The organism is Pseudonocardia cypriaca, assembly GCF_006717045.1.
Taxonomy (GTDB): domain Bacteria; phylum Actinomycetota; class Actinomycetes; order Mycobacteriales; family Pseudonocardiaceae; genus Pseudonocardia; species Pseudonocardia cypriaca.
The window spans coordinates 2224626-2337014 of sequence record NZ_VFPH01000002.1; the positions used below are offsets into that span (position 1 = coordinate 2224626).

Annotated in this window: 120 protein-coding genes, 2 tRNA genes and 1 other RNA gene (2 of these 123 running past the window's edge); 47 read left to right on the forward strand and 76 right to left on the reverse strand. The window is 71.7% G+C overall.

All coding sequences use genetic code 11. The features are described from left to right. A protein-coding gene (locus FB388_RS28105; protein ID WP_142105133.1) for an ROK family protein crosses the window boundary here: on the forward strand, window positions 1–181 show its 3' end. 719 nt of this gene lie to the left of the window's left edge; the window shows 181 of its 900 coding nt (coding positions 720–900); its start codon lies off the left edge, out of view; it ends in the stop codon at window positions 179–181. A 98-nt stretch (window positions 182–279) separates the two neighbouring features. After that, entirely contained in the window at window positions 280–1707 is a 1428-nt protein-coding gene (locus tag FB388_RS28110; RefSeq protein ID WP_211362245.1) for a N,N-dimethylformamidase beta subunit family domain-containing protein, read from the forward strand. A gap of 25 nt (window positions 1708–1732) precedes the next feature. Here FB388_RS28110 and FB388_RS28115 read toward each other — a convergent pair whose 3' ends face one another. The 3 genes from FB388_RS28115 to FB388_RS28125 form a co-directional block, all read right to left on the reverse strand. After that, entirely contained in the window at window positions 1733–3433 is a 1701-nt protein-coding gene (locus FB388_RS28115; RefSeq protein WP_142105134.1) for a carbamoyltransferase family protein, read from the reverse strand. Window positions 3434–3498: 65 nt separating this feature from the next. After that, window positions 3499–4287, reverse strand: a complete 789-nt coding sequence (locus FB388_RS28120) for an MBL fold metallo-hydrolase (protein ID WP_142105135.1) — start codon at window positions 4285–4287, stop codon at window positions 3499–3501. A 21-nt stretch (window positions 4288–4308) separates the two neighbouring features. Then, on the reverse strand, window positions 4309–5535 hold the full coding sequence (locus tag FB388_RS28125) for a cytochrome P450 (RefSeq protein ID WP_170225860.1): 1227 nt from the start codon (window positions 5533–5535) through the stop codon (window positions 4309–4311). A 104-nt stretch (window positions 5536–5639) separates the two neighbouring features. On the opposite strand from FB388_RS28125, the gene FB388_RS28130 reads away from it, so the two are divergent. Then, window positions 5640–6785 carry a baeRF2 domain-containing protein gene (locus FB388_RS28130; RefSeq protein WP_142105137.1) on the forward strand — a complete coding sequence of 382 codons (1146 nt, stop codon included), beginning with the start codon at window positions 5640–5642 and terminating at the stop codon, window positions 6783–6785. Here the strand turns inward: FB388_RS28130 and FB388_RS28135 are convergent, their stop codons facing one another. Beyond that, on the reverse strand, window positions 6786–7637 hold the full coding sequence (locus FB388_RS28135; RefSeq protein ID WP_246122463.1) for a SigB/SigF/SigG family RNA polymerase sigma factor: 852 nt from the start codon (window positions 7635–7637) through the stop codon (window positions 6786–6788). A 161-nt stretch (window positions 7638–7798) separates the two neighbouring features. Here FB388_RS28135 and FB388_RS28140 point away from each other — a divergent pair, with 161 nt between their 5' ends. The 6 genes from FB388_RS28140 to FB388_RS28170 all read left to right on the forward strand — a co-directional run bounded on the left by FB388_RS28140 (window position 7799) and on the right by FB388_RS28170 (window position 12849). Continuing rightward, window positions 7799–8527 (forward strand): GAF and ANTAR domain-containing protein, encoded by a 729-nt coding sequence (locus tag FB388_RS28140; protein ID WP_142105138.1) that lies wholly within the window; start codon window positions 7799–7801, stop codon window positions 8525–8527. A 149-nt stretch (window positions 8528–8676) separates the two neighbouring features. Continuing rightward, window positions 8677–9027 (forward strand): hypothetical protein, encoded by a 351-nt coding sequence (locus FB388_RS28145; RefSeq protein WP_142105139.1) that lies wholly within the window; start codon window positions 8677–8679, stop codon window positions 9025–9027. Then, entirely contained in the window at window positions 9020–9646 is a 627-nt protein-coding gene (locus FB388_RS28150; protein ID WP_142105140.1) for a GAF domain-containing protein, read from the forward strand. The genes FB388_RS28145 and FB388_RS28150 overlap by 8 nt, the downstream gene beginning before the upstream one ends. A 28-nt stretch (window positions 9647–9674) precedes the next feature. Further along, window positions 9675–10373 carry a GAF and ANTAR domain-containing protein gene (locus tag FB388_RS28155; RefSeq protein ID WP_246122464.1) on the forward strand — a complete coding sequence of 233 codons (699 nt, stop codon included), beginning with the start codon at window positions 9675–9677 and terminating at the stop codon, window positions 10371–10373. Window positions 10374–10701: 328 nt separating this feature from the next. Next, a complete protein-coding gene (locus FB388_RS40055; protein WP_211362246.1) occupies window positions 10702–12294 on the forward strand; it encodes a hypothetical protein in 1593 nt (530 codons plus the stop codon). Between the two features lie 138 nt (window positions 12295–12432). Then, window positions 12433–12849: a nuclear transport factor 2 family protein gene (locus tag FB388_RS28170; protein WP_142105143.1), complete on the forward strand. Its 417-nt coding sequence runs from the start codon at window positions 12433–12435 to the stop codon at window positions 12847–12849. Window positions 12850–12872: 23 nt separating this feature from the next. Here FB388_RS28170 and FB388_RS28175 read toward each other — a convergent pair whose 3' ends face one another. After that, window positions 12873–13127: a hypothetical protein gene (locus FB388_RS28175; protein ID WP_211362247.1), complete on the reverse strand. Its 255-nt coding sequence runs from the start codon at window positions 13125–13127 to the stop codon at window positions 12873–12875. 98 nt (window positions 13128–13225) lie between these two features. Here FB388_RS28175 and FB388_RS28180 point away from each other — a divergent pair, with 98 nt between their 5' ends. Continuing rightward, window positions 13226–14248 carry a YihY/virulence factor BrkB family protein gene (locus tag FB388_RS28180; RefSeq protein ID WP_142105144.1) on the forward strand — a complete coding sequence of 341 codons (1023 nt, stop codon included), beginning with the start codon at window positions 13226–13228 and terminating at the stop codon, window positions 14246–14248. Between the two features lie 10 nt (window positions 14249–14258). Here the strand turns inward: FB388_RS28180 and FB388_RS28185 are convergent, their stop codons facing one another. Next, on the reverse strand, window positions 14259–15029 hold the full coding sequence (locus FB388_RS28185) for a polyphosphate kinase 2 family protein (RefSeq protein WP_142105145.1): 771 nt from the start codon (window positions 15027–15029) through the stop codon (window positions 14259–14261). 83 nt (window positions 15030–15112) lie between these two features. Then, window positions 15113–15673 carry an SRPBCC family protein gene (locus FB388_RS28190; protein WP_246122465.1) on the reverse strand — a complete coding sequence of 187 codons (561 nt, stop codon included), beginning with the start codon at window positions 15671–15673 and terminating at the stop codon, window positions 15113–15115. A gap of 126 nt (window positions 15674–15799) precedes the next feature. Between FB388_RS28190 and FB388_RS28195 the strand changes: the two genes are divergently transcribed. Continuing rightward, window positions 15800–16090 carry a GlsB/YeaQ/YmgE family stress response membrane protein gene (locus tag FB388_RS28195; protein ID WP_142106347.1) on the forward strand — a complete coding sequence of 97 codons (291 nt, stop codon included), beginning with the start codon at window positions 15800–15802 and terminating at the stop codon, window positions 16088–16090. Between the two features lie 55 nt (window positions 16091–16145). On the opposite strand, the gene FB388_RS28200 is transcribed toward FB388_RS28195, so the two are convergent. From FB388_RS28200 to FB388_RS28270, 15 genes are all read right to left on the reverse strand, one after another. Continuing rightward, window positions 16146–16439, reverse strand: a complete 294-nt coding sequence (locus FB388_RS28200) for a gas vesicle protein K (protein WP_142105146.1) — start codon at window positions 16437–16439, stop codon at window positions 16146–16148. After that, entirely contained in the window at window positions 16436–16606 is a 171-nt protein-coding gene (locus FB388_RS28205) for a gas vesicle protein (protein WP_211362248.1), read from the reverse strand. The genes FB388_RS28200 and FB388_RS28205 overlap by 4 nt, the downstream gene beginning before the upstream one ends. After that, window positions 16603–17361 carry a GvpL/GvpF family gas vesicle protein gene (locus tag FB388_RS28210; protein WP_142105148.1) on the reverse strand — a complete coding sequence of 253 codons (759 nt, stop codon included), beginning with the start codon at window positions 17359–17361 and terminating at the stop codon, window positions 16603–16605. The genes FB388_RS28205 and FB388_RS28210 overlap by 4 nt, the downstream gene beginning before the upstream one ends. Further along, window positions 17354–17713, reverse strand: coding sequence for a gas vesicle protein (locus FB388_RS28215; RefSeq protein ID WP_142105149.1), 360 nt, complete (start codon window positions 17711–17713; stop codon window positions 17354–17356). The genes FB388_RS28210 and FB388_RS28215 overlap by 8 nt, the downstream gene beginning before the upstream one ends. After that, a complete protein-coding gene (gene gvpO / locus FB388_RS28220) occupies window positions 17710–18180 on the reverse strand; it encodes a gas vesicle protein GvpO (RefSeq protein WP_211362249.1) in 471 nt (156 codons plus the stop codon). The genes FB388_RS28215 and gvpO overlap by 4 nt, the downstream gene beginning before the upstream one ends. Further along, window positions 18173–18433, reverse strand: coding sequence for a gas vesicle protein GvpG (locus FB388_RS28225; RefSeq protein WP_142105151.1), 261 nt, complete (start codon window positions 18431–18433; stop codon window positions 18173–18175). The genes gvpO and FB388_RS28225 overlap by 8 nt, the downstream gene beginning before the upstream one ends. Beyond that, entirely contained in the window at window positions 18433–19164 is a 732-nt protein-coding gene (locus tag FB388_RS28230; protein ID WP_142105152.1) for a GvpL/GvpF family gas vesicle protein, read from the reverse strand. The genes FB388_RS28225 and FB388_RS28230 overlap by 1 nt, the downstream gene beginning before the upstream one ends. Next, the gene (gene gvpJ, locus FB388_RS28235) at window positions 19161–19619 is read right to left on the reverse strand and encodes a gas vesicle protein GvpJ (RefSeq protein ID WP_142105153.1); all 459 of its coding nucleotides are present in this window, start codon (window positions 19617–19619) and stop codon (window positions 19161–19163) included. The genes FB388_RS28230 and gvpJ overlap by 4 nt, the downstream gene beginning before the upstream one ends. 3 nt (window positions 19620–19622) lie before the next feature. Beyond that, window positions 19623–20786, reverse strand: coding sequence for an SRPBCC family protein (locus FB388_RS28240; protein ID WP_142105154.1), 1164 nt, complete (start codon window positions 20784–20786; stop codon window positions 19623–19625). Beyond that, window positions 20779–21348: a hypothetical protein gene (locus FB388_RS28245; protein WP_142105155.1), complete on the reverse strand. Its 570-nt coding sequence runs from the start codon at window positions 21346–21348 to the stop codon at window positions 20779–20781. The genes FB388_RS28240 and FB388_RS28245 overlap by 8 nt, the downstream gene beginning before the upstream one ends. Before the next feature lie 227 nt (window positions 21349–21575). Continuing rightward, complete coding sequence (locus tag FB388_RS28250) at window positions 21576–21872, reverse strand: hypothetical protein (RefSeq protein ID WP_142105156.1); 297 nt, start codon at window positions 21870–21872, stop codon at window positions 21576–21578. 139 nt (window positions 21873–22011) lie between these two features. Next, on the reverse strand, window positions 22012–22458 hold the full coding sequence (locus tag FB388_RS28255) for a PadR family transcriptional regulator (protein ID WP_142105157.1): 447 nt from the start codon (window positions 22456–22458) through the stop codon (window positions 22012–22014). Window positions 22459–22631: 173 nt separating this feature from the next. Further along, the gene (locus FB388_RS28260) at window positions 22632–23606 is read right to left on the reverse strand and encodes a ParA family protein (RefSeq protein WP_142105158.1); all 975 of its coding nucleotides are present in this window, start codon (window positions 23604–23606) and stop codon (window positions 22632–22634) included. A 205-nt stretch (window positions 23607–23811) separates the two neighbouring features. Next, window positions 23812–24651, reverse strand: coding sequence for a hypothetical protein (locus FB388_RS39655; RefSeq protein ID WP_211362250.1), 840 nt, complete (start codon window positions 24649–24651; stop codon window positions 23812–23814). A gap of 270 nt (window positions 24652–24921) precedes the next feature. Beyond that, complete coding sequence (locus FB388_RS28270; RefSeq protein WP_142105159.1) at window positions 24922–25119, reverse strand: hypothetical protein; 198 nt, start codon at window positions 25117–25119, stop codon at window positions 24922–24924. A 64-nt stretch (window positions 25120–25183) separates the two neighbouring features. On the opposite strand from FB388_RS28270, the gene FB388_RS28275 reads away from it, so the two are divergent. Next, a complete protein-coding gene (locus FB388_RS28275; RefSeq protein WP_142105160.1) occupies window positions 25184–25510 on the forward strand; it encodes a DUF1330 domain-containing protein in 327 nt (108 codons plus the stop codon). 67 nt (window positions 25511–25577) lie between these two features. Further along, window positions 25578–26024, forward strand: a complete 447-nt coding sequence (locus FB388_RS28280) for an ATP-binding protein (RefSeq protein ID WP_142105161.1) — start codon at window positions 25578–25580, stop codon at window positions 26022–26024. A gap of 31 nt (window positions 26025–26055) precedes the next feature. Here FB388_RS28280 and FB388_RS28285 read toward each other — a convergent pair whose 3' ends face one another. Further along, on the reverse strand, window positions 26056–26472 hold the full coding sequence (locus FB388_RS28285) for a MarR family winged helix-turn-helix transcriptional regulator (RefSeq protein ID WP_142105162.1): 417 nt from the start codon (window positions 26470–26472) through the stop codon (window positions 26056–26058). Between the two features lie 80 nt (window positions 26473–26552). Here FB388_RS28285 and FB388_RS28290 point away from each other — a divergent pair, with 80 nt between their 5' ends. Continuing rightward, entirely contained in the window at window positions 26553–28355 is a 1803-nt protein-coding gene (locus FB388_RS28290) for an ABC transporter ATP-binding protein (RefSeq protein ID WP_246122466.1), read from the forward strand. Between the two features lie 22 nt (window positions 28356–28377). On the opposite strand, the gene FB388_RS28295 is transcribed toward FB388_RS28290, so the two are convergent. Beyond that, window positions 28378–29043: a response regulator gene (locus tag FB388_RS28295; protein ID WP_142105163.1), complete on the reverse strand. Its 666-nt coding sequence runs from the start codon at window positions 29041–29043 to the stop codon at window positions 28378–28380. Further along, on the reverse strand, window positions 29040–30179 hold the full coding sequence (locus tag FB388_RS28300) for a sensor histidine kinase (RefSeq protein ID WP_142105164.1): 1140 nt from the start codon (window positions 30177–30179) through the stop codon (window positions 29040–29042). Before FB388_RS28300 ends, FB388_RS28295 begins: the two co-directional genes overlap by 4 nt. 155 nt (window positions 30180–30334) lie before the next feature. Here FB388_RS28300 and FB388_RS28305 point away from each other — a divergent pair, with 155 nt between their 5' ends. Then, a complete protein-coding gene (locus FB388_RS28305) occupies window positions 30335–30871 on the forward strand; it encodes a hypothetical protein (protein ID WP_142105165.1) in 537 nt (178 codons plus the stop codon). Window positions 30872–30899: 28 nt separating this feature from the next. On the opposite strand, the gene FB388_RS28310 is transcribed toward FB388_RS28305, so the two are convergent. After that, entirely contained in the window at window positions 30900–31517 is a 618-nt protein-coding gene (locus tag FB388_RS28310; RefSeq protein ID WP_142105166.1) for a TetR/AcrR family transcriptional regulator, read from the reverse strand. A gap of 195 nt (window positions 31518–31712) precedes the next feature. Between FB388_RS28310 and FB388_RS28315 the strand changes: the two genes are divergently transcribed. Then, window positions 31713–32159, forward strand: a complete 447-nt coding sequence (locus FB388_RS28315) for a nitroreductase family deazaflavin-dependent oxidoreductase (RefSeq protein WP_142105167.1) — start codon at window positions 31713–31715, stop codon at window positions 32157–32159. Window positions 32160–32184: 25 nt separating this feature from the next. On the opposite strand, the gene FB388_RS28320 is transcribed toward FB388_RS28315, so the two are convergent. Beyond that, window positions 32185–32925, reverse strand: a complete 741-nt coding sequence (locus FB388_RS28320) for a DUF899 family protein (protein ID WP_142105168.1) — start codon at window positions 32923–32925, stop codon at window positions 32185–32187. 81 nt (window positions 32926–33006) lie between these two features. Continuing rightward, a complete protein-coding gene (locus tag FB388_RS28325; protein ID WP_142105169.1) occupies window positions 33007–34014 on the reverse strand; it encodes an alpha/beta fold hydrolase in 1008 nt (335 codons plus the stop codon). A 110-nt stretch (window positions 34015–34124) separates the two neighbouring features. Here FB388_RS28325 and FB388_RS28330 point away from each other — a divergent pair, with 110 nt between their 5' ends. Further along, window positions 34125–35063: an AraC family transcriptional regulator gene (locus FB388_RS28330; protein WP_170225863.1), complete on the forward strand. Its 939-nt coding sequence runs from the start codon at window positions 34125–34127 to the stop codon at window positions 35061–35063. Continuing rightward, the gene (locus FB388_RS28335; protein WP_142105171.1) at window positions 35056–36042 is read left to right on the forward strand and encodes a peptidoglycan recognition protein family protein; all 987 of its coding nucleotides are present in this window, start codon (window positions 35056–35058) and stop codon (window positions 36040–36042) included. Before FB388_RS28330 ends, FB388_RS28335 begins: the two co-directional genes overlap by 8 nt. A gap of 79 nt (window positions 36043–36121) precedes the next feature. Here FB388_RS28335 and FB388_RS28340 read toward each other — a convergent pair whose 3' ends face one another. From FB388_RS28340 to FB388_RS28355, 4 genes are all read right to left on the reverse strand, one after another. Then, window positions 36122–37837: a peroxidase family protein gene (locus tag FB388_RS28340; protein ID WP_142105172.1), complete on the reverse strand. Its 1716-nt coding sequence runs from the start codon at window positions 37835–37837 to the stop codon at window positions 36122–36124. Between the two features lie 116 nt (window positions 37838–37953). After that, the gene (locus FB388_RS28345; protein ID WP_142105173.1) at window positions 37954–38889 is read right to left on the reverse strand and encodes a carbohydrate kinase family protein; all 936 of its coding nucleotides are present in this window, start codon (window positions 38887–38889) and stop codon (window positions 37954–37956) included. Further along, entirely contained in the window at window positions 38886–40253 is a 1368-nt protein-coding gene (locus FB388_RS28350; RefSeq protein ID WP_142105174.1) for a family 4 glycosyl hydrolase, read from the reverse strand. The genes FB388_RS28345 and FB388_RS28350 overlap by 4 nt, the downstream gene beginning before the upstream one ends. Window positions 40254–40272: 19 nt before the next feature. Beyond that, the gene (locus tag FB388_RS28355; RefSeq protein WP_170225864.1) at window positions 40273–41058 is read right to left on the reverse strand and encodes a GntR family transcriptional regulator; all 786 of its coding nucleotides are present in this window, start codon (window positions 41056–41058) and stop codon (window positions 40273–40275) included. A 132-nt stretch (window positions 41059–41190) separates the two neighbouring features. On the opposite strand from FB388_RS28355, the gene FB388_RS28360 reads away from it, so the two are divergent. From FB388_RS28360 to FB388_RS28370, 3 genes are all read left to right on the forward strand, one after another. Then, entirely contained in the window at window positions 41191–41685 is a 495-nt protein-coding gene (locus tag FB388_RS28360; protein ID WP_142105176.1) for an SRPBCC family protein, read from the forward strand. Further along, window positions 41682–42014, forward strand: coding sequence for an ArsR/SmtB family transcription factor (locus FB388_RS28365; RefSeq protein WP_142105177.1), 333 nt, complete (start codon window positions 41682–41684; stop codon window positions 42012–42014). Before FB388_RS28360 ends, FB388_RS28365 begins: the two co-directional genes overlap by 4 nt. A 116-nt stretch (window positions 42015–42130) precedes the next feature. Then, complete coding sequence (locus FB388_RS28370) at window positions 42131–43588, forward strand: MFS transporter (protein WP_142105178.1); 1458 nt, start codon at window positions 42131–42133, stop codon at window positions 43586–43588. A 34-nt stretch (window positions 43589–43622) separates the two neighbouring features. Here the strand turns inward: FB388_RS28370 and FB388_RS28375 are convergent, their stop codons facing one another. Continuing rightward, window positions 43623–44564 carry an AraC family transcriptional regulator gene (locus FB388_RS28375; RefSeq protein ID WP_142105179.1) on the reverse strand — a complete coding sequence of 314 codons (942 nt, stop codon included), beginning with the start codon at window positions 44562–44564 and terminating at the stop codon, window positions 43623–43625. 81 nt (window positions 44565–44645) lie between these two features. Here FB388_RS28375 and FB388_RS28380 point away from each other — a divergent pair, with 81 nt between their 5' ends. Next, the gene (locus FB388_RS28380; RefSeq protein WP_142105180.1) at window positions 44646–45494 is read left to right on the forward strand and encodes a Rossmann-fold NAD(P)-binding domain-containing protein; all 849 of its coding nucleotides are present in this window, start codon (window positions 44646–44648) and stop codon (window positions 45492–45494) included. A gap of 124 nt (window positions 45495–45618) precedes the next feature. On the opposite strand, the gene FB388_RS28385 is transcribed toward FB388_RS28380, so the two are convergent. Then, the gene (locus tag FB388_RS28385) at window positions 45619–46266 is read right to left on the reverse strand and encodes a winged helix-turn-helix transcriptional regulator (protein WP_211362251.1); all 648 of its coding nucleotides are present in this window, start codon (window positions 46264–46266) and stop codon (window positions 45619–45621) included. A gap of 92 nt (window positions 46267–46358) precedes the next feature. On the opposite strand from FB388_RS28385, the gene FB388_RS28390 reads away from it, so the two are divergent. From FB388_RS28390 to FB388_RS28405, 4 genes are all read left to right on the forward strand, one after another. Then, on the forward strand, window positions 46359–47129 hold the full coding sequence (locus tag FB388_RS28390; protein WP_142105182.1) for an SDR family oxidoreductase: 771 nt from the start codon (window positions 46359–46361) through the stop codon (window positions 47127–47129). A gap of 96 nt (window positions 47130–47225) precedes the next feature. Continuing rightward, entirely contained in the window at window positions 47226–47513 is a 288-nt protein-coding gene (locus tag FB388_RS28395; protein ID WP_142105183.1) for a putative quinol monooxygenase, read from the forward strand. Window positions 47514–47582: 69 nt separating this feature from the next. After that, window positions 47583–48398: an SDR family NAD(P)-dependent oxidoreductase gene (locus FB388_RS28400; protein ID WP_246122467.1), complete on the forward strand. Its 816-nt coding sequence runs from the start codon at window positions 47583–47585 to the stop codon at window positions 48396–48398. Window positions 48399–48545: 147 nt separating this feature from the next. Continuing rightward, window positions 48546–48947 (forward strand): nuclear transport factor 2 family protein, encoded by a 402-nt coding sequence (locus tag FB388_RS28405; RefSeq protein WP_170225865.1) that lies wholly within the window; start codon window positions 48546–48548, stop codon window positions 48945–48947. Between the two features lie 175 nt (window positions 48948–49122). Here FB388_RS28405 and FB388_RS28410 read toward each other — a convergent pair whose 3' ends face one another. The 7 genes from FB388_RS28410 to FB388_RS28435 all read right to left on the reverse strand — a co-directional run bounded on the left by FB388_RS28410 (window position 49123) and on the right by FB388_RS28435 (window position 58187). Continuing rightward, on the reverse strand, window positions 49123–50466 hold the full coding sequence (locus FB388_RS28410) for an NAD(P)-binding domain-containing protein (protein ID WP_142105186.1): 1344 nt from the start codon (window positions 50464–50466) through the stop codon (window positions 49123–49125). 28 nt (window positions 50467–50494) lie between these two features. Next, window positions 50495–52831, reverse strand: a complete 2337-nt coding sequence (locus FB388_RS28415; RefSeq protein ID WP_142105187.1) for a trimethylamine N-oxide demethylase — start codon at window positions 52829–52831, stop codon at window positions 50495–50497. 152 nt (window positions 52832–52983) lie between these two features. Then, on the reverse strand, window positions 52984–53274 hold the full coding sequence (locus FB388_RS28420; RefSeq protein WP_142105188.1) for a hypothetical protein: 291 nt from the start codon (window positions 53272–53274) through the stop codon (window positions 52984–52986). Window positions 53275–53318: 44 nt separating this feature from the next. Further along, on the reverse strand, window positions 53319–54392 hold the full coding sequence (locus FB388_RS28425) for an EamA family transporter (protein ID WP_142105189.1): 1074 nt from the start codon (window positions 54390–54392) through the stop codon (window positions 53319–53321). Between the two features lie 237 nt (window positions 54393–54629). Next, window positions 54630–56276 carry an amino acid permease gene (locus tag FB388_RS28430; RefSeq protein WP_142105190.1) on the reverse strand — a complete coding sequence of 549 codons (1647 nt, stop codon included), beginning with the start codon at window positions 56274–56276 and terminating at the stop codon, window positions 54630–54632. Between the two features lie 67 nt (window positions 56277–56343). Next, window positions 56344–56757, reverse strand: a complete 414-nt coding sequence (locus tag FB388_RS41260) for a tetratricopeptide repeat protein (RefSeq protein ID WP_425468576.1) — start codon at window positions 56755–56757, stop codon at window positions 56344–56346. Window positions 56758–57131: 374 nt separating this feature from the next. Next, window positions 57132–58187 carry an App1 family protein phosphatidate phosphatase gene (locus FB388_RS28435; RefSeq protein ID WP_211362252.1) on the reverse strand — a complete coding sequence of 352 codons (1056 nt, stop codon included), beginning with the start codon at window positions 58185–58187 and terminating at the stop codon, window positions 57132–57134. Window positions 58188–58357: 170 nt separating this feature from the next. Here FB388_RS28435 and FB388_RS28440 point away from each other — a divergent pair, with 170 nt between their 5' ends. Continuing rightward, window positions 58358–59746: a hypothetical protein gene (locus FB388_RS28440; RefSeq protein ID WP_142105192.1), complete on the forward strand. Its 1389-nt coding sequence runs from the start codon at window positions 58358–58360 to the stop codon at window positions 59744–59746. A 135-nt stretch (window positions 59747–59881) separates the two neighbouring features. On the opposite strand, the gene FB388_RS28445 is transcribed toward FB388_RS28440, so the two are convergent. From FB388_RS28445 to FB388_RS28455, 3 genes are all read right to left on the reverse strand, one after another. Beyond that, a tRNA-Ala gene (locus tag FB388_RS28445) sits at window positions 59882–59954 on the reverse strand. Between the two features lie 64 nt (window positions 59955–60018). Beyond that, window positions 60019–60768, reverse strand: a complete 750-nt coding sequence (locus FB388_RS28450) for a DsbA family protein (RefSeq protein ID WP_142105193.1) — start codon at window positions 60766–60768, stop codon at window positions 60019–60021. A gap of 1 nt (window position 60769) precedes the next feature. Further along, a complete protein-coding gene (locus tag FB388_RS28455; RefSeq protein WP_246122470.1) occupies window positions 60770–61246 on the reverse strand; it encodes a MauE/DoxX family redox-associated membrane protein in 477 nt (158 codons plus the stop codon). Between the two features lie 87 nt (window positions 61247–61333). On the opposite strand from FB388_RS28455, the gene FB388_RS28460 reads away from it, so the two are divergent. Further along, window positions 61334–62059 (forward strand): VIT1/CCC1 transporter family protein, encoded by a 726-nt coding sequence (locus FB388_RS28460; protein ID WP_142105194.1) that lies wholly within the window; start codon window positions 61334–61336, stop codon window positions 62057–62059. On the opposite strand, the gene FB388_RS28465 is transcribed toward FB388_RS28460, so the two are convergent. Continuing rightward, complete coding sequence (locus tag FB388_RS28465) at window positions 62049–63341, reverse strand: MFS transporter (RefSeq protein ID WP_246122472.1); 1293 nt, start codon at window positions 63339–63341, stop codon at window positions 62049–62051. The two genes, FB388_RS28460 and FB388_RS28465, sit on opposite strands and share 11 nt — an antisense overlap. Before the next feature lie 65 nt (window positions 63342–63406). On the opposite strand from FB388_RS28465, the gene FB388_RS28470 reads away from it, so the two are divergent. After that, window positions 63407–63811, forward strand: a complete 405-nt coding sequence (locus FB388_RS28470; protein ID WP_142105195.1) for an SRPBCC family protein — start codon at window positions 63407–63409, stop codon at window positions 63809–63811. A 28-nt stretch (window positions 63812–63839) separates the two neighbouring features. On the opposite strand, the gene FB388_RS28475 is transcribed toward FB388_RS28470, so the two are convergent. Both FB388_RS28475 and FB388_RS28480 read right to left on the reverse strand, forming a co-directional pair. Next, on the reverse strand, window positions 63840–64436 hold the full coding sequence (locus tag FB388_RS28475) for a dihydrofolate reductase family protein (protein WP_142105196.1): 597 nt from the start codon (window positions 64434–64436) through the stop codon (window positions 63840–63842). 123 nt (window positions 64437–64559) lie between these two features. Beyond that, window positions 64560–65120 (reverse strand): DUF308 domain-containing protein, encoded by a 561-nt coding sequence (locus FB388_RS28480; protein ID WP_142105197.1) that lies wholly within the window; start codon window positions 65118–65120, stop codon window positions 64560–64562. A 147-nt stretch (window positions 65121–65267) separates the two neighbouring features. Here FB388_RS28480 and FB388_RS28485 point away from each other — a divergent pair, with 147 nt between their 5' ends. After that, complete coding sequence (locus tag FB388_RS28485; RefSeq protein WP_142105198.1) at window positions 65268–65897, forward strand: TetR/AcrR family transcriptional regulator; 630 nt, start codon at window positions 65268–65270, stop codon at window positions 65895–65897. 73 nt (window positions 65898–65970) lie between these two features. Here FB388_RS28485 and ssrA read toward each other — a convergent pair. The 8 genes from ssrA to FB388_RS28525 all read right to left on the reverse strand — a co-directional run bounded on the left by ssrA (window position 65971) and on the right by FB388_RS28525 (window position 71532). After that, window positions 65971–66356, reverse strand: a transfer-messenger RNA (tmRNA) gene (gene ssrA, locus FB388_RS28490). A 54-nt stretch (window positions 66357–66410) separates the two neighbouring features. After that, the gene (locus FB388_RS28495; protein ID WP_142105199.1) at window positions 66411–66749 is read right to left on the reverse strand and encodes a hypothetical protein; all 339 of its coding nucleotides are present in this window, start codon (window positions 66747–66749) and stop codon (window positions 66411–66413) included. A gap of 47 nt (window positions 66750–66796) precedes the next feature. Then, window positions 66797–67702 (reverse strand): amidohydrolase family protein, encoded by a 906-nt coding sequence (locus tag FB388_RS28500; protein ID WP_142105200.1) that lies wholly within the window; start codon window positions 67700–67702, stop codon window positions 66797–66799. Continuing rightward, a complete protein-coding gene (gene smpB / locus FB388_RS28505; protein ID WP_142105201.1) occupies window positions 67699–68184 on the reverse strand; it encodes an SsrA-binding protein SmpB in 486 nt (161 codons plus the stop codon). The genes FB388_RS28500 and smpB overlap by 4 nt, the downstream gene beginning before the upstream one ends. 40 nt (window positions 68185–68224) lie before the next feature. Continuing rightward, complete coding sequence (ftsX, locus tag FB388_RS28510; protein WP_142105202.1) at window positions 68225–69127, reverse strand: permease-like cell division protein FtsX; 903 nt, start codon at window positions 69125–69127, stop codon at window positions 68225–68227. A gap of 3 nt (window positions 69128–69130) precedes the next feature. Continuing rightward, a complete protein-coding gene (gene ftsE, locus FB388_RS28515) occupies window positions 69131–69820 on the reverse strand; it encodes a cell division ATP-binding protein FtsE (protein WP_142105203.1) in 690 nt (229 codons plus the stop codon). 58 nt (window positions 69821–69878) lie between these two features. Next, a complete protein-coding gene (prfB, locus tag FB388_RS28520) occupies window positions 69879–70988 on the reverse strand; it encodes a peptide chain release factor 2 (RefSeq protein ID WP_142105204.1) in 1110 nt (369 codons plus the stop codon). A gap of 31 nt (window positions 70989–71019) precedes the next feature. Continuing rightward, on the reverse strand, window positions 71020–71532 hold the full coding sequence (locus tag FB388_RS28525) for a helix-turn-helix transcriptional regulator (RefSeq protein ID WP_142105205.1): 513 nt from the start codon (window positions 71530–71532) through the stop codon (window positions 71020–71022). Window positions 71533–71732: 200 nt separating this feature from the next. Here FB388_RS28525 and FB388_RS28530 point away from each other — a divergent pair, with 200 nt between their 5' ends. The 4 genes from FB388_RS28530 to FB388_RS28545 are packed head-to-tail and all read left to right on the forward strand — an operon-like array spanning window position 71733 to window position 77413. Next, window positions 71733–72722, forward strand: a complete 990-nt coding sequence (locus FB388_RS28530) for an ABC transporter permease (RefSeq protein ID WP_142105206.1) — start codon at window positions 71733–71735, stop codon at window positions 72720–72722. After that, window positions 72719–73657, forward strand: coding sequence for an ABC transporter permease (locus tag FB388_RS28535; protein ID WP_142105207.1), 939 nt, complete (start codon window positions 72719–72721; stop codon window positions 73655–73657). Before FB388_RS28530 ends, FB388_RS28535 begins: the two co-directional genes overlap by 4 nt. Next, a complete protein-coding gene (locus FB388_RS28540) occupies window positions 73654–75708 on the forward strand; it encodes an ABC transporter ATP-binding protein (protein WP_170225866.1) in 2055 nt (684 codons plus the stop codon). Before FB388_RS28535 ends, FB388_RS28540 begins: the two co-directional genes overlap by 4 nt. A 31-nt stretch (window positions 75709–75739) precedes the next feature. Beyond that, the gene (locus FB388_RS28545; RefSeq protein WP_142105208.1) at window positions 75740–77413 is read left to right on the forward strand and encodes an ABC transporter family substrate-binding protein; all 1674 of its coding nucleotides are present in this window, start codon (window positions 75740–75742) and stop codon (window positions 77411–77413) included. A 66-nt stretch (window positions 77414–77479) separates the two neighbouring features. Here the strand turns inward: FB388_RS28545 and FB388_RS28550 are convergent, their stop codons facing one another. From FB388_RS28550 to FB388_RS28560, 3 genes are all read right to left on the reverse strand, one after another. After that, a complete protein-coding gene (locus FB388_RS28550; RefSeq protein ID WP_142105209.1) occupies window positions 77480–77920 on the reverse strand; it encodes a hypothetical protein in 441 nt (146 codons plus the stop codon). A 193-nt stretch (window positions 77921–78113) separates the two neighbouring features. Continuing rightward, complete coding sequence (locus FB388_RS28555; protein ID WP_142105210.1) at window positions 78114–80306, reverse strand: FtsX-like permease family protein; 2193 nt, start codon at window positions 80304–80306, stop codon at window positions 78114–78116. Between the two features lies 1 nt (window position 80307). Then, window positions 80308–81204 (reverse strand): ABC transporter ATP-binding protein, encoded by an 897-nt coding sequence (locus FB388_RS28560; protein WP_142105211.1) that lies wholly within the window; start codon window positions 81202–81204, stop codon window positions 80308–80310. 316 nt (window positions 81205–81520) lie between these two features. Here FB388_RS28560 and kstR point away from each other — a divergent pair, with 316 nt between their 5' ends. After that, window positions 81521–82153 carry a cholesterol catabolism transcriptional regulator KstR gene (kstR, locus tag FB388_RS28565; protein WP_142105212.1) on the forward strand — a complete coding sequence of 211 codons (633 nt, stop codon included), beginning with the start codon at window positions 81521–81523 and terminating at the stop codon, window positions 82151–82153. Window positions 82154–82162: 9 nt separating this feature from the next. Here the strand turns inward: kstR and FB388_RS28570 are convergent, their stop codons facing one another. Both FB388_RS28570 and FB388_RS28575 read right to left on the reverse strand, forming a co-directional pair. Beyond that, window positions 82163–83179 carry an acyl-CoA dehydrogenase family protein gene (locus tag FB388_RS28570; protein ID WP_142105213.1) on the reverse strand — a complete coding sequence of 339 codons (1017 nt, stop codon included), beginning with the start codon at window positions 83177–83179 and terminating at the stop codon, window positions 82163–82165. A gap of 10 nt (window positions 83180–83189) precedes the next feature. Next, entirely contained in the window at window positions 83190–84359 is a 1170-nt protein-coding gene (locus tag FB388_RS28575) for an acyl-CoA dehydrogenase family protein (protein WP_142105214.1), read from the reverse strand. 112 nt (window positions 84360–84471) lie between these two features. Here FB388_RS28575 and FB388_RS28580 point away from each other — a divergent pair, with 112 nt between their 5' ends. Beyond that, window positions 84472–84714, forward strand: coding sequence for a hypothetical protein (locus FB388_RS28580; protein ID WP_142105215.1), 243 nt, complete (start codon window positions 84472–84474; stop codon window positions 84712–84714). Window positions 84715–84721: 7 nt separating this feature from the next. Next, window positions 84722–85114, forward strand: a complete 393-nt coding sequence (locus FB388_RS28585; RefSeq protein WP_142105216.1) for a hypothetical protein — start codon at window positions 84722–84724, stop codon at window positions 85112–85114. Window positions 85115–85160: 46 nt separating this feature from the next. On the opposite strand, the gene FB388_RS28590 is transcribed toward FB388_RS28585, so the two are convergent. Further along, window positions 85161–85895, reverse strand: coding sequence for a tyrosine-protein phosphatase (locus FB388_RS28590; RefSeq protein WP_170225867.1), 735 nt, complete (start codon window positions 85893–85895; stop codon window positions 85161–85163). 55 nt (window positions 85896–85950) lie between these two features. On the opposite strand from FB388_RS28590, the gene FB388_RS28595 reads away from it, so the two are divergent. Continuing rightward, window positions 85951–86724 carry a TetR family transcriptional regulator gene (locus FB388_RS28595; protein ID WP_246122473.1) on the forward strand — a complete coding sequence of 258 codons (774 nt, stop codon included), beginning with the start codon at window positions 85951–85953 and terminating at the stop codon, window positions 86722–86724. A 234-nt stretch (window positions 86725–86958) separates the two neighbouring features. Beyond that, window positions 86959–88083, forward strand: a complete 1125-nt coding sequence (locus FB388_RS28600) for a polysaccharide pyruvyl transferase family protein (RefSeq protein ID WP_170225869.1) — start codon at window positions 86959–86961, stop codon at window positions 88081–88083. Window positions 88084–88309: 226 nt separating this feature from the next. On the opposite strand, the gene soxR is transcribed toward FB388_RS28600, so the two are convergent. Next, on the reverse strand, window positions 88310–88780 hold the full coding sequence (gene soxR / locus FB388_RS28605; RefSeq protein WP_142105218.1) for a redox-sensitive transcriptional activator SoxR: 471 nt from the start codon (window positions 88778–88780) through the stop codon (window positions 88310–88312). 51 nt (window positions 88781–88831) lie between these two features. On the opposite strand from soxR, the gene FB388_RS28610 reads away from it, so the two are divergent. The 4 genes from FB388_RS28610 (at window position 88832) to FB388_RS28625 (ending at window position 93608) form a co-directional block, all read left to right on the forward strand. After that, complete coding sequence (locus FB388_RS28610; RefSeq protein ID WP_142105219.1) at window positions 88832–89521, forward strand: SDR family NAD(P)-dependent oxidoreductase; 690 nt, start codon at window positions 88832–88834, stop codon at window positions 89519–89521. Beyond that, window positions 89518–90594, forward strand: a complete 1077-nt coding sequence (locus tag FB388_RS28615; RefSeq protein ID WP_246122474.1) for an S-adenosylmethionine:tRNA ribosyltransferase-isomerase — start codon at window positions 89518–89520, stop codon at window positions 90592–90594. The genes FB388_RS28610 and FB388_RS28615 overlap by 4 nt, the downstream gene beginning before the upstream one ends. 355 nt (window positions 90595–90949) lie before the next feature. Then, entirely contained in the window at window positions 90950–91609 is a 660-nt protein-coding gene (locus FB388_RS28620; RefSeq protein WP_142105220.1) for a transglycosylase SLT domain-containing protein, read from the forward strand. Further along, on the forward strand, window positions 91584–93608 hold the full coding sequence (locus tag FB388_RS28625) for an acyltransferase family protein (protein ID WP_142105221.1): 2025 nt from the start codon (window positions 91584–91586) through the stop codon (window positions 93606–93608). The genes FB388_RS28620 and FB388_RS28625 overlap by 26 nt, the downstream gene beginning before the upstream one ends. On the opposite strand, the gene FB388_RS28630 is transcribed toward FB388_RS28625, so the two are convergent. After that, window positions 93581–93826 (reverse strand): RNA-binding S4 domain-containing protein, encoded by a 246-nt coding sequence (locus tag FB388_RS28630; RefSeq protein ID WP_142105222.1) that lies wholly within the window; start codon window positions 93824–93826, stop codon window positions 93581–93583. The two genes, FB388_RS28625 and FB388_RS28630, sit on opposite strands and share 28 nt — an antisense overlap. A 59-nt stretch (window positions 93827–93885) precedes the next feature. Between FB388_RS28630 and FB388_RS28635 the strand changes: the two genes are divergently transcribed. Continuing rightward, window positions 93886–94626: an SAM-dependent methyltransferase gene (locus FB388_RS28635; RefSeq protein ID WP_142105223.1), complete on the forward strand. Its 741-nt coding sequence runs from the start codon at window positions 93886–93888 to the stop codon at window positions 94624–94626. Here the strand turns inward: FB388_RS28635 and FB388_RS28640 are convergent, their stop codons facing one another. The 7 genes from FB388_RS28640 to FB388_RS28670 all read right to left on the reverse strand — a co-directional run bounded on the left by FB388_RS28640 (window position 94627) and on the right by FB388_RS28670 (window position 104295). Continuing rightward, a complete protein-coding gene (locus FB388_RS28640; RefSeq protein WP_211362253.1) occupies window positions 94627–95547 on the reverse strand; it encodes a putative RNA methyltransferase in 921 nt (306 codons plus the stop codon). A 3-nt stretch (window positions 95548–95550) separates the two neighbouring features. Then, on the reverse strand, window positions 95551–96672 hold the full coding sequence (locus FB388_RS28645) for a glycosyltransferase family 4 protein (protein WP_142105224.1): 1122 nt from the start codon (window positions 96670–96672) through the stop codon (window positions 95551–95553). Between the two features lie 139 nt (window positions 96673–96811). Then, window positions 96812–97843 (reverse strand): SDR family oxidoreductase, encoded by a 1032-nt coding sequence (locus FB388_RS28650; protein WP_142105225.1) that lies wholly within the window; start codon window positions 97841–97843, stop codon window positions 96812–96814. A 65-nt stretch (window positions 97844–97908) separates the two neighbouring features. Further along, a complete protein-coding gene (gene qcrB, locus FB388_RS28655) occupies window positions 97909–99615 on the reverse strand; it encodes a cytochrome bc1 complex cytochrome b subunit (protein ID WP_142105226.1) in 1707 nt (568 codons plus the stop codon). Between the two features lie 269 nt (window positions 99616–99884). Then, window positions 99885–99961: transfer RNA gene (locus FB388_RS28660), tRNA-Met, on the reverse strand. 181 nt (window positions 99962–100142) lie between these two features. Next, the gene (locus tag FB388_RS28665) at window positions 100143–103094 is read right to left on the reverse strand and encodes a UPF0182 family protein (protein ID WP_142105227.1); all 2952 of its coding nucleotides are present in this window, start codon (window positions 103092–103094) and stop codon (window positions 100143–100145) included. A gap of 184 nt (window positions 103095–103278) precedes the next feature. Beyond that, on the reverse strand, window positions 103279–104295 hold the full coding sequence (locus tag FB388_RS28670) for a YlbL family protein (protein WP_211362254.1): 1017 nt from the start codon (window positions 104293–104295) through the stop codon (window positions 103279–103281). A gap of 94 nt (window positions 104296–104389) precedes the next feature. On the opposite strand from FB388_RS28670, the gene FB388_RS28675 reads away from it, so the two are divergent. Beyond that, a complete protein-coding gene (locus FB388_RS28675) occupies window positions 104390–105820 on the forward strand; it encodes a zinc-dependent metalloprotease (protein ID WP_142105229.1) in 1431 nt (476 codons plus the stop codon). A gap of 160 nt (window positions 105821–105980) precedes the next feature. Here the strand turns inward: FB388_RS28675 and FB388_RS28680 are convergent, their stop codons facing one another. Together FB388_RS28680 and FB388_RS28685 are read right to left on the reverse strand one after the other, a co-directional pair. Further along, window positions 105981–106562, reverse strand: coding sequence for a M48 metallopeptidase family protein (locus FB388_RS28680; protein ID WP_142105230.1), 582 nt, complete (start codon window positions 106560–106562; stop codon window positions 105981–105983). Between the two features lie 159 nt (window positions 106563–106721). Further along, a complete protein-coding gene (locus tag FB388_RS28685) occupies window positions 106722–107075 on the reverse strand; it encodes a hypothetical protein (protein ID WP_170225870.1) in 354 nt (117 codons plus the stop codon). 10 nt (window positions 107076–107085) lie between these two features. Here FB388_RS28685 and FB388_RS28690 point away from each other — a divergent pair, with 10 nt between their 5' ends. Further along, entirely contained in the window at window positions 107086–107760 is a 675-nt protein-coding gene (locus FB388_RS28690; protein WP_170225871.1) for a TOMM precursor leader peptide-binding protein, read from the forward strand. Window positions 107761–107764: 4 nt separating this feature from the next. After that, window positions 107765–109105 (forward strand): ABC1 kinase family protein, encoded by a 1341-nt coding sequence (locus FB388_RS28695; RefSeq protein WP_142105233.1) that lies wholly within the window; start codon window positions 107765–107767, stop codon window positions 109103–109105. A gap of 396 nt (window positions 109106–109501) precedes the next feature. On the opposite strand, the gene FB388_RS40950 is transcribed toward FB388_RS28695, so the two are convergent. From FB388_RS40950 to FB388_RS28710, 4 genes are all read right to left on the reverse strand, one after another. Further along, on the reverse strand, window positions 109502–109633 hold the full coding sequence (locus FB388_RS40950; protein ID WP_281290485.1) for a hypothetical protein: 132 nt from the start codon (window positions 109631–109633) through the stop codon (window positions 109502–109504). Between the two features lie 172 nt (window positions 109634–109805). Beyond that, on the reverse strand, window positions 109806–110162 hold the full coding sequence (locus tag FB388_RS28705) for a WhiB family transcriptional regulator (RefSeq protein ID WP_281290486.1): 357 nt from the start codon (window positions 110160–110162) through the stop codon (window positions 109806–109808). 121 nt (window positions 110163–110283) lie between these two features. After that, entirely contained in the window at window positions 110284–110457 is a 174-nt protein-coding gene (locus tag FB388_RS39660) for a hypothetical protein (RefSeq protein ID WP_170225872.1), read from the reverse strand. 119 nt (window positions 110458–110576) lie between these two features. After that, on the reverse strand, window positions 110577–112389 hold the 3' portion of the coding sequence (locus FB388_RS28710) for an ATP-dependent DNA helicase UvrD2 (RefSeq protein ID WP_142105235.1). It continues 299 nt past the right edge of the window; the window shows 1813 of its 2112 coding nt (coding positions 300–2112); the start codon falls outside the window, past its right edge; its stop codon occupies window positions 110577–110579.

Genomic DNA, 112389 nt, shown 5'->3' on the forward strand with positions numbered 1-112389 from the left:
GGCGCGGATCACCGTCGGCGGTGGGATGGTCCGCTCGTGGGACGTCGTGCTCCCTGCGCTCAAAGCCGTGCTCGACCGGGCCGTGCCGTTCCCACCCGAGCTCACGCCCGCCCGCTTCGCGCAGAACGGACCGCTGGTGGGCGCCGCGGCGCTCGCGTGGGACGCGGTGCGGGGCGAGTAGGCGCGGTTCCCAGGCGGTTGCCAGGGAACAGAAGGAGGGTGATCGCGGGATATCCGGACGAGCCCTGCACCGTCGCGGGCGAGCGGATGGTCCTGCGGGTGTCAACCGACGCTCCGGCCTTCCGGGTGCTGGCCTTCCGATGGGGGGCGCGGCTGGAACCGGCGGGCGGCTGGGGGTGGTTCGAGGGGGCGCGCCGGGACCAGCAGCTGCCTTTCCAGGACTGGGGCCGCCCCGGGATCGGGCTGCACGGCGAGGAACTGGCGCCGTGGACCGCGTACCAGCTCGCCGTGCCCCCCGGGTGGTGCCCGGGGGTGTACGTCGCCGTGCTCCTGGAGGGCGACGGGCGCGGCGATCCGCTGCGGCTCCCGGACGTCCTCCCCACCCCGGACGCCCGCACGGCACGCGCCCTGTTCGTGGTCCGCGGCGCACCGGGCACCGAACCCGCGCCGATCCTCTACAAGCTGCCGCTGTTCACCTACCAGGCCTACAACCTCACGACACCGGACCGGTCACCGAGCTGGTGCATCTACTCCACGCCACCGCCCGGTGTGCTCTCGCGGCCGGTGCCGCCGTCGGTCTCGCTGCGCAGACCGGGGGGCGGCACCGGTGGCACTCCGTGGGACACCTTCAACTTCGACCCGTTCGACCCGACGCCCCGTCAGGCGTTCGTGCACTGGGACGCGCCCTTCGTCGCTTGGCTGGAGCGCATCGGCTACCGGGTGGACTACTGCACCGATCTGGACCTGCACCGCGATCCCGGGTTGCTCGACCGTCACCAGCTGCTGATGAGCGCGGGCCACGACGAGTACTGGAGCGACGCCATGCGTGAGCACGCCGAGTCGTTCGTGCGGGCCGGCGGCAACGTGGCGTTCTTCAGCGGCAACACCTGCTGGTGGCGGATCTGCTTCGACGACGACTGGTCGTTCCGCCGCGCAGCGAACTGGTCGGACCCCTCGGGACCGGACCGTCCGGAGAACCTGCTCACGGGGGTGAGCTTCCGCAACGGCGGCGAGCGGGACCGCGACGACCACCCCGTCCCGGTCGGGTACCGGGTGCAGCACGCCGAGCACTGGGTCTACGCGGGCACCGGGGTGCACGACGGCGACGCGTTCGGTGACCGGCCCGACGAGTACCTGGTCGGCTACGAGTGCGACGGCGCCCACTTCGACCGCGCCCCGATGCGCTCCGGCCGCCCGGTCCGCCCGACCGGCGACGACGGCACGCCTGCCGACTTCACGATCCTCGGCGTCGGTGACGCGTTGCCCAGCGGGTGGGGCTTCGGCAACCGGGCCGCCACGATGGGCCTCCACGGCCCCGGCGCCGGCAGCGGGACCCGCCCTGCCACCGGCACGGTGTTCACCGGCGCGACCACCGACTGGCCCCGGCTGCTCGCGCGCGGCAACCCCGTCGTCGAGCAGGTGACGCGCAACGTGCTCGACCGGCTGGGCGACGGCCGTCCGCCCGAGGACGCGCTGCGTCCCGAGGACGCCCCACCGGTCCCGGCGCCGGCCCGCACCGCCCCGTAGGACCAGGCCCGGGTCGTCGCGGTGGTCAGGGCGTCCAATCCCGCGGCACCGGGGTCGCGCCGGGCTTGCGGATCAGGAACGGCGGCATCACCAACGCGTGCATCTGGGTGCCGGTGAGGCAGGCGATGGAGTCCTCCGGGGTCTCCGTGAGCGGGTCACCCTTGCCGTTGAGGGAGGTGTTGATCAGGACGGGGCAGCCGGTCCGGTCCCGGAACGCGGTGAGCAGTGCGTGCAGGAACGGTGTGTTGCTCGATTCGACCGTCTGTATCCGGGCCGTGCCGTCCACGTGGGTGATCGCGGGAAGCGCGTCGCGGTGCTCGGGCCGGACGTCGATCGCCAGCTGCATGAACGGGGTGGGCCGGTCCACGTCGAAGATCGTCGGCGCCGCGTCGGCGAGCACCAGCGGGGCGAGCGGCCGGAACCACTCGCGGCCCTTCACCCTGAAGTTGACGAAGTCGCGCATCGCGGGGTGGCGCGCGTCGCCGATGATGCTGCGGTCCCCGAGCGCCCGCGGGCCGGACTCGCTGCGCCCCTGGTGGACGGCGACGACGTAGCCATGGTCGAGCAGCTCGGCTGCGGCCGTGGCGAGGTCTGCGGGCTGCTCCACGACGAGCGCGGGGTCGTCCGCGACCGCCCGGACCGCGGCCGCTACGGCGGACGGCTCGGGGTCCGGGCCGAGGAAGTCGTCGGTCCAGCGGAACTCGCTGGGCTCGCCGAGGCATTCCATCAAGCCGTACAGCGCGCAGCCCAGCGCGGTGCCGCCGTCGTGGGCGCTCGGCGGGATGAACACGTCGTCGAAGGCGCTCTCGCGCAGGATCCGCCCGTTCGCCGAGCAGTTGAGCGCGGTCCCGCCCGCGAACGCGAGGTTCTGCGCGCCGGTCTGCTCGTGCAGCCAGGCCGTGACCTCCAGCAGCGCGGTCTCGAAGGCGCGCTGGCCCTCGGCCGCGAGATCGGCGCAGTCGGTGAACGAGCCGGGGCCGCCCAGGAAGTGCGAGAACCGGTCGCGGTCGGCTAAGACGTCCAGCCATTCGCGCGGGATCAGCACGCGGTGCCCGTCGACGACGAGATCGGGCAGGCCGAAAGCCTGCGGGTTCCCGAACGGGGCGAGGCCCATCACCTTCCCCTCGCTGCCCTCGCCGGTGAACATCACCCTGGTGAGCAGGTAGTAGAAGCAGCCGAGCCCCGCCGGACGGTCCCAGTCGCCGTCCCAGAGCTGCTTCGCGAAGCATCCCGGCGGCCTGCCGCGCTCGCAGCGGTAGAACGACGAGACCTCCAGCAGGTCCGGTGGCGTCTCCTCGTCGATCCCGGGCGTCGACTCGGTGAAGTCGCGCACCGGGCTGCCCTGACCGTCGATGACCATCCCGGCCGCGGCCCGGAACGGCGAGGGTGGGAACGCGCTGTAGAGGTGCGAGAGGTGGTGGGACATCGTCACGATCCGCGGCTCGCCGCGGAACCGCAGGGTGTCGAGCACCTCCTGGTGGTAGACGTCGACGTGCTTGATCTCGTCGTCGGAGGAGAAGCACTCGACGACGAGGTCCACCGGCTCGCGCAGCGCGGCCATCCGGGGCAGGTAGAGGTTGGGCAGGTCGCCCAGCCGGCCCCAGTGGTGCTTGCGCCGCGTCAACCGCTCCTTCTGCAAGCTGTACACCGTGGACCGACCGCGGGCCACCGCCACCGATCCGTCCTGGGTGCGGTTGATCCCGACGACAACGGGCTCGGAGTCCATCGGCGGTCCTCCCTGTTCCCGCGGCGATTACCCCGCCCAGGACGCCCGACACGTCCGACGGACGATCAAAGCGGCTCCCACCGCAGCTCGCCGCCTTGATCGAGCAGCCGTCCAGGCCGCATCGCGGGGAAATGCGCCCCGACCAGCCACACCGACGGGTCGTCGACGGCCGGGCGAACCACCTGCTCCCGGGTGCGGCACGCGAGTTCCGGATCGACGTCCCACGGCGTGGTCCAGCGGGTCTCGATCAGCTGCACCGGGAAGTGGGCCACGTCGCCGAGCAGCATCAGCTGGTTCTGCCCGTCGGACACCGTGATGATCGTCGAGCCCGGGGTGTGCCCCGGCGCGGGCACGGCGGCGATCCCGGTGAGGTCGATCCCGTCCTCGAACGTCCCGAGGCGGTCGGCACACGGGCCGAGCAGCTCGACGACCGCCGGATCGGGGCGCTGCTCGAGGAAGTACGTGCGGTCGCCCGCCCCGCAGCACAACCGAGCGTGTGGGAACACGGCGATCCCACCGCTCGACGCCCAGCCCACGTGGTCGCGGTGCAGGTGGGTGAACAGCACGTCGGTCACGTCCGCGGGATCGACGCCCCGCTCGCGCAGGGAACCGGGCATCCTGCCGGTAGGGGTGCCGCCGAGCGCGCCGGGCCCGTACCCGAGATCGACCAGGATGGTCCGGCCCCGACCGCGCAACAGGAACCCCCCGACCACGATGGGCAGCAACCGGCCGTCGACGAGCAACGCCCGGTGCCGCTCCCACGAGGCGGCACGGACGCCGGGGAGCGCCTCGTCCGGCCACAGGCGGCCCTCGCCGTCGACGACGGGATCGACGCGGTAGCCGCCGACCTCCACGGCGCCTCCTGATCGTCCGGCTCAGCGGGGTTGGGGTGAACGATCCCCGGTGGTCAGCACGACGCCGCTGCGCGGCCGGGTCGGGATGCGGGTGATGTCGTAGCCGAGGTCCTGCGGGGGCATCGTGTCGGGCAGCGGGGCCAGTGCGCGGACGGCGACCGCGAGCATGGTCAGCGTGACGCCCTCACCGGGGCAGCGGTGCCCGGTCACGACGTCACCTCCGCCTTGTGGGACGAGCGTGTCGGGGTCGACGGGTGCGTCGAGGAAGCGTTCCGGGTCGAACCGGTCCGGGTCGGGCCAGTGCACCGGGTCGTGGTCGGTGCCGTGCACGTCCAGCACGACCAACCCGCCGCGAGGCACCCGGACCCCGAGGACGTCCTGTGGCTCCCTGGCCCTGGCGGCCAGGACGGGCACGAACGGGTACAGCCGCCGCACCTCGTGCACGAACGCGTCCACCGCCCGGTCGTCCCCCGCGGCGATCCGCTCGCGCCATTCGGGGTGCTCGTGCAGCGCCTTCCCGGCGAACGCCACGAACCACGCCACCGCGACGGTCGGGCGGACCACGTTGAGCAGGGCGGTGGCCGCGACCCGTTCCGGGAGCAACCTGCCCTCGTGGTCGGTGGCGTGCGCGGCTTCGTGCAGCGCGGTGCCCGGCGGTGGGTCGAGCCGCCCGGCGCGCACCCCGCGCACCAGCCCCTTCGCCCAGTGCCCGACCTGCAGCCGGGCCACGACCGCGCGTGCGTACGCCGGCCCGGGGGCGGCGAAGCCGTGCAGCACCGTCGCGAGCTGCCGGGCCCGGCGCGGCAGCTCGCCGTCGGCGACCGGGACGCCCGCCCACGGCAGCACCGACGCCGCGAGCACCTGCACCGCCTCGTCGAACAGCACCACCCGCTCGCGGCCGGGCCACCGGTCGATGGCGGCCGCCCACTCCCGTTCGGCCCGCTCCCCCAGTGCCACGACCGCCTCGGGGGTGATCACACCCAGGAACAGCGCCTTGCGCAGCTGGTGCTCGGCATCGTCCAGCCCGTGCACGGTTCCGGGCCCGAACAGCACAAGCTTCACCGCCGACGGGAACGCGCCACGTCGCCGCAACCGGGGGTCGTAGAACCTGCGAACCCCCGCCGGTCCTCCGACCACCACCGCGCGCCGCCCGAGGAGCCGGGTGGGCACCGCGTCCTTCCCCTGCCGCAGCGCCGCCGCCCACGGGTAGCCGCAGCGCACGAGCTCGAGTGTCCGATCACGATCCACGCCCGTGCTTACCCCGCTGCGGCCCCCGCACACCCCGTTGTTTGGCCGGACACCCAGCGGGAACCTCCGCCGCTGCAAGGCAGCGCCGTCCGTGGAGGGACACCATGGATCTGCACCATCTCACTCCCCTGACCGCAGCGGTCGGCGGGTTCGCCACCGTCTACCTCGACGCGTCGCACGACTCCGAGAACGCCGTGCACGAGGGTGAGCTGCGGTGGTCCGAGCAGCGCAAGGCACTCGAGGAGCAGGGCGCTGACGCCGAGACGCTGGAGGCGCTCGACGCAGCCGTCCGCGACGCGGGCCCGGCCGTCGGCCGGGCGGGGCGCGTGCTCGTCGCCCGGGCCGGAGAGCTGCTGCTCGACCGCGACCTGCCCGAGCCGCCCGACCCGCCCCGCGCCACCTGGTCGGCGCTTCCCGACCTGCTGCCCCTCCTGCTCGACGGACCCGAGCCGGTAACGGTCCTCGTCGCCCGGGTCGACAAGAACGGCGGCGAGATCCTCCTGGCCGACCCGACCGACGGCCAGGAAGGGCCCGAGCAGGTCGAGAACGTCGAGGGTGAGAGCCACCGGACGCACAAGGTGCGCGGCGGCGGGTGGAAGCACCTGAAGATGCAGCACACCGTGGAGAACACCTGGCGGAGCAACGTGTCCGCGCTCGCCGAGCGGATCGACCGCCAGGTCGAGCAGTCCGGGGCGCGCGTGCTGGTCCTCGCCGGCGAGGCGCAGTCGCGCAAGCTCCTGCTCGACAACCTCGGGGAACGTTCCTCGGGGATCGCCACCGAGGTCGAGCACAGCGGCCTGCGCTCCGGTGGGGACGACTCCGAGCTCGCGGACGCGGTCACCGAGGCCGCGCGTGACGCCGCCACCCGGGAGCGGCACCAGGTGCTCGACCGCCTCGACCAGCTGGCGGGCCGCCCGGACGGCGCCGTCGCGCAGGGGCTGCCCCAGGTGCTGGCCGCACTGCGGGCCGAGCAGGTGGACACGCTCCTGATCGACGGCGGCGTCCGGCGCGAGGACCTCGTGTGGGTCGGCGAGCAGCCCTCCCACCTGGCGAAGGACCGGGCGGAGCTCGACGCCATGGGCGTGTCCCCGGTGGCGCAGGTGCCCGTCGACGCCGCCCTCCTGCGTGCCGCCGCCGGCACCGGGGCCGCGTTCCACCCCATCGGCGGTGGGCGGACCGGCCTGGTCGGCCGTCCCGTCCCGGACGGCGTGGCCGCGCTCCTGCGCTGGCCGCTGGCCACGGGAGCCTGATCAGGCAAGGTGCTGGCGGAGCTGGGCCAGCGTTGCCGCCAGCAGCCGGGAGACGTGCATCTGGGAGATCCCGACGCGCTTCGCGATCTCCGTCTGGGTCATGTTGCCGTAGAAGCGCAGGAGCAGGATCTCCCGTTCCCGGGCGGGCAGGGCGTCGAGCAGCGGCGCGAGCGACACGCGGTCCTCGACGAGATCCAGCGACGGGTCGGCGTCACCCAGCACCGCAGCGAGCTCCGTCGACTCGCCCGAGTCCTGCTCGCTGCGGCGCAACGGCTCGTCCAGGGACGACGTGCGCGTCTCGAACACCGCCTGCACCGCCTCGACGACCGCCTCGAGGTCGACCTCGAGGTGTGCCGCGAGCTCCCGCGGCGTCGGCGCCCTTCCGTTGCGCTGGCTCAGCTCCGAGGCGGCCTGTGACACGCGGGTCTGGAGGTCCCAGATCGGCCGCGGCAGCCGGATCGCGGCCTGGCGGTCGCGGAAGTGCCGCTGCACCTCCCCGGTGATCGTCGGAACCGCGAAGGAGAGGAAGTCGATCCCCCGTCCCGGGTCGAACCGGTCGACCGCCTGGACCAGACCCAGGTTGGCCACCTGCTCCAGGTCGTCGGCGTTCTCCCCGCGGTAGGCGTACTTGCGCGCGATGTTGTGCGCGACCGGCAGGAACCCGGTGATCAGCCGTCGGCGCAGCTCGACCCGGCGCGGATCGTCGGGCCCGAGCCGGGCGAGCTCGGCGAACAGCGGCGCGAGGTGCTCGTACCGGTCGGTGTGTCTGGGCGCTCGGCGGCTGACGCTCGGCGGAGGCGCGGCCGAGGTGTCCTGGACCTGCTCCACGGAGCTGGACTGCGTGTACGTCACGAACGGGGTCTCCCGGGTCGGCAGGGCGCGATGAACGAGCCCACTGCCGGACCAGTACCTCCACAGTCTAGGAAGAACCGCCCCGGACAGCGCAAGTCCAAGTCCACTCGGCGCCGCGAAGACGTAGCCGAACCCGGTCCAACCGGGGCTAGGTTGGCGGGGTGACCGCAGCAGCGGATGGCAACCTGGCCGAGGTGTTCGCCGACATCGCCCGGCAGCTGCACGAGCAGAGCACCCCGATGGACGTCGTCGAGCGGATCACCCGCGCAGCGGTCGACACCGTCGAGGGGTGTGACCACGCTGCGCTCTCCGTCATCCGCCGGCACGGGAGGATCGAGACGAGGGGCGCCACCGACGAGGTGCCGCATGCGGTGGACGCGATCCAGTACGAGACCGGTCAGGGGCCGTGCCTCGGCGCGATCGACGAGCACGAGGTCTTCCAGATCGACGACCTGGCCGCGGACGAGCGGTGGCCGCCGTTCAGCCGGCGTGCGGCGGAGGAGACCGGGGTGCGCAGCATGCTGGCGTTCCGGCTGTTCGTGGAGTCGGACACGATCGGCGCGCTCAACTTCTACTCCCGGGAAGTGGGGGCGTTCGACGAGCACGCCCGCACCGTCGGCACCATCCTCGCCACCCACGCCGCGCTCGGCATCCGGGCCGTGCAGGACAAGGAACGCGCTGAGCAGCTCGATCAGGCGCTCGCATCCAACCGCGTGATCGGCATGGCCATGGGAGTGCTGATGGCGCGGGGCCGGATGACGGAGCAGGAGGCGTTCTCGGTGCTGACCCGAGCGTCCCAGCACCTCAACCGCAGGCTCCGCGACGTGGCGTCACAGGTCATCGACACCGGGCTGCTGCCCGAACGCCCCCAGCGCTCCGCTCCCCGCTGACACGGTCGAGTGGCATACGATGTTGTACGTCTCCGCCCTGCCCCCGCGGCCGACGTCATTGTGATGACGTATGTGCGCTGGTGGGGTGGATGGGTAGACAGATCTTTCGCGTGGACCGGGTCGGCGGTGCCGGCTCGGACGATGCCGTGGTGACCGTGTTGACCGCAGAGGTCGACCTGGACCTGAACACGGAGCAGGCGGCGCAACGCGAGCTCGCCCGCCTCGTCGGTGCCGATCCGGTCGTGGTCGACGTGTCCGCGGTGTTCGTCGCGGTGGTTGGGCTCCGCCTGCTGCTGAGCTGCATCCAGCAGGTTCGCCGCTCAGGGCGGCCTGCCGAGCTGATCGTGAACCCCCACCTGAGGCGCGTGGCGTGCATCGTCGGACACCGTCCCGACGAGCTGCGGTTGACGCTGCCCGACGCGCTGGCGCACGTTCGCGCTGCGAGAGGATCGAGACAGGTGAGCGCCACGGCCGATTCGGGCGGAGATCGACATGGATGAGGAGACCGGGACAGCGGCACCGCCGGACCGGGGGGCGGACGACGCTGCGCTGGCCACGAGCCTCGTGGAGCTGCTGTCCGGGCTCGAGGTGCCCGACCTGCTCGTCGAGCAGCACCTGCTCGGCCGGCTCGAGCAGGTGCTCGCGGCCGCGGAAACGGTGCTCGGCGTCGACCGGATCGGCCTCATGCTGCTGGACGAGCACGACCGGCTGCAGGTCGTCGGCGCGTCGGACCCGGCCAGCAGCCGGTTGGAACACGGCCAGCAGCAGCTGGGCGTCGGCCCCGGCATCGACTCGCTCCGCACCGCTCAGCCGGTCGCCGTGGCCGACCTCGCGGCGAGCAGCCGGGGCGAGCAGCCGCACTACACGCCGCTGTGGGAATGGCTGCAGCACCGTCGCGACGGCTCGCCCACCTCGCCGGAGGCGGCGCTGGTGCGGTCGGTGCTCTCCGTTCCCGTACGGGCCCGCGGCCGGGTGGTCGGTACGCTCAACCTCGCGCGGAGCCGGCCGGGTGGCTGGGGCGAGCGACAGCTGGTGGCGTGCCAGGCCTACGCGGACGTCATCGGCGTGCTGCTGACGCTCAGCGCACCCCTTTCCGATGACTCTGGGAGGCTCGCATGATCAGAACCGGCCTGGCCGGCTCATCGTGGTGAGCATCGACCCGGAGAAGCTCGCGGCCAGCCTGCGCGTGCTGGGCACCTCGAACGACCGCGACATCAGCGCAGCGCTGCACGACGTCATCGGTGCCTGCGTACAGCTGTTCGGAGTCTCCGGATCCGGGCTCATGATCGCCGACCAGCAGAACGTCCTGCGCTACGCCGCGGCCAGCGACGGACCGGGGCGGGTGCTCGAGGACGTGCAGTCCGAGACCGGGCAAGGGCCCTGCGTGGACACGTTCGTCAACGGGGAGATCACCAGCACCGACGACCTGGCCACCGAGACGCGCTGGCCCGCCAGCCGCGGCACCATCCTCGAACACGGGGTGCGTTCGGTGCTCGGGGTGCCGGTCCACCTGGGCGGCGTCACGGTCGGGTCGCTCGACGTGTACCTCGACCGGCCTCACCGCTGGGACGACTCCGAACGTGCGGCGCTGAGCCGCTACGGCGAGGTCCTGGAGACCACGCTCAGCGCTGCCCTCACGGCTCGTCACGCGGGCCAGCTGGCCGAGCAGCTCCAGTACGCGCTGGACTACCGCGTCGTCATCGAGAGAGCGGTCGGGTACCTGATGGCCGACGAGCGCGTCGACGCCGTCACCGCCTTCAACGTGCTGCGCCGCGTCGCGCGCAACCAACGTCGCAAGGTGGCCGAGGTCGCCCAGCACCTCCTGGACACCGGCACGCTGCCCTAGCGCCACCGTACCGATCGGCCAGGGCCACCCGGGTGATTGCCGTTACCCTCGGTAACGGCAGTGCGGATGCGGTCCCTCCGCGCCCGGAGGCGCACCGCCACCTCCGCTGCGCCGTTCGGACCTCCCGCCGCCGCCTACCGGAGTGCTCCGGGTCGATGAGCGGGCGACGATCTACGGCAGGCGGCTCCCCGGAGAGCGATCCCGCTGTTCGAGTGACGGGCGACGAGCCGACGAACGACAGCCGGAGCCGCTGCAACATCGGCTCGGCGTGGAACGACAGATCGTCTGCTCACACACCTCCATGACCGCCGTCAGGAAGGCGCGACACGTGGAACCGCCCGGGAACCCGCACCGCCCCCGCCCGCGCAGCGCAGAAGCGATCAGCGTCGCGGAGCTGCTCGCCCGGTGCCAGGGGGCGCCCGTGCCACCACCGTCCCGACGGGGAACCGGCGACGCGGTGTCGGTCGCGGCCCTGCTCCGCCGCGAAGGACGCGGTCCGCACAGGGCCGACCCGCCGCTGCTGCCCCGCGGGTACGCCCGGGTCGCGCAGCCGCCGGCGGAACCGCCCCGCCGCAACGTCCGCAAGGCGGCGGCTGCGGCAGGCGCGCTGTTCGCCGCGACCGCGGTCCTCGGGCCTTCGGTGCTCGACGACGCATCGGTCCGGTCGGTGCCCGACGCCGGTATCCCGCTGCCACTTCCGGGCCTGCACGGCCAGGGTCCCGGCGCGCACGACCTCGCCGTCGCCGCGGTGCGGCAGCTGTTCGCCGACGCCGTCCCCTCCGCTGTGGACACCACGGCGGTCGCCGACGGGGAGGCGGCTGGGCGCGGCCGGATCGCTGCCCACCGGTCCCCGTCGACGGTCCCCGGCCGGGCCGGGAGCGCGGCCGGCACCGGGTCCACCGAGCCCATCGGCGTGCCATGGCCCGGGACCGTTCCGCCCGGGTCCGGTGTGCCGCCGGCGGGGCCCGGGTCATGGCCGCCCGGTGGCGGTGGCACTGGTCCCGCCGGCCCGGGTGGGGGAAGCCCGGGCGGCGAAGCGCCGGGCGGCGGCGCTCCCGGTGGCGGCGCTCCCGGTGGCGGCGGCGAGCCATCCCGGCCGCCGGTGATCGTTGTGGCGCTGTCCCCGCCCGAGGTGGCAACGCCTGCGGTACGCGTGCCGAGCGCGGCCGTGGACCTGCCCGTCGCCGGCCCGGTCCGGACCCCTGAGGTGACCGTCGGGCCCGCCGTCGTCGCCGCGCCGGACGTCCGCGCCACGCTCGGCGCGGACGGGGTGGAGGCCGTCACGACGGCGACGGGGATCGGCCTGCCGGACGTCACTGCCGGCGACACGAACATCGGCCCGCTCGCCGCCTCCGGGGCGAGCATCACGACACCGGACGTCGAGGTCAGCGGGGCCCGCCTCGCGCTGACCGCCGACGAGCCGCCGGAGGTGGAGCTCCCCGAGGCAACCCTCTCCGCCACCCGGGTCGAGACGCCGGACCTCGCCCTCGGCGCCGTGGAGGTGGAGCTCCCCGACATCGAGCTCCCCTCGGTGCGGCTCGGCCTGCCGAGCCGCGAGGAGGACGAGGACACGAGCCCTTCCGAACCCGTCGAGTCGCCTGCCGACGCGGACAGGGCCGAGACCGGGAGCGACGACGAGGCAGGCACCGAGGTCACCAGCACCGCGTCCGGAGCCGAGTCGGAAAGCGGGACCGAGTCCGACACCGAGACCGATCGAGAGCGCGACACCGAGACCCACACCGACACCGCTCGAGAGACCGACACCGAGACCGACACCGAGACCGACGAAGAGACGGAGACGGAGACCGAGTCCGAGACCGACGAGGAGTCCGCGGAGTCGGCCGACGAGTCGCCCACCGCCGACGACACCACCACCAGCGACGACGAGAGCGACGAGAGCAGCGACGACGACAGCGAGTGAGTTCCGGCGGTAGCGCACGGAACCCGACCCGTCGACCGGCCGCGCCGCCGGACACGGCGTGCGCGGCCGGACCCGACGTGGGCGGTGCCGTACAGTTGGCCGCACCAACATTGGTCAAGCCAACGATATGAGGGCGTCGTGTCCCACGAGCACATCGAGGTCTCCAGCCTGTTCGCCCGCTTCGCCGACCTGCTGGACGAGGCCCGCTACGACGACATCGGCACGATCTACACCGACGACGTGGTGGTGCACTCGCCACAGGGCGGGGAGCTCCGCGGCATCGAGGAGGTCAAAGCCTTCCTGCACGGGTCCCACGTGGACGGTGTGCGCACCCAGCACCTGCCCACCGGCGTGGTGGTGGACGTCGACGGAGACCGGGCGAATGCCTCGGCCAACCAGCTCACGTACTTCTACCGCGAGGGCGAGCCGCCGTTCCGCACCGGCAGCGTGCGAGTGACATGGGAGGCCGTGCGGACATCCGCGGGCTGGCGCGTCCGCGAGGCGTGGATCGCGGTGGTCTGGATCCGGGAAGGTCTCGCCACGACGGCGGGATGACCACCGTCGACCACCGTCTGCCGTCAGCGGTGCCCGCCCGACCGGCGCGCGTCGGCATCCGCGTCGTCATCGCCCACGGGAACGGGGTCGGAGTCCGTCCGCACGTCGTCGGGCACGTCGACGTCGGCACCGCTGCGCGCGGCGTCCGCCGCGGCGTCGGACGCGCCGACGGTCTCACCCGGACCGTCTGCGCGCTCGGGGCCGTCCTCCTCCTGCGCCGGCAGCGGGGATCCAGCTGCGTCGGGGCTGGTCTCGCGGCCTGCCGGGTGCTCGCTCATGCTCCACCTCCGAACGGTGCCGGACGGGTACCCGCGGCGGTTGTCGAGGAACCCGAGCGGACCAGCCTGTTGCAGGGTGGCGGGGGTATGTCACTGCTGTGGAAGCGATCGGGCGGCTCGACGAGTACCAGCGCGGGCACCGGTGGCTCGGGGTGCCGATCGCGGTGGTGTACAAGTTCGCCGACGACCAGGGCGGGTACCTCGCCGCCCTCATCACCTACTACGGGTTCCTCTCCCTCTTCCCGTTGCTGCTGATCTTCTCCACCGTGCTCGGGTTCGCGCTTCCCGGCAACGAGACGCTGCAGCAGCAGCTCGTCGACAGCGCGCTGGCCCAGTTCCCGATCATCGGCGACCAGCTCACCGACAACGCGCAGCCGCTGCGCGGGTCCGGCGCAGGCCTCGCGGTCGGGATCCTCGTCGCCCTCTACGGCGCGCTCGGGGTGGCCGTGGCCATCCAGAACGCGCTCAACCAGGTCTGGGGCGTTCCGATGAACCGCAGGCCCGATCCGATCCGAGCCCGCCTGCGCAGCATGCTGCTGCTCCTGCTCTTCGGTGTCGGTGTGCTCGTGACCACCGTCCTGTCCGGTCTGGCCGCGGGGGCCGGGGAAATCGGCGCGCACCTGGACCTCGGGCTGCGGGTGGCGGCCGTCGCGGTCTCGATGGCCGCCAACTGCCTGCTGATGCTGCTCGCGTTCCGCGCGCTCACCTCGCGACGGGTGAGCGTCCGCGAGATCCTCCCCGGCGCCATCCTCGCCGCGCTCGCCTTCCAGGTGCTGCTGACGACGGGCGCCTTCTTCGTGCGCACCGGGCTGCTGGGCTCCAGCCAGGTCTACGGGCTGTTCGGGATCGTGCTCGGGCTGATGGCCTGGATCTACCTCGAGGCGGTCATCGTCGTGCTCGCGGCCGAGCTGAACGTGGTGCTGGCCAGGGGGCTGTGGCCGCGCTCGCTGCTCACCCCGTTCGTCGAGGACGTCGAGCTCACCGGCGCCGACCGCCGCAGCTACACCTCGTACGCCAGTGCGCAGCAGTACAAGGACGCCCAGTCGATCACGGTCGAGTTCGACGAGCGCAACCGCACCGACGACGACGCAGACACGCACGACACCGGGCGGAACCCGTAGGGGGCCGCCGCTACGTCGCGTCCGGCACGTCGGCGAGGTCGTAGCCGCGCTCGGTCAGCTCCGCCTCCACGATCCGGGACACCGTCTCGACGACCGCCACCCGAGCGTGGCGCTTGTCGTCGCCCGCGATCACGTGCCACCTGCTCATGGGGTGGTCGGTGCGCTCGAGCATGTCCTCGACGGCCGCCTCGTACGCCGGGCGCTTCTCGCGGTTGCGCCAGTCCTCGTCGGTGAGCTTCCACGACTTGAGCGGGTCGTCCGCGCGACGGCGGAACCGGCGCAGCTGCTCCTCGTCGGAGACGTGCATCCAGAACTTGACGAGGATCATCCCCTCGGCGGCGAGGGTCCGTTCGAACTGCACGATCTCCTCGTAGGCGCGCGACCACTGCTCCTCGGTGGCGAACTGCTCGACCCGCTCCACGAGCACGCGGCCGTACCACGAGCGGTCAAGCACGGCCATGCCTCCCCAGCCCGGCAGCACGGGCCAGAACCGCCAGAGGAAGTGGTGGCGCTTCTCGTCGTGGGTGGGCGCGGCGAACTGCGCCACGCGGACGTGGCGGGGGTCGAGCGGGGCGACCAGGCGCTTGATGGCCCCGCCCTTCCCCGACGCGTCCCAGCCCTCGAAGACGACGCACAGCGGCGGCCCGAGCCGGGGCTCGCCGATCTGCCCACCCAGCACCAGGCGCAGGTGCAGCAGGCGCCGCGACGCGGCCTTCAGCCGGGCCGCCTCCTCACCCTTCGACATCCCGACGGAGAGGTCGACCTCGGCCAACCTGCTCATCGCATCCCCCGAGCGACCCCGGCGGCGCGAACCAACCACGACGTGCTCACCTGCGCACTGTACGGCCGCGCCCGCGCAGGTGATCAGCCCTCGGGCTTGCCGCTGTCTCCCCTGCTCGTCGATGCGTCCTCGACTCCGGGGGTCCCGGCGGAGCCGGGCTCGTTCACCGAGCCGCGCCACGATCCTGTTTCGGCGTCCCGGCTCTCGATGAACTCCTTGAACTTCTCGAGATCCTTCTCCGCCTGCCTCGAGACGACATTCAGGAAGTCACCGGTCTTCTCAACCAGCCCCTCGGGTTCGTACTCCAGGCTCAGCCGAACCGCCGTCCGGTCCGGACCCAGTGGCTCGAAGTACACGGCGCCGGCGTTCGTCGCCCCGGTGGTCGCGGCCCAGGCGATCTTCTGGTCCGGGGTCTGCTCGAGAATGGTGGCGTCCCACTCCCGCTGCACCCCTCCGATCTTGGCGACCCAGTGCAGCGTCCGGTCGTTGAGCTGCCGCACTTCCTGCACACCACCCATGAACTTCGGGAAGTCCTCGAACTGGGTCCACTGGTTGTAGGCCGTCGGTACCGGGACTGCGACGTCGATCGTCTTCTCGACCTTCGTACTCACAACTCCTCCTTGGAGCGTCGAGACCTGACGCACGGCGGATACCCGCAGGGGATGAGCATCACCGCGACGAGCTCGGCGAATGTGGGCCCAGGGCGCTTGGATCCGTTCCGGACAGGGTATTCCGGGACATCATTCGGGCAGTTGGTGGTTGGAGGAAAAATGACCATCACCGGCATCATCAGCGCGCTACTCGTCGGAATCGTCGTCGGTGCGCTGGGCCGACTGGTCGTACCCGGCCGGCAGCACATTCCGATCTGGCTCACGATCGTGATCGGCATCGTGGCGGCGTTCATCGGCACCGGCATCGCCAGGGCGCTCGGCGTCCCGACGGTGACCAACGGGATCGACTGGCTGGAGCTGATCGTGCAGGTGGTGGTCGCGGCCATCGGCGTGGCTCTGGTGGCGGGTGTCTACGGGAGGCGCCGGTCCCGGTTCGGCATGAGGGGCTGACGATCCTGCAGTGCGTCCGGGTCGTGTCCGGCCCGGACGCACTGCTGTTCAGGGGTCATTGATCGTGCTGTCGGGGCAGCAGACTCCCCAGGGGGCCGAGGTCGATGTTGAGGTCCTCGGCGCGCAGCCCGAAGTGCTCCCGCAGCTCGGCCATCGCCTCGTCCAGACGCATGAGGCCGAGCCCGAGCCGCTCGACGGTCTCGTCCGGCAGGTCACCGGCCTCGACCCGCCGGATCGCCTGCCGTTCCATCAGCTGGCGGACGAGCTCGACGATGGTGAGGACGAGCCTGCCGAGGTCGCGCCCGACTGAGTCCGGGTCGAGCTCGAGCCGCTCCGGGACGCCGGTCACGGTTCCACCAGGGTCTGGACGGAGCTGATCAGGGCGCGGAGCGAGACGTGCACCAGATCGACATCGGCCAGCGAGATCGTGATGTCCCCGCTGATCACGACGCCGCCGGCCAGCAGCCGGTCCAGCAGGTCGACCAGCGCGACCTCGCGCTCGGCCACGGCCGTCACGGTTCCTCCAGCGTTGCGAACGAGTACGGGGCCCACGGGCCGGTCAGCTCCAGCCGCAGCGTCCGTACCTCGCGGTCCTCGACGAGCCGTCGCATGGCTGCCGCATCGGCCTCGTCGACGAGGTACGCGGCGTTGAGCACCATCGCCTCGCGGTGCCCGGACAGCCGCGGGTCCTGGGGTTCGTAGCGGCGGCTCGCGACGGCGAGGTCGGAGACCTCCCGGTGCAGCGCCTCCGCCGCGTCGGTGGCGGCCCGGAGCCCGCCGGCCGCGCGGTCGCGTTCGGCCCTCCGGCGCATGAGGTAGGACGTCCCGGGCTTGGCGCCGTCGCCTGCGTCCTCCTGGACGCCGGCATCGTCGGTGGGCGCCACGTAGGCCTTCACGCCCCACTCGACGCGTCCGCGGATCCGGTCGAGAGCTTCGTGCAAGGCCGTGGCGCGTTCGTGCAGGAGTGCGCGGACGTTGTGGTCGTCGAGGTAGACCGTCGCCAGCCGCACGGGGGCGACCGGCCCGGATCGCGCGAGCGATGCGACCACCTCGTGGTGCGCGCGAGCGGCCTTCTCCAGCCACTGCAGGTCCTCGAGGTTGCGCCGCAGCGCCTCCTCACCGAACCGGACGGCGTCGACCGAGCTCACCACCGCGGCGAGGCCGTCGGAGACGATGCGACGCACCGGCGCCCCCTCCACGCCGGTGGTCGCGGGGTCCTGAGCGTCGGCGGCGTCCGTGACCGCGTAGAGGTAGACGAGGGTGTCAGCCATCCTCACCGTCCCGCCGGGCACCGTCGTTCTCCGCCGGGCGACCGGCCTCCAGCGCCGCGACCCGCTCCCGAAGCGCCTTGTTCTCCTCGGCCAGGTCCCGCTGGCCGACGCTCAGCGTCGGGTCGTGCTCCCACCAGTCGATGCCGATCTCCCGCGCCTTGTCGACCGACGCGACCAGCAACCGGATCTTGATCGTCAGCAGCTCGATGTCGAGCAGGTTCACCCGGATGTCCCCGGCGATCACGATCCCCTTGTCCAGCACGCGCTCGAGGATGTCGGCCAGGTTCGTGGACTCCTGGCGGTGTTCCGGCGGGCGGGCGCGGTTGGGTGTGGACAGTCCACCGGACGTCATCGGCACTCCTTGTCGAGCTGTCCCCGCGCGTACCGGCGGGTGCGCCGGTACGAGAGCAACCTGCCGCCGCGGTCGAGCCTCACCTCGTAGATGGCGAGGACGTCGGTGGTGTCCGGGATGCGGTGCGTCTCGACCACCTCCACGCCGACCTGCCAGTCACCGTCACGCCGCTCGATCGAGATGACGTTCTCGGGACGCCTGCCGGTGAAGTCCGCGACGTGCTGCGCGGCCCGGCGCGCCGCCGCCGCGGCGGGAACTGCGCTCTCCTCCTGGTCACCGTCGTCGGGGCGGGCGTCGGCGTCGGCAGCGGGTTCCTGCTCGTCGGATTGCTGCTCGTCGGGTTCCCGCTCGTCGGGTTCCTGCTCGCCGCCCTCGTCCCGCGCAGCTCGCTTCTCCTGCTCGGGGTCGCTGTCGTTCGTGCGTGCGCGCCGCCTGCGGCGCGGTGTCGTCTGCTCGTCATCAGCCACGATCGCCTCCGAACCCGCCGGACGAACCCCGACGGACCATCAGCCGCTGCAACAGCTCGTTCTCGAGCTCGGCGCACTCCTGCTCGGACAGCTCGCCGGTGCGGCGGGCCTCGTCGACCCGATCCAGCTGGGCGCGGATGCGGACCGGGTCGTAGTACTGCTCCTCGGCCTGGTCGCGGATCTGCTCGGCCAGCCACACGACGCCCCGGACGGGCGCCAGTGGCAGGCCGAGCAGACCGGTCAGCAGACCCACTACTCCTCCGGGACGAAGTCGTAGGGCGCCAGTGGCCCGAGCAGCCGCAGCCGCACCCTACCGGCGAGGTCACGGCCCAGGTCCTCCACCGCGCTCTCGAACTCCGCTGCGCGCTCCCGCTCCACCAGGAAAGCCGCGTTGACCACGTCGTCCGGTTGGCCCGGCTGGTTGGCCACGGTCCCTGCCGCGAACGGTTCCAGCCGCCGCAACATCTGCGCGGACTCATCGTCCCGCCGCTCCTCCAGAGCCGCGACGATGAGCTCGCCAAGCCGGACGCGGTCGTAGTAGGAGGCGTCCTCGGGCAGGTCCCGAACCTTCTCCTGCAGTGCCCGTATCTCCGGATCGGCCTCGATCACCTCCCGCAGCACGGGCTCCTGCTCGTAGCGGCCCTTGAGCGTGAACTGCACCCGGCCCTCCAGCTCGCCGAGCACGGCGACGAAACGGTCGTGGTGCGGGCCGAGGAGCTCCTCCACCACGCCCTTCTCCTCGACGACCGCCGGGAACCGCATGGGGAGGACGGCGGTGGTCGCCGCCACCGTGTCGACCACCGCCTCGTGTGCGAGCAGGTCGTCGCGGGTGCCGAGCGGGCGGTCGACCGGAACGTCGCTGACGATCGCAGCGACCTTGCCGTGCGTGACCGTCGTGACCCGACCTGACGGGCCGAGACCCTTGAGGTCGTCGGGGAGGTCCGTGTCGGCGCCCACGAGGCCGTAGACGTACGTCGCGCTCATTCCTCGCGCTCCCGGGCACGCTGCCGGGCGGGCCGCCTGCGCGGTGCTTCCTCCCGCTCGGCACGTTCCTCGGTGCGTTCCTCACGCCCGCTGCCGAGCATGTCGCCCACCTTGTCGACGGCGGCGTCGAGGGCCCCGGAGGTCTTCCCCTTCGAGCCGCTCTCGGTGATGCCCTCCATCAGCTCCGGCAGGTCCTTGCCGCCCTTGCCCTTGCCGTAGAGGTCGAGGCGGTTCGTCGCCTCGGCGAAGCGCAGGAACGTGTCCACGCTCGCCACGACGATCCGGGCATCGACGGTGAGGATCTCGATCCCGACCAGGGACACGCGAACGAACACGTCGATGACCAGGCCTCTGTCGAGGATGAGCTCGACGACGTCGGCAAGGCTGCTCGAACCACCGCCGCCGCCGCCGCGCTCTACGTACCCACCGTTCTGGCGCTGTGTCGCCACCGTCATCCGTCATCGCTCCCGTCGTGATCTCGAAGCCGCCACCGGCTCCCTGGCCTCGTCGGCCCCGGTGTCCGGCTCGGCGTCCTCGGCCGGTTCCTGTTCCTCGTCGGCGTACTCGTCCTCGAGGAAGTCCTCGTCGCTCGGCTCCTCCTCGTCGGCGTACTCGTCCTCCTCGTCGTAGGCCCCGTCCTCGTCGTACGGCTCGCCCTCGGCCGGCTCCTCTTCGGCGGGCTGCTCGTCGTAGGGCTCCTCCTCGGCGCCCTCGCCGGTGTCCTCCGCCGTCTGCTCCTCGCCGGTCTCCTCCTGCTCCTGGGCGCGCTGCTCCTCCTCCAGGGCCTCCTCGTGGGTCTTCACCACCTCGCTGTCGTGGATCTCGCCTCGCCAGCCCTCGACCTCCTCCTGGTGGAGCAGGACGTTGGACATCGCGTGCCGGCGGAAGTGCTGGAACTCGAGGCGGGCACGCCTGCCCTGCGCGCGCCAGAGGTTCCCGGTGCGCTCGAACAACCCTTGCGGGTGGTACTCGAGGACCAGCATCACGCGGGTGAGGTTGGGGCCGAGCTCGGTGAAGGTCACCGCGCCGTCGACGTGCCCCTTCGCACCCTTGGACCGCCAGACGATGTGCGAGTCCGGCACCTGCTCGACGATCGTCGCCTCCCAGGTGCGGTGCGACAGGAAGACCTGCGCCTTCCAGTTCGTCTTCTCGTCCGAGGCCTGCTCGACGCTCTCGACCTTCTTCATGAAGGTCGGGAAGTCGGCGAACTGGGTCCACAGGTTGTAGGTCGTGCGCAGGGGCAGCCCGACGTCCTGGTTCTCGCTGATGACCGTGACCTTGAGCTTCTTGCCCTGGCCACCCGAGCCACCGCCGCCGAAGACGTTGCCGATCTTCTCCTTGAGGGCGGAGAAGCCTCGCTTCAACAGCCCGGGACGCGACTCGTCGTCGCCATCGTCATCGCTGTCCTCGGCCTCGTCGCGCTGCCGGCCGAAGACCGTTCCGATTCCCTGCCCGGGGTTCTCGGCCACGCTGGTGAGGCGGTCGGACAGGCCGTTGATGCGCGCCGTCGCGTTCTCGGCCGCGCTCTGCACCACGAGACCCAGCAGCCGCTGCCCAGCGTCCTTGAGCGCGTCCGTCGGCAGGGCGTCGGCGATGCCGGTGCGTTCCTTCGCCTCAGCCATCGCCGTTGCTCCGTCGGGTGCGAGCAGCCCGCGTGGGGTTGCGACCTGCTGCCTTGCCCGCGCCGGACGCGGTGCGCCGGACGGTCGCGGACGTGGAGGCGCCCTTTCCGCCGCTGCGTGCGGCGGTGGCCTTGGCCGGGGCGCGGGGCCGACGGCGTGGCGGCGGCGCTTCCTCCTCGACCGGCTCCTCGTCCCGCTCGGCCGCCGAGCCGGCGTCCTCCTCCTGGCTGCTCCCGTCCTGGGCGTACTCGTCCTCGGCGTACCGGTCGGGCTCGGGCTCGGGCTCGGGCTCCTCCTCGGCCTTGCCGCGCCGCGGCGCGCCTGCGCTGCCGAGGGACTCCACCCGCTTGCCGACCCGGTCGGTGAGCGCCTCGACCTGACGGGCGGCCACCGCCAGGGCAGCGCCCTTGCCCGCCTCCAGGAGCCGCCCTCGCACGTCGCCCACGAGCCGCGACAGCTCGGGTGAGGTCTCGAGGAGCTTGGTGCCTCGGTTCAGGAGCTCACCCGGTCCTCCGGCACGCCTGCCCGCAGCCATCCCACCCAGCATCAATGCGAGCTTCATCTTCTTGGTTCGTCCGAGTAAATAGCCGCCGGCGACGCCGAGGGCCACTCGTGCCCCACACTTCACTGGATCTCCTCTTTCGGTTGTCGATCGCTCGACCGTTTCGCCATCTTTGCAATGTGCGCCCCCGATGGCCGCTGCAAGCGACTACCCAACGAGGTCAACGCACACTCCGCTATCACCGGATCGTCAGAAATTTAGGCCGTTCGGAGCAGACGAGAGGGCCCTTACCGGCCGAGCCGCATGATCTTGCGGGCTCGGCGTCTGGCCCGTTTCGGGGACAGCTCGGGCAGCGGGCTCTTCCGCCACCACCTGCGAGCCTGCTTGCGGACCCCCTTCTGGATGTCGCGCGACCGCGGGAGCAGCAGGCCGAAACCCATCGCATACAGGCGGAGCGAGAGGAACCCCAGGAATATGCCGACGGGCAGCAGCAGGATCGTGACGAACAGAACGATCGACACGACGAGAAGCAGGGAAGCGACGAGCCAGATCAGAACCGCCGCAATTGACCGGAGCACCCTCATCCGCCATCAGCTCCTCCGCGTGCCCACCACCGGGATAGCCACTGGCCGCTGGGCTGAATCGCGGCGCTCCGACTTCCGGGGCCGCTTGCCCCGAATGCCGCGCCAGGTCCCCCTGAACGGAGGAAAGAACTTGTTCCTGTCAGCGCGGAGCGGCGACGCCTCCCTTCGCGCGCGCCGGGCTCACGCGGGCGGTACCGCGGCGGTCGAGGTCGCCGGATGCGTCGAGCACGCTGTCGAGCCCGTGGGAGAACGCCTCCCACTCCCGCCTTCGAGTCGCGAGGACCCGTTCCCCGAGCGGGGTCAACGAGTAGCGGCGAGCCCCTTCGTGCCCGGTCACCTGCATCAGCCGGTTGTTCACGAGCCGGTGCAGTTCGTGGATGACAGGGCGCAGGGACAGCACGAACAGCCCGCCGCTGCGCTCGCGCACGAGATCGATCAACTCGTACCCGTTGGCCGGGCCGTCCGTCGCCGCTGCGAGTAGCAGCAGGCTGACGTGCTGGCGATCGCGGACCTTCACGACGCCGAACCGTCGCCGCGGCGCGGCGGCGGGCGCCGCCTGCGCCTCACGACCCGTCGTGTCTGGCACGTCGTCCTCCATGATCTCCGGTTCCACCGGCTCGGGCACCCGGGTCGGCCTCGGGCGCCGCCTGCGGATGCGACGCCGCGACAAGGCAGCTGCCGCGGCACCGAAGACGGCCGAGAGGTCGACGGCCCCGGACCTGCGGTCGTGGCCGTTGTGAGCAGGCGAGCCCCTCGACGTCATGCCGGTGCAGCTGTGCTGTCGGGAGCAGCCGTGTCGTCGGGAGAGTCCGTCCGCTCGGCCTCTTCGGCGGCCTGCAGCGCGGTGAGCACCTCCACGCCGAGTGCGCGGTAGTCGCCCGCGACGCTCGCGGCGGTGGCGGATACCCGTGGCGTACGGACGTCCGACCGGAGCGTCTCCCACCACGCAGGCTGGGCCGCCGCCTCGAGCTCGAGCTCGTGGGCGAGCTTGCCGAGACGACGTGCGTCCTGAGCCGTGCGCTCCGCGTGCCGGATGGTCGTCTCGAACCGCGGCGAGTGGCCACCGAACGCCCTGTCGATCGCCGCTCGGGCCTCGGCGTGGACCGCGCGCGAGCGCGTGCCGGTCCCGAAGAGCACCACCCCGAGCAGGCCCAGCCGCGGGTTGATCTCCTGGGCGAGGGCGAACCGCTCGGCGACGAGGGTCATGCCCACGAGGCCACCGACATCGGACTTCGTCGGCATCAGCACCCAGCGAGCCGCGGCCAGCGCCAGGTCGGACAGGATCGTCGACTCCGGCGGGCAGTCGATGAAAACGACCTCGTAGTCGGTCGCGATCGGGGCGAGCACGTCCCCGAGCACCCGGAACGCTCGACGCCCGCGGTGCTGCAGGCGCGACACCATGATGGGCGTCAGGTCTTCCAGCCGCGCTCCCCCGCACACCACGTCCAACTTCGGACGCACGTCCGACGCGGGGACGAGCGGCGTGCCGGCGAGGACGCTGTTCAGCAGCCCTGCGCCCTGGTCGTCGGCGTCCGAGTCGCGGTAGCCGAGATCGTCGGCCAGGTTCGCCTGCCGGTTGAGATCGATGAGCAGGCAGCGGTAACCCGCGCCCGCGAACTGCCCCCCGAGGTTCGCGGCGATCGACGTCTTACCGACGCCACCCTTGTCATTGACGATCGCGATGACACGCGCCAACGCGAAATCACGCTCCTGGTCCGTCGAGCGCTCGGCCATCGACACCTCCGCACTGTGCGCAGCGGCAAGTACCCGCGCGCAGAGATCGCCATGCTTGGGCGGATCAGACTGAGCCAAATCGCGCAACTATCTGCGCCGAATGCCAGGACATCTGATTTCTTGATCATGGGTGTCCACAGGAGCCGACCGTGGCCGCGAGAAGATCCACGCGGGCCGGAGCACCAACGGAACGTCTCGGTCGCGGTCACCGCCGCGGCCGGGCTGCGCCTTCCCTACCGGTGCGAGCAGTGGAGCGATCATTGCCGGCCCGCCGGACCGGCTGCCCGGTCCGTTCCTCGTCGGCTCGCCGTGGCGCGGCGTCGGACCGCCGTGCCCGTCCCTGCCGTGACGGCTCCTCGCGGTCCGACCCTTCGGAGGGCCGGCGTGGGCGACCTCCGCCGTCCTGTCCCCCGCTCTCCTCACGGTGGGCTTCCGGGCGTCGTCGGGCCCGAGGGCGGAGCAGGTGGCGGAGACTGGCCTGCTGGGCCGGCCGGTCGTCCTGGTCCTGGTCCTCGTCCTCGCCCTCGTCGTAGTCCTCGGTGTCGTCGATCGCTTGCTCGTCCTGGTCGCCGGCCCCGTCGCCGTCCTCTTCGGCGTACTCGGCCTCGTCCCCTTCGTCGTACTCGCCGTCGTCCTCTTCGTCGTACTCGGCCTCGTCCCCTTCACCGAGCTCGGCGTCGTCCTCTTCCTCGAGCTCGGCGTCGTCCTCCTCGTCGAACCCGGCGTCGTCCTCCTCCTCGAACTCCGCGTCCTCCTCGGCGTCGCCCTCGTCCCGCTCGCCGTCGTCCTGGTCGCGGTCGTCCTGGTCAGCGTCGTCCTGGTCAGCGTCGTCCTGATCGCCGGCCTGGTCGCGGTCGGCGACCTCGTCGCGGTCGTCCTGGTCGTCGGCCTGGTCGCGGTCGTCCTCGTCGAACTCCGCGTCCTCCTCGTCGTCGAACTCGGCGGTGTCCTGATCCTGATCGTCGAGATCGGTATCGGTGTCTTCGAGGGTGATGCGGATGTTCAGCCTTTTCGTGCCCATGAGGATGTAACCGCTGATGTCCATGGCATTGATAGGTGATGGATCACTCACGTTGGGTCACTCCCTCGAGCGGTGGGAATCGCTCTGCGTCGGGCAGGCCGGCGGGCCGACGGAATTCGACTCCGACGCGCTTCGCATTGCGATCCCGTTGAGTTGCCAGGCTCTGCGTGAATACCCGGCTCGCGAAAAGCTGAACCGGGACGGCTCACAATGGGCCGATCCGCCGCAGCGCATTGGGACATCCGCCGGAGCGAGCCCGCGCGCACTGGTCCGCTCGGTGATGCGGAGGTGCGATCAGACGCGCCCGATCGAGGCCCATGCCGGGCGGGACGCGGGCGGCAGGACCCGGCCGAACACGTTGCCGGCGAAGTGGCCGCCTGCGAGCACGGTGCCGGGGTCCTCGAGCTCCTTCAGCAGTTGCTCGCGCGTGCGGAAGGCCTGGGCGGCGTCGGCGTCGAACAGGAACGACCACGTGGACTCGACCACCTGCACCTGGCAGGCATCACGTCGCCGAGAGGATCGGGGCGAGGGGCCGGGTCAACGCGATAGTGGAGCCATGGGTTCCCCCGTCTACGCGCTCAACCTGTTCGACGTGGCCGACCGCGACGAGTACCTCGCCTACTCCCGCCGTTCCGCGCGCGAGGTGCAGGCACACGGCGGCAAGGTCGTCGCGCTCGGCCGGTTCCGCGACACCGTCGCCGGTGACCTGACGCCGAGGCAGGTCATGATCATCGTCGAGTGGGAGTCGAAGGACGCCTTCGACGGCTACCGCAACGATCCCGCCCTCGCCGACCTGCACGCGCATCGGGAGGACGGCACGGACGCGTACGTGTGGCACCTGTTCGACAAGCTCGACGACCTGCGTCCGATCCTCACGCCGTAGCCATGAGAGGGGCGAGGTTCACGCGGTCCCGGTCGCGCCCCGCGCGCTAGTTGCTCATGCTGGGCCGATGACGGCGACCACGGGCTACTACCGGATCCGGTTCGCGGCCGACCCAGTGCAGTTGATCTTCTTCCGGGCGGGGCTCACCGCCTGGCTCCGCAGCCTGCAGTGGCCGGAGCCCGATCGGATCGACGCGGTGCTGGCGATCAGCGAGGCGTGCACCAACGCCGTCCAGCACGCCTACCCGGCAGGGGAACCGGGGGACGTCGACGTCACCGGTCGCCTGGTCGTCGACGAGAACGTCCGCCGGATCGTCGTGGTCGTGCGCGACGAGGGCCGGTGGCGGGACCGGGCGGGCGGCCGCGGGTACGGGCTGACGACGGTGCACGAGTGCATGGCGGAGGTCCGCATCCGACAGGACGGCGACGGGACCGTGGTCACCATGATCAGCAAGCCGGTGCCCCTGCTCGACCTCTCCGACGTCGGCGAGAGCGGTTCCAGGGCCGCCGACTGACCCAGGACCGCCCGGGTGGCCGAAACCGGCCTCAGCTCCGCAACGCCCGCAGGATCCGGGCGAGGGACGTGCGATCGGCCTCGTCCAGCCGGGCGAAGAACTCCTCCGCCTCGGCGGCGCGCGCAGCGCGGATCCCAGCGGCCACCTCGTCGCCGCGGTCGGTGGTGGCGACGAGTGTGGCGCGACGGTCGTCAGGGTCGGGACGGCGCTCGACCAGCCGGGCCTCCTCCAGCGCGTCGACCACCTCGGTGGCGGAGCGCGGGGCGATGCGCAGGTACTCGGAGAGGGCGCCGAGTCGTATCGGCCCGTGCTTGGTGAGGACTCCGAGCGCACGAGCCTGCGCCGGGGTGACGTCCCACGGCGCCAGCGCGCGCTGGGTCTGGTGCCGCAGCTGCCGCGTCACCCCGCGGAACGCCTCGGCGAGCGACTCCTCCGGCTCCTCGGACACCGGAATATCCTACCAACGGTTACGGTTGTCCCCTCACGTTGAGGTAACCTCAGCAATCTCGACGGAAGGACGTACCGAACTTGGGCCCCGTCATCCAGACCGACAAGCTGAGCCGTCCCGGCCGGCACACCGTCACCGCAGCGGACAAGGCACAGGCCCGCGAGGTGTCACTGCGCCGGATCGCACGGCTGTTCATCCCGCACCGCTGGTCCATCGCCACGGTCACCGCCACCATCGTCGTGTCGTCCGTCGTCGCGATGGCGTCGCCGTTCCTGCTGCGCGCCGTCATCGACGACGCCCTTCCGCACCAGAACCTGAATCTCCTGGTGTGGCTGGTCATCGGGATGGTCGCCGTCGCCGCCCTGACCGCTGCCCTGGGTGTGGTCCAGGCCTGGATCTCGACGAACGTCGGCCAGCAGGTCATGCACCGGCTGCGCACCGACGTCTTCACCCACCTGCAACGCCAGTCGATCGCCTTCTTCACCCGCACCCGCACCGGGGAGGTGCAGTCGCGGATCACCAACGACATCGGTGGCATGCAGACCGTCGTCACCTCGACGGCCACCTCGCTCGCCTCGAACCTCACCACCGTCGTCGCGACCCTGGTCGCCATGCTCGCCCTGAGCTGGCAGCTGACGCTGGTCTCGCTGCTGGTGCTGCCGCCGTCGATCTGGCTGACCCGGCGCGTGGCGCGGATGCGGCGCGCCATCACCGCGGCCCAGCAGCGCGAGCTGGCCGACCTGAACGTCGTCATCGAGGAGGGGCTGTCGATCAGCGGCGTGCAGCTCACGAAGACGATGGGCACCGGCCCCGCACTCGTGGAGCGGTTCACGGCGTCATCCGAGCGACTCGTCGACCTCGAACTGCGCGCCCAGCTCGCCGGGCGCTGGCGAATGGCCGCCACCAGCCTCGTCTTCGCCGCGATCCCGGCGATCATCTACCTCAGCGCAGGCCTGCCGTTCACCGCCGGGACGATGACGATCGGCACGCTCGTCGCCTTCACCGCCCTGCAGGCCGGGCTGTTCCGGCCGATCATCGGCCTGCTCGACGTCGGCGTGTCGCTGGTCAGCTCGCTCGCGCTGTTCGCACGGATCTTCGAGTACCTCGACCTGCTGGTCGAGGTCGACGACCCGGCCGCACCCGTGGACATCGACCCGGCGCGCGTCGAGGGACACGTCCGCGTCGAGGACGTCACCTTCACCTATCCCGGCAGCGACGCCGCCGCCATCGCCGGGATCACCCTGGACGTGCCCCCGGGCTCAACCCTCGCGCTGGTGGGTGAGACCGGTTCGGGCAAGAGCACGCTCGCCGCCCTGATCGCGCGGCTCCACGACCCCGACGCCGGCCGCATCACGATCGACGGCATCGACCTGCGGGACATGCGCCTGGCAGACCTCGCGCGCATCGTCGGCGTCGTCAGCCAGGAGACCTACCTGCTGCACACCACCATCCGCGAGAACCTGCGCTACGCCCGGCCCGACGCCACGGACATCGACATCGAGGCAGCCGCGCGCGCCGCGCAGATCCACGATCTGATCGCGAGCCTGCCGGACGGCTACGACACGGTCGTCGGCTCCCGCGGCCACCGCTTCTCAGGCGGGGAGAAGCAACGCATCGCGATCGCCCGGACCCTGCTGCGCGACCCCCGGGTGCTGGTTCTCGACGAGGCCACCAGCGCGCTCGACACCCACACCGAACGTGCCGTGCAGCGTGCGCTCGACGAGCTCAGCCGCGGCCGGACGACGATCACCATCGCCCACCGGCTCTCCACGGTGCGCACCGCCGACCAGATCGTCGTGATCGACCACGGCAGGATCGTCGAGTCGGGCAGCCACGACAACCTCATCGCCCGGCACGGCCGCTACGCCGACCTGGCCGCCTGACCACCATCCGGGGCTCCGCCGGTCAGTCGTGCCTTCGGGGAAGGACCAGTCCGGACTCGTAGGCGAGCACGACGAGCTGGGCTCGGTCTCGTGCGCCCAGCTTGGTCATGGCCCTGCTGACGTGGGTCTTCGCCGTCGTCGGACTGATGCTCATGACGCTGCCGATCTCGTCGTTGGACAGGCCTCTCGCGACGTGGGCCACGACTTCCCGCTCCCGGTTCGTGAGCACGTCGAGCGTCGACGACGTGTGGGCGGGCGGCGGACGACGGACGTACTCGGCGATGAGTTTGCGGGTGATGGTCGGCGCGAGGAGCGTGTCGCCCTTCGCGACCACGCGCACCGCGTGGAGCAGATCCTCCGGTTCGATGTCCTTGACCAGATAGCCGCTGGCGCCCGCGCGCAACGTCTCGAAGACGCACTCGTCGAACCCGTAGTTGGTGAGGATCACGACGTGGAGATCGGCGAGCTCGGCGTGCGCGGCGATGCACCGGGTCGTCGCCATCCCGTCCAGCACCGGCATCTGGATGTCGACGAGGGCGACATCGGGACGGTGGCGCAGCGCGAGCTCGATGGCCTCGCGTCCGTTGGCGGCCTCACCGACGACGCGGATGTCCGGTTCGGCATCGAGGAGGGCCCTGAACCCGCCGCGGATGAGCGGTTGGTCGTCGGCCAGGAGAACGTCGATCACCGGATCTCCGCGGGGAGATCGGCGCGCACGGCGAAGCCGCCACCGGTAGCGGGACGGGCTGTCAGTCGTCCGCCGAGCGCGGCGACCCGCTCCCGCATCCCGCTCAGCCCGACGCCGGGCACCGGTAGTTCGTCAACGGTGGCGACGCCGTCGTCCTCGACCCGGACCGTCAGAACCTTCGCGCCGTAGTCGAGCGTCACCGCCGCGCTCGCCGGCCCGGCGTGGCGCGTGATGTTGGTCAGCGACTCCTGCACGATCCGGTAGGCGGCACGATCGACCTCCGCCGGGAGCAGCCGCGACCGGCCCGTGACGTTGAGGTCGACGCGAAGCCCCGTCGAGCGGGCCCGTGCGAGCAGGTCGGGCAGCCGGTCCAGGCTGCTCGGACCGGACTGGTCGGTCCGCAGCACCTCGAGGGTCTCCCGCAGCTCGCGCGTGGCGTCGGAACTGGCGCTCTGGATGGCGAGCAACGCGTCGGACACCGCCTCTCCGCGTTTGCGGGCGAGGTGGATCGCAACACCGGCCTGCAGCTTGATGACCGAGATGCTGTGGGTGAGGGAATCGTGCAGCTCACGCGCGATCCGCAGCCGCTCCTCCCCGGCCCGGCGCACGGCGAGCTCCTCGCGGGTGCGCTCCGCCTCGGCCACCCGCTGCTCCGCTTCATGCAGGTAGGCGCAGCGTTGGCGGGCCACCTCTCCGCCGACGATCGCGGCGACGAACCAACCGACCGGCAGTATCGCCTCCTGGATCGCGTCCTGGAATGCTGTGCGCGAGCCCGCTGCGCTCATCAGTTCGTGGATCACCGTCTGGGCCGCGAGCGGGAGCGCGACGACGATTGCGAGCATCCGGTGCGCAGCCTTCGTGGCCGTGTAGAGCGCCACCAGCGCAGCGACCGTCGCGACCGGGTCGGGATGGACCCGCAGGCTGTAGGCGAGGCCGCACCCCGCCGCCACGAGCAGCACCGCCCTGGGGACGCGCCGGCGGAACACCAATGCCAGCGGCGCGAGGACGAGCAGTACCAGGTCGAGCGGAGCGGGTGCCGCGTCGTCCACCCCGCCGAGGAGCCCCGCTGCCAGTACGCCTGCGGCAATCGCAACCGCGAGCGCTGCATCGAACTGGTACCGGCTCGCTGAGGCCATCCCGGCAGCCTAAGCGAGCTGCACCGACCCGGGCGTCCTGCGCGCGATGTACTCCCACCGGCGGACATCGACCGGGCACCTACCCCAGGCCGAGCGGTAGAAGACGCTTCCGGCGGTCGACGACACGCACCGCATGCACGACCACCATTCGTGTCGTGGTCAACAGCAGCCGGCTCACACCTCGGTGGCGCAAGTTCCTCCTGACGATCCACATCGCCGGGAGTGTCGGCGCCTTCGGCGGTCTGGTTTCCGTCGCGACCCTCACGACGTCCACGCTCGGCGGAGCCGACGCCCTCACGGCCTACCGCGCCGCCTACCTCGCCGAGACGGCGATCGTCATCCCGCTCGCCCTCGTCGCGCTGGCCAGCGGCATCGCACTCGCGACCCTGTCCCGATGGGGACTGTTCCGGTTCTGGTGGGTCGCCATCAAGCTCGTCATCACCGCGGCACTGGCCGCACTCGCCTCGTTCGGCCTCGCACCTCACCTCCACGAGGCCGCCGACCTCGCGACGGCCGGGGCACCCATCAGCACCGCAGAACAGCTCGAACTGGCGATGTTGCCCGCGGGCGCAGCGGTTCTGCTGCTGGTCAACATCGCGCTCAGCGTCTACAAGCCGGCCGCCCGGCTGAAGCGGGACAAGGCTGCGCGGCGCCCGAGCACATCCGCCGGGAAGACGGCCCTCCGGACCTGACTGCCGACGTCCTTCCGCTCCGACAGGGTCACGAGCGGCGGACGCGCTGTTCGCGCCCCCCGCCGGATGCCGCGGTTCCGACGGGCAGCGGCCCGTTGAGGACCCGGTCGACGTACTCCGCGGTGATCGCGACCAGGTCCTCGTCGTCAAGGCTCGCGACCGGGGGCAGCGCGAGGATGAACCGGGTCAGCGCGATCCCCAGCAGGTGCGTGCTCAGCAACCCGGCCCGCAGTTCCGCCTCGGCCCCGTCTCCCAGGAGCCGGCGGACCATCACGGTCACCTGATCGGCGAACACGGCGCGGAGCCGCTCGGCCGCCTCCTCGTGCGTGACCGCCGAGCGCAGCAGGATGCTGAGAGGACCGTTGCGGTCGTTGCGCCACATCGTCACGAAGTGGTTCGCGAGCACCCCGCCGACCTCTTCGCGCGGGATCGCGCCGAGCTCGGGCAGCTTGAGGTCGACGTCCACGGCTGCCGCGAACAACCCGTCCTTGCTGCCGTAGTAGCGCATCACCATCGACGGGTCGATGTTGGCGTCCGTGGCCACCTGCCGGATGGTGGTCCGGTCGTAGCCCTGCTCGGTGAACCGAGCACGTGCTGCACTGAGGATCGCCTCACGCGCGGCGAGGGAGCGGTTCGTGAACGGCATCTACCGACATTATGCCAACGCGTGTTGCAAGACCAGGACCCGCTGCGCCGCGCCGACATCGGCGTCCGCGGTGGGGAACCGGAGATTGCTCGACGAAAGACGTGGCCGGGATGTCGAGACCGGCGTAGCGGCTCCGTCCCAGGGGCGGATGCGGCCGGCATGCCGCACCAGCCACCTACCGGAAGGACAGCCGCCATGGCCGTCGCAGAGGACCTCGACCGCGCCACCGACTCGCAGTGGGACTGGGTCGCCGAGCACACCCGCACGTACCTGGACTCGGGCGGCACCGAGGGTCACGAGAACAACGGCGTGCACACCCTCGTGCTCGCCACGACCGGACGCCGGACCGGTACGCCTCGCCGCACCTGCCTGATCTACGGCACCTCGGGCGGCGACTACGTCGTCGTCGCCTCCAAGGGCGGCGCCGAGGAGGACCCGGCGTGGTTCATGAACCTCGAGGCCGACCCCGGCGTCGGGGTGCAGGTCGGCACTCGCCGCTTCACCGCGCGCGCCCGCGTCGCGTCCTCGGCCGAGCGCGCACCCCTCTGGGCCCAGATGGTGGAGATCTTCCCGCTCTACGACGAGTACGCGCAGAAGACCGACCGCGAGATCCCGATCGTCCTGCTCACCCCGCTCGGCTGATCCCCTGGTGAAGGCGAGCCGGGCTTCAGGTCAGCTCGTCGGAGCGGCCGGCTCCGATGCGGGACCACTGGGCGATGGGGCGTCCGTTCGTACGCCAGACCTCGGGGTTCTCGGCGTCACCCCAGGGCTGGGGCCAGCCGTCCGGGGAGTCCTCCCACGCCTCCTGGCGTCCGTAGACGGTCATGTCCAGCAGCCCGTGGGTGGGGGCCATGATCTCGACGCCGCGACCGCCGGTGTAGTACGTCTCGAACACCCGCTCGCCGTCGCGGACGTAGCAGACGAGGTGGTGGCGCTGCCAGTCGCGACCCTCCAGGAGTTGCGCCGCCGTCTTCTCGACCGAGTACCACGGCATCTCCAGGCCCATGAAGTCCCGGTAGCGGACGCTTTCCTCGTACGGGCCCTTGCAGAGCACGGCGTACGTCGCGTCCCGGGAGTGGATGTAGGACAGCTCGCGGACCTGGCTGTTGAAGAACGTGCAGCCCTCGCACTGCTCCGCGGCGGGCCTGCCGGGCCACCAGGCGTGGAAGTAAGCGATGAGCTGCTTCCGGCCTTCGAAGACGTCGAGGATCGTGACCGGTCCGTCGGGACCGATGACCTCGATGGTGGCGTCGACCTCCACCATCGGCAGCCGCCTCCGGGCCGCCGCGATCGCGTCCCCTTCGCGGGTGTGCTCCTTCTCGCGTGCGAGCAGTGCTTCCCGCGCCTCCTGCCAGGCCTTCCTGTCGACGACAGGCGGGAGGGCCGGTCCGGGTGACTGGTCGTTCATGATCGCCTCCATGCGTCTCGTTGTGGTTCTGCCCACCGACGAACGGGTCACGCGGGAATCGACATCGGGCGCCTCACGTCATCATGTCCGCCATGGCGCGAGGGAACGCACGAAGCTGATCATCGCTCGGCTGACGTCGTCGGATCGCTCCTGCTGGATCCAATGGCCGCAGCCCGGCAGCACGATCGCCTCGCGTGCGTGCGGCACCGCCGCCGAACGGCCCTCGATCAGCTCCGCAGCTCCCGGCAGCTTCGCGGCCAGGTCCCGGTCGCCGGTGATGTAGAGGGCGGGCTGCGTGATGACTGCGTTGTGCCACGGGCTGGTGAGCGCCCAGTTGCGGTCGAAGTTGCGGAACCAGTTCAGGGCCGGGGTGAAACCGGTGCGGGCGAAATCCTCGGCCACGGTGTCGATGTCCTGCTCGGTGAGCCAGCCGGGCAGCTCGCCCGGTTCCGGCCAGATGTCGAGCAGGTGGCCGCCCGCGGGGACGATCGGACTCCACGGATAGCCCTCGCCGGAGGCCCCGTACAGCGCGCGGCGTACCGTCGCGCGCGGGTCCTCGCCGAGCTCCTCGTCCGCGACGCCCGGCCGCTGGACGTAGACGGAGTAGTAGTTCTCGTAGTCCGCACCCGCGACGGCGCGTAGCCCGGCCAGGTGAGCGCCGTCGGCATGCGGCTGGAACGGCGTGCTCAAGGACACGACCCCGCGTACCACGTCGGGCCGCATCAGCGCCGCGTGCCAGGTGACGACCCCGCCCCAGTCATGTCCGGCCAGTACGGCACGTTCCTCGCCGAGCACGTCGACCAGCTGGATCACGTCGCCGACGGTGTGCAGGATCGTGTAGTCCTCGACGGCGTCCGGCAGTTCGGTTCGCCCGTAGCCCCGCTGGTCAGGGGCCACGGCGTGATATCCGGCCGCGGCCAATGCCAGGAGCTGGTGGCGCCAGGAGTACCAGGTTTCCGGGAAGCCGTGCAGCAACACCACGAGCGGTCCCGAGCCCGCCTCGGCGATGTGCATGCGGATCTCGCCCACCTGGACCGAACGGTGGGTGATCCCGGTCGTCGAGGTGTCTTCCAGGGCGACGTTCTTCATGATCCGAAACTATGAGCGCGAAGGCGGCAACGCCCATGGCCGCGCTGCTCACGTCGATACCCGATCGGCTCGGCCACCCGGGGACGAACAGGTCCTTGTTAGCCTCCGGCATGGACGTGATCGCCGACATGTTGTCGGCAGCGCGGGCCGGCGGAGCGACGACGGTCCGGCTGCGTGCCGCGGCCCCCTGGGGCGTCCGGCGCGACCGCGTCCCCTCCGTGGCGTGCCACCTGGTCACGCAGGGAACCTGCTGGCTGCGCACCCCCGGGGCAGAGCCGCTGCGGCTGGAGACCGGCGACTTCGCGCTGCTGCCGGACGGCGCCGGGCACACCCTGTCCAGCGACCGGCAGGGTTCCCGCGTTCTCGACGACGACGTCATCGCGGACCGGCCGCGACGTGCTGGACCCGAGATCGACATCGGGGGCATCGGCCCGGAGACCCGATGGCTCTGTGCCGGCTACCGCTCCACGGGCGCCCTGCCCCCTCCCCTGCTGGCACTCCTCCCACCGGTGCTGCACGTTCCGGCGCGGGAGTCGGCGGTGCGAGGCGACCTGACGGACACGCTCCGGATGCTGGCCCGCGAAGCCACCGCCGATCGCCCCGGCTCGCAGATCATCATCGACCGGCTCGTCGACATCCTGGTCGTTCACGCCCTGCGCGAATGGCTGCTGTCCGGCCTCGCAGCCACGTGGCCCGCCGCGCTCCACGACCTCCCAGTCGCCACGGCGGTGACCGCGCTGCACCACGAGCTCCACCGGCCGTGGACGCTCGACGAGCTGGCCGCGCGGTCCGGGCTGTCCCGTGCGACGCTCACCAGACGGTTCACCCTCCTGATCGGCGAGCCCCCACTCAGCTACCTGAGGCACAAGCGGATGGAACTGGCCGCACGCCGGCTGCGGGAGAGCGACGAGACGCTGACAGCCATCGCCGACCGCGTCGGCTACGCCTCGGAGTTCGCCTTCTCCCGAGCGTTCTCCCGAACCTTCGGCGTGGCACCGGGCCGCTACCGCGCAGCCAACAGACCGGACCGAGAATGCCGTGATGTGTGACGACCGAGATGCAGAGCCGCGACGGCTCGGGCGCCGCACCATGCTGCGCGCCGGTCTCGCGCTCGGCACGTCCTTGCCACTGCTACCGGTGCTCGACGGGCCGGCGTCGGCCGCACCGCCTGCCGAGAACCTGGCCGGGCTCGGTGTCCACCGGCGGGACGAGTGGGCGGACGGCCGACCGGCCACCGGGCCTCTGCACGCCGAAGCCGACGGCGACGTCCGGTTCCTGCTCGTACACCACAGCGCCTCGTCGAACACGTACGCGGCCGCTGAGGTGCCTGGTCTGATCCGAGGCTTCTACGCGGCGCACACCGGCGGCAAAGGATGGCCGGACGTCGCCTACAACTTCTTCGTCGACCGGTACGGCGAGATCTGGGAAGGCCGCACGGGCAGCCTGGCAGCACCGGTGATCGGGGACGCGACCGGAGGCAACCAGGGCTTCTCCCAGCTGTGCTGCCTGATCGGGGACCACCGCACCGAACCGCCCACGGCGGCCGCATCGGATTCCCTCAGCCACCTGCTGGCGGCGCTGGCCGACCGGCACGGCATCGACACCGCACCGGGCGCCACCACGACGTTCGTCTCGCGAGGCTCGAACCGATGGGCCGTGGGCAGGACCGTGACCACCAGCACCATCGCCGGGCACCGCGACATGTCGCGGACCGAATGTCCCGGCGATGCCTGCTACGCGCTGATCCACGGCCCCATCACGGAACGCGTCAACCTCCGCCGCCGGCCGCACGCGGCACCGATCAGATCGACGACCACGGCGCCGCCGCCTTCGCTCGGAGCGTCTGCCCCTGGCTCTGCGTCTCAGCCGACGCCCGGCCGACCTGCCGGTGACACCTCGGCGGACGGCCTGCTACCACTCGTGATCGGTGGCGGTTCGCTGGCTGCGCTGACCGCCGGTCTCGCCCTGCGGCTCCGGCGATCGCGACGTTCACCCGCCGAGGAGGAGCACGGGAGGTCCACGCGGTGACCGCCCACGATCGAGCCGCACGGCTCCACGGGCGGGACCGGCGACCGCGGCGTTCTGCGGCAGCCGCCGGCGTGCGCTCCTACAGGACGCCCGCGAACCGCAGGAACGACGCGATCGAGGTGACCGCCGCACCGTCGGGCAGCCGCACGCCCGCCGCCGGGGTCCAGCCGGACTGGTTCAGGTACGACCGCGGATCGTGTCGTATCTGGCCGATGAGCGTCTCGGCCACGATCCGGCTTCCGACGGGTCCGAGGGCTTCACCGTTGGTGCGCACCTCGGACTCCCGCAGGATGTAGAACCACAGCGGTGTCCTGTCCACGAACCCGCCCTTGTCCAGGGCGTCACGCACACCCTGGTCGAGCCCGGTGGTCAGCTCCGGTGTCGTCAGTGGCGGGATCCCGAGTGCGGCGGCGACCGCCTGACCGGTGGGGATGCTCAGCCGGAACCCGCGGAGGAGGTTGCGTCGCGCGAGGTGCTTGAGCAGCGTCTCCAGCGCACCGCCCGCCGGTACCTGCGTTCCTGCGACCTGGTTGACCATGTTCGCGAGCGGGGCGGCCAGGAAGGTGTCGATCGGCCGCGCGGACCGGATCGGGAAGGCGACGTCGAGCTCGACGAAGCGGTCCCACTCCGCGGTCCAGTTGTCGGGCAGCTCGTCGGCACCGCCGATGAAGCCGCCCGTACCCGTGAACTGGAAGAGTTGTTCGAGGGTCGCCTGCGGCTGGAAGATGTTGCCGGGGGCACCGAAGTTGCGGTTCCAGTCGTAGATGCCGCGCACCATGCTGTGGCCGAACCGGAAAGCGGCCACCGAGAACTCCAAGGGCATATACGGCCGCGGCCGGTCGGCGAGCCCCAGCAGGTCGTCCTCGCTTGCGAGCACGCGATCCACGGCGCCGTCCTCGAGGACGGTCGCGAGGTAGTCGTGGACGCACAGCCACTGGTAGGTCCAGCGGGTGAGGTCGCGGGCACGGGAGAAGACGTCGCCGACCCCGGTGCGCTCGGGTTCGTTGTCGCGTACCCAGTCGACGGCATTGTTGTGGAAGCGCAGGAACGCCACGTGCAGCTGGGCGACGACGAGGTTCTCGTCGTTGCGGGCGTCGCCGATCTGCGGGACCCGGTTCACCCGGGGTAGGTCACGCTCACGGTCGTCGACCGGCGGGATGACCACCCCACCGCCACCCGCGACGGCCAGCTCACCGAGCTGCAGCTTGGCGCGGTCGTCCGCCCGGTACGGCACTGCGATCTCGTTCGGGTTCGGCTGCGCGAAGGGCCCGTCGCCGTACACGGAGTCGAGGTTGAGCGCAGGATTCCGCTTGTTCACCAGCAACGCGACCACCCCGGCCGGGGGCATCGGAGCCAGTGGGGTCACGTCGATCCCGACGACCTTGTCGTTGTCGGTGGCCGCGGTCAGGTCGTGATCGACGAACTGTCCCCAGTAGGTGTGGATCGGCGGGATGGGCGCGTTCGCCTGTGGCGCACCCTGCTCGATCATGGCGTTGCCCAGGTCGTTCAGGGCGTCCACGGTGTTCGCCGCGATAGCGGCTGTGTCCGCCGGTAGGAGCTTGGTGGGATCGGAAACGAGCGCTGGGAACAGGTAGTCGAAGTCGGTGACGCCGGCCATCGCCAGTGCCTCCGCCACGTCCGCGGTCTTGGCCACCTCGGCGTCCTGCGTGACATCGCTCAGCCGGACCGAACCGGCGTCGACGGCTTCCTTGGCCCCGGGCGCGGCATCGACGATCGCGTGCGCGCCGTGCCGCATCCGGGTGATGACCCGCCGTCCCTCGACGTTCTCGCTCATGCGTACCTCCTGTGATCCCTCGACCCGCCAGCGGCGAGCCCCCAGGAGGGAGGGCGAAGTGGCCCCGACAGATACCCGCAGCGAGGATGCCGGCGGCAAGCCGTCCGAGCCTCTCTTCACGACGGTGGGGTGACCGATGCCCACGGGACGAGGTCCGGTGCGAGCCGGGCGATGTCGTCCAGGTGGGGGGCGGCCGCACCGCCGTAGTCACGGGTCGACAGTGATCCGCACCAAGTGGCCAGGCGGAGACAGGCGTCGAGGTCGAGGCCGTTCGCGAGCCCGGCGACGAAGCCGGCGTCGAAGCAGTCGCCGGCCCCGACCGTGTCCACGACGGTGACCTCCGGCGGCGTCGCGGTGCACCGCACTGCGCCGTGGGCTGCCAGCGCCGCGTCGGCTCCGTTCTTCACGGCGACGACGGGGGTCAGCGCGGCGAGGTCCTCGACCGCGTCCGGCAGCTGCTCTCGGCCGGTGAGCCGGCGTGCCTCGGCGGCGTTCGGCAGGAACACGTCGATCGATCGGAGGACGGTGCGGACGGCGGGATCGCGCAGTGTGGATTCCACGTGCTGGGGGTCCATGACGACTCGGGCGTCCACGGCGCGGGCGGCGTCGACCACGGCGGCCAACCGCTCTCCCCGCCGCAGCTCGGCGATGAGCACGATCGCCGGGCGGTGCCGGATGATGGCGCCCGTGACGTCGCGGGGAGGCACCGGTTCCTTGAACGACAGGAAGCCGCGTTCCCCCGCGTGGGAGGCTGCGACGCTCACGTTGCGGACCGCGTGGTCGTGGACCAGGTAGGCCGACGTGTCGAGCCCTTCGGCTGCGGCGGTGTCGAGCAGGAGGCGGCTGTAGGGGTCGTCGCCGAGCTGGGCCGCCCAGGTCGGCGGGATCCGGAGGCGGTGCAGCGCGCGGGCATGGGTGAACGCGCCGCCTGCGAGGACCCGGATCTGGCTCGCGAAGATCTCCTCGCCGGGTTGCGGCCAGCGCGGCAGGCCTGCGAACACCATGTCGATGTAGTAATCGCCGATGACGAGGACGCCGTGCTCGTCCGTCACGTCCAGGTTCCCGTGTACTCGTGGTGGGCACGGAGGTAGTCCGCCGCCAGGCTGCGGGCCCGGGGGAAGGACACGACGAGCGGGTGCGCCATGAGGGCTCGGACGGCGGTGTCCCGGGACCGGGTGCGGATGGCCTCCGCCGCCAGCCGTTCGAAGCTCTTCACCTGCCGCATGAGTCCTGCCTGCAGCGGAGGCACGGCACCGATGGGTAGCGGCCGGATCCCGGTGGCGTCGGCAACCACGCTGATCTCGGCCACGTCGGTGGGTTCGAGGTCCGGCAGGCATCCGGCGTTGGGGACGTTCGCGGCGGTGTAGCGGGGTGGCCCGCCTGCGAGGGCCTCGATGAGGTCGAGCGCCACTCCGGCGTACCCCTCCGTCCCCTCGCCCAACGTGCGCTCATGCGTGATGGCCGAGCCCGCTGGTTCGGCGTAGTGCATGTAGGTCGATCGGCGCCCTGCCTCGTAGGCCCGGTAGGCGGCGACCGCCTCGTCGGGTCGCTGCTGCGGGTCGAGATCGGCCAGTTCGCGCAGCAGCACCCGGTTGCGCTCGGCGACTTCCTCGCCGCGCGTCGCCGTCTCGGCCTGGATGTCTGCCAGCGCCTGTTCGGCGAAGTAGTAGTAGAACAGGTACTCGTTGCTCCAGGTGCCGAGCAACCTGAGCAGCTCGGTCGGGAAGAACCGCTGCAGGGTGGCCCGCCGGAACTCGTCGTTGCCGAGCAGCGGCGACAGGAGCTCCCGCCCGTGCAGGTCCCGCACCGCCCGGCACCACGACAGGTGGTTGAGCCCGTACACCTCGGGGCGCAGGTCGTTGGGCGCGAGCCCGTGCCAGGCGGCGACCGCGTGCTGGGCGAGGTTCGCGCTGTCGCAGATCCCGACGGTTCGCTCGAAACCCGCGTCCCGCAGGGCCTGGGTCACCAGGCCTGCCGGGTTGGTGAAGTTGAAAAGCCAGGCCTGTGGACTGCGCGTCGCAACCGACTCGGCGTACTCGAGGATCGTCGGCACGGTGCGCACCGCCATCGCGAACCCGCCCGGGCCGGTCGTCTCCTGTCCGAGCACGCCATGGCGCAGCGCGATGCGCTCGTCGGTGATGCGACCGCAGTCGCCCCCCTGCCGGATGGTGGTCACGACGTAGTCGACGCCCTCGAACGCCTCGGCCGGGTCGGTGGTGGTCCGCACCCCGACCGAGGAGTACGGCCGCGCCACCGCCGCCGCCACCGCTCCGAGGAGCCGCAGCCTCTCCGCGTCGATGTCCAGCAGCACGATCTCCTCCAACCCGAGCGCGTGCGCTCGAGCCGCGGCACTCTCGACGAACAGCGGGGCGCGCACCCCTCCACCACCGACGAGGGCGAGCTTGCGGCTTCCCATGACGATCTCTCCTCCCTGCTCAGCGCCGCTCCACGCTCGCTCTGGCGAGCAGGCCGGCGGCACCGGATCGGGTCGCGACGGACTGGCTGATGCGCACCGGCAGGCGCAGCGGGTTGTGGACCGAGCGCGAGAACTCGACGACCCGGTCGTCCTCGTCGAACGTGAGCTGATCCACCGTCAGGGCGATGGCGGGTTCGCCGAGCTCCAGCTCGCCGGCCTCGTCCGGATCGGCGGGACGGGCACTGATCACCGTTTCTGCTCGAGCCGGCTGCACCTGGTAGCGCTCTCGCAGCAGCTCGAACAGCGATGCTGTCGTGAAGTCCACCTCGGCGAGACCCGGCACCACGGCATGCGGCAGCCACACCTGCTGGATCGTCAGCGGGACGGAGTCGGCCAGCCGAACCCGGTGCAGGTAGACGACTTCCGCGCCCGGCGACACGCCCAACCCTCGCGCCACAGCTGGTGACGCCGCCTGCACCTCACAGGTGAGCACCCGGCTGGACGGCTCCACTCCACCCTCACGCATGGCCTCCGTGTGACTGACCAGGGCGTGGAGCTCCTGCGCCGGGGACCGTGCCGCGACGAAGAAGCCCCGGCCGGGCGAGCTCGTCAGGTAGCCCTCCGCCACCAGCTCGCTGAACGCCTGGCGAACGGTGATCCGGCTGACGCCGAGCGTCGTCAAGAGCTCCCGCTCGGACGGCAGCTTGCGACCCGCCACCCAGATGCCGGTGTCCACCGCGTCCCGGACCTGGTTCTTGATCTGCCGGTAGAAGGGGACCGGGGAGAACTTGTCGACATACAACACGCTCCTGAGCATGACTGGTCATGACCAGTCATGGCAATCCTCTAGGCGGAGTCAGCCGAACTGCAATCTGACGGTTGCACTCCGATGAGCGATGTGCAATCGTAGAGTTGCACACCACCTGGAGGGAACCTGATGAGCGACACCACGTACACCGAGGCGGAGCTGGCCGAGCTCGACAGCATCGCTCGCCGGATCGACATCGACGCACCGGCCGATCGAGTCTGGGAACTCGTCGCGCGGCCCGGCTGGTACATCAACGACGGCACCGTCGAGGCCGAGCCCGACCTGCGGTACGAGGGCGACGTCGCGGTCGTGACGCAACCGGGACAAGGCGAGTTCCGGTTCCGGACCGTGCAGCTGGACAAGCCGCGCTATGCCGCGTTCCGTTGGCTGAGCACGCCGTTCCGCGCCGTCTCCGAGGGGACGCTCGTCGAGTTCTGGATCGACGAACGAGCCGGCGGCGGGGTGACGTTGCGCGTCCTCGAGAGCGGGTTCTCCACCCTCTCCGAAGACCCGGCGACCTGGCTGAAGGAGCGCGAGGGCAACGACCGCGGCTGGACGGAGGAGCTGGCCGCCGGGAAGGCGTTCGTCGAGTCCGGGGCGGCGCACGCAGACACGGGGTCATGAGCGCGCCGGACCTCCCGACCATGTGCGCAGCGCTGAGCGACCCGACCCGCTGGGAGATCCTCACGCGGCTCGGTCAGGGCGCGATGTCGGCCTCCGCCCTGGCCCGGGTCCTCCCGGTGAGCAGGCAGGCCATCGGCAAGCACCTCGAGGTGCTGCGTGAGGTCGGGCTCGTCGAGTCGGAGCAGCGCGGGCGCGAGGTCGTCTACCTCGTCGTCGGCGCCCGGCTGAGCTCGCTCGCCCGAGAGCTGGACCTGATCGGCCGGTCCTGGGAGAGCCGCCTGCTGTCGATCAAGCAACTGGCCGAGCAGGACCCGCCCCCTCGGCCCTGACCGGCACACCCACCTACGACAACGGACGTCTCCGCGTCGGAGCCGCATGCGCTTCGCCGCGCGACTCCGCATGCCCGAAATCCCTTCCACCACGACGAGATCGGCAGGTACCAGACATGTACATCGAAGCGGTCGAGCCGACCATCGGCACCGGTCCCACGGAGGAACAACGGGACATCACGCCCACCGTGCGCGCTCCGGCGCCGCGGACCAGATCGGGTTTCGTGCTCGCACTGGCCTGTGCCGCGATGGCGATCGTGGGTATCGACACCGCGATCGTGAACGTGGCACTGGCCTCGATCCAGCACGACCTCGGCATCGATCACGGCACGCTGCAGTGGGTGGTCGTGGCCTACGGCCTGCTTCTGGGCGGGTTCCTCCTGCTCGGCGGGCGGCTGGCCGACCAGCTGGGACGGCGGCGGGTCTTCGTGGCCGGCGTCGCCATCTTCACGGGTGCGTCGCTCCTGGCGGGGATCACGCAGGATGCCGGTCTGTTGATCGTGGCGCGTGGGGTCCAGGGGTTCGGTGCGGCGCTCACCGTGCCGGCAGCGCTCTCGTTGCTGGCAGTCACGTTCGCGGAAGGACCCGAACGCGACCGAGCGGTGGGCCTCTTCGGAGCTGTCGGCGGCCTCGCCGGCACCGTCGGGGTGGTTCTGGGCGGGCTGCTGGCCGCCGGTCCCGGCTGGCGCTGGGCGTTCTTCATCAACGTGCCGGTCGGGATCGCGCTGCTCGTGGCCGCCCTGGTGTTCCTGTCCGCGGACCGGGCCGGTGAGCGCGCTCCGCGCCTCGACGTCGGCGGGGCCATCACGGTGACCGGCGGCCTGCTGCTGTTCGTCTTCGCGTTGCACCACGCCGCGGGCCACGGCTGGTTCACCTCGTCCACCCTTGCCCTGTTCGCCGCGGCCGCTGCGCTGCTGGCCGTGTTCGTCCGGATCGAGGCACGTTCGGCCGCCCCGCTCGTGCCCGCCGCGCTTCTGCGGAACCGCACGGTGGTGGCCGCGAACCTGACCGCCTTCCTCGCGTTCTCCGCGCTGCTGTCGTTCATCTTCATCGGTTCGCTGCTGATGCAGCAGGCCCTTGCCTACTCGCCGGCGATCACGGGTCTGGCATGGCTGTCCACGACGGTCACCGTGTTCGTGGCCGCCATGGCGGGCGCCCGGTTCGTCGCACGGGTCGGGGTGCGGCGACTGCTGATCATCGGTCTGTCGCTGGTCGCCATCGGCGCGTTGTGGCTGGCCAGGGTCCCCGCTGAGGCCGGCTACGTCACGGACCTGCTGCCTGCCTTCCTGCTCGCCGGGGTCGGCTTCGGGTTCTGCGGGCCCGCTCTGCAGCTCGGCGCCCTGTCCGGGGTGTCGCGGTCGGATGCGGGGCTGGCGTCCGGCCTCGTGGAGACGATGCGCGAGATCGGCGGCGCCGCCGGGGTGGCGGGGGTGTCCACCGTGCTCGTCGCAGGCTCCGACCTGGACAGCTTCCACACCGCCTTCACGGTCGTCGGCGTCATGGCCTTCCTCGGCGTGGTCGTCGCAGCCACCGGATTCGCACGGTCGGCCGTGCGAGTCGGAGAGACGTCGTGAGCCGGGCATCCGGGTCTCGTCAGCTCATGCGGGCTCACCCGTCGGACCGGGTCTCCCGGTACTGGCGGGGGCTGACCCCACGGGCTGCCTTGAATGCGCTGCTCAGGGCGAGCCCGTCGCTGTACCCGACCCGTCGGGCGATGCTGTCCAGCGTGAGGCCGGGGTCGAGCAGCAGGTCCGCGGTGCGGGCCAGCCGCCACTGTTTGAGGTACGACATCGGGGGCGAGCCCACCAGGTCGGCGAACCGTCGGGCCAGCACCGAGCGGGAGGCGCCGGACTCGGCGGCCAGGTCGGCCACCGTCCACGGCCGGGCCGGATCCTCGTGCAGCAGGCGCAGCGCCCGGCCGACAACCGGGTCCCGGTGGGCGGCGTACCAGCCGGGCGCGCTCGCCTCGGCCCGGCTGAACCACGTGCGGAGCACCGAGACCAGCAGCAGGTCGAAGAGCCGGTCCAGGACCGCCTGCTGGCCGGGCAGCTCGGTCCTGATCTCCTCGCCGAGCATCGAGGGGAGGGGGGAATCCCAGTGCTCGCGCTCGAGCACGACCAGCGGCGGCAACGCGTCGACCACCCGCCGGTTGATCTCGCCGCGCAGTTGGTAGCAGCCCATCAGCAGCACCGTGGATCCGTCAGGGTCGTTGCCCCAGGTCCGCACCCCGAGCGCCATGGCCTCGCCCAGGTCGGCACCGTCGGTGGTCGTCCGACGTCCTCCGGGCAGCCAGTTCACGGTCGGAGGTACGTCCGGGGCGCTCGCGATCGTCAGCGGGGTCAGGGCCCTGACCAGCGACACCGAGCCGGCGCCGACCTCGCGCGCCTCGCCGGCGTCCGGGGTGATCCACGCCGTGCCCCGGAGCACCGCCACCAGGCCCAGCGGTGCGTCGTCGGCCATCCGGAACGACCAGGGCGGCTCCATCACGGTCCGCTGCAGGAACGCGCCACGGCCGCGGGGACCGTCCAGCAGGTTCGTCAGCCCGTCCACGTCGCGAGCGTAGGACGCGCCGCCATGTCCCCGGGACGCTCAGCCATGGGCGGAGAAGCCTTCGGCGGCTTGGCTGATCACATGACTACCGAGAGCGCACAGACCACCCTCGTGGTGGGAGGAACCGGCACGACGGGCCGCCGGGTGGCGGCACGGCTCACGGCCCTCGGGCGCCCGGTCCAGATCGGGACCCGGTCGTCGAGCCCCAGGTTCGACTGGGACGACGCGGACACGTGGGCGCCTGCCCTCGACGGGGTGGGCGCGGCCTACCTGACCTACGCACCCGACCTGGGCATGCCCGAGGCGGCGGACCGGATCCGCAGGTTCGCAGAGCTCGCCAGGAGCACCGGCGCACACCGCCTGGTGCTGCTGGCCGGACGTGGTCAGCACGGCCACGCTCCCGCCGAACGGGCCGTGCAGGAGTCCGGTCTGGAGTGGACCGTGGTGCGGTCCGCGTGGTTCGCCCAGAACTTCAGCGAGGGCTTCCTCGCCGGCCTGGTCGCCGACGGCACGGTTCCGGTACCGGCCGGAGATGCCCTCGAACCGTTCCTCGACGTCGACGATCTCGCCGACGTCGTCGTCACGGCGCTCACCGAGGACGGCCACGATGGCGAGGTCTACGAGCTCACCGGTCCGCGGCTGCTCGGGTTCGCCGACGCTGCCGCCGAGATCTCCCGGGCACGAGACGCGCACGTGGCCTACCTCCCGATCGCCGAGGCGGAATTCGCCGCCGCCCTGACCGCGGACGGCACGCCTGCCTCGCTCACCGACGTGCTGTGCGAGGTGTTCGCCGAGCTCCGCGAGGGTGACAACGCCGGCACCACCGATGACGTCGAGCGCGTCCTGGGCCGGCCGCCGCGCGACTTCGCCGCGTTCGCCGCCGCAGCCGCGGCCGGTGGCGCCTGGTCCTCCGCTGCGGTCCGATCCTGACCGAGGAGCGAAGGACTCCGATACCGGCCGCGAACGTACCCGGCGGTCTCCGGGCGCCCGCCGCCTGATCTCGACCTCGATGTCCTCGCCGAGCAGGACCACCCACCGGCACGGGGTCGCCGCGTCAGCCGAGGGCCTCCAGGAGGCGACGGGTCGCAGCGAGGTCGCCGGTGACGGTCGCCTCGCCTGCCCCGACTGCTTCGGTCAGCTCCTTCTGGTGACCGATCAGCTCGTCGAGCGTGGTGGGGGTCGTCTCGACGACCGCGTCCGGGCGGTCGGGCGCGGTACCGCGGGCGATCTCGACGAGCGCTCCGTCGGCCACCTGCGCCGTGAAGCGGTCGTGGCCGAGGTGGAACTCGTACCGCGCCGTCCACGGCTGCCGGTGGTCGGGCGTGAACGTCGACTGCAGCCGCAGCATGGTCGAGTCCGCGCCGATCCCGCCGCGCATCGGGACCACTGGCGAGGACGCGCCCCAGGAGCCGAGGCGCAGCAGGAGCGGGCCGAGCTCGGTTCCCCATGTGGTGAGCTCGTAGACCCGGGACCCGGCCGGGGGCGGGAGTGTGCGCCGTTGCACGACACCGACCGATTCGAGGTGGCGCAGCCGCTGGGCGAGGATCGTCGGCCCGGCGGCGGGCAGCCCGGCCTGGATGTCGCTGAAGCGCTTCGGCCCCAGCAGCAGGTCGCGCACGATCAGCAGGGCCCAGCGCTCGCCGACGAGGTCGAGTGCGTGCGCGATGCCGCACGCCTCCCCGTAGCTGCGGTGACCGGTCACCGACCCGACTCTACGCTCCAGATTCTTGACACCTTGATACATCTAATGGATGGTCTACTACAGATACTATAGTAGACGACTGGAGGGGTGTCATGGCGGGGTTGAGCGGCAGGACGGCGCTGGTCACGGGTGGGTCGCGGGGAATAGGGAGGGCGATCGCGCTCAGGTTGGCCGCCGACGGCGCCCGGGTCGCGGTGCACTACGGCAAGAACGGCGCGGCGGCGGACGAGGTCGTCGAGGCCATCGAACGCGACGGTGGGCAGGCGTTCGGCGTGCGGGCGGAGCTGGGCGTCGACGGCGACGTGGACACATTGTTCGGCGGGCTCGCAGCCAGAATGGGCGACGCTCCGCTGGACATCCTCGTCAACAACGCCGGGGTCCTCGAGGCTCCGCCCTTCGAGCAGGTCTCCCGGGAGGTGTTCGACCGCTCGTTCGCGGTGAACGTGCGGGCGCCGTTCTTCATCACGCAGCGGGCCGTCGGGCTACTGTCGGACGGCGGCCGCATCATCAACATCTCCTCGGCGGTCACCCGGATCGCATCGACGTTCTTCCAGTACACGATGACCAAGGGTGCGATCGAGGCGCTCGGCCTGACGTTGGCCCAGTCGCTCGGGCGGCGGGGAATCACCGTCAACTCGGTCGCGCCGGGGATCACCGACACCGACATGGGCTCGTGGGTGCACGGCGCCCCGGGGCTGAAGGAGGAGATCGAGGCGTCGAGCGCGTTGGGTCGGCTCGGACAGCCGGCCGACGTGGCAGACGTCGTCGCCTTCCTCGCTTCGGACGACGCCCGCTGGGTCACCGGCGTGACCCTCGACGCCAGCGGCGGGACCTGGCTCGGACCCCGCGGTGAGGCGGCGTGACCCGGCGGCCGGCGACACGCCGGGCCGATGACTTCGGCCGCGCCGGACGGTCGTAACCGGAGGTACGACGACACCGAGACTCGGGGAGAAACCCTGATGTGGATCATTGCCGGCTTCATCGAGGTCGATGACGACGAGCGGGACCTCTTCGTCGAGGCACACCGCGATCTCGTCGAACGGGCCCGCCAGGCGCCGGGCTGCCTCGACCTGGCCATCACGGCCGACCCGATCGATCCTCGACGGATCAACAACTACGAGCGGTGGGAGTCGTGGGACGCGATCGAGGCGTGGCGGGCGCGAGCTGACGCTCCGGACACGGGCATCGCGATGCGCAACGTCGACGTGATGGCCTTCGAGGTGGCCAGCACCCGTCCTCCCTTCTGAGCCCATGTCGCGGAGAACGCGAACGAGCGGGAGCCGGCGCCGGTGAGCTACTACGACGGGAAGGGCGTGGTGATCACCGGAGCGGGTTCGGGCATCGGCCGCGCCTTGGCCGTCGAACTGTCGGCGCGCGGCGCCCGGTTGGCGTTGTCCGATCGGAACGGCGACGCCCTCGCCGCAACAGCACGCCGTTGCGGACCCTCCTCGGGCGATCTCCGAACAGATGTGGTCGACGTGACCGACCGTCCCGCCGTGATGAGCTACGCGGATTCGGTTGCCGGCGATCTCGAACCCGTCGACGTGGTCTTCTCCGTTGCGGGCGTACTCCACACCGGGAGCGTGCTCGCCTCGAGCTTCGTGGACGTCGAGGAGGTGTTCGCCGTGAACTACTGGGGCGTCGTGAACACCACCAAGGCGTTCCTACCCCATGTGACGAAGGCGGAGCACGGCCACATCGTGACGATCTCGAGCGTTTTCGGGCTGATGACAGCGCCTCGTTACAGCGCCTACTGCGCTTCCAAGTTCGCAGTCCGCGCTTTCACCGAGTCGCTGCGGCAGGAGATGATAATCGACCGCAAGCCGGTCTCGGTGACCTGCGTCTACCCCGGTGGCATTCGGACGCCCATCATGCGCAACGGCCTGTTCGCAGCCGGAGAGGATCGGACCGCTGTCACGAACTCGTTCGACCGGGTTGTCGCGCGGACATCTCCGGAGCGGGCGGCGACGAGGATACTGCGCGGGGTCGAGCGGCGGCGGGCTCGCGTACTCGTGGGCGCCGACGCTCGTGTCATCGGTGGCCTCCTACGCGGACTGGGCGACGCGTACCCGCACGTGATCCCGTCGCTCGCACGCCTCACGCGCATCCTCCGCGGATCCGCGCCCGGCTGAACTCGTGCAGGCCCAGCCCCCACCGTGGAGGCCCGGCGCCGCGTCGCGAGGCACGTGTGGCCGACGGCAAGCATGGTGATCGATACTTGCTGCCCAGCCGCGCTGGTCCGGACGACGACACCAGACCGGACGACGAAGGGAAGAAACATGACGATCGACCAGAACAAGGCTTCCGTCAAGAAGCTGGTCGAAGGCCTAGGCACGAACGGCAGTCCCGACGCCTTCGACCTTCTTCACGAGAACGCGGTGTGGACCGTCATGACCGACGCTGCCACTTTCCCGGTCTCCGGCGACATGTCGAAGCCCGCGTTCGTCGAACACATGAAGAGGTTCCACGACTCGCTGCCCAGCGGTATACGCATGTCGGTGACGAGCGTGATCGCAGATGAGGCCAATGCGTCGGTGGAGGCCACCTCGAACGCACTCCTCGCCAACGGGAAGCGCCTCAATCAGGTGTACCACTTCGCATTCGAACTGGACAACGGCAAGATCGTCGCAGCACGCGAATACATCGATACGGCCCGCGCCCTCTCCGCGTTCTCCGAGTGAGCGAGATCCTGGCCCGCGGCGACCACTCCCGGCGACCGGACCGCGCTGATCTGATCGGCTTGCCCGCAGGCCTCCCGGCACCTGGCGGCCGAGCACTCGCCCCCGTCCTCGCGATGGGCGCGAGCGCTCACGTCCACGCTCTTACTCCCCCGGACTGCGATTGCGAGACCGCGACTCACGCATCGGTTCGCAGGAACGCTCCCAGTGAGTCGTCGGGCTCGTCCCACCACGGCGTGTGGTGCACGGGACCGGTGGTGCCCGTGCACGGCGAGGAGAACGACTTGTCCCGGTAGCCGGTGATGCTCTCCTCCTTGTGGTGCTCCCACGTGTTGAAGTGCTCGCGGACCAGGTCGAGGTCGAACGCCGCGTAGTCGACGTCCTCGAGCAGGTCGCGCACGTAGTCGGTCTGGAAGTCGATGTCGTCCGCGGGGCCGCCGAGGGTGTCCTGGCGCTCCCGCCACGACGCGATATCGCGCTCCATCTCCCCCCGCGCAGGCAGCGGGATCCGGCCGAGCACGACGTCGCGGGCGAACCACGCCTGCGCGTCGAACATGTTGAACGTGTAGTACTGGTCCTGCATCCCGAGGTACATCAGCTTCGGGTTAGCGGTCCAGACCACACCCTTGTAGAGGTCGGACGGGTAGAGGACGTTGTCCGTGCGCAGCCGCAGGTTGTCCTCGATGAACGGGAACCAGTGCCGGTATCCGGTGCACAGCACGATCGCGTCCACGTCACGGGTGGTCCCGTCGACGAAGTGCGCGGTCCTGCCCTCCAGGCGATCGAGCTTCGGCACCTCGGAGATCCCCTCCGGCCAGCCGAAGCCCATGGGGGCGTTGCGGTAGCAGATCGTGACGGAGCGGGCCCCGTACTTCTTCGACTGCAGTGCGATGTCCTCCGCCGAGTAGCTGCTGCCGATGACGAGCAGATCCTTGCCGGCGAACTCCTGCGCGTCCCTGAAGTCGTGGGCGTGCAGCACGCGCCCGGGGAAGGTCGCGAACCCGGGGTACTCGGGCACGTTCGGGCTGGAGAAGTGACCGGTCGCGACGATGACGTTGTCGAACTCCTCGGTGCGGGTGGAGCCGGTGGGGCGGGACTCCACGGTCACCTCGAAGGTGTCACGGACGGGGTCGAAGGAGATCCACCGGACGGCGGTGTCGAACTGGATGTTCTGACGCACGTTGCTCTTCTTCGCCCGCCCGGTGATGTAGTCGAAGAGCACCTCACGCGGCGGGAACGACGGGATCGGCTTGCCGAAGTGTTCGTCGAACGTGTAGTCGGCGAACTCCAGGCATTCCTTCGGCCCGTTCGACCACAGGTAGCGGTACATGCTCCCGTGCACGGGGTCGCCGTACTGGTCGAGCCCGGTACGCCAGGTGTAGTTCCACAAGCCGCCCCAGTCGCTCTGCTTCTCGAAGCAGACGACCTCGGGGACCTCTGCCCCACCCCGCCGTGCCTCCTCGAAGGCGTGCAGCTGGGCCAGGCCGCTCGGGCCAGCACCGACGACGGCCACTCGTGCCATGTCTCGTCTCCTCCTGGTCTGGTCGACTTCAGGACCGCGGACGGGTCTTGTCGGGGTCGTAGAAAGGGAACCGGACCACCCGCGCGGGAATGCGCTTGCCGTGGCCGTCGAGCTTACCGACCTCCACCGCCGTGTCGATCTCCGCGTGCTGCACGGCGATGCGGCACAGCGCGATGTTCTTCCGCAGCACCGGTGAACGGGTGGCGCTCGTGACCACGCCGACCCGGGAACGTCCGACGTGGACGGGGTCGCCGTGCTGGGCGGGCTCGTTGCCCGCGAGCTCCAGACCCACGAGCGTGCGCTGCGGGTGTGCCTTGCGCTCGAGCAGCGCCTCACGGCCGACGAAGTCGTCCTCCTTCGTCTTCAACGGCACCGTGAAGCCGATCCCCGCCTCGAACGGGTCGGTCTGGTCGCAGAAGTCGTAGCCTGCGAACACCAGACCCGCCTCGATGCGCAGGACGTCCAGCGCCTCGAGCCCGAGCGGGGTGAGACCGTGGGGCCGACCGGCCTCCCACACGGCGTCCCAGAGCGCCGAAGCGTCGCGCGGGTGCACCCACAGCTCGTAGCCGAGCTCGCCGGAGTACCCGGTGCGCGAGATGAGCAGCGGGATGCCGTTGTGGTCGCCGATGCGACCGATCGCGAACCGGAACCACGTCAGATCGGTGAACCGGGGCTGGGTCGGCGGGGTCCAGACGATCGACGCGAGCAGGTCGCGGCTGGCCGGGCCCTGCACGGCGATGTTGTGCAGCTGGTCGGTGGAGTGCTTCACCCATACCCGGTCCAGGCCGAGGCGCTGGGCCTGCTCACGCAGCCAGACACCGTCGTACTCGTCGCCGCCGACGAAGCGGAAGTTCGTGTCGCCCAGGCGGAAGATCGTGCAGTCGTCGATCATCCCGCCGGTCTCGTTGCACATGGCCGAGTAGACGACCTGCCCGTGCGAGAGCTTGCGGATGTTGCGCGTGACGGTGGCCTGCAGCAGCGCCTCGGCATCCGGCCCGAGCACCTCGAACTTGCGCAGCGGCGACAGGTCCATCACCGCGGCGCGCTCCCGGCACGCCCAGTACTCCTCCTGGACGCCGTGACCGTCGAAGCTGCTCGGCAACCAGTAGCCGCGGTACTCGACGAACTGCCGGGTCAGCGCCGAGGTCCGCTCGTTGAAGGCCGTCTCCCGGGAGAGCGTCGCCTCGGACTCCGGTGTGACCCGGTGGGCGATGGCCATCGAGAACTTCCTCCTCGCGTCGTAGACCCGCACGTGTACGTCCGTGGGCACCCACGCGTTGGACGGGTCGATGTCGTCCGGGCAGGCCGAGGACGCGCAGACGAGGTCGGTGGTCGCTCGCATGAGCACGTAGTCGCCGGGTCGCGACCACGGCTCGTCGAACACGAGCAGGTTGTGGTCGTCGAACATCGTGTTGTAGAAGAGGTTCAGCGCCGGCCAGCCCTTCCTGGCCGCGACGCCGTAGCGGGCGAGCTGGGCGTTGAAGTTGTCGGTGCAGTTGACGTGGCCCGGGTAGCCCATGTCTTCGTAATACTTCGGGTTGCACGCGAGCCCGAACGTGTCGTGGCGCCCGACGGTGTCCCGCACGATCTCCACCAGCGGCTGGGCATCCTGGTCGTAGAACTTCCCGAACAGGCCGGGCTGGGGGTAGGCGTTGCCCATGAGGTAGCGGGTGGTCGTGGAGTCCAGGCCGCGCTCCACGCCGTCCTGCAGTTGACGGGCGCCGAAGGCGACGAAGTCCGAGCACTGCCTGCCCTCGACGTCGATGATCTGGATGTACTGGCCCTCGCGAACCTCGTAGCTGCACGCCGTGGCGGCGTCGATGCGCAGGTCGAGCACCGGCTCGGCCAGCGGTTCGGGCAGGTGCGGCTCCATCGCCGGGCGCTGCGCGCCCCGCCGAACCTCGAGCAGCAGGTCGGACGGCGGGTTGGCCGGTTCCGCGTCGACCAGCATCGGCAGGGCAGGGGCGGCGACGAGGACGTCGGCGGCGTCGACCGCGGTGAAGGACTCGCGCGCCCCGGCGGGCGACCGCCCGCCGAACAGCCGAGCGGCGGTCGCGGCCGAGGGGTCGACCCCGTGCTCGGCCAGCACGGCGAGCACGGCGCGCGCACCGTCGCCCTCGCGAAGGGCCAGCGCCCGCACCGTGGTGGCCGGCGCATCCTGCGCGACACCGAGTGCGCGCTTCGGGCCGAGCACGGTCAGCTCGGCGGGCTGCATGCCCTGCCGGTCGACGACGTCGATCCGGTCCCCGGCGGCGAGCCGCACTGCGGTGACGCCGCCCGGCCGCACCCAGTACGTCTCGAGCCCCGGCTCGCGGGGGACGAGACCGGGCAGCAGCAGCCGGGGAGACGGTGGGGAGAGGGTCATGCCGAGGTCACCCTTCCTGTCGTCATGCCGACCTCCGGCTTGCCGTCAGAGCTTCTTCACGAACGTCCGCGCCTGGTACAGCGCCAGCAGCGGGAGCCCGATCATCAGGATCACCATCAGCACCGGTCCCGCCGGATACGCGAAGAACGTGCTCATGCGCTCTCTCCCATCAGTCCCGACTGCCGCATGCGGGTACGCCCGAAGTCGTTGAGGCCGAACTTGAACAGCAGCTTCTCCTCGCCGCGCGACTTCTCCGGATCCACGGCCGTCTCGATCTCATCGAGCAGACCGCTGGAGAACAGGTCGGTGAGCGTCAGCCGCACGGTGCCGAACCAGTAGTCGCCGGACACGTCGTAGACCCGCATGACGTCGTCGGCGATGTCGTAGTCCCACATCGGCCCGCGCTCGGCGAGCAGCTGCAGCATGTGGCCCTTCATGTGCATGGCGGGTCCCTCCTCAGCATCGATGTTCGGTCCGCGAGCTGCGCTCAGGGGTTGGTCGCAGCGCCGACCTGGGCACCCGGGACCGCCCGGACGACCTCCAGCACGTCGCGCTTCTCGGTGAACAGCACGAAGCTGCCGATCACGGCGATCAGTCCGCCGACGACGAACTGGACGCCCGGCGCCTCGAGGGTGAACAGGTACAGCCACACCAGCGCGAGCGGCCCGTACAGCGCTGCGATCGCCTGGCCACGGCCGACGCCGATGAGCGGGAAGGACTTGTACCAGGCCACGTAGCAGAAGCCGAACGTCAGCCCGAGCAGGACGAGCAGCAACAGGTTGTTGGGGTTGGCCAGCGTCGCCCCGATGACCTCCCACAGCCGGTTGCCCGCGAGCACCCACGTGATGGGCACGACGACGAGCACCCACAGCGCCACCTCGGCGGTGAACCGCAGCGTGAGACCGACGTCGGGGTCGCTGACGTCCAGCGCGCGCCCCGCGATGGCGCCCTCGACGCCCCAGCCGATGAACGCCAGCGCGCCACCCACGTAGCCGAGCATGCCGCCCGTGCCGGCGCCGGCGAGCTCCCCGACGATCCCGGGAGCGAAGATGATCACTCCTCCGGCGACGATCACGATGATGCCCACGGCCGCCTGGCGGGTGATGCGCTCGTGGTACCAGAGCCTGGCCAGCAGGGCGCCGATGATCGGGTACAGCAGGGCGGCGACCGCGGCGAACGCGGCACCCACGTAGGCGATCGCGAGGATCGAGCCGAAGATCGCCAGCATGCCGGCGAGCCCGGCCGGGGCGTACCAGCGCGAGATGCGGGTCCGCCGCATCGTCCGGACGTACTCGCCGGTCTTGCCCAGCACCGCCACCCACAGGTACATCGCCAGCAGCACCGCCACCGCGTTCAGCGTCGTGATCACCATGGCCGCCAGCAGGTAGTCGCCGGTCGATCCGGCGAGATCCACGAACGGGACCTCCGAGTAGATGACCGTGCCCGGCACGTACCAGGCGCCCCACAGAACCGCGCACCAGATGGCCCAGATGAAACCCCACCGCACCTGCCGGTTGCGGTACTCCCGACGCAACTGCTGCACCTTCTCGTTTTCTGCCATGGCGACTCCTCTACAGGCGACCCGGCGCGCGACGAGGCGCACGGCGTCGAGAAACGATGGGTCGGCGTCCGATGGGCGAGTGCGCATCGCTGGAGGCGCCCCCGACACACCTCACTACTGTCCGTTACAAGACAGCATCGCGGAACGACTTCGGCTTGTACACCCTTCTGTGGGACGGGATGCGTCGGCCGACCACGGTGCGCCACCCAACGTGGCGTGCGGGAGCACCAGCACTGGTCAGAACGGGTGCCCGGACTGCTGCTGCTGGTGCTGCTGCTGCTGATACGCCTGCTGCTGCTGGTGCTGCTGATACGCCTGCGACTGCGAGGCCGCGCGCTGGATGGCCGCGAGCTCCGCATCCGCGGTTTCCTCGCGGACCGGGCCGGTGAACCACTTGCGGGCGGACAAGAAGTACCAGCCGCCGAACAGGAGGAGCGCGCCGCCCACCGTCAGGGGGGCGTAGTTCACCGACTCGAAGGCGAACTCCTCAGCGCCCGGGATGCCGTTGGGCGAGATCGGCAGGAGGAACAGCACGCAGATGAACGCGATCCAGGCGACCGCGATCCGGGAGATCCACTTGTAGTGCTTGCCGAGGCTCCAGACGCCCGGCTCGAACTTCTCGCCCGCCCTGATCCGCAGGATGATCGGCAGCGCGAACGCGATGGAGAGGCCGATCACGGCGATCGAGGTGCCGACCGCGTAACCGACCACGCCGTTGGCGAGCGTGGGGATCATCAGCGCCCACGCGGCGACGACGATCGCGATCACCGAGTTCACCGGAACCCGGTTCGCTCCGACCCGCCGCCACAGCCGTGACCCGGGCACCGCATGGTCGCGGGAGAACGCGAACAGCATCCGCGACCCTGAGGTGACACACGCCGTGCCGCAGAAGAGCTGCGCGCCCACGGTGATGAGCAGCATGAACTCCGCCCAAGCGTCGTTGGTGGCCTCGGCCCAGATGTAGACCACGGCCTGGCCACCCGCGTCGAGGGTGCCCTGCACGTCCGGCACCGCGAACGTCACCGCCAACAGCAGGACGAACCCGAACACCACCGACGCGACAACGGCCCACACCATGCCCAGTGCCGTGGAGCGGGACGCCGAGCGGGTCTCCTCGCTCATGTGCGCCGAGGCGTCGTAGCCGACGAGGGAGTACACGGGCATCAGCAGCCCGATGCCGAACACGTACCAGATGGCCGAGTCGGAGAACCCGGAGTTGTTGATCACCTCGCCGAACACGAACGCGACCGACTGGTGCTCAGTGGGAACGATCACCATGACGACGACGACCAGCCCGACGCCGGCCATGTGCCACCACGTCGACAGCACGTTGAGCTGAGCCAGCACGTTGACGTTGAGGAGGTTGAGGCTCAGCTGCACAGCCGCGATCACCGACATGACGATGAAGATCGTGACGTTGTCGGTGCCGACGAGGCTCGGGAACCACAGGTTCAGCAGCGCCGTCGCGAAGGTCGCCGAGGCGTACTGGACGGCCGCACAGACCGCGATCAGACCCACCAGGTTGAACCAGCCGGTGAACCAGCCCCACGCGGGCCCGCCCAGCTTGGAGGCCCAGAAGTACAGCGCGCCCGCCGTGGGCATCGAGGAGGCGATCTCGGCCATCGCCATCGCGACGAGCACCGAGACGGGGCCGACGATCAGGCTGCCCCACATGATGATGGCCGGGCCGCCGTTGTGGAAGCCGATGTAGTAGGAGGGCAGGTATCCCGTGAAGATGGAGATGATCGTGAACGAGATGGCGAAGTTGGAGAACCCGCCCATCTTGCGGTAGAGCACCTGCGAGTACCCCAGCCGCAGCAGGAGCGCCTCGTCGGCGCGGGCGGTTTCGCGATCTCTCGTCAGATAGGTAGAAGGGCTCGACATGCTGTTGCCTCGGTTCGTCTGGTCTCGGGGGAGTCGGAGGGGCAGGGGAGCCACCCCTCGAGGAGGGTCATTCCGATGGCCTCGCCACACTCGACGAGGGCGGTCCGGTGCGGGTGCCGGGGGGAGCGGATCGGCGTCCTGCATGGCCGCGCCGAGCAGGACGGTGGCCGCCTCGAGGTCGCCTGCGGCGGCCTGGGAGCGCACCATTCCCGTCCGGGAGGTGAGCGTGTCCGGGTGCGCGGGTCCCAGCACCCGCATGCGCTGAGCGGCTCACGGCGATCAGCCGGATGCCCTCCCGCCGCCCCGACGACACGCGGGCGGCCCCGAGATCGCCGGCGACGCTCAGCGTGTCGTGGTGGTCGGGCGCGAGCATCGCTCGGCAGCCGCGCAACGCGTCCTCGAACATGTCCGCGGCTTCCTTCAGGTTGCCGGCGCTGAACAGGGCCGCGGCGCGTGCGTCGCGGGCGGCCAGGTCGTGCACGCCTCCCGCATCGGGGGTCGCCCGCCTTCCACGCCGACGGGCTCACCGTCCGCGTCCCCGGCATCCTCAACCCCTCCGTTGAGTACGACGACGTGAGGACGTTGCCAACGCTACATACCGTTACAACCCCTCAGCTGAACGTGGCCAGTCAACCCGATCGAGTGATGGGCCCGAAAACCGCCCCCCTACTACTCCAGCCGCAGTTCGTGATCATGGCCGTCTCCGGTCTCTCAATCTCGTGGTGAGAGAGACGATCTTGCGGCGTGGGTCGGCGGGTCGGACGGGTTGTTCGCGCAGGTGACCGGGCGGTTCTCACGGGTGGAGCCGCGGCGGAACGAGGCCCGCGACGACAACGTCCGCTACCGCCGCATGGCCTACAACAGTCCGTGCTCGCCCAGCTGGCGGGCCAGACCGGCGCCGTCGGGCGCGTACATCCACGACCGCCGCTGCCCGTCCGCTCGGGCGGGGCCGTCGGCGGGCACCGGCAGGCCGCCGGCGAGCACCGACTGGGTCGGCGACAACTGGCGGATCGCCACGGCGGCGACGTTGTCCGGGTGCGACGCGGCGAAGTCGCCGTAGATCTCCGGGTCGTGCTGCCCGTCGTCACCGACGAGCAACCACCGGATGTGGGGGAACTCCCCGGCGAGCCGAGCGAGCGTGGCGCGCTTGTGGGCCTGCCCGCTGCGGAACCAGCGATCGGTCGTCGGACCCCAGTCGGTGAGCAGCAGCGGACCTGGGGGGTACAGGTTGCGCGACAGGAACCGGGTCAGCGTCGGCGCGACGTTCCACGCCCCGGTCGACAGGTAGAACACCGGCGCGTCGGGGTGCGCCGTCATCAGCCGCTCGTACAGCACGGCCATACCGGGGACGGGCGAGCGCGCGTACTCGTCGAGGACGAAGGTGTTCCACGCTGCGAGCAGGGGCCGTGGCAGTGTCGTGACCATGACGGTGTCGTCGATGTCGGACACGACGGCGAAGCGGACGTTCGGGTCCACGACGCACACCGGCGCCTCGACCGTCTCGGCGCCCGCCCGGTGCAACCGGAGGCTGCGCCAGCCCGGCTCGAGTTCCGCCTCCACCACGGCATCGATGTAGCCACCGCGATCGGTCCGCACCTGGTGTTGCCGGTCACCGACCTCGACGATCACGGGCTCGTCGGTGACGGGGAGCGTCGCGAAGCTGCGCCAGCCCCGAATGGCCCGGGTGCGTCCCAACGCTCGCTCGGGACGACTCAACAGCAACCGCCCGAAGACCCGCACCCACGACGGTGTCCCGTAGCCGGTGTACGGGACGATGGTGTCCCGCCAGCCGCGCTGCCGCAGCCGGGGCTCGACCCTCTCGTACACGGCGTCCTCGAAACGAGCCGCGCGGTGCACGCGCCCAACAGACGCCGCGGATCCCTCGGCGTCGGTCTCCGACCCGTGCGTCACGGACACACCCTGCCACACGACGGCCGACCGCTTCCCCGATCGCGTTCGGGCACCGGGCCGTCCAGCCTCGAAACGATCATGTTGCGCTGCGGGGACCCCTCCCGGCGCGGGGTGGGAGTTTGAGCCTGGCAGCTCCGGCAGGGGTCCGGGCGTCTGGAGAGGGGTGCTCGATGGGCGAATCGTTCGACGACGAGTACGACGAGGTGGTGGCGCTCGCGCGCCGTGCGCGTCGCGGCGAGTTCGTCGGGGTGTTGCCGGAGCTGTCGACCTACGTCCGGTCCGCGCGGTCGGTGCCGGCGCGCATGGCGGCGGCGGTGGCCGTGACGGACATCCTCGTCTGGGACGACCTGACCATTCCGCTCGCCGCGGACATCGCCGAGGAGGTGCTCGCCGCGGCCTGCGACGACCCGCGGTGGAAGCTGGTGCGGCTGTGGAGCCCGCTGGTCGACGTCATCGTCGGTGCCCAGGTTCACCACGGAGTCCCGGCGCGTCCGCGGCTCATCGAGCTGGCGGAGCGGGCTGCTGCCGGTCGCGCCGACCGCGTCGTGCACGACGCGATGGTGCGCACCCTGAGCTACGAGGTGCCCGAGGACGGCGCGCCGGTGCGGTGGCGCACCCACATGCCCCCGTACGTGCGGAACAAGCCGATGAGCCAGAGCTTCTACGACGATTTCCGGGCCGGGCCGCAGGCGTGGACCAACGGGCAGGCCGAACAACTGTGGGGCCTGCTCATCAACTGCCAGGAAGGCCCGGAGATCGCTGCGGGCATGCTCGCGGCGGGCGTCGATCCGGGAGACGCGTACGCGAGCTGGTTGTGGCTCATCGGGCAGTTCCTGGAGGAGGGTGACCGTGCCAAGGCGGCCTGGGCGTTGGAGCGGTACCTGGGCTGCTGGCATGAGTACGAGGTGCCCTCGTCGGTGCTCCCGCGGCAGCTGCCGCTGTACCTGTGGACGCGGCCGCTGCTCGACGCGGCCACCCGGAGCGCAGTGCTCTCGTCGCCGGTCGGGCGCGCCCCTGCGGAGGAGAACGTCGAGTGGCGCAGGCTCGAACGAGCGTTGCGCACGAGGTGCAGCCTGGACGCCGCGTGCGTGACGGTGGCGGTGGGCTGCTCGGTCGACGAGGCGCTGCGCGCGTTCGGGGCCGACCCGGCTGCGCCCGCCGTCCCACGGCTGGAGAGCAGCGACGACGTTGGGGGTGTGTCGGTACTGGAACTGCCCGGCGCCGTCGTGCTGGTGGAGGACAGGGGGTTCACCGGATCCGCCGAGGGGGCGATACGGGCCGCGTCGGCGCGCGGGCGGGCGGCCAGCTACTTCTGGAACGCGATGGGTGACGAGTCGGTGATGTTCGCCGAGAACGGTGAGATCTTGGACGGCGGGGACTACCTGCTCGGCTCCGAGACACTGGAGCACCCCGCTCTCGCCGCGATCGTCGAGGACATCGCACGGTCCACGGATGACTCGAAGCTGATCGGCCTGCTCGCGGTCGAGCGGTTCACAGGGGTTCGGATCGCGGAACCGGCCACCCCGCCGCTGGTGTTGGTGCACCCGATCGCGAATTGAAGGTTGCCCATGGCCCGCTCGACGCTCGCGAAGATCGCGCAGCAACCACACGAACGGCCATCACAAGACGACACCAGAAGCAGAAACCCCGCCTGACCTGTACGGACTCAGGTGGCGGGGCTCCGGGTGCAAGAGTGGAGCTGAGGGGATTCGAACCCCTGACCCCTTGACTGCCAGTCAAGTGCGCTACCAGCTGCGCCACAGCCCCTTGCCCCGACGAAGTTACACGATGCCCCGGAGGCCTCGTGCACCGGGTCGCCGTACCCCGGCGGTCAGGGCTGGCCCTCGATCGCCTTCTGCAGCCAGCTCGTGTCGTTGAGATCGATCTTCTTGCCGCCGATCGCGACGGTGGGGGTGCCGAAGCGGCCGTTGGTCTGCAGTGCGGTGTCGGAGGTGGCCTTCTCCGTCTCGGCCGCCACCGCGTCCACGTGGGTGTTGCCCTGCACGCAGGCGGCGAAGTCGCCCTGGGCTCCCAGTTCCGTGCCGAACGCGATCAGCTGGTCGTCGCTCAGGCCTGCGCTGCCCTCGGCGGGCTGCTCGTCGAACAGCTTCTCGTGGTAGCGCGGGAAGATCCCGGCGGAAACGGCGCAGAGCGCGGCGTTCCCGGCGCGGGTGGAGTAGCCGGCGGGGTTGCTCTGCTCGTCCAGGATGGCGATCGTGTGGATCCGGAGGCTGATCTTGCCCTCGTTCAGCGCGGTCGTGACCTCGCTGCCGTAGCGGGCCTCGAACCGCTCGCAGCTCGGGCAGATGTAGTCCTCGTAGAGGTCGATCACCACGGGGCCGGTGCCCGCGGTGACGACGGCCCCGTCCGCCTTGGCGGTGTAGGTCGGCTCGACGTCGCCGCCGAGGGCGCGGGCCACCAGCAGGGCACCGCCGACCACAACGGCGACCACGATCACCACGGCGACCACGATCATCGGGGTCCGGTTGCGCTTCTGCGGGACCCGGATGCCCGCGGCGGCGAGGCGTCGCTCCGCCTCCTCCTGCTTGCGCCGCTTCTCGTTGCGAGAGGCTCCGCCCATTTCAGCCCATCCTCCTGGTTCCGAGCCGGTCGTCGAGTGCCAGCACAGTGCGCGGACGGACGACCAGCCAGCCGGCCATCAGCAGGAAGCCGATGTCGCGCACCAACTCCTGGACGTATGTCGTCTCGCCGGGTTCCACCGCACCACCGCCACCGAAGCAACCGCAGTCGATCGACAGGCCACGCGCCCACGCCTGGCCGACCCCGATCACGAACACGAGCAGCAGGCCGGCGGACAGGGCGGCGACCAGGCGCGTGCCGACACCGGCCAGCAGCAGCACGCCGAGCGCCAGCTCGACCCACGGCAACAGCGCCGCCACGACCTCCACACCGGTGTCGGGCAGCACGTCGTAGGCGCGCACCGCGATGTACGTCTGGTCCGGGTCGGCGGCCTTGAGCACGCCGGACACCAGCCACACGGCGGCGAGGCCGATCCGGGCCAGCGTCCCGACGACGTCGAGCGAGCGGGCGCGGTCCACGAGATCAGCGTAGCGACGCAGCCGAGCGCAGAGGGTGGTGCCCCATCTACGGAAAGTAACGGACGCCGCGGAATCTAGGCTTGGGCGATGAACGGCGTCCCTGATCCGGCAGCCCTCGCCGGGCACGAGCACCATCACGCCGACGTCTCCGGCGGCTGGTTGCGGGCCGCTGTGTTCGGCGCGATGGACGGGCTGGTCACGAACATCGCGCTCGTCGCGGGCGTCGGCGGCGGTGGCGCCGACCGGCACACCATCATCCTGACCGGTATGGCCGGGCTCGTCGCCGGTGCGTTCTCGATGGCGTTGGGCGAGTTCGCTTCGGTCGACACGCAGAACGACGCGGTCGCGAACGAGGTGGCGGTCGAGCGCGAGGAGATCCGCATCCACCCGCAGGCCGAGGAGGCCGAGCTCGCCCAGATGTACGAGGGGATGGGCCTCACCCGCTCGACGGCGGAGGCGATGGCCCGCGAGGTGCACGCCAACCCGGATCTCGCCCTCAAGGTGCACGTCTCCCAGGAGCTGGGCGTCGACGTGGACGAGCAGCCGTCGCCGTGGGTCGCCGCCGTCTCGTCGTTCGTGTGCTTCGCCGTCGGCGGGGTGATCCCGCTGGTCTCCTTCCTGCTCGGGTCCTCGTCGTTGCCGGTGGCCCTGCTCGTCGGTGCGGTCGGGTTGTTCACGGTCGGCGCGCTCACGTCGCGGTTCACAACGCGCAGCTGGTTGCTCAGCGGGCTGCGGCAGCTCGCGTTCGGCGCGCTCGCCGCAGGGGCGACCTTCATCGTCGGCCTGCTGATCGGCGTGGGGGTCACGGGATAGGTCGGCGCCGCGATGGGCACTCGGTCTCAGAGCACTCGGCCAGCGACTCCTCCGCGGCCCTCGGGCCCGGCGCCGACGGGAGGGTCTCGGGAGCGCGGAGCCAGAACCCGAGCGCGACGAGCGCCATCGCCCCCGACACGGCGAACGCGGCCCAGAACCCGGCGACCTCGGCGAGCGCACCGGCCACGACGGGGCCGACGATGGCGCCGAGGTCCGCCACCATCTGGAACCCCGCGAGCACCGTGCCGCCCCGGGCACGGGAACCGATCACATCGGCGACGGCCGCGTTCATGGGCGGGTTCACCAGCCCGCTGCCCATCCCCGCCACCAGGCTGGTCGCGAGGAACAGGGTCGGGTCGGTGAGGAACCCGAGCACACCGGTGGCGGCCGCCGTGACGGCGAGCCCGGCCAGCACCGGTGGGCGCCGGCCACGCCGGTCGGCCAGCCGGCCCGAGAGCACGAGCGTGGCCGCGTTGCCGACGGCGAACACGGCGAGCGCGATGCCGCCCCACGCCTCGGCCTGCCCCAACGCCTCGACCACGAACAGCGGCACCAGCGCGACGCGGACGCCGAACACGACCCACCCGTTGGCGAAGCTGGCGGCGAGCGCCGCGCGGTAGGCCGGGTGGGCGAGGGCGGCGCGGAACCGGGCGGGGGGCTCGGCGGTCGCGGCCAGCTCTGCGCCCGTCCCGTCCCGGCCGCGCAGCAGGAGCAGCGCGACGCACACGACGACCACGAGCACCGCCGAGTAGACGAGGAACGGTGCGCGCAGGCTCACGGCGCCCAGGCCGCCGCCGACGAGTGGGCCGATGACGTTGCCGAGGAGGAAGCCGGTGGCCCACATCCCGGACGCCCGCCCCCGCATGTGCGGCGGCGCGAGGCGAATGAGCAGCGACAGCGCCGAGACGGTGAACATCGTGGAGCCGATCCCACCGAGCCCGCGCAGCACGAGCAGCTGCCAGTAGCTCCCCGCGAAGGCGCATGCGCCGGTGCTCAGGGCGACGATCGACAGGCCGATCGTGAACGTCGGCACCTCGCCGATGCGCCCCACGATCCGCCCGCTCACGGGCGCGAACAGCAGCCGGACGAGCGCGAACACGCTGATGACGAGGGACGCGGCCGTGATGCCGACGTCGAACGACCTGACGAACACCGGCAGCGTCGGCGCCACGATCCCGTAGCCGATGGCGATGAGGAACGAGGTGCCGACGAGAACCCAGATCTCGCGGGGCATCCGCTCCCGCACGTCCCGGTCGAGCCCCGACCGTCCGACCTCGACCACGTCCGTGAACCCTACGCCCGGGGGTGTGACGGGTGATCGGGCGGACGGCCGGGTATCCGCCCGGTATGGCGGAGTTCGAGGCGGAACGCGTTGTCCCGGCCACGGCGGAGCAGGTGTTCGCGGTGGTCTCGGATCTGGACCGGCTGCCGGAGTGGCTGCCCGACCCGGTCGACGTGCGCCCGACCGGCGACGGGCAGGTGCACGCCGACGTCCCGGAGCGCGGGGTCGACTCCCAGGGAACGGTGCAGGTGCGACCTGAGCAGCTGCGGGTGGAGTGGGCGCACGCGCCCGAGTACGCGGGCTGGCTGCAGGTGGAGCACGCCGAGGGTTCCCGCTCGACCGTGCACCTGCACCTGTCGTTCCTCGGCGACCAGCCGGAGACGCACGGCGGCGCCCCCGCCGCCGACGTGCGGCAGTGGCTCGACGACGCACTGGCGAGCCTGGAACGAGTGGTGTCGACGTCCAGCTGATCGTTCCGAGACCCCGGACGGACCTCGACTACTTCTTGATCTCGTAGCGCAGGAGCGCCAGGCCGTTCTCGAACGCGGTGGCCTCGAGCAGTTGCAGGTCTTGCCGATCCTCGAAGATGCGCGTCCCCTTGCCGCGTGACGCCGGGCACACCAGCATCCGGACCTCGTCGATGAGGCCTGCGGCCAGCAGGGAGCGCATGAGCGTCAGGCTCCCCCACAGCCAGATGTCCTTGCCGCTCCGCTGCTTGAGCTCCCGGACGGTGGCGGCCGGGTCGCGCGTCACCGTCGCGGCGGGGAAGTCGCCCCAGGGGGCGTCGTCCAGCTTCGACGAGGCGACAAACTTGGCGAGGTTGTTGAGCTTCTCGCCGTACTCGCCCTGCTCCTCGGCGTGCGGCCAGTAGTCCTTGGACATGGCGTAGGTGTTCGCGCCGAGGATCATCGTGTCGACCGAGTCGATGAGCCCCATCACGCTCGCCTTGAACGCCTCGGGGGTGTTCTCGGAGAAGGGCTCTCCGGACACGAAGCTGAGCCCGCCGTCCTCCTCCGCAGCGACGTTGTCAACGGTGACCCACTGCTGGACCACGAGCTTTCGCGTGGGGCCCGGTCGATCGGCAGCGCTCGGCATGATCGGTCTCCTCGTCGGTCGACGGTGTGGTTGCGGTGAACACCACGGGGACGGAACCGCGCGCTGCGTCTCGACACGGCTTGCTGTGACCTGCGGCACAAGCCGCGCCCGATCGCGGTCGCGTCAGTTCCCCCGGGACGCGCTCCGGCCGAGGCGCAGCGCCGAGACGAGGAAGAAGATGCCGCCGAGCAGCGCGTAGCCGGCCAGGCTGCCCAGCGAGGCGTGGGGCAGCGAGGCCTGCAGGAAGAACGAGATCCCGGCGACGACGGAGATGGAGCCGCTGGCGATCATCGCCCACTGGCCCCCGAGGGTGCGCCGCCGCAGAGCCACGACGAGCTGGACGAGCCCGGCGAGGACGGCCCAGACCCCCCACACCTGCAGGACCGCCGCGGTGCCGGCGGTCACCGCGAAGACCAGTCCGACGGCGGCGATCACACTGATCGCGATGTTGACGTAGAGGCCCGTGGCGGGCCGGCTCGCTCGGGAGGAACGGGCGTCGACGATCGCGGCGCCCACGTCGAACAGGGGGTAGATCACGAGCAGGGCCGCGCTCACCGGCCCGATGCTCGACGCGGTCGCGAAGAGCGCGACGGCCCAGACCAGGGCGAACCCGAAACGAACGAAGTAGAGCCGACGAAGCGTCGCCGCGGCGGTGGCGGCGACAGCGGTAGCGGTCGTGGTCATGGCAGTTCCCTTCCGAAGAACCCGGGGCCTGCCGGCGGGGAGCGTTCGTCCTCCAGTAGAAAGACCGTTCTCTCTGCCAGCAGCCCGAGCCTTGCACACGTGGTCGACAGGTGCAAGACCGATCGTTCTTTCTGCTACGGTTGGTGCGTGGCGACACCGACCCGCTCCGCGCCCGACGGCCCGAAGAGCAGCTCGGGAGGGCACGGGCGATCCGAGGCCCGGGAACGGCTGTTGTCCACGGCCAGCCGGCTGTTCTACCGCGAGGGGATCCGGGCTGTCGGGGTCGAACGGATCCTCGCCGAGGCCCCGGCCACGCGGGCGACGTTCTACCGGCACTTCCCCTCGAAGGAAGACCTCGTACTGGCCTACCTGCGCGGCGTCGACGCGCACACCCGCGCCGAGGTACGAGCGGCCATCGAGACCGCGTCGTCACCGGCCGACGCGCTGCGTGCGGTCGGCACCGCCGTCGCGGACAGCCTGGCCGAACCGGAGTTCCGCGGGTGCGCCTTCCTCAAGGCCGCCGCCGAGTACCCCGACCCCGACGACCCGGTGCGCCGGGTGGTCCTCGATCACCGGGCCTGGTACACGACCACGCTCGCCAAGCTGTTCACGCAGGTCTTCGGGACCTCACCGCGGCGCCCCGATCCGCAGCACGCGGCGCGGCACTTCGTCATGATGCGCGACGGCGCCATGACCGGCGCCCATCTCGACGGCGTCGACAGCGTCCGCGCCGCGTTCAACCGCGGCGTCGAGGGCCTGCTCACGGTCCTCCACTGAGCCCTGCCCCGACGGGGATGACGATGACCGGAAAATACGAAGGCGTGCCCGCCGAGTCGGCGGGCACGCCTTCGGGTGGAGGTGCCGGGAATCGAACCCGGGTCCTCCGTTGCTTCGCGAGGGCTTCTCCGTGCGCAGTCCGCTGTGCCTCTACTCGGATCCACCGGTCACGCGGACGAGCCGGTGTGACGATCCCAGTCGCTGTTTGTTGTCCCCGTCCGCCCCGCGACCGGACGAACGGGTGAGTCCCCTAGCTGATGCCGGACCCCGGGTCGGGAACGCACCCGGACCGACAGTCCCTCACTGGATCAGGCGGCGAGTGCGAACTCGGCCTGAGCCGGGACAGTGCGCGTATTAGCGGCACTTATTTTTTTGCGACGGGTGGTTAACGAGATCATCGTCGCCTTCCTCGGCACGCTTCCCCTCGATCCGCATCCGGAGTCGAGACCGTTCACCCCCTTCTACGCCCGGCTGTCGGGCGTCGTTGGAGTGTAACGCCCGGAGGCCGGTACTTCATCCCGGTTCCGGCGAGCCGCGTCGCCGCAGGAGCCGGCCGGCGCGGCCACCGCCCGGCTCGTGCCGGTCGTGGTCGCCGGTGCGCTGCATCGGGACCACCGGGTCGGATGATGCCGGGGTGACCGCGGGGAACCCTCCGCTGCAACTCGGCCCGTGCCATCCGCCGCCGGGCTGATCCGTCGCCAACGGCTGGTCGTCAGTGTGGGCGGGCTGGTCGGAGATCGCGGCTTCGATGCGCTCCTGCTCGCGCCGGTACCGCCTGCCCTGGCCGGTGAGGATCGCGACCACCGCGATCACGACCAGCACCCCCAACACGACGACGATTGTCGCTGCCACGCCCATCTCGGGGTGTACCCGCTGTACGGGATCGACAACCGGGCTGGTCAGAGGCCCAGCAAGCGCGCAGGGGCCGTGTGGAGCACCGAGCGGAGGAACGGAGCGCCGAGGCGCGGCTCGGCTGCCGCCCAGTCCGCGACGGCCCGCACCTGCTCGGCGTACGGGTAGGGGATGTTGGGGAAGTCCGACCCGAAGACCACCCGATCGGCGACGTCGGCGAGCCGGGCGGGCCAGTCGGCGGGCAGCGGCGCGAACCGGCCGCTGAAGGCCGTGCCGACCATCGTGGTGTCGATGTGCACGCCCTCGTAGCGGTGCACGAGATCGAGCGCCGCGGCGAAGTCGGGCATCCCGGCGTGCGCGAGCACGGCGCGCAGCCGGGGGTGCTCGGCGAGGACCTCGCCGAAGACGTCGAGCCCGGTGTGGGTGCCCGGGATCGGCCCGTGCCCGCAGTGCACGACGACGGGCAGGCCGGCGTCGGCGAGGAGCCCCCATGCCGGGCGCAGCAACGGGTCGCGCGGGTCGAACGCACCGACCTGGACGTGCACCTTCACGACCCGGGCGCCCGCCTCGACGGCGGCGCCGAGGTAGTCGGCGACGTCCGGCTCGGGGTACAGGGTGGCGGTGGGAACGGCGTCCGGGTTCGCGGAGGCGAACTGCGTGACCCACTCGGTGAGCCAGCGCGCCATGCCCGGCTTGTGCGGGTACACGAGCGGCGCGTACGTCCGCACCCCGAGCTCGCGCAGCGTGGCGACGCGCTCCGGCTCGGAGGTGCGGTACTGGATCGGCCACGGGGTGCCGTAGTGGGTCGACGCGTTGTCGAAGTACGCCCAGACCTTGCTCAGCATGCGCTCCGGCAGGAAGTGCACGTGGACGTCGACGATGCCGGGCACGCCGAGGTCGGCGAGGAACCGCGGGACGTCGTCGTCCGACTCCGGTGCGACCGGAACCGTCACCGCAGCTCCCGGGCCCGCCCCTTGACCGCGCGCCCGTAGGCCCGTTGGATCTCCCGGTCGGCGTCGCGCTTCGCGAGGTCGGCGCGCTTGTCGTAGTCGCGCTTGCCCCGGGCGAGCGCCAGCTCGAGCTTGACCTTGCCGTCGTTGAAGTACAGCGACATCGGCACGAGCGTGAGCCCGCCCTCGCGGATCTTGCCGATCAGCCGCTCGATCTCCCCGCGGTGCAGCAGGAGCTTGCGGGTGCGCCGCGGCTCGTGGTTGGTCCAGCTGCCCTGGGTGTACTCGGGGATGTGCAGGCCGCGCAGCCACACCTCGCCGTCGTCGATCGTGGCGAAGGAGTCGACGAGGGAGGCGCGGCCCATCCGCAGGCTCTTCACCTCGGTGCCCATCAGCGCGACGCCGGCCTCGTAGGTGTCGAGGATGGTGTAGTCGTGACGCGCCCTGCGGTTCTGCGCGATCACCTTGCGCCCCGTCTCCTTCACCGGTCCAGCCTACGCGGATGGACGGATCAAGGCCTCGGGGTTACAGCCGCACGTACATCCGCAGCGTCACGTAGCCGGTGACCGCCGCGATCCCGCCGCCGATCATCACGAGGATCGGGGCGACCCAGATGATGTCGGCGAGCTCGACGGGCGGCACCACGCCGTTGGCGACGATGCCGGAGAGCAGCTCGTCGACGAACAGGAACTTCCCGGCCACCAGCCCGGCGACGGCGATCAGGGCGCCGACCACGCCCGTGACCACCGCCTCGATGAGGAACGGCAGCTGGGTGTACCAGCGGGTTGCGCCGACGAGGCGCATCACGCCGACCTCGGTGCGGCGGGTGAACGCCGAGACCTGCACCGTGTTGGAGATCAGCAGCAGCGCCGCGATCGCCTGCACGACCGCGAGCGCGAACGTCACGTCGCGGAAGCTGCCGATCATGTCGAACAGCTTGGCGACCACCTCGCGCTGGTCGATCACGTTGCGCACGCCGACCTGGCCCGTCATCGCCTGGCGGACGGCGTCGGCGCCGCCCGACTGGTCGGCCAGCCGCACCCGCAGCGTGGCGGGCAGGGACTGCGGGCGGGCGACCTCGGCGAGGGCCTGCCCGGCGAAGAGCTCCTGGAAGTGCTCGTAGGCCTCCTGCTGGCTCTGGAACCGCACCGACTCCACCTGCGGCGAGCGCTCGAGGGTGTCGCGCAGCTCGCTGCAGATCGACTGGCTGCAGTCGAGGTCGGAGGTCGAGACGTCCGCGGTGAGGGTGACCTGCACCTCGAAGCGGTCGCTGTAGAGCTGCTCGGTGCGGTCGATCGTGCGCACGGCGAGCAGCCCGGTACCGACGAGGCCGAGCGAGATCGCGGTGGTGAGCACCATCGCGATCGTCATCGTGACGTTGCGGCGCAGGCCGGTGAAGACCTCGCGGGCGACGAAATCGGCGCGCATCCGCTACCGCCCCACGCCGTAGACGCCGCGCGCGTCGTCGCGGACGACGGTGCCGAGGTCGAGCTCGACGACGCGGCGGCGCATCGAGTCGACGATCGAGTGGTCGTGGGTGGCCATGAGCACGGTGGTGCCCGTCCGGTTGATCCGTTCCAGCAGCAGCATGATGTCCTGGCTGGTGTCCGGGTCGAGGTTCCCCGTGGGCTCGTCGGCGAGCAGCACCTGCGGCCGGTTGACGAACGCACGCGCGATCGCGACGCGCTGCTGCTCACCGCCGGACAGCTCGTGCGGCATGCGGTCGGCCTTGCCGGTGAGCCCGACGAGGTCCAGCACCTCGGGCACGACCTTGCTCACGGTGTTGCGCGACTTGCCGATCACCTCGAGCGCGAAGGCGACGTTCTCGCCGACGGTCTTGTTCGGCAGCAGCCGGAAGTCCTGGAACACGCACCCGATGCGCTGGCGCAGCTTGGGTACGCGGCGCCGCGGGATCTTCGCGACGTTCATGTCGGACACGAAGATGTCGCCCTTCGTGGGCACGTCCTCGCGCAGCAACAGTCTCAGGAACGTCGACTTGCCCGAGCCGGACGGGCCGATGAGGAAGACGAACTCGCCCTTCTCCACCGACATCGACACCCGGTCGAGAGCCGGGCGCGTCGAGGTCTTGTACAGCTTGGTGACGCGTTCCAGGCGGATCACGACGCGGAAGGTTACTCGTGGGTCGGTCCCACCCCGGGAACCGACCCGCCCAGGCGGCCTAGGCGTCGGCGGTGGCCTGGCTGCGGCGCCAGCGGATGCCGGCCTCGATGAAGCCGTCGATGTCGCCGTCGAGCACGGCCGACGGGTTGCCGACCTCGTGCTCGGTGCGCAGGTCCTTGACCATCTGGTACGGGTGCAGCACGTAGGAGCGCATCTGGTTGCCCCAGGACGAGCCGGCGTCCTTGAGCTCGTTCATCGCCGCCTTCTCCTCCTTGCGGCGGCGCTCCAGCAGACGCGACTGCAGCACGCGCATGGCGGCGGCCCGGTTCTGGATCTGCGACTTCTCGTTCTGGCAGGACACCACGATGCCGGTGGGCAGGTGGGTGATCCGCACGGCGGAGTCGGTGGTGTTGACGCTCTGCCCGCCGGGGCCCGACGAGCGGAACACGTCGATCCGGATCTCGTTCTCCGGGATGTCGACGTGGTCGGTGGTCTCGGTGACCGGCAGGACCTCGACGCCCGCGAACGACGTCTGCCGCCGGCCCTGGTTGTCGAACGGCGAGATGCGCACGAGCCGGTGGGTGCCCTGCTCGACGGAGAGGGTGCCGTAGGCGAACGGCGCGTGCACCTGGAACGTGGCGGACCTGATCCCCGCCTCCTCTGCGTAGGAGGTGTCGAGGACGTCGACCGAGTAGTCGTGCCGCTCGGCCCAGCGCAGGTACATCCGCATGAGCATCTCGGCGAAGTCGGCGGCGTCCACCCCGCCCGCCTCGGAGCGGATCGTCACCAGCGCCTCGCGCGGGTCGTACTCGCCGGACAGCAGGGTGCGCACCTCGAGCGAGGCGATCTCCTCGCGCAGCTTGGCCCGCTCGGCGTCGGCGTCGGCGACGGCGGACTGGTCACCCTCGTCCTCGGCCAGCTCGTAGAGCACCGGCAGGTCCTCGAGGCGGCGCCGCAGGTCGTCGAGGCGGCGCAGCTCGCCCTGGGCGTGGGCGAGGCGGCTCGTGACGCGCTGGGCCTCCTCCGTGTTGTCCCAGAGGTCGGGCTGCCCGGCCTGGTCGGAGAGGTCGGCGATCTCGGCGCGCAGCGCGGGCAGGTCGGTGACCGCCTCGATGTTCTCCAGGGTGGCGGAGAGGTCCTTGAGGTCCGCAGCGACGTCGGGGTTCACAACGCTCCAGGTTACGCGCTACCCCGACCGACTATTCGGGTATGGCGTCGAGGAGCTTCAGCACGGCGCGGACGTGGGCAACCGCGAAGTCGGCCGCTGCCTTGCGGTACGGGTCGCGCTCACCGCGTGCCGCCGCACGGGCGACCGCGAGCCGCTCGGTGTAGGCCTCCCGGCTGGCGCGTACGAGCTCGGCCCGCTGCTTCTGGCCGAGCGTGCGGGCGTGCAGCAGGCGCAGCACCAGCGGGCTGCGCAGGCTGTCGGCGCCCCGGCCGGCGGCGAGCCACGCCCGGAACGCCCGCTTGCCCTGGGCCGTGAGCACGTACTTCTGCGACGCCCGCGGCCCCTGCTCGCCCCGCTCGAGCAGCCCGGCCGCGGCGAGCGCCGGCAGCTCGCGGTAGACCTGGCTGCGGGTGACGGAGAAGAAGGCGCCGAACCGCTCCCCGGCCGCCGCGACGAGCTGCCCTCCCGACATCGGGCCCTCGTGCAGAAGGCCGAGCAGCGCGGCGGCGGTGGCGTTCACGGCGGGTGCTCGCGGGGCCGGCATGCGGGCCACCGTGCCATCCGGGGCCGCGGATCGCCACGGCTGCGCCACCTCGCACGCAGACACCCGAGAGCCCTCCCGTGGTATCGCGCGATCGGCGGGATTACGCTCCCGCGAACATCCGGTACGGGCGACGACGTGCGGTGGGGCCACCGCGTCGTGCAGCCCGGTCTGCCGCACGGGAGAGAGCGAGCCCGGTCCACGTGTCGCGTTACCTGCTGAGGAAGACGATCGGCTGGCTGGCGATGATCGTCATCGCCACCAACCTGACGTACTTCCTCGCGAACGCGTTCCTGGACCCGCGCGCCAACTACCTGCAGCTGCGGCCGCCGCGGAGCCCGGAGCAGATCGATCGCTCGCTCGCGCAGTACAACCTGAGCCCCGAGACACCGCTGCTCGAGCGGTGGTGGCACTGGTTCACCGGCATCGTCCTGCACTGGGACTGGGGGTCCTCCCCCGTCGGCGAGAGCGTCAACGAGCAGATCGCGTTCCGCATCGGCGTCAGCGCGCAGCTCGTCCTCTGCTCGCTGATCCTGTCCACCGTGATCGGCATCTCGCTGGGCGTGTACACGGCCGCGCGCCAGTACCGGTCCGCCGACCGGTTCCTGCAGGCGCTGTCGGTGATCACGCTGAACATCCCGACCGTCGTGGCGGCGCTCGTCGTCGTGCTGCTCGCGATCTCGCTGAACCAGTCGCTCGGCACGACCCTGCTCTACGTCGCTGGCGCGCAGTCCCCGACCGTCACGGGGTTCTGGCCGCTCGTCGTGGACCGGATCCAGCACCTCGTGCTGCCGACGATCTCGCTGACCGTGATCAGCTACGCCGGCTACCACCTGCTGCAGCGCTCGCTGCTGCTCGACACCATCAACTCCGACTACGTGCGGATGGCGCGGGCGAAGGGGCTCACCCGCCGGGCGGCGATCCGCCGGCACGGGCTGCGGACCTCGTTGATCCCGGTCGCCACGTCGATCGCGTTCGCGGTGCCCGCGCTGTTCACCGGGGCCGTGATCACCGAGACGATCTTCGCCTGGCAGGGCATGGGCCAGTACTTCACCGCGACGATCAGCAAGAACGACATCCACGGCGCGGTCGCCGTCGCCGCGTTCGGCGCGCTGATGACGGCGATCGGCGCGATCCTGGCCGACATCACCGTGGTGGCGCTCGACCCGAGAGTGCGGGTGACCGGCTCATGACCGCGAACATCCCCGGGCTGGAACCGGTCGTCCAGGACGTGGTGCTGCCGGAGGAGGAGCCCGCCGCGCGCCGGGGCAGGCGCCTGAGCAGGCGCCGCCTCTACCTGCGCCGCTTCCTGCGCAACAAGGGCGCCGTGGCCGGGCTGGTGATCCTCGCCCTGCTGGCGCTGTTCGCGATGGTGGGCGGCCTGCTCACCAGCTACACCTACAGCGACGTCGACTTCACCAGCCTCGCGGAGGCCCCGTCGCCCGAGCACATCTTCGGGACGAACGCCGCAGGCAACGACACCTACGCGCAGGCGGTGCACGGCCTGCAACGATCGCTGGTCATCGCGCTCACGGTGTCGCTGCTGACCACGGTGATCTCGGCGGTCGTCGGCTGCACCGCGGCGTACTTCGGCGGGCGGGTCGAGCAGGTCGTGCTCGGGATCGTGCACTTCCTGCTGGTGGTGCCCTCGTTCCTGATCCTCGCGCTGGTCTCCCAGCGGGCGGGTGGCGACTGGCGCGCGCTGATCGTCGTGCTGACCGTCTTCGGCTGGATGTACAACGCCCGGGTCGTCTGGTCGCTCGCCACGTCGCTGCGGGAGCGCGAGTACGTGCTGGCGGCGCGGTTCATGGGCGTCGGCCCGTTCCGGATCGTGTTCCGCCACCTGATCCCGAACATCGGGTCGTTGCTGATCATCACGTTCACGATCGGCGTGGTCGCGACGGTGCAGGGCGAGACCGCCCTGTCGTTCATCGGGTTCGGGGTGCAGCTGCCCGACGTGTCGCTCGGGACCATGCTCAGCGACGGCGCCACCACCGTCACCAGCGCGCCGTGGCTGTTCTACGCGCCGGCGGCGCTCGTCACGCTCCTCACCGTCTCGATGGCGCTGATCGGGGACGGGCTGCGCGACGCGCTCGACCCGACCTCGCGGTCGGGGGGCCGGGCGTGACCGCGCCGGTCCTGTCGATCCGCGACCTGCGGGTGTCGTTCCCGTCGGAGGCGGGGCTGGTGGAGGCCGTCCGCGGCGTCGACGTCGACCTGCACCCCGGGCGGACGCTCGGCATCGTGGGCGAGTCGGGGTCCGGGAAGTCGGTCACGTCGCTGGCCGTCATGGGGCTGCTGCCGGAGTACGCCGCCGTGTCGGGCTCGGTGACGCTGGGCGGCCGTGAGCTGCTCGGCCTCGCCGACGACGAGATGTCGGCGATCCGCGGCCGCGACATCGGCATGGTCTTCCAGGACCCGATGTCCTCGCTGACGCCGATCTTCAGCGTGGGCAGCCAGATCGTCGAGGCACTGCAGATCCACCAGGACATCGGCCGCGACGCCGCCTGGAAGCGGGCCGTGGAGCTGCTCGACCTCGTCGGCATCCCCCGGGCCGCGGAGCGGGCGCGCTCGTTCCCGCACGAGTTCTCCGGCGGCATGCGCCAGCGGGTCGTGATCGCGATCGCCATCGCCAACGACCCCCGCCTGATCATCGCGGACGAGCCCACCACCGCCCTCGACGTCACCGTGCAGGCCCAGATCCTCGACGTCCTCGCGCTCGCGCAGGCCGAGACGGGCGCCGCGCTGATCCTCGTGACGCACGACCTGGGCGTGGTCGCGGGCACGGCCGACGACGTGGTGGTAATGTACGCGGGCCGGCCGGTGGAGACCGCGCCGGCGGTCGAGCTGTTCGCCGAGCCGCGCATGCCGTACACGATCGGCCTGCTCGGCGCCGTGCCCCGGGTCGACGTCGCGGGCGGCGGACCGCTGGTGCCGATCGCCGGGAGCCCACCGTCGATGATCGGCCTCCCGGCCGGTTGCCCGTTCCGGCCGCGCTGCCCGGTGGCGGTCCCCGCGTGCGCCGAGACCGAGCCGCTGCTCCTGGACGTGGGCGGCGACGGGCACGGCGCGGCGTGCATCCGCGCCGGCGAGATCGAGGACGGGCGGATCGACGGTGCCGCCGTCTACCCGGTCGGAGCTCCCGCGCCCGCCCCCTTGGCCGCCGTTCCGCGGGAGCAGCGGGCGAACGTGCTCGAGCTGTCCGGGGTCGGCAAGACCTTCCCGCTCCGCAAGGGCACCGTCCTGAAGCGCACGGTCGGCGCGGTGCGGGCGGTGGCCGAGGTGGACCTCGACATCCGCGAGGGCGAGACGCTCGGGCTCGTCGGGGAGTCGGGGTGCGGGAAGACCACCACCCTGCTCGAGATCATGAAGCTGCGGCGGCCGGAGAGCGGGAGCATCCGCGTCGCAGGGGTCGACGTGGCCGGGATCGGCGGCCGCGGCGAGGATCGCGAGCTGCGCCGCAAGCTGCAGATGGTGTTCCAGGACCCGATGGGCGCCCTCGACCCCCGCATGACCGTCGCCGACATCCTCGCCGAGCCGCTGACCGCGATCAACGGCTCGGACCGCGCGTCGATCGACGCGCGCATCGACGAGCTCATGACGCTCGTCGGGCTCGACCCGGACCACAGCGACCGCTTCCCGGCCGCGTTCTCCGGCGGCCAGCGCCAGCGCATCGGCATCGCTCGCGCGCTCGCCACCAACCCGGCGCTCGTCGTGCTCGACGAACCCGTCTCGGCCCTGGACGTCTCCATCCAGGCCGGTGTGATCAACCTCCTGAACGAGCTGAAGGCGCGGCTCGGGCTCGCCTACCTGTTCGTCGCGCACGACCTGGCCGTCGTGCGGCACATCTCGGACCGCGTCGCCGTGATGTACCTGGGCCGGATCGTCGAGATCGGGTCCGTCGACGACCTGTTCGAAGACCCCCGGCACCCGTACACCCAGGCACTCCTGTCAGCGGTTCCGGTGCCCGACCCCGAGGTCGAGCGCCGCCGCGAGCGGGTGGTCCTGCGCGGCGACCTGCCGAGCCCCACCGATCCCGTCCCCGGATGTGCTTTCGTGTCGCGGTGCCCGCTGCACGTGACGCTCGATCCCGACCGGCGCGCCCGCTGCCTCGGCGAGCGGCCCGCGCTCACCGGCCCAGACCGGTCGGACCACCGCAATGCCTGCCACTTCCGCTGATGCCACGCGAGGGAAGACCGTGATGATCTCGATGAAGAGGACGGCGGCGGCCGGGGTGGCCGTCGTGCTGTCGGTCGTGCTCGCCGCCTGTGGCGGCGCGCCTGCGAACACCGGTCCCGTCGACACGGCGGAGTCGCTGGCCGACAAGTCGTCGTTCAACCCGCAGCCCTACGAGAACCTCCGCGACGGTGGCACGCTCACCACCGCGCTCCCGGAGATCTCGCCCCAGATGAACGTCTGGCAGACCGACACCACCTTGTACTCGCGCAACGTCTGGAACTGGTACAACCCGCTGCTGACCACGTTCACCGCCGACGGCGACGCGGTGTACAACCCGGACTACCTGACCGACGTGAAGCAGGAGACCGTCGACGGGAACACCCGGGTCACCTACACGATCAACCCGAAGGCCACCTACAACGACGGCACGCCCATCGACTGGACCTCGTTCGAGGCAGCCTGGAAGTCGAGCAACGGCTCGGACCCCGCCTACCTCCCGGCCAGCACCGACGGGTACGACCGGATCACCTCCGTGACCCGTGGCGCGGACGACCGGCAGGCCGTCGTGACGTTCGCAGGCGTCAACCTGTGGTGGCAGGGCCTGTTCAACAACCTGATCCACCCCAAGGCGCTCGACCCCACCGTGTTCAACCAGGGCTACGTCAACACGCCGCACGCGGAGTGGGGGGCGGGGCCGTACACGCTCCAGAAGTTCGACCCGCAGAACGGCGCGGTCGTCTTCGAGCGCAACCCGAAGTGGTGGGGCAAGCCGGGCAAGCTCGACACCCGCACGTTCCTGCAGATGGACACGGTCGCCGCCGTGAACGCGTTCCGCAACGGCCAGCTGGACGCGGTCGCCGCCAACGGTAAGGACCAGCTCGCGCAAGTCACCGGCGTGCCGGGCACCGAGATCCGCAAGGGTCCCACGCTGCAGCTCAACTTCTTCACGCTGAACGGCCAGAGCCCGATCCTGTCCGACCCGCAGGTCCGCAAGGCGATCTTGGAGTCCATCGACCGCAGGCAGATCGCCGAGTTCCACTTCCAGGGCCTGAACTACTCGGCCGAGCCGGCCGGCTCGATGAACTTGCTGCCATTCCAGAAGGGCTACACCGACACCTTCAGCAAGGTGATCCGGTACGACCCCGAGCAGGCCAAGCGCGACCTCGACGCCGCCGGCTGGACCGTCGGCGCCGACGGCATCCGGGAGAAGAACGGGCAGCGGCTCCAGATCACCTACGTCAACACCGGAGACAACGCCGTCGGCAAGGCGGTGGCGGGCGGCACGGCGGCGATGCTCAAGAACGTCGGCGTCCAGATGGACATCCGCCAGGTCCCGACCTCGGACTTCTCGAAGATCGTCACGGGCCGGGAGTTCGACGTGTTCTACTCGGGCGTCTCGCAGGGCGACCCCTACGGCATCGCCTACATCTGCCAGCTCTACTGCTCCGACTCGCAGCTGATCCGGTCCGGGGTGCACGACCCGAAGAACGACGCGCTGATCCGCTCGGTGAACACCCTGCCCACACCGGAGGAGCAGTACGCGAAGGCCGCCGAGGCGGAGACCGCCGCCTTCGCGACGTACGGGTTCATGCCGACCGTGAACCTGGTGGGGATCTACGCGGTGAAGACCGGACTCGCGAACTCCGGCGCCGGGCGGTACTTCTCCACCTCCCCGGAGAACATCGGCTGGCAGAAGCAGGGCTGACAGGCCCCGCACAGCCACGGGTGGTCGAGCAGGGCAGCCCTGCTCGACCACCGGGAGGTCGAGGGCTCAGGCGCGGTCGAAGGTGAGGTCGAAGTCCTTGCGCCAGGTCTCGCCCTGGTCCTCGGACGCCTCCCAGCGACCGCTGATCCGGTTCTCCTCGACGTCGCCGGTGAACCGCTGGTGGAAGTCCGGGTCCTCGCGGGTCATGGTCCAGTGCCCGGCGTCGAAGGTCATGGCGAACTCGCGGCAGACGCCGCGGTCGTCGTGGTAGAGGGCGACGAACCGGTCGTTCGGGTCGCTGCGCCCAACCACCAGGCGCATCTCGGAATGCGCGTGGCCGCCCCCGCCGAACTCCGTCCGCACGACCAGGAACGACTCGCCGAGCCACTCGATGGTGGTCCTACCGGGCACCTCGGTGCCCGGCGGTTCGAGGAACCACGCGTCCGACAGCGTTGTCGTCCATTCGCCGACGAGACCGCCCAGCTTCTCGAGCTCGGTGTTCCGCATCGATCCTCCGATCGGTCCGCCCTCTGCCCCTAGGAGGGTCCTGAACAATTCAGGCCGTAGCGAGCGGCGTCCAGGTGGTGTCGTCGCAAGGCGGACGATCGGGCCGATACCGCTGTTGTATCGGTGCGATCGTCCGCCTTGCGAGGGCGCCGCCTGGGCGCCGCGCAGTAGGTCTGAGTTGTTCAGGGCGCTCCTAGGCCTCCTGCAGCGCCCGGATCGGCGACACCCGGCCCGCCCGGACGGCCGGCACGACGGCCGCCAGCATCGCGACCACCACGACCGCGACCACGAGCCCGACGAGCTGCAGCACCGGCACCGACGCCAACCCGTAGTCGAGCCCGAGCGCCTCGACGGCCAGCGCACCGTAGACCGCGCCGATCACGACGCCCAGCACGGCAGCACCGCTGCCGCTCAACCCCGCCTCGAGGGCGACCATCATCCGGACACCGGACCGGGACAGGCCGACCACCCGCAGCAGACCGGTCTCCCGGACGCGCTCGGTGACCGACAGCATCAGGGTCACGCCGACGCCGACGACGGCGACCAGCAGCGTCATCCCGACCAGGCCCAGCCCGATCATGCTGGCGATCGCCAGCTGGTTCTCCAGCTCGGAACGCGCGTCGCCCGCGACGGCGACCGTCATGCCGTCCTCGTTCGCCGCCTCCTCGACGGTCGCCTGGACCGCGGCGAGGTCGGCGCCGGTCGCCGGGTCCACGAGCACGACGTCGTCCTCGGAGCGCGCCACCAGCCGCGGGTCCCGCGAGAGCCGGGCGGCGAACGCCTCCGCACTGCTCGCGTCCACAGCGCTGACCGTGATCGCGCTGGGGAACAGCTCTGCGATCTTCTGCTCGGCTCCGGACTGGACGGCGGCCAGCGCCACGAGCAGTGCCGAGGTCAGGCCGACACCGAGCGACAGCACCGAGATCGTGGCCGCGGTCCGGCGCGGGACCTGCGCGGCGTTGGCCGTCGCCAGTCGGCCCGGGCCACGGCCGATCGCGGCGACCACCCGCCCTGCGGTGGCGCCGAGCGCCCGTACCAGCAGCGGGCCGGCGGCGATGACCGCCGCGAAGGCCGTCATCCCCGACGCCGCGACCGTGATCACGGCCTCGAACGGCGACCCGCTGAAGCCCACCCCGAGCGCGGCCAGCCCCGCTGCGGCGGCCGCCAGCAGCCCCGCGAGCACGAGCCTTCCCGCCGACCGCGGCGCGCCGACCTCGCCCGCGCCCGCGGCGCCGAGCGCGGCCACCGGGGGGATCCGGGCGGCGGCGACCGCCGGTCCGAGCGCCGCCACGACGGTGGCCAGCACCGCGACCAGCAGCACGCCGCCGAGCCTGGGCCAGGAGACCACCAGTTCCGGGACGTCGGTCACCCCGCTCCCCCGCATGGCCGCCAGCAGCCCGTAGCCCGCCAGCATCGCCACGGCGACCCCGGCCAGACCAGCGACCAGCCCGGTGACCACGGCCTCGGCGAGCACGGCGCGGATCAGCTGGCTCCTCCGTGCCCCGACACATCGCAGCAGCGCGAGCTGGGTGCGGCGCTGGGTGAGCACGATCCGGAACGTCGACCCCACCACCACGACGGCCGACACCACGGCAAGCCCGGCGAACACCCCGACACCCACCAGCACCGCGGTCACGGCGTCGGCGGCGCTCTCCCCTTCGACGGTGCGCTGCTCCTCCCCCGTCACGACCGCTTCCGGGTTGCCGACGAGGTTGCCGACGCGCCCGACCAACTCCGTCTCGGCGGTGCGGGACGCGGCGGCGACGTCGATCTGCTCGAGCCAGCCACCGAGCCGCCTCACCTCGGTGGGCAGAGCGATCATCACGTTGCCGTCCACCGAGGTGGGAACGTCCACGACCGCCGTGATCGTGAGGGTGCGCGCCGGCTCCTCGGAGTGCTCGGGGATCGTCACCGTCCCGCCCGGAGCGAGCCCGGTCTGCTCGGCGGTCTCCTCGCTGATCGCGAGCTCACCGGGCCCGTCCGGCAGGCTGCCCCGTACGGGTGTGTCCAGCCGGGAGAGCTGGCCGGTCATCGGGTCGGACGTGACGCGCCACTCGGTGCTCGTCCCGTTCACGGCGGCCGCGACGGACCCGTCCCACACGCCGACGGCCGTCGCGACGCCGTCGAGCGAGGCGACCTGCCCGACGAGGTCCGCGGCGGCCTCCGGCCCGTCCAGGGTGGGGAGCTCCTGTGGATGCACCACGACCGCGGCGCCGGTCGGCGTGACGACGTCACCGGCGGTGAGGTAGTCGCGGAGGGTCTCGCTGAACAGCATCGTCCCCGCGGCGAAGACGGTCGCGACGATGATCGCGAGCCCGGTGAGCAGGACCCGGCCCGGCTTGCGGCGCGTCTCGGCCAGCAGGACGGCTGATGCGGACGCGGTCACCTCAGGCCCCCGCCGGCCGCATCGGCGGTCCCGCGAACCGGCCGGGGGGCGGACCGTCCCAGGGCTGCTCGGGCATCGGGCCCGTGTCCGGCGGCCGAGGCGGCCCGCCATGCGGCCCGCCGGGGCGGCCGCCGAGTCCGCCGGCTCGCGACAGCGACGACAGCGCGGCGAGCACCGTGTCCGGCCGCGGGTTCGGCAGCACGCCGGCGAGATGCCCGTCGCGGAGCAGGACGACCTCGTCGGCGTACGAGGCGGCGATCGGGTCGTGGGTGACCATGACCACCGTCTGGCCGGTGTTGCGCACCGAACCCCGCAGGAGGTCCAGCAGCTCGTGCCCACTCGCGGTGTCGAGGTTGCCGGTCGGCTCGTCGGCGAACACCACCTCGGGCCGCCCCAGCAGCGCGCGAGCGACGGCGACGCGCTGCTGCTGACCACCCGAGAGCTCGGTCGGGCGGTGTCTCATTCGATTCCCGAGGCCCAGCATGCCGATCAACATCGAGCGCCAGCCGGGATCGATGGCCCGCCCCGCCAGCCGCGCGGGCAGCTCGATGTTCTGCTCGGCGGTCAGTTGGGGCAGCAGGTTGAAGCTCTGGAACACGTACCCGATGCGGTCGCGCCGCAGGGCGGTGAGATGGGCGTCGGAGCATCGGGTGAGGTCGGTCTCGCCGAGCCGGACCTGGCCCGACGTGGCTGTGTCGAGGCCTGCGAGCAGGTGCATCAGCGTGGACTTGCCGGAACCGGACGGCCCCATGATGGCCGTGAAGCGGGCGGCGGGGATCTGCAGGCTGACGCCGTTGAGCGCCTGCACGGCTGCGGCGCCGCGGCCGTAGATCTTGACGAGGTTCCACGTCGAGGCGGCGACCGGGCGCGCAGGCCGGGGAGCGGCGGGTGCGGTCACGTCCCTCCTTCGGGGATTCGGGCAGTGCTGACGCCGGTGAAATGACGCTGGGGAGCGCGATCGCGGACCGTAGCAACCCCACAGCCGGTGCGGCCCCTGCTGGCGGCGTGAGACCGACCACCGGCACGTATGAGGTCGCCGAGCGTCACCACCCGGGGATGTTCCCCCAATGCGAGCCGCCGGTCACCCGACAGGCTGAGCCCGGCTCGTGGCCTGCTGAGCACCGCGCGGATACGGTTCAAAAACGCTCGCCAGCACCGGTTCCCACAGGTGAGCTGCGATGACGCCGGCGTGAGGACAGAGGATCGAAGCAGAGATGACGGATCCGGCACGGCGGGCCTCCCTCGGCACGGGCGGCCCGACCGGCCGCACCGCGGGCTCACCCGTCCAGCGGGAGCGCCGCAAGCGCATCCTCGACGCGACACTGGCCCTCGCCTCGCAGGGCGGGTTCGACGCCGTGCAGATGCGCGCGGTCGCCGAGCGCGCCGACGTCGCCCTCGGCACCCTGTACCGCTACTTCCCCTCGAAGATCCACCTCCTCGTCTCCGGCCTCGTCCGGGAGCTGGAGCGGTCGCTCGAGCGGATGGAACGCGCCCCGGTGCCGGGTGCAACGCCCGCCGACCGCGTGCTGCACGTGCTGGCGGGCAACACCCGCGCCCTGCAGCGGGATCCGCAGCTCACCGAGGCGATGACCCGGGCCTTCATGTTCGCCGACACGTCGGTGGCCGCGGAGGTGCTCGAGGTCAACCGGCTGAACGAGCGGATGTTCACCCACGCGATGGGCGCGGAGGAGACCACCGACGAGGACAAGGCGATCGCACGGGTGATCGGCGACGTGTGGCTGTCCAACCTGGTCGCCTGGGTCACGCGCCGGGCCTCGGCGGAGGACGTCGAGAAGCGGCTGGAGCTCACGGTCCGCCTGCTGCTGCGCTCCCGCCCGAGTCCCTGACGTCCTCGCTCAGGGCAGGGTGAGGTCGGCGATCCTCCCGCGGTGGGTGTCGGCGTCGCCCCACTGTGCGGCGAGGCGCTTGGCGCGCTTGTAGAAGAAGTGCGCCTCGTGCTCCCAGGTGTAGCCGATGCCGCCGTGGTACTGGATCATGGCGCCGGTGGCCTGCAGCGCCACGTCGCTCGCCTTCGCCTTCGCCACGCTGACGGCGAGCGGCGCGTCCGGCAGCCGCTCGTCGACGGCGTGGGCGGCGTAGAGCGCCGCGTGCTCGGCCATCGTGACGCCCACGTGCAGGTCGGCCAGCGCGTGCTTGATCGCCTGGAACGACCCGACGGGCACGCCGAACTGCTCGCGCTCGCGGTCGTAGGCGACGGTGCGGGTGATCGCCTCGCGCGCGACGCCGACCAGGTCGGCGGCGGCCAGCACGGTGGCCCGGGCGGCGATCTCCTCGATCACATCGGCGGTCGCGCCGGGGAGCGTCTCCCCCGCGCCTGCCTCGACGTCGGCCAGCCGCGTGGTGCCGTCGTAGGACCCGCGCGGGGTCGCGACCGGGTTCGTGACCAACGCGAGCCCGTCACGGGAGCGCGCCACCACGACGTCCGCCACCCCGCCGTACTCGACGGCCGGCAGGATCCCCGGCGCGCTGCCGCGCAGCGTCAACGCCCCGACCGCCTCTCCGGTGGCGAACCGGGGCAGCCAGGAAGCCTTCTGCTCGTCCGAACCGGCGAGCCGCACGGCCTCGCCCGCCAGCACCGTGCCCCGCCACGGCCCCGGCGCGACGCCCGCGCCGAGGGCCCGTGCGATCACCTGCGCCTCGACGAGCCCCAGGCCGAGGCCATCGTGCTCCTCGGGCACGAGCACGGCGAGCCAGCCCTGCTCGCCCGCCGCCTTCCAGAGCGATGGCGGGTGCCCGTCGCCCGCGGTGTCCTCGAACACGGCGCGCACGGCGTCCACGTCGAACCGGTCGGCGAGGTAGCCGCGCACGGCGCCGTCGAACTCGCGCTGGTCCTCGGTCAGTGCGAAGAACATGACCCGCTCCCTACCGCGGCAGGCCGAGCACGCGCTCGGCCGTGATGTTGCGCTGCACCTGGGACGAACCGCCCCAGATGGTGACCGACCGGGACCACATCGCCTGCGCGTGCAGCGGCCGCAGGTCCACCCCGTCGACCTCGTCGGCGGTGGCGTCCTCGCCGAGGACGTCGTCGAAGATCTCCCAGAGGTCCTGGTACGTCTCCGACCACTGCAGCTTCGTCATCGACGCCTCGAACCCGAGGTCGCGGCCCTGCTCGACCTGGGTGAGCACGTGCATCGCGTGCAGCCGCAGGCACTCCAGCTCGGTGAGGACGCGGGCGAGCTTGCCGCGCAGCACCGGGTCGCGGCCGCGGCCCAGCCGCTCGGCCAGGGCTGCGATCTCGTCGTACTGCCGGCGGAACTCGGTGTACTGCGCGATCCCGGACGCCCCGCGCTCGAACGAGAGCAGCAGCATCGCCGTGCGCCAGCCGTCGCCGATCTCACCGAGGCACTCCGTGGCCGGGACGCGGGCGTCGTCGAAGAACACCTCGCCGAACTCGCTGGCCCCGCTCATCTGCTTCAGCGGTCGGGCGTCCACGCCCGGCTGGTGCATGTCGATGAGCAGCATGGAGAGGCCCCGGTGGCGCTGGGACCCCGGTTCCGTGCGGACCAGCGTGAAGATCTTGTCGCCGTGGACGGCGTTGGTGGTCCACACCTTCTGGCCGTTGACCACGAAGTCCTCGCCGTCGCGGACACCGCGGGTGGCGACCGCGGCGAGGTCGGAACCGGCGCCCGGCTCGGAGAAGCCCTGGCACCAGATCACCTCGTTGCGCAGCATCGGCCCGATGATCTCCTTCTTCTGCGCGTCGGTGCCGATGGCCATGACGGTGGGCGCGAGGAAGGTCAGCCCCAGCCCGTTGACGGTGCGCGGCGCGTTCGCCAGCACCATCTCCTCGTCGTAGATCGCCTTCATGCCGGGGGTGCCACCGCGCCCGCCGTACTCGGTCGGCCACGCGATCCCGGCGAAGCCCGCTCCCGCCTTGTCGCGTTCCCAGTCCCGCCGCAGCCGGAAGCTCTCGTCCGCGTCGAGCAGCTCCCAGAAACCGGGGCGCCTCCACTCCTCGGGGATGTTCGCCTGCAGCCACGTCCGCAGCTCGCGGCGGAACTCCTCCTCCGCTGCGGTGTACGTCAGGTCCATCGCGGCCTCCTCGCGCGCACGCCTCGGCCCCACCTTGGCATACCGACGGGTAACCGGCTCGCCTTCCGGCACCGTGGGTGAGGATGCCTGCCTCCCCAGGTACTCTCCGCGTATGCGCACTGAGCGGGTGACGGTGAGCCTGCCGGCCGAACTGGTGGCCGAGGCCCGCGACGCCGTGCGGCGCGGGACGGCGCGGAGCATCTCCTCCTACATCGCCGAGGCCGTGTCGGCCCGGCAGCTGCGCGACCGGTCGCTGGCCGCGCTCGCCGACCTCTACGGCGGCCCGCCGCCTCCCGACGAGCTCGCGGAGGCGCGACGAACCCTGCGCCTCGTGCACCGGGCCGCCGCCGTCTGATGCGCGCATGATCGGCGGGCGGGTGCTCGACGCCACCGCTCTCGCCGCCTTCGCCATCGGGCGCCCCGTCTACGTGCGGGCGCTGGTGTGGGCGGCGGTCGAGGAGAACATCGTGCTGGCCGTGCCGAGCGCCGCGCTCGGCCGTGCGTGGTCGATGCTCGAACCCGAACACCACCCGGCCCTCCAGGTGCTGCTCGACCTGCCCAACACCGTGATCGACGAGCTCGGCTCGGCCTCGGCGCACGAGTCCGGGCTGCTGCTGGCCGCGTCCGGGCAGCACGACATCGTGGCCGGCCAGGTGGCCGCGAGCGCCAAGCGCCGGGGCTGGCCCGCTGTCACGGGCGACCCGGCGGCCCTGCGCAAGCTGGACACGACCGTCGCGATCGAAGAGCTCCCCTGAGAACCGCGGTCGCGAAGGACCTCAGCGTCCTGATCGTCGGCTGAGCTCAGCCGGTCAGCCGCTCGCGCAACCGGGCGAGCGCGTCCTCCTCCAGGCCGTGGGCGAGCAGCCAGCCCGCCGCGCCGCCGTGCTCGGCATCGAGGTGGTCGAGCACGGCGGCCATGGCCTCGGCCCGCGGCAGGTGCGGGGTGAGGTCGGCCGGCATCGGCTGGCCGGAGGCCGCGGTCCAACGCCGGAACAGCGCCTCGATCCGTTCCCCGGACAGCGCGTAGTCGGCCACCACGGCGTCGCGTTCGACGCCGACCGCATCGAGCACCAGCGCCACGAACACGCCGGTGCGGTCCTTGCCCGCCGCGCAGTGCACGAGGGTCGGGCCGGCCGCGGCGAGCCGCCGCACGGCCGTGACGACGTTCTCGGCGCGGTCGCGGAGGTAGCCGAGGTAGATGCCGGTCAGCGGGTCGACGTCCTCCTCGGTCTCCGGCAGCTCGCGCCCCTCCTCGGGGATGAAGCTCAACGCGACGGTCTCCACGCCCGCGTCCGCGAGCGCGGTGGGGCTCACGTGCAGCTCGATCTCGCGCCGGGTGCGCAGGTCGAGCACGAGCCGCAGCCCGAACTCCTCGACGAGGTGCTTGACGTCGGACGGTGTGCAGTAGCGCAACGACGCGCTGCGCAGCAGCACCCCGCTCCGGGTGGTGCCGCCGCCGCGCAGCGGCAGGCCGCCGACGTCGCGGATGTTGTCGAGACCTTCCAGGGCCAGCCAGCGATCCAGGGGTGCAGCCACAACATCACCCTCGCATGCGGAACATCATCAGACACCAACACGTATTGTGTGTCAGGTGGAGAGGGAACTGGTGGCCGCGGCGCTGGCGGTGGCGCGCGCCCGACGCCGCGACGTCGCGGACGTCCCGCTCGCGGCGATCGCCGCCGCGGCGGGGATGTCGCGCAGCACGCTGCTGCGGCGGCTCGGCGGCACCCGGGCCCCGCTCGACGACGCCGTGCGCCGCGCGGGCATCGACCCGGGCGGCCGCCCGCCAGCCCGCGAGCGCGCGATCGCGGCCGCCGCGTCACTCATCGCCGAGCAGGGCCTCGGCGCCACCACGCTGGACGCCGTCGCCGCGGCGGCCGACTGCGCCCTGCCCACCCTGCACGGCCTCTTCGACGGGCGCGACGGCCTGCTCACCGCCGTGTTCGACCGCTACGGCCCGCTGCCCGACCTCGAGGCGCTCGCCGCCGACCCGCCCGGCGACCTCTGCGACCTCCTGCGGGCCGTCCACCGCGTGATCATCGGCGCCTTCGGGCGGGAGCCGCGGGTGCTGCCGGCGATCTTCGCCGACGCCTGCGGCCGGCCAGGCGGTCCCGGCCACGCGATGCTGAAGGCGATGGTCCCCCGGACGTCCAAGAGCCTGTGGGCGCTGCTCTCCCCGCACATCGAGGCCGGGCGGCTGCAGCCGCTCCCGTTCCCGCTGCTCGTCCAGCTGCTCCTCGGGCCGATCGCCACGCACATGCTGCTGCGCCCGACCCTGGAGACGACGCTCGGCGCGGAGCTACCCTCCGTCGACGAGATCGCCGACACCCTCGCCGGCGCGTACCTCCGCGCGGTCGCGATCTGACTCCGCCGTCACCCGATCGTGGACACGGCCCCCGCCGCGCCGACGGCCGGCGCCGCGTCCGGCAGCCACCTACGGTCGGCGCTGGTCCCGGCACTGCCGGTGATCAACGGCCGGCACGGGGATCAGCACGGGACGCATGTGCTGAACAACTGCACCCGGCCACGCCGTAGGCTTCGGCGGATGAGTGACCAACGGAGGTCACCCAGAGTCGCCGCCACGGACCCGAGGGAATCGATGACGGACCCCCGCGCCAACCTGATCCGCCAGCAGCTCGCCGACCTGGGTCGGCGACACGCCGCCGAGGAGAACGCCAAGGCGGCCATGCCGCGCGCGACCCGGGTGCTCATCATCGGGAACTTCGGCAACGGCAACACGGGTGACGAGGCCATGCTCGCCCGCACCCTGCAGGAGCTGCCGGAGGACACCGACGTGCGCGTGGTGTCCCGCAACCCGCGGATGGTGGAGGCGCTGCACCGGGTGCCCGCGGTGCCGATGGAGGGCATCGCCTTCGTGAAGGCGCTGAAGTGGTGCGACGGGATCGCGGTCGTGGGCGGCGGCCTGTTCGGTACCGGCGCGTCCTCCCTGGTGAAGGCCCTCCCCGCGATCGTGTGGGCGGCCACGGCGCGCGGCCGCGACATCACCTACCTGGCGATCGGCGTGTACCCCGGCACCCCGGACCGCGTCCTGGACCTGCTGCGGCGCTCGGTGCGCAAGCCGGGCCGGATCAGCGTGCGCGACGAGGTGTCGGCGGCCGTGCTCGGCGACCGGATCGTCGCGCCGGTCGTCGGCGACCTCGCGATGGGCCTGAAGCCCGCACCCCCCGCCGACGCCCGCCGCGCGCTGGCCGCCGCCGGCGTGGACCCGGCGGTTCCGCTCCTGCTCGTGGCCCCGAAGGCACTGCCCAATCCGATCCTCGTCGACGCCCTGCAGGACGCCGCGGAGATCCTCGGCCGCCGCTGGATCGAGCGCGGCGGCGCGGTCGCAGGCCTCGCGATCAGCACCCATGCCGACTACGGCCTCGGCCTCGCCCGCCGCGACGACGTGCTGATCACCGAGCTGGCCGAGCGGCTCGGGCGCAAGGTGCCCGTGCTCGGCCCGCAGCTGGAGCCCACCCTGGCGAAGGCCGTGGTCGGGGAGGCCGATGCGCTGTTCGGCCTGCGCATCCACGCACTCGTCTTCGCCGTCTCGATGGGCGTGCCCTGCCTCGGTGTCGGCTGGGAGGAGCGCACCACCGCGTTCCTCGCCGAGCACGAGCAGGCGGCGATCAGCACCCGCCCGCCGGTGGAGGACCTGCACGCGTGGGTGGACCAGACGCTCCCGGCGCGCTGGTCGGCGCGCCCCCGCCTGCTCTCCTCCTGAGATGTCAGCATGGCCACCTTCATGACGCCAGGCGTCGTGAAGGTGGCCATGCTGACACGGGCTAGGGCCTGTCCTGTAGGCCCGGGGCCGCGGGCTTCGTGATCGAGATCGTCCCTGGCAAGGCGCCGGCACGAGCCGTTGTACTGGACGTACCCGGTCGTGCCGGCAACGCCGCCAGGGGCGATCTCGGCGCGAAGAGCGTGGTCCTGGGCTTGCAGGACAGGCCCTAGACCCCCTCGGCCGGGGTGCGCCGGAGCATGGGCGGCAGCAGGCGGGCGCCCGGCCCCAGCTCCGAGACCCGGTCCTCCGGGTTGTACAGGCGGCAGCGCTTCAGGGACAGGCATCCGCAGCCGATGCACGAGTCGAGGCCGTCCCGCAGCGCGACGAGGGCCTGGATCTGCTCGTCGAGCCGCCCGCGCCACTTCTTCGACACCCGCGACCAGTCGGCCTTCGACGGGGGACGTCCCTCGGGCAGCTCGTCGAGGGCGTCGCGCACCTCGTCGAGGCCCACTCCGATCGTCCGCGCCGCGCGGATGAACGCCAGCCGGCGCAGCACCGAGCGCTCGTAGCGGCGCTGCCCGCCGGACGTGCGCGTGGTGTGGAGCAGGCCCTCGCGCTCGTAGTACCGCAGCGCCGACTGGGGGAAGCCGCTGCGGTGCGCCACCTCGCCGATGGTGAGCAGGTCCGTCGTCTCCACCGCGCCGTTCCTCCTTGACCTGAACCTGACTTCAAGTCGCACGGTACAGGCATGACCTCCGCGACCGCCATCGTCACCGGTGCAGGCCAGGGCTTCGGCCTCGCCCTGACCGCCTCGCTCGCCGCACGCGGCACCACCGTGATCGCGTGCGCGCGTGACGCCGACCGCCTGCACGCCGCCACCGCGGCCCTGCCGGGCGTCGTCCCGCTCGCGGGCGACGTCACCGACCCGGCCTTCCGGGAGGAGCTCGTGGCCGCCGCGGGGCGCCTCGACCTCCTCGTGCACAACGCCGGGGAGCTCGGCCCGTCGCCGCTCCCCACCCTGGAGCGCTACCCCCTCGACGCGCTGCGGGGCGTTCTCGAGACCACCGTGCTCGCCCCGCTCGCGCTCACCCAGCTCGCCCTGCCACTGCTGCGCGCGTCCGCCACCGGCACGATCGTGACCCTCAGCTCGGACGCGGCAGTGGATGCGTACGCCGGTTGGGGTGGCTACGGCGCAGCCAAGGCCGCGCTCGACCACCTCGCCGCCGTGCTGGCCGTCGAGGAGCCCGACCTGCGGGTCTACGCCTTCGATCCCGGCGACATGCGCACCGCGATGCACCAGCGCGCCTTCCCCGGCGAGGACATCTCCGACCGCCCCGAGCCCGGGACGGTCGTGCCGTCGCTGCTGCACCTGCTCGACGAGCGGCTGCCCAGCGGCCGGTACCGGGGCGCGGACCTCGTCGCCGGGAGCAGGCGGTGAGCTCGGCGTCGACCACCTTCACCATGCCGCCCGAGCTCTCGGCGGCCGAGCCGCCCGAGGCGCGCGGGCTCGACCGCGACGAGGTGCGGCTGCTCGTCGCCCGCGAGCGCAGCCCGGTGCGGCACACGACCTTCCGCGCGCTGCCCTCCGTGCTGCGCCGCGGCGACCTCGTGGTCGTCAACACCTCCGACACGGAGCCTGCGGCCGTCGACGGCCACCGCGCCGACGGCAGGCCGGTCACCGTGCACGTGTCCGGCCCCGCCCCCGACCAGCTGCACGTCGTCGAGCTGCGGACCCCGGACGGGCAGCGGGTGGCCGACGGGGTCGCGGGCGAGGGCATCGCACTGCCGTGCGGGGTGGTGGCCACCCTGCTCACCGGGCACCCCGATCCGCGGGTCGCCACCGGGAGCAGGCTGTGGCGCGCGCGCATACCCGTGGCGGGCGGCCTGCGGGCGTGGCTGGCCGAGGCCGGGCGGCCGATCCGCTACTCCTACGTGGACCGCCGATGGCCCATCGACGCCTACCGCACGGTCTTCGCCCGCTCCGACGGCGAGTTCGGCAGCGCCGAGATGCCGAGCGCCGGTCGCCCGTTCACGAGCGGGATCCTGAACGCACTGCACGCCCGCGGCGTCGGGGTGGCCCGGATCGTGCTGCACACGGGGGTGTCGTCGCTGGAGGCCGGGGAGGTGCCGCTGCCGGAGCGCTACCGCGTGCCGCCCGAGACCGCGGACGCCGTGAACGCCGTCCGAGCGGCGGGCGGGCGGGTCGTCGCCGTCGGCACCACGACGACGCGAGCGCTCGAGACGGCCGCCGCACCGGACGGGTTCGTCACCGCGAGCGACGGCTGGACGCACCTCGTGCTGGGGCCCGACCGACCCGCCCGCGTCGTCGACGGCCTCGTCACCGGGTGGCACGAACCGCAGGCGTCGCACCTGCTGCTGCTCGAGGCGGTCGCCGGAGCGCGGCTGGTGAGCAGGGCCTACGCCGCGGCCTTGGAGCACCGGTACCGCTGGCACGAGTTCGGCGACTCCTGCCTCCTCCTCCCGGCGCAGTCCGTTCGTCGTAGTGGGTGACCGTTCATCGCGTTATCCGGGCATCGCACTCGGTTGCTCGGAGCCGCCGAACGGCATCTGAGCTGCGGTGAACTGCACTCCCTGCGCTTGTCGGGGCGCCCTGCACCCCATAGCCTTTCGCCCAGCGTCACGACCGATCACGTGCGACTACCGGACCGGACTCCCCACCGGTCCCCCGGACCCCCGACCGGCAGCGCGTGAACGGGTCGCTCCCCAGCGCTGGAAGGGCTGTTACGTGGCAGGACACCGCTCCCCCCGTGGTGCTCGTGCGCCCCGCACCGCCGGAACCACCGGAACCGGCCGGCACTACGCGGCGCACCGACCCGCGCACGCAGGGCCGTCGCTCGGCACCACCGTGATCGCCACGACCGCCGCCGTCGGCGCCGTGGCCACCGGCGCCTTCACCGCGATCGTCCCGACGCTGGAGGACGGCACCACCACGTCGGCGGCCGCCGACGCCCCCTTCGACGCCGCGCTCGCGGCCAACAGCACGACTCTCGGCTCGTTGGGGCCGGCCGCGGCGATCGTCCCGGTCGACCTGGTCGAGGACATGGAGTCCATCAAGGACGACGTCGCCCGGGTCGTGCAGGCCGCCGACCTGGCCAAGCTGCACGCCGACCAGGCCCGCGAGCAGGCCGAGCGCGAGCGGGTCGAGGCCCTCATCAAGCGCGGCGGCGTCGACGGCTGGATCGCGCAGGCCCTGCAGATCCTCGAACTGCCGCAGTCGCTCGCCCCGGCCGTCAAGCGGATCGTGCTGAAGGAGTCGAACGGCAACCCCCGTGCGATCAACACCTGGGACTCGAACGCGCGCCGCGGCACCCCGTCCCAGGGCTTGATGCAGACGATCCCGACCACCTACAAGCACTACGTGCACCCCGACCTCAAGAACCGGCCGATCACCGACCCGGTCGCGAACATCACCGCGGGGATCCGATACATGATCGACAACTACGGGATGAAGACGCTCCAGGCCGGCGGCCGCACCAACAGTGCCGGGAACTACGTCGGTTACTGACCGCCTCCCGGGCACCGGGCGGTCCGACCTCTCCACCCCACCTGCCAGGTTCCGCCCGGAGCTGCAGGGCCTGCGCGCACTCGCCGTCACGCTCGTCGTCGTCCACCACGTCAGCGACGGGCGGGTCTCCGGCGGGGTCGACGTCTTCTTCCTGATCTCGGGGTTCCTGCTCACCGGCCAGCTCGCACGCGCCGTCGAGCGCGGCGGGATCGACCTGCGTGCCTCGTGGAGCCGGATGGCCCGCAGGCTGTTGCCGTCGGCGACGGTGGTGCTGCTCGCCACGGTCGCCGCAGGCGCGTTGCTGCTGCCCGAGACGCGGTGGCCCCAGACGGTGCGCGAGGTCGTGGCGAGCGCGCTGTTCCTGGAGAACTGGCAGCTGGCCGCCGACGCCGTCGACTACACCGCGCGCACCAACACCACGAGCGTGGTGCAGCACTTCTGGTCGCTGTCGATCCAGGTGCAGTTCTTCCTGGTGTGGCCACTCGCCGTCACGCTCGTGGCGCTCGTGGTCCGCGGCGCCCCCCACCGCCTGCACTCACACCTCGCGGCGACTCTGCTCGGGGTATTCGCGGCGTCGCTGTCGTTCTCCGTCGCGCTCACGGCGACCGAGCAGCCGCTCGCGTACTTCCACTCGCTCACGCGCCTCTGGGAGTTCGCGCTGGGCGGGCTGCTGGCGCTGTGGATCGACCGCTTCCCCTGGACGCGCGGCGAGCGCATCGCGTTCGGCTGGGTGGGCGTGCTCGGCCTGGTGGCCTGCGGCTTCGTGCTGGACGGGGGCTCGATGTTCCCCGGCTACGCGGCGCTGTGGCCGACGCTCTGCGGCGCGCTGGTGCTGCTGGGTGGGGTCACGCGGTCCCGCTACGGGGCGCACCGGCTGCTCCTGCTGCGCCCCGTGCAGTTCATCGGCGGCGTGAGCTACCCGCTCTACCTCTGGCACTGGCCGGTGCTCGTGCTCTTCATGGTGGCCCGCGACCAGGGCGAGGTCGGGCCGCTCGGCGGGTTCGCCGTGATCGCCGTGTCGGTCGTGCTCGCCGTGCTCACGTCCCGGTTCGTCGAGAGCCCGGTGCGGCGACTGCGGATCGGCGACGGCGGCACGTACCGGTACACAGCGGCCGCCGTGACCGTGGTGCTGCTCGCCGCGGCGGCCTGGCAGCTGGCCGCCGACCGGCGCGAAATCCCCACGGACGGGCTCGGCGGGCCGCAGTACCCAGGGGCGGTAGCGCTCGTCGACGGCGAACCGGAGCCCGCCCCACTGGTGCCGGCGCCGGTGTCGGTGTACGGGGACTGGGTCTGGGTCCAGAACTGGGACTGCGCCCCGCTCGCCGACCTCGGCTCCGACATCTGCACGCAGCCGGTGGCAGCACCCGCGCAACGGCGGATCCTCGTGGTCGGCGACTCGCACCTTGAGCAGTTCGTCGCCGCTCTCGTCCCGATCGCGCAGCGGCACGACTGGCAGCTCATCACCGCGCTGCGGGGAGCATGCCCGTTCTCGACGGTGTCCGAGGTGGATCCGAACGACGCCGGGTGCCTGGCCTGGAACGCCGTGGTCGCCGACAAGATCGCCGAGCTACGGCCGGACGCTGTGGTCACCCTCGCGACGCGGGACGTGCGCGGCGGCCTCACCGAGCAGACCCCGCCCGGGTTCGTCGAGCAGTGGCGGCGGCTGAACGACCTCGGGCTCCCGGTGCTCGCCGTCCGGGACAACCCGCGGTTCCCCTACGACGTGCCGGACTGCGTCCGCAGGCTCGGGCGGGACGGCGACCCCTGCGGGATGGACCGCGACACCGTCTACGCGGCCGACCCGCCGTACGCACGGCTGGACGTGTCGCCGAACGTGAGCTTCCTCGACCTGGCCGACCTCGTCTGCGACGACACGCGCTGCCCGGCCGAGATCGGCAACGTGCTGCTCTACCTGGACGACAACCACCTCACGGCGTCCTACGCCACCACCATGGCGCCCGTGATCGAGGATCAGGTGGTGTCGGCGATCGGTGGTTGAGCCACCCGGGCCCGCTGCCCGCCGACCGCCACGACGTCCCCGGGCCGCAGCTGCGCTCCCCTGCGCGTCTCCAGCCGGCCGTTGACCTGCACCTGCTCCGCCTCGATCAGCTCACGGGCGTGGACGCCGTGCTCGGCGAGCCCGGCCAGCTTCAGGAACTGGCCGAGCCGGATCGGGTGCTCGGCGATCGGGACGTCCTGGATCGGTGCGCGACTCACCCGGCCATCCTCCCGTTATCCGGTTGCCGGCCGCTGATCGGCTCGCCCAGTCTGCAGCCGTGCTCACCGCCCTCGAACTGCACGAGATCGCCGAAGCCGACCACCGCATCCTCGACCCGTTCACCGACGACCACCTGCTGGAGCTCGCCGCGGTGGCGCGCGTCGGTGCCGGCACCCGCGTGCTGGACCTCGCATGCGGCAAGGGCGAGATGCTCTGCCGTTGGGCGCAGGAGTTCGGTGCGAGCGGGCTCGGCGTGGACCTCAGCCCGGTCTTCTCCGACGCGGCGCGCAGGCGGGCCGACGAGCTCGGCGTCGCCGACCGCGTGACGATCGAACAGGCGGACGCCGGCTCCTACCAGGCCGAAGCGGGCGCGTTCGACATCGCGGCGTGTGTCGGCGCCACGTGGATCGGCGGTGGCCTCGCCGGCACCGTCGAGCTGTTGCGCCCGGCCGTTCCGGCCAGCGGGCTGCTGCTGATCGGCGAGCCGTTCTGGCGGGAGCCGCCGCCTGCCGAGGCCCACGCCGCGTTCGGCGAGCCCGACCTGTTCTCCGACCTGCCCGGGCTGCTGGACCGCTTCGAGCGGGCCGGGGCCGACCTCGTCGAGATGGTGCTCGCCGACGAGCACAGCTGGGACCGCTACGTCGCGGCACAGTGGTGGGCGTTGCGGCGCTGGCTCGACGAGCACCCCGACGACCCGGCAACGGACCAGGTGCGGGAGTTCCGCGACGAGGTCCGCCGCGTCCACCTGGCCTACCAACGTCGCTACCTCGGCTGGGGCGTGTTCGTGCTCCGGCCCTGATCAGCCGCTGTCGATCGTGTCCCGCCCGTGCTGCTCGTCCGCACCGGTCGGAAGCGGCGCCACCCCGCTCCGCTGTGACCGGTGGACCGAGACCTCGACGGCCACGGTGACCTCAGTCGGCTCGGGCAGGCGGGCGATCGCCCGCTCGATATCGTCATCGGAGAGGTGGCGGGCGCTCGGCCCCATGGCCATGGCGTCGCGGACCTCCGCGCGGCCCAGCGCGATGCGGCAGGTCACCCGCTCGACCGCGAGCCGCTCGAACCGGCGGAACGACGCGGCGAGGCGTTCGGGCTTGCGGGGATCGATCCCGATCCCGCCGACGAGCCGGCCGAGCTCGGCCAGGTGCGCCGGGAGCGGCGTTGCCACCACGGCGGTGCCGCCCGGCACCAGGATGCGTTCGATCTCGGCGACGCCCCGCGGCCCGAACACGCTGAGCGCCACGGCCGCCGCACCGGTCCGCACCGGGAGGGGTGCCCACACGTCCGCCCCGATCGCGGCGGCCCGCGGGTGGGCCCGGGCCGCGCGACGCAGTGCCGGTGTCGAGACCTCGACGCACAGCCCGTAGCGGGGCGCGCAGGCGTCGAGGACGACCGCGAGGTGGTGCCCGGTGCCGCCGGCGAGGTCGACCAGCACACCCTCCTCGGCCGGGGCGTGTGCGGCGGCGAGGTCGGCGAGCGCGCGGCTCAGCGGCCGGTAGTGACCGGCGCCGAGGAACCGCTCGCGGGCGGCGACCATCCGGGCGTCGTCGCCGTGGTGACGGCGGTGACCGCTGATCAGGTTGGCGTAGCCGTGGCGGGCGATGTCGAAGGCGTGCGCGGCGGGGCACAGCAGGCGGCGGTCGTCCCGGCGCAGCGAAGCGCTGCAGATCGGACACCGCAGCCGGCTCAGCACGGCGTCCAGGGCTGAAGGGTCGGCTGCCACGTGCTACCCGGCCGATTCGGTCCGCGATCGAACACGTCCGCCGGCCAGGCTCCACAGCGCCGCGATGTAGGCGCGCCAGACCCCTTCCCCGTCGGCGGGGCGCACCCCGGCGCGCAGCGCCTCTAGCCGCCCGGGCTCGTAGAGGGACCGCAGCGCCCCGGCCAGGCCGAGCACGTCGCCCGGTGGGCAGAGCAGCCCGTCCACGCCGTCGCGGACGGTCTCGGGGAAGTTCCCCACGCGGGTGGCCACCACCGGCAGCCCGTGCCAGTGGGCGAGCGCCACGAGCTGGGACGCGGTCGCCGTGCGGTACGGGAGCACGAGCGCGTCGAACCCGGCGAAGACCTCGGGGATGCGGTGCGCGGGCAGGTAGTCGGGCGTCACGTGGATCCGCTCGGCGAGCCCCAGCTCGTCGGCGAGGGCGTCCAGCCGCGCACGGTCCTCGTAGAACTCCCCCACGATGCCCAGCTCGACGTCCGGGACGAGCGCCATCGCCCTGAGCAGGACGTCCACGCCCTTGTACGGCCGCACCTTCCCGAAGAACAGCAGCCGACGCAGCGGCGGGCGGTCCGCCCCGGCCTCCGACCGGCCCGTCGCCGGCAGGTGCGGGGGCAGCGCCGCGACCGCGACCGGGCGGTCGGTGAGCCGGCGCAGCGCTTCCCGCTCGGCCTCGGTGTGCACGAGGATCGCGTCGGCGGACCGCATCAGCCAGGACATAACCATCCGGTCACCAGGCCGCGACTCGTGGGGCACCGCGTTGGCGCAGATGACGACGACCCGCGCGTCCCGGTGCGCGGCGCGGGCGACCGCGGCCAGCGCCGGGGCCTGGAACGGGACGTAGTAGAGCAGGACGACGACATCCGATGCCGCTGCGGCCCGTCGCCCCGTCCGTGCCCAGTCCAACGGGTTGCGCCAGGACAGCGGCTCCCGGATGGTCGGGTAGACCTCGGCCTCCGGTGTCGCGAGCGGGTGCAGCTCCGCCGGGAGGAGCCGGGCCGGGCCCTGCCGGGTCCAGGTGCGCACCTGCACGGTGTGGCCGTAGGCGGTGAGACGGTGGGCCAGCTCGTTGGTGAGCAGCGGGATGCCGCCCCGCCACGGGAAGGCCGGCCCGATCAGCGTGATGCGCACTGGCTGTGATCGTGGATCGCGGGGCTCCTCGGTGTCTGACGACGCGCCGGGTCTCAGCATAGCCGCTGGTCAGCACATCATCGCAGCCGTCCGCGAGGACCTCGGCGAGGTGGCAGGTGCCCGAGGTGCGGGCGCAGATCTAGGGGGTCCGCCGCCCGTCGAGCGCCCGGCGTGCCGCCCGCACCGTGTGCTGGTATCCCGGGATCGCGAGCACGCCGGCGGTCGCCGCGACGAGCCCGGCCAGTGCGGCCGCCCGCCGCCTGCGTTCGCGCCGCCGTCCGTGCCACCCACCGTCCACCGCCGCCGGTGCGGCGCCGGGTGCGTGCAGCGAACCGGAGGTCGGCGGCACCGCGGTGCCTTCCGCGCGAAGCGACCGGTCGACGTCGATCGCGAGGATCCGCTCCGCCAGGCGTGGAGCGACGGTGTGGGTCGCCACGAACGCGCGGCCGAGCAGCCCGCCCGCCACCACCTCGCGGCGGGGCCTGCGCAGTTGCGCGAGCACGACCTGCGCCACGCGCTCGGCGCGGTAGACCGGCGGTGGCGGGTGCGGGACCCGCCCGGAGTGGTTGGCCGCGGCCGCGTAGATCGGGGTGTCGATGGCCGCCGGCAGCACGGTGCAGACGGACACCCCGCGCTTCCCCGCCAGCCGCAGCTCCTCCCGCACCGCCACGCTCAGGCCTCGGATCGCGAACTTCGACATCGTGTACGCCGTGCCGTAGGGCTGGGCGATCCGGCCGAGCAGCGACGAGACGTTCACCAGCACACCGGAGTCCTGGGCCGCGAACCGGGCCAGTGCGGTGCGGGTGCCGTGGACGTAACCCATGAGGTTCACGTCGAGGACGCGGCGCAGGTCGGCGAGCGGCGTCTCGAGCAGCGGCCCGAACATGGTCACCGCCGCGCAGTTGACCCACCCGTCGATCCGGCCGAAGCGCTGCTCGGCCTCCGCGGCGGCCCGCTCGACGGCGTCCGCGTCGGTGACGTCCACCGGTGTGACGAGGGTGCGCCCGGGCCCGCTCTCCGCAGCGATATCGGCCGCCACCTGCTCCAACGCGTCGGCCCGCCGCGCGAGCAGCACCACCCGGGCGCCCTCGCGGGCGAGCGCGAGCGCGGTGGCCCGCCCGATCCCGCTGGACGCGCCGGTCACCACGATCACGCTGCCGTCGATGCGCACCTGCTCCTCCTACCCGCTCCGCGGCAGCAGAACCCGCCGGGCCGGACAGGTGCACCGCACACCCGTCATCGGCCGTCGTCCTTCGTCCGACCGCTCGCCGCCGTGATCGCCTCCTGCTGCACGGCGCGCGACGCCCGCTGCCCGTCACCGGCGCGGTGCCCGTTGCGGGAGGCCGCCTCCGCCTCCGCCTCCTCCAGCCGGGCCTTCTCCAGCGCCAGTGTCTGGTCGGCCGGGTCGGGGGTGAGCAGCGAGCCCGGCACCGGGGCACCGCCGATGCCCAGCTGGTTCATCCGCTTGGGCACCGGGGCCCCCTGGTACTGCAGGGGGATCGCGTGCCCGTGTTCGTCGACCCCGCCCAGCGGTTGGTGGACCTCGATGAACTCACCGTGGGGCAGCCGCTTGATGATGCCGGTCTCGATGCCGTGCTCGAGCACCGCGCGGTCCGAGCGCTGCAGCCCGATGCAGATCCGGTAGGTCACCCAGTAGGCGATCGGCGGCACCACCAACACCGAGATCCGGCCCGCCCACAGCGAAGCGTTCAGCGAGACGTCGAAGAAGTAGGAGATCCAGTCGTTGAAGCTGCTGATCGACAACAGGACGTAGAAGGCGATGCCCATCGCCCCGAGCGAGGTGCGCACCGGGACGTCCCGCGGGCGCTGCAGCAGGTTGTGCAGGGCGTCGTCCTTCGTGAACCGCCGCTCGATCCACGGGTACGCACCGGCGAGGACGTAGAGGATCGGCAGGAACACGGGCGCCGCCCAGAACGCCGGTGGGATGTTGTAGTCGCCGAGGTAGATGTCCCACGGCGGGAAGATCCGCAGCATCCCGTCGGTGAACATCACGTACCAGTCGGGCTGCGACCCCGCCGAGACGTGCGCGGGGTTGTACGGGCCGAAGTTCCAGATCGGGTTGATCTGGAACACGCCGCCCATGATCCCGGTGACGCCGACGACGACGGCGAAGAACGCGCCGCCCTTCGCCGCGAACGCCGGCAGGATCCGCACCCCGACCACGTTGCCCTCGGTGCGGCCGGGACCGGGGAACTGCGTGTGCTTCTGGTACCAGACCAGCCCGACGTGCACCGCGATCAGCGCGAGCAGGACGCCCGGGATCAGCAGCACGTGCGCGATGTAGATGCGCGGGATGATCTCCGTACCCGGGAACTCCCCGCCGAACAGCGCCCAGTGCGCCCACGTCCCGATCACGGGCACCGCCAGCGTGAACGCCGACGCGATCCGCAGCCCGGTGCCGGACAGCAGGTCGTCGGGCAGCGAGTAGCCGGTGAACCCGGCGAAGAAGCCCACGAACAGCAGCAGCACGCCGATCACCCAGTTGGCCTCGCGCGGCTTGCGGAAAGCGCCGGTGAAGAACGTGCGGAACATGTGCACGACCATCGCCGCCATGAACAGCAGCGCCGCCCAGTGGTGCACCTGGCGGACGAACAACCCGCCACGGACCTCGAACGAGATGTCCAGAGCGCTCTCGTAGGCGCGGCTCATGTGCACGCCACGCAGGTTGTCGAACACCCCGCCGTAGGTGACCTCCTCCATGGACGGGTCGAAGAACAACGCCAGGTAGGTGCCCGACAGCAGCAGCACGATGAAGCTGTAGAGCGCGATCTCGCCCAGCATGAACGACCAGTGGGTCGGGAAGACCTTGTTGAACTGCTTCCGCAGCCCCGCGGCCGGGTGGTAGCGCTGGTCCAGCCCGTCGAGGGCGGCCCTCGTCCGCGCGTTGCCCCCCGGCCCGCTGGGTGTGGTCAACCCACTCATGACTCTCCCGTCGTCGCGCGGCGACCTGCCGACGTTCCACGTACGGTCGCTGCCTCGATCGGCGGTCCCACACCTCCTACCGATCCGGGCCGGCCGCTGGATGCACCCCGATCGGGTCGCGTCAGGACGGGTGCGGATCAGCACGGCGCACGAGTGGCGGCACCGCTGTGACAACGGGCGCGAGCATCAGAGCGGACACGCCCTCGGCCTGATGCGCCGAACATGCGAGAAGGCCCCTGACCATTCCTGGTCAGGGGCCCTCTCGGCCTTGGTAGCGGGGGTAGGATTCGAACCTACGACCTCTGGGTTATGAGCCCAGCGAGCTACCGAGCTGCTCCACCCCGCGTTGCTGTTGTGATTACTACTGTACACCTGCCCGAGAGGCCCCTGCAGCGGGGGGTCCATCTGGTCGCGCCGCTCGGGATCCGGCCCGGCCGGGCAGCTTCTCCGGCCGCACGGTCCTCCGCGCCAGCAGCACGCCAGGGCTGTCGGGACCGCCCTGACGTGCTGCTCGACCGGAGATGGGGTCAGCCTCCCGGGGCAGGTGCAGGCGCCGGGGTCGGCGTCTGCCCACTCGCCTGCTGGAACTGCTGCACCGCCGCGTCCAACGCCGCGAGCGCCCGACCCTGAGCCGCGAAGTCACCGCTCTGGTTGGCCGCCTTCAGATCGTTGATGGCCTGCTGGATCGCCGAGGCGGCCGCCGCGGTCTGCGGGTTGGCCGTGCCGGGCGGCCCGGTAGGCGCAGCAGGAGGTGTGCCCGCCTGCGCCGGAGGGGCTTGCGTCGGGGCCTGCCCCGGGACGTTCGGCACCACCGCGCTGGCGCCGGGCAGCACCTGGTCGAGCGCGCCGGCCAGCGTGGCGGCGAACCCGACCCGGCCGTTGTAGAACACCAGGACGCGCGCCAGCTGCGGATAACTGACTTCCTGGTTGGCCCGCTCGATGTACACCGGCTCGACGAACAGCAGTCCGCCCGCCACGGGCAACGTCAGCAAGTTGCCGTAGTCGACCGTGCTCTGCCCGTTCCTGGAGAGCAGGCCGATCTGCTGGCTCACGTCCGGGTCGCTGACGAGCGCGCTCTGCACGAGCTGCGGACCCTGGGTGGTGGTGTTGTCGGGTAGTCGGAGCAGCGTCATCTGCCCGTAGGTATCCGGATCGGAGCTGACCGAGAGGTACGCCGACAGGAACTCGCGTTGCTGGAACACCAACGCACTGGTGAGCTGGAACGACGCCGCTGATCCCGGCTGCGCAGGCGTGCCGGCCAAGATGTAGTACGGCGGCTGCGGCAGCGCGCTCCCGCTCCCGGCACCCTGGGGCGACGGGTCGGACGGCACGTTCCAGAACGAGACGTTGTTGAAGAAGTCACCCGGCGTGTCGACGTGGTAGCGGGTGAGCAGCTCCCGCTGCACCTTGAACTGGTCCTCCGGGTACCGGAAGTGCGCCCGCAGGCTCGGGCTGATCTCCGATGCCGGCCGGACGGCGCCCGGGAACGTCTTCATCCACGTCTGGAGGACGGGGTCCTTCTCGTCGAACGCGTACATCGTGACCGTGCCGTCGTAGGCGTCGACCGTGGCCTTCACCGAGTTGCGCAGGTAGCTGACGTCCCGGTCGAGCTCGGGCCGCACCCCGCCCTGGCCGGGCTGCAGCGAGTCGGTGGTGGACTCGCCGAGCGGCGTGCGCTGGGCGTACGGGTAGCGCTCCAGCGTGGTGTAGCCGTCGACGATCCACGTGATGCGGCCGTCGACCACGGCCGGGTACGGGTCACCGTCGAGGGTGAGCCACGGCGCCACGGCCTGGATCCGGTCAGCCGGGTTCCGGACGTACATGATCTTCGAGTTCTCGTTGATCGAGCTGTTGAACAGGATGTTCCGCTCGCCGTAGAAGAGCGCGAAGACCAGCCGGTTGACGATGTTGTCCAGCGGGACGCCACCGCGCCCGTTGTAGGTGTAGCGCTCGGTGTCGGTGTCGTACTCCACCGGCGGCGCGCCCTCGGGAGCGCCCACGATCGAGTACGTGTCGATCAGCTCGCCGTAGTAGGAGCGCGGCTCCGTGACGCGCAGGCTCGGCGGGACCTCCGGGCTGTCCTGGGTGAACACCGGCAGTCCGCCCTGGCCACCGCTGTCCTCGAGGGCGGCGTTGATCTCGTTGGCCGCCGCGGTGACGATCCCGTTGCCGTGCGTGTAGACGAGGTGCTGGTTGATCCACTCCGTCTGGTTGCCCGAGAGGCCACTCGTGTCGAGCTCGCGCACCGCGACCACGAAGTCCTGGAGCTGCCCGTTCACCTCGTAGCGGTCGATGTCGAGCTGCGAGGGGAAACCGTAGAACGCGCGCAGCTGCTGCCGCTGGGTGAACGTCCGCTCGACCTTGGCCGGGTCGAGCAGCCGGATGTTGGACATCGTGGCCGTCTCCGCACGGACCTCGGCCGGCGTTGCGGTGGACTGCCCGCTGTAGAGGATCTCGTTGATGTTGTTGAGGCCGAACGCGTCGCGGGTGGCCTTGATGTTCCGCTCGATCGAGAGGGCCTCGCGCTGCTGGGCGTTCGGCGCCACCGAGAACTGCTGCAGCACCTGCGGCCAGGCCGCCCCGATCAGCACGCTGGACAGCACGAGCAGCACCGTGGCGATCGCCGGCAGCTGCAGGTTGCGCCGGAACACGGCCGCGAAGAACGCGGCCGCGCAGATGATCGAGATGAACAGCAGGATCAGCTTCGCCGGCATCACCGCGTTGAGGTCGGTGTAGGTGGCGCCGGTGAACAGCGGGCTGCGGTTGCTGAACAGCAGCTCGTACCGGTCGAGGTAGTACGCACCCGCCTTCAGCAGGACGAACACGCCCGCCAGGATCGCGAGCTGGGCCCGCGCCGCCGACGACACCTGGCCGGCCCGGCCGGTGAGCCGGATGCCGCCGAAGATGTAGTGGGTGATCAGCGAGACCACGAAGGCGATGGCGACGGCGACGAACATCCAGTCCAGCACGTAGCGGAGGAACGGCAGCTGGAAGGCGTAGAAGCTGATGTCGATGCCGAACTCGGGGTCGGTGATCCCGAACGGCGTGGAGTTGAGGAACTGCTGGACGGTCTGCCAGTCGCCCTGCGCCGCGAGCCCCGCGATGACCCCGATGACGACCGGGATGCCGATCCCGAACAGCCGCAGCCGCTGGATGATCACGGTGCGGTACCGGGCGATCGGGTCCTCCGGCCCGCTGACCGGCACGAACACCGGGCGGGTGCGGTAGGCGACCCAGAGCGACAGCGCGACGAGCCCGCCGATCAGCAGCGCGCCCACCAGGAACTGCACGATCTGCGTGAACAGCACCGTGGCGAAGACGCCCCGGTACCCGACCTCGCCGAACCACAGCCAGTCGACATAGAAGTTGATCAGCCGGGAACCGCCGAGCAGCAGCAGCACCAGCAGCCCGGCGACGACCAACAAGATCCGGGTGCGGCGGGTCAGCGTCGGGGCTCCCACCGGGGGCCGCATGGCCACGGGCACGCTCCAGCAGATCGGGGTTCGGCCGCTAGGCGCCCGTACCGGTCGGGGCGGCGGAGACCTGCTCATATCCGTTCGAACCGGCCGGACCGCGCGCCTGCTCACCCAACTCTACGGACAGCGTGTGGAGTTCCCGTGGGGGCCTCGAATGTCCGAGATTCCCGGTTCCGCGGATGAGCGGTCAGCAGCGCGGAACCGGCGCTCCGGACTTCAGGGACTGAAGTGCGGTGACGGCCTCGTGCAACGTGCCGATCCGGACGAGCTGCAGCTCACCGGGGTTGGTCGCGACCGCTTCCTGGCAGTTCGCCGCCGGCACGAGGAACACGGTGGCGCCCTCGTCGTAGGCCTTGCGCATCTTGAACGGGATGCCGTTGATCGGCGTGACGTTCCCGGTCGGCTCGATGGCCCCCGTGCCCGCCACGAACTTGCCGCCCGCGAGATCGTCGGGCGTGAGCTTGTCGACCACGGCCAGCGCGAACATCAGGCCGGCCGACGGACCGCCGACACCGCCGAGGCTGATGCGGATGTCGCCGTCGCGCAGCCGCGCGCCGAGGATGACGCCGAGCAGGCCCTGCTCGCGGTCGGGCCGCGCCGCGAGGGGGATCTGGGCGTCGCGCACCTCCCCCGCGCGGCGGTACTGGACGGCCACCACGTCACCAGCGCGGGTCGGCGCCAGCACGTCGGAGACCTCGCGCACCGAGTCCATGGGCTGTCCCGCGACGGCGAGCAGCTCGTCGCCGGGCTGCAGGATGGTGGCCGCGGGCGTGTCGGGCACGAGGTTGGTGACGATCACGGTGGCGGGAAGCTGCAGCTCGCCGATCGCGGCCGCCTCCGCGTTGGCCTCCGACGAGCTGAACTGCGCGCTGTTCTGCTGCTGGATCTCGTCGAGCGACATGCTGGACGGGTAGATCGGCTCGCGCGGCACGACCTGGTTGTCCGGCGACGCCCACAGCGCGAGCGCGGAGAACATGGTCAGGCGGTCGGTCACCGACACGGTGGTCATGTTGAGGTGCCCGGTGGTCGGGTAGACCGGCAGGCCGTCGACCTCGATGACGGTGCTGCCGTCGACCGTGCCGAGCGTGTCGTAGGTGGGGCCAGGGCCGAGCGCCACCAGCGGCACGGGCAGCGTGCCGCCGAGCACGCCGAGCGCCAGCGCGAGGAGGGTCGCGGAGACGACGGTCCACGTGCGGCGGTTCACGACCGGACAGCCTAAGCGGCGCGTGCGTTGGATCCACGTACGGTGCACGCTCACGCTCAGCGCGAACAGCGCCGACCCGCGTACCGTGGGCACCATGAGTGACATCCCGTTCGGCTTCGGATCTGCCGACCGCGACCCCGACGACGAGCGCCGGCGCCGCGACCTGGAGGGCCGTGGCGAAGGGGGCAACGACCCGCTCGGGTTCAGCGGTTTCCCGGGCATGCCCGGTGGCGGGATGCCCGGCGGGATGCAGGGCTTCGACGTCAGCCAGCTCGGTCAGATGCTCACCCAGCTCGGTCAGATGCTCAGCCAGGCCCAGTCGAGCGGCGGTGGGCCGGTCAACTACGACCTCGCAGCGCAGCTGGCCCGTCAGCGGCTCGCGGCCACCACGTCGTCGCTCACGGGAGCGCAGCGCGCGGCCGTCAGCGACGCGGTCAAGCTGGCCGAGCTGTGGCTCGACCCCGCCACGGACTTCCCCAGCGGCGCCACCGAGACCAAGGCGTGGTCGGCCAGCGAGTGGGTCGACGCCAGCCTCCCCACGTGGAAGCGGATGTGCGACCCGGTGGCCCAGCGCGTCTCGACGGCGTGGGTCGAGGCCATGCCGGAGGAGGTCCGCTCCGCCGCCGGGCCGATGATCGCGATGCTCGGCCAGATGGGCGGGCTCGCGTTCGGCAGCCAGCTCGGCAACGGGCTCGCGCAGCTCGCCGCCGAGGTCGTCTCGTCCACGGACATCGGGGTCCCGGTCGGGCCCGACCGCGTCGCCGCGCTGCTGCCGGAGAACATCGAGAAGTTCACGAGGGACCTCGATCGCCCCTCCAGCGAGGTCATGATCTTCCTGGCCGCCCGGGAGGCCGCCCACCAGCGGCTGTTCGCCCACGTCCCGTGGCTGAAGGAGCGGCTGCTCGGCGCGGTGGAGCAGTACGCCAGCGGCATCCGCGTCGACTCCTCCCGGATCGAGGAGCTCGCCCGCGGCATCGACCCGTCCAACCCGGGCGCCATCGAGGAGGCCATGCGGTCGGGCATGTTCGAGCCCGAGACCACCCCGGAGCAGAACGCCGCGCTCGCCCGGCTCGAGACGCTGCTCGCGCTGATCGAGGGCTGGGTGGACGCCGTTGTCGCCGACGCCGTCAGCGAGCGGCTGCCGGGGGCCGACGCCCTGCGCGAGGCACTGCGCCGTCGCCGCGGTGCCGGCGGCCCCGCCGAGCAGGCGTTCGCCACCGTGGTGGGGCTGGAGCTGCGTCCCCGCAGGCTCCGAGCAGCGGCCGAGCTCTGGCGGCTGCTCGGCGAGCAGCGCGGTATCGCCGGCCGGGACGCGCTGTGGGCCCACCCCGACCTCGTCCCGACCTCCGACGACCTGGACGACCCCGCCGCGTTCGTCGGGCGCACGGAGATGGGCGACCCGATCGCCGAGCTGGAGAAGCTGGCGGGCCAGAAGGCGCCGGAGGAGGAGAGTCCCGGCAGCAGGCCGGACGGGAACGCGGAGGGCGACACCGGCGGCGAGCCGGGCGGCCCCGAGAAGGGCTAGTGCCCCGCCCCGGAAGGTTGGCGCGTGAATCGGTGGATCCAGGGGTTCGCTGGCAAGGCGCCGCACGAGCCTCGTACCGGGCGTACTCGGCTCGTGCGGCAACGCGGCCAGCGGGCGTCTGGGCCGCCGAGTTACGTGGTGAACCTTTCGGGGCGGGGCACTAGCCCGTGGCGGAGGCGGGCTCGGGCTCGGCCGACTCCGGCTCGTCGCCGTCGATGCCGACCAACCCGAGGCCCGCGGCCGCGGACAGGCCCTCCAGGTAGCCCATCGCGCGCTCGGTGCGCGGGTAGCGGTGCACCCACGCCCAGAACCGGGCGTCGTGGCCGGGCTCGAGGAGGTGCGTGAGTTCGTGGACCAGCACGTAGTCGACCACCCATCCGGGAGCGTCGCGCAGCCGCTCACTGACGCGGATGGTGCCGTCGGCCGGCGTGCAGGAGGCCCAGCGGGTGCGCATCGGCGGCACCCACCGGACGCTGGTGGGCCGGGCCCGGCCCTCCAGGAAGCGCCGCGACAGCTCCAGCGACCGCCTCCGCAACGCGTCGTCGCCCTTGCGGCCGGGCGACCTCCGGCGCGCCTCGCTGCGCTCCAGCCTGCGCACCATCTCGTCCACCCAGCGCCGCTCCTCGGCGTCGCTCATCCAACCGGGGATGAAGACTATGACGGTGTCGCCTTCGCGCCGGGCACTCACCATGCGCCGGCGGCGGTCACTGCGCCGGACCTCCACGACCGCGGGCTGCGCCATCGGACCAGCCTAATGCCCCGTGGCGCCGTCCCCGGGTCACGGGACGCCGGCACGTCGGGTTGTCCACATGCCTGTGGACAACGCTGCGCACCGATCGGCGGACGCGCGCACCATCGAGCCATGACCTCGTCCGTGCACCCCTTGCCCCGGCTCGTCCAGCTACCTCCGCACCGGTCCGTGCTGGAGCTGGCGGCCGGCTCCCGCATGCTCGGCCTCGACCCGGCCACCGCGATGGCCGTCGAGGGCCTGCCGCCACCGCTCGCCGAGATGCTCGACGAGCTCACCGCGCCCGTTCCCACCGACGAGCTCGTCGAAAGGGCTGCCGGCCGCGGTGCCGACCGCACCGAGGCGGAGCTGCTGCTCACCGAGCTCGTCGCTTCCGGTGCGGTGATCGACGCCGCCGAGGTGCAGCGACGCGAACGCCGCCGCGCGGCGAGCACGGTCGTGGTGCACGGGGGGCGGCCCGCTCGCCGTCGGGCTCGTGCTGGGACTCGCCACAGCGGGCGTCGGCACGGTGCACCTCGTGACGTCCGGCGCGGTCCTCGAAGGCGACCTGGGCACCGGGCTCGTCGACGCCGACCGCGGCCGGGACCGCGCCGCCGCGATCGCCGACGCACTGGCCCGCCTGGATCCGCGGGCCAGGACCGGTCCGCCGCGGCAGCGGACGGTGCCCGACCTCGTCGTGCTCGCCGACGCGGGCACGCCCGATCCGGTACGCGTCGCCGAGCTGCACGCAACGGGCACCGCTCACCTCGTGGTCCGCGTGCGGGACGGCGTCGGCGTCGTCGGCCCGCTCGTGCTGCCCGGCCGCACCACGTGCCTCGGCTGCATCGAGATCGAACGGTGCGCCCGCGAACCGGCGTGGACCGCGGTGGCCGCCCAGCTCGTCGGTGTACCGGGACGCGCCGCCCCCGCCTGCGTGGCGGCGACGGCGGGGCTCGCCACGGCGCAGGCGCTCGTCGCACTCGACGGTGCGGACAGCACGACGGGCCCGCCCGTCCTGGACGCCACCCTCGAGCTCGACGCGGACGCGGGCACGATCGTCCGGCGCACCTGGACGCCGCACCCGGACTGCCGGTGTGGCGCACAACGCGGTGAGAGGGTTTACGAGCTGGGGATATGCACGGACGGTCTTGCTCGGGAGACAATCAAGGAGTGGACGGATTCCCGCGCCCGATCGGCCCCGCTGCCGAGGTGATGACGTGACCGACATCCCTCGTCGCACGGCAGCTCGCACCGCCAAGCTCGCGAGCCTCCCGCTCGGCGTGGCCGGACGTGCCGCCGCCGGATGGGGCAGGCGACTGGCGGGCGGCGACGGCGATGAGATCTCCGCGCAGCTCATGGCCAAGAGCGCCGAGCAGCTGTTCGCGGTGCTCGGCGAGCTCAAGGGCGGCGCCATGAAGTTCGGCCAGGCCCTCAGCGTGTTCGAGGCGGCCATCCCCGACGAGTTCGCGGCGCCGTTCCGGGAATCGCTCGTCAAGCTGCAGTCCGCAGCACCCCCGATGCCCACCGCCGACGTGCACCGGATGCTCGCCGAGCAGTTCGGGCGCGGCTGGCGGGAGCGCTTCCGGGAGTTCGACGAGACCCCCGCCGCCGCGGCGAGCATCGGCCAGGTCCACCGCGCCGTCTGGCGCGACGGGCGCGATGTCGCCGTCAAGGTGCAGTACCCGGGTGCCGAGGAGGCGCTGCGTTCGGACCTGCGCCAGCTCTCCCGGATGAGCCGGCTCATCCAGCCGCTCGTGCCCGGGTTGGAGATCAAGCCGCTGATCTCCGAGCTGCGCGAACGGATGGAGGAGGAGCTCGACTACCGCGACGAAGCCGCCAACCAGCGGGTCTTCGCCGCCGCGTACGAGGGCGACGAGACGATCAAGGTACCGCGCGTCGTGGCGTCCGCCCCGCGGGCGATGGTCACCGAGTGGGTCACCGGCCGTCGGCTGTCGGACGTGATCCGCAGCGGCACGCAGGCCGAGCGCGACCGGGCCGCCGCCCTGCTGGCCGACTTCCACTACTCGGCGCCGGCGCGCGTCGGGCTGCTGCACGCCGACCCTCACCCGGGCAACTTCCAGATCCTCGACGACGGCCGTCTCATGGTGCTCGACTTCGGCGCGGTCGCCCGGCTCCCGGACGGACTCCCCCGACCGCTGTCGATCATGGTGCGGCTCGCGCTCGAGAACAAGCCGGCAGAGCTGCTGCAGCTCCTACGCGACCACGGCTTCTTGCGGGAGGGCTCCTCCCTCACCGCCGAGGAGGCGATCGAGTACCTCGCCCCGTTCACGGAGCCGCTGCGCACCGAGTCGTTCCGCTTCAACCGCCGCTGGCTGCAGCGCCAGGCCGAGCGGGTGGGCGACCTGCGGCGCCCCGAGTTCCGCACGGGGCGCGAGCTCAACCTGCCGCCCCAGTACCTGCTGGTGCACCGCGTCACGATGGGCACCTTGGGCGTGCTCTGCCAGCTCGACGCCGAGGTGGCGCTGCGCGGCATCGTCCAGCACTGGCAGCCGTGGATCTTCGACGCCGAGGACGAGACGGCGGGCCGCCACAGCTGACGCCGCGCGCGGACGCCCGACTCGCCGTGCGCGCTGTCGGACTCGCGCACACCCCACCGCGACTCACACACACCCAAAGCGCGACTCGCGTGCACCCAGACCGCGACTCGCGTGCACCCAGACCGCGACTCGCGCACATAGGGCCCACCGCGTCCGCGAGTCGCGGTGTGAATGTGCGCGAGTCGGGGTTTGAGTGCGGCCTAGTCGCGGTCCGAGTGCGCCGAGTCGGGCGTTCTCACACTGCGAGCGCGGCGCCCGGCACGACGAGTGCCGCAGCCGGGTACGGGACGGCGCCCCGGATCGCGGGATCCGGGGCGCCGTCGGGACGGGCGGCGTCGCGAAGAGGACGCCGCCGGGCGGACCGGCCGCGGGAGGGCCGGTCCGCGCGGTGATCGACTAGGCCGGCCTCACCGTCGCAGCGGTGGCACGGGCCCGCTCGGCACGCCGGGTGGCGTAGCGGGCGAGCAACGCCCACCCGCGTCCGGCCGTGAACTGGCGGATCAGCGCGTGGTGCCGCGCGGCTGCCACGGCCTCTTGGTGTCGGGATCTGGCAAGTGCTTCGTGGAGCAACATCGCGGTTCCTTCGCGGTCGCGGACGTCAGGTCGCGTCAGGGCGGCGGGCTGCGGCGTCTGGAAGAGGGTCATCGGTATCGGTCTCCTGTGTGTTGGTCCTCTGGGGACCTACGGGTGGGGCGGTTGATCAGGCGGACATGGCCGCGGCGTACTCGCGGTCCCGGGCGAGGTCGGCCTTGCTCGGGCGGCCGCGAGGCCTCTTGCGCGGGATCACCGTTCCGCGCTCGAAGATCTCGCCACCCCAGACGCCCCACGGCTCGGCGCGCTGCAGCGCGCCTGCGAGGCACTCGGCCTTGATCGGGCAGGCCGTGCAGAGCGCCTTGGCGCGCTCCAGCTCCTTGGGAGCCTCGGCGAACCACAGGTCCGCGTCGTCGGAACGGCACGGCAGATCCAGCCCGGCGCGGGGTGCCGCGTCGAGCAGGGTCCCCAGCCCGGTGGCGGACTCGCCCCCGAACTGCTCATGAGTGATCGTTCCGCCGTCCAACGGAACTGATCGGACTAGCACTTCAACCTCCTGCGGTAGTGGTGGTGCAGGACAAACAAAAAGGCCGCGGATCCCTGGCGGGTCCGCGGCCTCGGTCTTCTGGCCAGTGGCTGGGGGACGTCTATAGATGACGACGCTCCTCTGCGGACACACCTGTGCTGTTATCGGCCCCGAAGCCACCGAGGATGACGCCGGACGGGCGCTGCTTCCACGCGCGCGCGTACGTCGGCACCACGGACTCCACACGCGGCAGGGCGCCGTGGACGGCGGCGACGGGAAGCGTCATCGTGATCATCAGGGCACCCCCTTCGTGGGTGAGGTCGTGGCAGATGACGGGCTGGTGAGGTCCGTCGAGAGATGACCGTAGCGACCTCGGCAGAGGCCGCACAACTTATTTACGGGAAGTTTCTCCGATCAACTACCCTGCTCGGCGACCAGGCCGAGTACGGCCTCGCCGTACCGGTCGAGCTTGCGGGCCCCGATACCCGGGATCCGCACGAGGGCAGCGTTGTCGGCGGGCCGCTGTTCGGCGATCGCGGTGAGCGTGGCGTCCGTGAAGATCACATAGGCCGGGACCTGCTGCTCCTTGGCCTCGTCCGCCCGCCAGACCCGGAGCCGGTCGAGCAGCTCGACGTCCACATCGGACGGGCAGTCGGCGCACCGCCGCAGCTTCAACGAGTCGGCGCCGATCAACGGCGAACCGCAAACGCGGCAACGCGGCTTGGGCGCGCCGCGGCCACCGCCGCCGTTCGCCACGCGCGAAGCCGGGTGCTCGTCGGGGATCAGCCCGTAGAGGAACCGGCTGCGGCGCCGCCGCCGCGGCCCGCCGGGCTGGCGCGAGAGCGCCCACGACAGGGCGAGCCGCCGCCGGGCGCGGGTGAGGCCGACGTAGAGCAGCCGCCGTTCCTCCTCGATCGCCTCGTCGTCGCCCTCGGCGTGCTGGATCGGCAACGTGCCCTCGACCAGCCCCACCAGGAACACGACGTCCCACTCCAGGCCCTTCGCCGCGTGCAGGGACGCGAGCGTGACGCCCTGAACGGTGGGCGGGTGGGCAGCATCGGCGCGGGTCTCCAGCTCGGCTGCGAACCGGGGCATGTCGGCGTCGGGCTCGAGCGCCACGAGCTCCTCGGCCAGCTCGACGATCGCGAGCAGCGACTCCCACTGCGCCCGCTGCTGCGCACCCGCGGGCGGGTCGGGGGTGAGCCCGACGGGGGCGAGCACGGCGCGCACCGCGTCGACGAGCGGGGCATCGAGGGCTCCGGCGGCCCGGACGGCCATCATCGCCCGGCGGACCTCCGGCCGGTTGAAGAACCGCTCCCCGCCGCGCACCTGGTACGGCACGCCGACCTCGGTGAGCGCCTGCTCGTACACCTCGGACTGCGCGTTGATCCGGAACAGCACGGCGATCTCGCTGGCCGGCGTGCCGTCGGTGATCAGCCGGGCGATCCGCTTGGCGACGGCGGCGGCCTCGGCGGGCTCGTCGTCGTGCTCGGCGAAGTCGGGCTCCGGACCCGGCGGCAGCTGGCCGATCAGCCGGAGCCTGCTGCCGGCCACCGGGCCCCGCGCCGACCCGATCAGCGTGTTGGCCGCGGCGACGACCTGCGGGGTGGAGCGGTAGTCGCGCTGCAGGCGCACGACGACGGCCTCCGGAAACCTCCGCGGGAACTCCAGCAGGTAGCGCGGGCTGGCGCCGGCGAACGTGTAGATCGTCTGGTTGGCGTCGCCGACCACGGTGAGGTCGTCGCGCTCGCCGAGCCACGCGTCGAGCACGCGTTGCTGCAGCGGCGTGACGTCCTGGTACTCGTCGACCACGAAGCAGCGGTAGCGGTCGCGGAACTCCTCCGCCACCCCTGCGTGCTCCTCCATCGCGGCCGCGGTGTGCAGCAGCAGGTCGTCGAAGTCGAGCATCTCGGCGCGGTTCTTGAGCGCCTCGTACCCGGCGTACACGGCAGCGACCTGCTCGGCCGGGCCGGGCGTCTCCCGGCGCAGCTTGGCGACGGCCGCCGGGTACTCGTCCGGCGTGACGAGGGTGGCCTTCGACCACTCGATCTCGCCCGCGAAGTCGCGGAGCGCCGCCGCGTCGGTGCCGGCCTTCACGCGGGCGGCCGCCTGCCCGACGAGGCGCAGCTTGCCCTCGAGCAGCTGCCACTGCTGACCGCCGACCACCCGCGGCCAGAAGTAGCGCAGCTGACGCAGCGCGGCCGCGTGGAACGTGCGCGCCTGCACC

Coding starts and splice junctions, on each gene's coding strand:
- FB388_RS28245 (WP_142105155.1), bottom strand. CDS start 21,348: ATGAAGCTCGCATTGATGCTGGGTGGGATGGCTGCGGGCAGGCGTGCC.
- FB388_RS28475 (WP_142105196.1), bottom strand. CDS start 64,436: ATGCCGAGCGCTGCCGATCGACCGGGCCCCACGCGAAAGCTCGTGGTC.
- FB388_RS28450 (WP_142105193.1), bottom strand. CDS start 60,768: ATGGGCGGAGCCTCTCGCAACGAGAAGCGGCGCAAGCAGGAGGAGGCG.
- FB388_RS28440 (WP_142105192.1), top strand. CDS start 58,358: ATGGGCGAATCGTTCGACGACGAGTACGACGAGGTGGTGGCGCTCGCG.
- FB388_RS28185 (WP_142105145.1), bottom strand. CDS start 15,029: ATGAGCAGGTTGGCCGAGGTCGACCTCTCCGTCGGGATGTCGAAGGGT.
- FB388_RS28585 (WP_142105216.1), top strand. CDS start 84,722: ATGATCGGCGGGCGGGTGCTCGACGCCACCGCTCTCGCCGCCTTCGCC.
- FB388_RS28545 (WP_142105208.1), top strand. CDS start 75,740: ATGAAGAGGACGGCGGCGGCCGGGGTGGCCGTCGTGCTGTCGGTCGTG.
- FB388_RS28380 (WP_142105180.1), top strand. CDS start 44,646: ATGACTACCGAGAGCGCACAGACCACCCTCGTGGTGGGAGGAACCGGC.
- FB388_RS28150 (WP_142105140.1), top strand. CDS start 9,020: ATGGATGAGGAGACCGGGACAGCGGCACCGCCGGACCGGGGGGCGGAC.
- FB388_RS28335 (WP_142105171.1), top strand. CDS start 35,056: ATGTGTGACGACCGAGATGCAGAGCCGCGACGGCTCGGGCGCCGCACC.
- qcrB (WP_142105226.1), bottom strand. CDS start 99,615: ATGAGTGGGTTGACCACACCCAGCGGGCCGGGGGGCAACGCGCGGACG.
- FB388_RS28415 (WP_142105187.1), bottom strand. CDS start 52,831: ATGACCCTCTCCCCACCGTCTCCCCGGCTGCTGCTGCCCGGTCTCGTC.
- FB388_RS28470 (WP_142105195.1), top strand. CDS start 63,407: ATGGCGGAGTTCGAGGCGGAACGCGTTGTCCCGGCCACGGCGGAGCAG.
- FB388_RS28310 (WP_142105166.1), bottom strand. CDS start 31,517: ATGCCGTTCACGAACCGCTCCCTCGCCGCGCGTGAGGCGATCCTCAGT.
- FB388_RS28280 (WP_142105161.1), top strand. CDS start 25,578: ATGACGGCGACCACGGGCTACTACCGGATCCGGTTCGCGGCCGACCCA.
- FB388_RS28275 (WP_142105160.1), top strand. CDS start 25,184: ATGGGTTCCCCCGTCTACGCGCTCAACCTGTTCGACGTGGCCGACCGC.
- FB388_RS28130 (WP_142105137.1), top strand. CDS start 5,640: ATGGATCTGCACCATCTCACTCCCCTGACCGCAGCGGTCGGCGGGTTC.
- FB388_RS28420 (WP_142105188.1), bottom strand. CDS start 53,274: ATGCACATGAAGGGCCACATGCTGCAGCTGCTCGCCGAGCGCGGGCCG.
- FB388_RS39660 (WP_170225872.1), bottom strand. CDS start 110,457: ATGATCACGATGACGCTTCCCGTCGCCGCCGTCCACGGCGCCCTGCCG.
- FB388_RS28230 (WP_142105152.1), bottom strand. CDS start 19,164: ATGAGCGCGACGTACGTCTACGGCCTCGTGGGCGCCGACACGGACCTC.
- ftsX (WP_142105202.1), bottom strand. CDS start 69,127: ATGCGCGCCGATTTCGTCGCCCGCGAGGTCTTCACCGGCCTGCGCCGC.
- FB388_RS28115 (WP_142105134.1), bottom strand. CDS start 3,433: ATGGACTCCGAGCCCGTTGTCGTCGGGATCAACCGCACCCAGGACGGA.
- gvpJ (WP_142105153.1), bottom strand. CDS start 19,619: ATGACGGTGGCGACACAGCGCCAGAACGGTGGGTACGTAGAGCGCGGC.
- FB388_RS28405 (WP_170225865.1), top strand. CDS start 48,546: ATGACGATCGACCAGAACAAGGCTTCCGTCAAGAAGCTGGTCGAAGGC.
- FB388_RS28195 (WP_142106347.1), top strand. CDS start 15,800: ATGACCATCACCGGCATCATCAGCGCGCTACTCGTCGGAATCGTCGTC.
- FB388_RS28425 (WP_142105189.1), bottom strand. CDS start 54,392: ATGGCAGAAAACGAGAAGGTGCAGCAGTTGCGTCGGGAGTACCGCAAC.
- FB388_RS28175 (WP_211362247.1), bottom strand. CDS start 13,127: ATGAGCGAGCACCCGGCAGGCCGCGAGACCAGCCCCGACGCAGCTGGA.
- FB388_RS28250 (WP_142105156.1), bottom strand. CDS start 21,872: ATGAGGGTGCTCCGGTCAATTGCGGCGGTTCTGATCTGGCTCGTCGCT.
- FB388_RS28575 (WP_142105214.1), bottom strand. CDS start 84,359: ATGGACCTGACGTACACCGCAGCGGAGGAGGAGTTCCGCCGCGAGCTG.
- FB388_RS28680 (WP_142105230.1), bottom strand. CDS start 106,562: ATGGCGCAGCCCGCGGTCGTGGAGGTCCGGCGCAGTGACCGCCGCCGG.
- FB388_RS39655 (WP_211362250.1), bottom strand. CDS start 24,651: ATGGACATCAGCGGTTACATCCTCATGGGCACGAAAAGGCTGAACATC.
- kstR (WP_142105212.1), top strand. CDS start 81,521: ATGACGGATCCGGCACGGCGGGCCTCCCTCGGCACGGGCGGCCCGACC.
- FB388_RS28300 (WP_142105164.1), bottom strand. CDS start 30,179: ATGGCCTCAGCGAGCCGGTACCAGTTCGATGCAGCGCTCGCGGTTGCG.
- FB388_RS28365 (WP_142105177.1), top strand. CDS start 41,682: ATGAGCGCGCCGGACCTCCCGACCATGTGCGCAGCGCTGAGCGACCCG.
- FB388_RS28550 (WP_142105209.1), bottom strand. CDS start 77,920: ATGCGGAACACCGAGCTCGAGAAGCTGGGCGGTCTCGTCGGCGAATGG.
- FB388_RS28390 (WP_142105182.1), top strand. CDS start 46,359: ATGGCGGGGTTGAGCGGCAGGACGGCGCTGGTCACGGGTGGGTCGCGG.
- FB388_RS28525 (WP_142105205.1), bottom strand. CDS start 71,532: ATGCCGGCCCCGCGAGCACCCGCCGTGAACGCCACCGCCGCCGCGCTG.
- FB388_RS28535 (WP_142105207.1), top strand. CDS start 72,719: ATGACCGCGAACATCCCCGGGCTGGAACCGGTCGTCCAGGACGTGGTG.
- FB388_RS28320 (WP_142105168.1), bottom strand. CDS start 32,925: ATGAACGACCAGTCACCCGGACCGGCCCTCCCGCCTGTCGTCGACAGG.
- FB388_RS28340 (WP_142105172.1), bottom strand. CDS start 37,837: ATGAGCGAGAACGTCGAGGGACGGCGGGTCATCACCCGGATGCGGCAC.
- FB388_RS28315 (WP_142105167.1), top strand. CDS start 31,713: ATGGCCGTCGCAGAGGACCTCGACCGCGCCACCGACTCGCAGTGGGAC.
- FB388_RS28370 (WP_142105178.1), top strand. CDS start 42,131: ATGTACATCGAAGCGGTCGAGCCGACCATCGGCACCGGTCCCACGGAG.
- FB388_RS28260 (WP_142105158.1), bottom strand. CDS start 23,606: ATGGCCGAGCGCTCGACGGACCAGGAGCGTGATTTCGCGTTGGCGCGT.
- FB388_RS28460 (WP_142105194.1), top strand. CDS start 61,334: ATGAACGGCGTCCCTGATCCGGCAGCCCTCGCCGGGCACGAGCACCAT.
- FB388_RS28350 (WP_142105174.1), bottom strand. CDS start 40,253: ATGGGAAGCCGCAAGCTCGCCCTCGTCGGTGGTGGAGGGGTGCGCGCC.
- FB388_RS28580 (WP_142105215.1), top strand. CDS start 84,472: ATGCGCACTGAGCGGGTGACGGTGAGCCTGCCGGCCGAACTGGTGGCC.
- FB388_RS28430 (WP_142105190.1), bottom strand. CDS start 56,276: ATGTCGAGCCCTTCTACCTATCTGACGAGAGATCGCGAAACCGCCCGC.
- FB388_RS28240 (WP_142105154.1), bottom strand. CDS start 20,786: ATGGCTGAGGCGAAGGAACGCACCGGCATCGCCGACGCCCTGCCGACG.
- FB388_RS28210 (WP_142105148.1), bottom strand. CDS start 17,361: ATGGCTGACACCCTCGTCTACCTCTACGCGGTCACGGACGCCGCCGAC.
- FB388_RS28675 (WP_142105229.1), top strand. CDS start 104,390: ATGAGTGACATCCCGTTCGGCTTCGGATCTGCCGACCGCGACCCCGAC.
- FB388_RS28330 (WP_170225863.1), top strand. CDS start 34,125: ATGGACGTGATCGCCGACATGTTGTCGGCAGCGCGGGCCGGCGGAGCG.
- FB388_RS28410 (WP_142105186.1), bottom strand. CDS start 50,466: ATGGCACGAGTGGCCGTCGTCGGTGCTGGCCCGAGCGGCCTGGCCCAG.
- FB388_RS28360 (WP_142105176.1), top strand. CDS start 41,191: ATGAGCGACACCACGTACACCGAGGCGGAGCTGGCCGAGCTCGACAGC.
- FB388_RS28480 (WP_142105197.1), bottom strand. CDS start 65,120: ATGACCACGACCGCTACCGCTGTCGCCGCCACCGCCGCGGCGACGCTT.
- FB388_RS28395 (WP_142105183.1), top strand. CDS start 47,226: ATGTGGATCATTGCCGGCTTCATCGAGGTCGATGACGACGAGCGGGAC.
- FB388_RS28325 (WP_142105169.1), bottom strand. CDS start 34,014: ATGAAGAACGTCGCCCTGGAAGACACCTCGACGACCGGGATCACCCAC.
- FB388_RS28600 (WP_170225869.1), top strand. CDS start 86,959: ATGACGGACCCCCGCGCCAACCTGATCCGCCAGCAGCTCGCCGACCTG.
- FB388_RS28610 (WP_142105219.1), top strand. CDS start 88,832: ATGACCTCCGCGACCGCCATCGTCACCGGTGCAGGCCAGGGCTTCGGC.
- FB388_RS28570 (WP_142105213.1), bottom strand. CDS start 83,179: ATGTTCTTCGCACTGACCGAGGACCAGCGCGAGTTCGACGGCGCCGTG.
- FB388_RS28215 (WP_142105149.1), bottom strand. CDS start 17,713: ATGACGTCCGGTGGACTGTCCACACCCAACCGCGCCCGCCCGCCGGAA.